This window comes from Streptomyces sp. NPDC005808 (assembly GCF_042871385.1).
Classification (GTDB): Bacteria; Actinomycetota; Actinomycetes; order Streptomycetales; family Streptomycetaceae; genus Streptomyces.
On sequence record NZ_JBIAIK010000002.1, the window covers coordinates 341,434 to 456,776 of the forward strand.

The 115,343-nt window shown below is 68.9% G+C and carries 96 protein-coding genes and 1 tRNA gene (2 of these 97 only partly in view); 59 read left to right on the plus strand and 38 right to left on the minus strand.

The features are described 5' to 3' along the window. The 12 genes from ACFYPC_RS05085 to ACFYPC_RS05140 form a co-directional block, all read left to right on the plus strand. Positions 1-1,252, plus strand: partial view of a Gfo/Idh/MocA family protein gene (locus ACFYPC_RS05085; RefSeq protein ID WP_388670915.1) — the 3' portion only. The gene continues 26 nt to the left of window position 1, outside the view; the window shows 1,252 of its 1,278 coding nt (coding positions 27-1,278); the start codon falls outside the window, past its left edge; it ends in the stop codon at positions 1,250-1,252. 2 nt (positions 1,253-1,254) lie between these two features. Further along, positions 1,255-2,259 (plus strand): sugar phosphate isomerase/epimerase family protein, encoded by a 1,005-nt coding sequence (locus tag ACFYPC_RS05090; protein WP_388670917.1) that lies wholly within the window; start codon positions 1,255-1,257, stop codon positions 2,257-2,259. A 157-nt stretch (positions 2,260-2,416) separates the two neighbouring features. Continuing rightward, positions 2,417-4,927 carry a PQQ-dependent sugar dehydrogenase gene (locus tag ACFYPC_RS05095; protein ID WP_388670919.1) on the plus strand — a complete coding sequence of 837 codons (2,511 nt, stop codon included), beginning with the start codon at positions 2,417-2,419 and terminating at the stop codon, positions 4,925-4,927. Positions 4,928-4,941: 14 nt separating this feature from the next. Next, the gene (locus tag ACFYPC_RS05100) at positions 4,942-6,288 is read left to right on the plus strand and encodes a ThuA domain-containing protein (protein ID WP_388670921.1); all 1,347 of its coding nucleotides are present in this window, start codon (positions 4,942-4,944) and stop codon (positions 6,286-6,288) included. 132 nt (positions 6,289-6,420) lie between these two features. After that, positions 6,421-7,596 carry an inositol-3-phosphate synthase gene (locus tag ACFYPC_RS05105; protein WP_388670924.1) on the plus strand — a complete coding sequence of 392 codons (1,176 nt, stop codon included), beginning with the start codon at positions 6,421-6,423 and terminating at the stop codon, positions 7,594-7,596. Positions 7,597-7,640: 44 nt separating this feature from the next. Then, positions 7,641-9,155, plus strand: coding sequence for an SCO3242 family prenyltransferase (locus ACFYPC_RS05110; RefSeq protein WP_388670927.1), 1,515 nt, complete (start codon positions 7,641-7,643; stop codon positions 9,153-9,155). After that, positions 9,152-10,129, plus strand: coding sequence for a sugar phosphate isomerase/epimerase family protein (locus ACFYPC_RS05115; protein WP_388670930.1), 978 nt, complete (start codon positions 9,152-9,154; stop codon positions 10,127-10,129). The genes ACFYPC_RS05110 and ACFYPC_RS05115 overlap by 4 nt, the downstream gene beginning before the upstream one ends. Further along, positions 10,126-10,845: an EboA domain-containing protein gene (locus tag ACFYPC_RS05120; RefSeq protein WP_388670933.1), complete on the plus strand. Its 720-nt coding sequence runs from the start codon at positions 10,126-10,128 to the stop codon at positions 10,843-10,845. Before ACFYPC_RS05115 ends, ACFYPC_RS05120 begins: the two co-directional genes overlap by 4 nt. Continuing rightward, entirely contained in the window at positions 10,845-11,693 is an 849-nt protein-coding gene (locus tag ACFYPC_RS05125) for a TatD family hydrolase (RefSeq protein WP_388670936.1), read from the plus strand. Before ACFYPC_RS05120 ends, ACFYPC_RS05125 begins: the two co-directional genes overlap by 1 nt. Positions 11,694-11,696: 3 nt before the next feature. Beyond that, the gene (gene eboE / locus ACFYPC_RS05130; RefSeq protein WP_388670939.1) at positions 11,697-12,866 is read left to right on the plus strand and encodes a metabolite traffic protein EboE; all 1,170 of its coding nucleotides are present in this window, start codon (positions 11,697-11,699) and stop codon (positions 12,864-12,866) included. Beyond that, a complete protein-coding gene (locus tag ACFYPC_RS05135) occupies positions 12,863-14,278 on the plus strand; it encodes an alkaline phosphatase family protein (RefSeq protein WP_388670942.1) in 1,416 nt (471 codons plus the stop codon). The genes eboE and ACFYPC_RS05135 overlap by 4 nt, the downstream gene beginning before the upstream one ends. 117 nt (positions 14,279-14,395) lie before the next feature. Next, on the plus strand, positions 14,396-15,571 hold the full coding sequence (locus tag ACFYPC_RS05140) for a sugar phosphate isomerase/epimerase family protein (RefSeq protein ID WP_388670944.1): 1,176 nt from the start codon (positions 14,396-14,398) through the stop codon (positions 15,569-15,571). Positions 15,572-15,713: 142 nt separating this feature from the next. On the opposite strand, the gene ACFYPC_RS05145 is transcribed toward ACFYPC_RS05140, so the two are convergent. The 4 genes from ACFYPC_RS05145 to frc (ACFYPC_RS05160) form a co-directional block, all read right to left on the minus strand. After that, positions 15,714-17,123 carry an OFA family MFS transporter gene (locus ACFYPC_RS05145; RefSeq protein ID WP_388670947.1) on the minus strand — a complete coding sequence of 470 codons (1,410 nt, stop codon included), beginning with the start codon at positions 17,121-17,123 and terminating at the stop codon, positions 15,714-15,716. Continuing rightward, complete coding sequence (locus ACFYPC_RS05150; RefSeq protein WP_388670950.1) at positions 17,123-18,520, minus strand: OFA family MFS transporter; 1,398 nt, start codon at positions 18,518-18,520, stop codon at positions 17,123-17,125. Before ACFYPC_RS05150 ends, ACFYPC_RS05145 begins: the two co-directional genes overlap by 1 nt. A gap of 116 nt (positions 18,521-18,636) precedes the next feature. Continuing rightward, the gene (locus ACFYPC_RS05155; RefSeq protein ID WP_388670953.1) at positions 18,637-18,807 is read right to left on the minus strand and encodes a hypothetical protein; all 171 of its coding nucleotides are present in this window, start codon (positions 18,805-18,807) and stop codon (positions 18,637-18,639) included. Between the two features lies 1 nt (position 18,808). Then, a complete protein-coding gene (gene frc, locus ACFYPC_RS05160; RefSeq protein ID WP_388670955.1) occupies positions 18,809-20,041 on the minus strand; it encodes a formyl-CoA transferase in 1,233 nt (410 codons plus the stop codon). Between the two features lie 164 nt (positions 20,042-20,205). On the opposite strand from frc (ACFYPC_RS05160), the gene sucC reads away from it, so the two are divergent. The 6 genes from sucC to ACFYPC_RS05190 all read left to right on the plus strand — a co-directional run bounded on the left by sucC (position 20,206) and on the right by ACFYPC_RS05190 (position 26,535). Next, a complete protein-coding gene (sucC, locus tag ACFYPC_RS05165; RefSeq protein ID WP_388672014.1) occupies positions 20,206-21,336 on the plus strand; it encodes an ADP-forming succinate--CoA ligase subunit beta in 1,131 nt (376 codons plus the stop codon). Positions 21,337-21,347: 11 nt separating this feature from the next. After that, complete coding sequence (gene sucD, locus ACFYPC_RS05170; RefSeq protein ID WP_388670959.1) at positions 21,348-22,247, plus strand: succinate--CoA ligase subunit alpha; 900 nt, start codon at positions 21,348-21,350, stop codon at positions 22,245-22,247. Between the two features lie 175 nt (positions 22,248-22,422). Further along, complete coding sequence (locus ACFYPC_RS05175; protein ID WP_388670962.1) at positions 22,423-23,979, plus strand: aldehyde dehydrogenase family protein; 1,557 nt, start codon at positions 22,423-22,425, stop codon at positions 23,977-23,979. Between the two features lie 217 nt (positions 23,980-24,196). Then, positions 24,197-24,281 (plus strand) — tRNA-Leu (locus ACFYPC_RS05180). Between the two features lie 216 nt (positions 24,282-24,497). Further along, the gene (locus ACFYPC_RS05185; protein ID WP_388670965.1) at positions 24,498-25,949 is read left to right on the plus strand and encodes an MFS transporter; all 1,452 of its coding nucleotides are present in this window, start codon (positions 24,498-24,500) and stop codon (positions 25,947-25,949) included. Between the two features lie 4 nt (positions 25,950-25,953). Then, complete coding sequence (locus tag ACFYPC_RS05190; RefSeq protein WP_388670968.1) at positions 25,954-26,535, plus strand: TetR/AcrR family transcriptional regulator; 582 nt, start codon at positions 25,954-25,956, stop codon at positions 26,533-26,535. 188 nt (positions 26,536-26,723) lie between these two features. On the opposite strand, the gene ACFYPC_RS05195 is transcribed toward ACFYPC_RS05190, so the two are convergent. Next, on the minus strand, positions 26,724-27,509 hold the full coding sequence (locus ACFYPC_RS05195) for a GntR family transcriptional regulator (protein WP_388670971.1): 786 nt from the start codon (positions 27,507-27,509) through the stop codon (positions 26,724-26,726). Positions 27,510-27,916: 407 nt separating this feature from the next. Between ACFYPC_RS05195 and ACFYPC_RS05200 the strand changes: the two genes are divergently transcribed. Genes ACFYPC_RS05200 through ACFYPC_RS05215 form a run of 4 tightly spaced genes read left to right on the plus strand, consistent with a single transcriptional unit; the run spans position 27,917 to position 31,839 of the window. Beyond that, the gene (locus ACFYPC_RS05200; protein ID WP_388670974.1) at positions 27,917-28,936 is read left to right on the plus strand and encodes a sugar ABC transporter substrate-binding protein; all 1,020 of its coding nucleotides are present in this window, start codon (positions 27,917-27,919) and stop codon (positions 28,934-28,936) included. Further along, positions 28,936-30,012, plus strand: coding sequence for an ABC transporter permease (locus ACFYPC_RS05205; RefSeq protein ID WP_388670977.1), 1,077 nt, complete (start codon positions 28,936-28,938; stop codon positions 30,010-30,012). Before ACFYPC_RS05200 ends, ACFYPC_RS05205 begins: the two co-directional genes overlap by 1 nt. A gap of 5 nt (positions 30,013-30,017) precedes the next feature. Further along, the gene (locus ACFYPC_RS05210) at positions 30,018-30,929 is read left to right on the plus strand and encodes an ATP-binding cassette domain-containing protein (RefSeq protein ID WP_388670980.1); all 912 of its coding nucleotides are present in this window, start codon (positions 30,018-30,020) and stop codon (positions 30,927-30,929) included. 1 nt (position 30,930) lies between these two features. Beyond that, positions 30,931-31,839 (plus strand): sugar phosphate isomerase/epimerase family protein, encoded by a 909-nt coding sequence (locus tag ACFYPC_RS05215; protein ID WP_388670983.1) that lies wholly within the window; start codon positions 30,931-30,933, stop codon positions 31,837-31,839. An 82-nt stretch (positions 31,840-31,921) separates the two neighbouring features. Here the strand turns inward: ACFYPC_RS05215 and ACFYPC_RS05220 are convergent, their stop codons facing one another. Genes ACFYPC_RS05220 through ACFYPC_RS05230 form a run of 3 tightly spaced genes read right to left on the minus strand, consistent with a single transcriptional unit; the run spans position 31,922 to position 34,927 of the window. Then, positions 31,922-32,926, minus strand: a complete 1,005-nt coding sequence (locus ACFYPC_RS05220; protein WP_388670986.1) for a Gfo/Idh/MocA family oxidoreductase — start codon at positions 32,924-32,926, stop codon at positions 31,922-31,924. Positions 32,927-32,966: 40 nt separating this feature from the next. Then, positions 32,967-33,743: an SDR family oxidoreductase gene (locus tag ACFYPC_RS05225; RefSeq protein ID WP_388670989.1), complete on the minus strand. Its 777-nt coding sequence runs from the start codon at positions 33,741-33,743 to the stop codon at positions 32,967-32,969. Between the two features lie 8 nt (positions 33,744-33,751). Next, positions 33,752-34,927, minus strand: a complete 1,176-nt coding sequence (locus ACFYPC_RS05230; RefSeq protein ID WP_388670992.1) for a phytanoyl-CoA dioxygenase family protein — start codon at positions 34,925-34,927, stop codon at positions 33,752-33,754. Between the two features lie 105 nt (positions 34,928-35,032). Between ACFYPC_RS05230 and ACFYPC_RS05235 the strand changes: the two genes are divergently transcribed. Then, positions 35,033-36,064: a LacI family DNA-binding transcriptional regulator gene (locus ACFYPC_RS05235; RefSeq protein ID WP_388670995.1), complete on the plus strand. Its 1,032-nt coding sequence runs from the start codon at positions 35,033-35,035 to the stop codon at positions 36,062-36,064. A 144-nt stretch (positions 36,065-36,208) separates the two neighbouring features. Then, entirely contained in the window at positions 36,209-37,519 is a 1,311-nt protein-coding gene (locus ACFYPC_RS05240; RefSeq protein ID WP_388670998.1) for a flavin-containing monooxygenase, read from the plus strand. 254 nt (positions 37,520-37,773) lie between these two features. Here the strand turns inward: ACFYPC_RS05240 and ACFYPC_RS05245 are convergent, their stop codons facing one another. The 7 genes from ACFYPC_RS05245 to ACFYPC_RS05275 all read right to left on the minus strand — a co-directional run bounded on the left by ACFYPC_RS05245 (position 37,774) and on the right by ACFYPC_RS05275 (position 43,988). Next, positions 37,774-38,913 carry a tryptophan dimethylallyltransferase family protein gene (locus tag ACFYPC_RS05245; RefSeq protein WP_388671001.1) on the minus strand — a complete coding sequence of 380 codons (1,140 nt, stop codon included), beginning with the start codon at positions 38,911-38,913 and terminating at the stop codon, positions 37,774-37,776. A 298-nt stretch (positions 38,914-39,211) separates the two neighbouring features. Beyond that, complete coding sequence (locus ACFYPC_RS05250) at positions 39,212-39,631, minus strand: hypothetical protein (RefSeq protein WP_388671004.1); 420 nt, start codon at positions 39,629-39,631, stop codon at positions 39,212-39,214. 474 nt (positions 39,632-40,105) lie between these two features. Then, positions 40,106-41,452 carry a cytochrome P450 gene (locus tag ACFYPC_RS05255; RefSeq protein WP_388671007.1) on the minus strand — a complete coding sequence of 449 codons (1,347 nt, stop codon included), beginning with the start codon at positions 41,450-41,452 and terminating at the stop codon, positions 40,106-40,108. 8 nt (positions 41,453-41,460) lie between these two features. Continuing rightward, a complete protein-coding gene (locus ACFYPC_RS05260; protein ID WP_388671010.1) occupies positions 41,461-42,054 on the minus strand; it encodes an ATP/GTP-binding protein in 594 nt (197 codons plus the stop codon). Next, complete coding sequence (locus ACFYPC_RS05265; RefSeq protein WP_388671013.1) at positions 42,029-42,406, minus strand: DUF742 domain-containing protein; 378 nt, start codon at positions 42,404-42,406, stop codon at positions 42,029-42,031. The genes ACFYPC_RS05260 and ACFYPC_RS05265 overlap by 26 nt, the downstream gene beginning before the upstream one ends. Next, positions 42,403-42,783 (minus strand): roadblock/LC7 domain-containing protein, encoded by a 381-nt coding sequence (locus ACFYPC_RS05270; protein ID WP_388671016.1) that lies wholly within the window; start codon positions 42,781-42,783, stop codon positions 42,403-42,405. Before ACFYPC_RS05270 ends, ACFYPC_RS05265 begins: the two co-directional genes overlap by 4 nt. Before the next feature lie 23 nt (positions 42,784-42,806). Then, on the minus strand, positions 42,807-43,988 hold the full coding sequence (locus tag ACFYPC_RS05275; protein WP_388671019.1) for an ATP-binding protein: 1,182 nt from the start codon (positions 43,986-43,988) through the stop codon (positions 42,807-42,809). 559 nt (positions 43,989-44,547) lie between these two features. Between ACFYPC_RS05275 and ACFYPC_RS05280 the strand changes: the two genes are divergently transcribed. Further along, complete coding sequence (locus ACFYPC_RS05280; RefSeq protein WP_388671022.1) at positions 44,548-47,748, plus strand: GH92 family glycosyl hydrolase; 3,201 nt, start codon at positions 44,548-44,550, stop codon at positions 47,746-47,748. Between the two features lie 169 nt (positions 47,749-47,917). On the opposite strand, the gene ACFYPC_RS05285 is transcribed toward ACFYPC_RS05280, so the two are convergent. Continuing rightward, positions 47,918-49,297: an ABC transporter substrate-binding protein gene (locus ACFYPC_RS05285; protein WP_388671025.1), complete on the minus strand. Its 1,380-nt coding sequence runs from the start codon at positions 49,295-49,297 to the stop codon at positions 47,918-47,920. Between the two features lie 964 nt (positions 49,298-50,261). Between ACFYPC_RS05285 and ACFYPC_RS05290 the strand changes: the two genes are divergently transcribed. The 5 genes from ACFYPC_RS05290 to ACFYPC_RS05310 are packed head-to-tail and all read left to right on the plus strand — an operon-like array spanning position 50,262 to position 54,899. Then, positions 50,262-51,524, plus strand: a complete 1,263-nt coding sequence (locus ACFYPC_RS05290; protein WP_388671028.1) for an amino acid ABC transporter substrate-binding protein — start codon at positions 50,262-50,264, stop codon at positions 51,522-51,524. Positions 51,525-51,527: 3 nt separating this feature from the next. Beyond that, positions 51,528-52,403: a branched-chain amino acid ABC transporter permease gene (locus ACFYPC_RS05295; protein ID WP_388671031.1), complete on the plus strand. Its 876-nt coding sequence runs from the start codon at positions 51,528-51,530 to the stop codon at positions 52,401-52,403. Further along, positions 52,403-53,452, plus strand: a complete 1,050-nt coding sequence (locus ACFYPC_RS05300) for a branched-chain amino acid ABC transporter permease (RefSeq protein ID WP_388671034.1) — start codon at positions 52,403-52,405, stop codon at positions 53,450-53,452. The genes ACFYPC_RS05295 and ACFYPC_RS05300 overlap by 1 nt, the downstream gene beginning before the upstream one ends. Next, the gene (locus ACFYPC_RS05305) at positions 53,449-54,180 is read left to right on the plus strand and encodes an ABC transporter ATP-binding protein (RefSeq protein ID WP_388671037.1); all 732 of its coding nucleotides are present in this window, start codon (positions 53,449-53,451) and stop codon (positions 54,178-54,180) included. Before ACFYPC_RS05300 ends, ACFYPC_RS05305 begins: the two co-directional genes overlap by 4 nt. Before the next feature lie 2 nt (positions 54,181-54,182). After that, on the plus strand, positions 54,183-54,899 hold the full coding sequence (locus tag ACFYPC_RS05310) for an ABC transporter ATP-binding protein (RefSeq protein ID WP_388671040.1): 717 nt from the start codon (positions 54,183-54,185) through the stop codon (positions 54,897-54,899). 62 nt (positions 54,900-54,961) lie between these two features. On the opposite strand, the gene ACFYPC_RS05315 is transcribed toward ACFYPC_RS05310, so the two are convergent. Further along, positions 54,962-55,732, minus strand: coding sequence for a TetR/AcrR family transcriptional regulator (locus ACFYPC_RS05315; protein WP_388671043.1), 771 nt, complete (start codon positions 55,730-55,732; stop codon positions 54,962-54,964). Positions 55,733-55,959: 227 nt separating this feature from the next. On the opposite strand from ACFYPC_RS05315, the gene ACFYPC_RS05320 reads away from it, so the two are divergent. Then, positions 55,960-57,087 carry a lipocalin family protein gene (locus ACFYPC_RS05320; RefSeq protein WP_388671046.1) on the plus strand — a complete coding sequence of 376 codons (1,128 nt, stop codon included), beginning with the start codon at positions 55,960-55,962 and terminating at the stop codon, positions 57,085-57,087. A 70-nt stretch (positions 57,088-57,157) separates the two neighbouring features. Here ACFYPC_RS05320 and ACFYPC_RS05325 read toward each other — a convergent pair whose 3' ends face one another. Genes ACFYPC_RS05325 through ACFYPC_RS05345 form a run of 5 tightly spaced genes read right to left on the minus strand, consistent with a single transcriptional unit; the run spans position 57,158 to position 62,951 of the window. Beyond that, a complete protein-coding gene (locus tag ACFYPC_RS05325) occupies positions 57,158-58,942 on the minus strand; it encodes an AMP-dependent synthetase/ligase (protein WP_388671049.1) in 1,785 nt (594 codons plus the stop codon). 16 nt (positions 58,943-58,958) lie between these two features. Then, positions 58,959-59,861, minus strand: a complete 903-nt coding sequence (locus ACFYPC_RS05330; protein ID WP_388671052.1) for an alpha/beta fold hydrolase — start codon at positions 59,859-59,861, stop codon at positions 58,959-58,961. Between the two features lie 51 nt (positions 59,862-59,912). Then, positions 59,913-60,758, minus strand: coding sequence for an alpha/beta fold hydrolase (locus ACFYPC_RS05335; RefSeq protein WP_388671055.1), 846 nt, complete (start codon positions 60,756-60,758; stop codon positions 59,913-59,915). Next, entirely contained in the window at positions 60,755-61,903 is a 1,149-nt protein-coding gene (locus ACFYPC_RS05340; protein ID WP_388671058.1) for an FAD-dependent monooxygenase, read from the minus strand. Before ACFYPC_RS05340 ends, ACFYPC_RS05335 begins: the two co-directional genes overlap by 4 nt. After that, the gene (locus ACFYPC_RS05345) at positions 61,887-62,951 is read right to left on the minus strand and encodes a zinc-binding dehydrogenase (RefSeq protein WP_388671061.1); all 1,065 of its coding nucleotides are present in this window, start codon (positions 62,949-62,951) and stop codon (positions 61,887-61,889) included. The genes ACFYPC_RS05340 and ACFYPC_RS05345 overlap by 17 nt, the downstream gene beginning before the upstream one ends. A gap of 181 nt (positions 62,952-63,132) precedes the next feature. On the opposite strand from ACFYPC_RS05345, the gene ACFYPC_RS05350 reads away from it, so the two are divergent. Beyond that, positions 63,133-63,762: a TetR/AcrR family transcriptional regulator gene (locus ACFYPC_RS05350; RefSeq protein WP_388671064.1), complete on the plus strand. Its 630-nt coding sequence runs from the start codon at positions 63,133-63,135 to the stop codon at positions 63,760-63,762. A gap of 30 nt (positions 63,763-63,792) precedes the next feature. On the opposite strand, the gene ACFYPC_RS05355 is transcribed toward ACFYPC_RS05350, so the two are convergent. The 3 genes from ACFYPC_RS05355 to ACFYPC_RS05365 all read right to left on the minus strand — a co-directional run bounded on the left by ACFYPC_RS05355 (position 63,793) and on the right by ACFYPC_RS05365 (position 66,616). Continuing rightward, positions 63,793-64,698, minus strand: coding sequence for a LysR family transcriptional regulator (locus ACFYPC_RS05355; protein WP_388671067.1), 906 nt, complete (start codon positions 64,696-64,698; stop codon positions 63,793-63,795). Between the two features lie 163 nt (positions 64,699-64,861). Further along, positions 64,862-65,797, minus strand: a complete 936-nt coding sequence (locus ACFYPC_RS05360; RefSeq protein WP_388671070.1) for a dihydrodipicolinate synthase family protein — start codon at positions 65,795-65,797, stop codon at positions 64,862-64,864. Between the two features lie 33 nt (positions 65,798-65,830). Continuing rightward, entirely contained in the window at positions 65,831-66,616 is a 786-nt protein-coding gene (locus tag ACFYPC_RS05365; protein ID WP_388671073.1) for an SDR family oxidoreductase, read from the minus strand. A gap of 265 nt (positions 66,617-66,881) precedes the next feature. On the opposite strand from ACFYPC_RS05365, the gene ACFYPC_RS05370 reads away from it, so the two are divergent. Further along, the gene (locus tag ACFYPC_RS05370; protein ID WP_388671076.1) at positions 66,882-68,057 is read left to right on the plus strand and encodes a zinc-binding dehydrogenase; all 1,176 of its coding nucleotides are present in this window, start codon (positions 66,882-66,884) and stop codon (positions 68,055-68,057) included. After that, entirely contained in the window at positions 68,047-69,228 is a 1,182-nt protein-coding gene (locus ACFYPC_RS05375; protein WP_388671079.1) for a DUF3500 domain-containing protein, read from the plus strand. Before ACFYPC_RS05370 ends, ACFYPC_RS05375 begins: the two co-directional genes overlap by 11 nt. 82 nt (positions 69,229-69,310) lie before the next feature. Here the strand turns inward: ACFYPC_RS05375 and ACFYPC_RS05380 are convergent, their stop codons facing one another. Further along, on the minus strand, positions 69,311-70,366 hold the full coding sequence (locus ACFYPC_RS05380) for a phosphotransferase family protein (protein WP_388671082.1): 1,056 nt from the start codon (positions 70,364-70,366) through the stop codon (positions 69,311-69,313). A gap of 149 nt (positions 70,367-70,515) precedes the next feature. On the opposite strand from ACFYPC_RS05380, the gene ACFYPC_RS05385 reads away from it, so the two are divergent. The 3 genes from ACFYPC_RS05385 (at position 70,516) to ACFYPC_RS05395 (ending at position 73,121) form a co-directional block, all read left to right on the plus strand. After that, positions 70,516-71,241 carry a TetR/AcrR family transcriptional regulator gene (locus ACFYPC_RS05385; protein ID WP_388671085.1) on the plus strand — a complete coding sequence of 242 codons (726 nt, stop codon included), beginning with the start codon at positions 70,516-70,518 and terminating at the stop codon, positions 71,239-71,241. Between the two features lie 58 nt (positions 71,242-71,299). Next, a complete protein-coding gene (locus tag ACFYPC_RS05390; RefSeq protein WP_388671088.1) occupies positions 71,300-72,262 on the plus strand; it encodes a LysR family transcriptional regulator in 963 nt (320 codons plus the stop codon). 127 nt (positions 72,263-72,389) lie between these two features. Next, positions 72,390-73,121, plus strand: coding sequence for a YoaK family protein (locus ACFYPC_RS05395; protein ID WP_388671091.1), 732 nt, complete (start codon positions 72,390-72,392; stop codon positions 73,119-73,121). 112 nt (positions 73,122-73,233) lie between these two features. Here the strand turns inward: ACFYPC_RS05395 and ACFYPC_RS05400 are convergent, their stop codons facing one another. Continuing rightward, positions 73,234-75,399 carry a 3-hydroxyacyl-CoA dehydrogenase NAD-binding domain-containing protein gene (locus ACFYPC_RS05400; RefSeq protein WP_388671094.1) on the minus strand — a complete coding sequence of 722 codons (2,166 nt, stop codon included), beginning with the start codon at positions 75,397-75,399 and terminating at the stop codon, positions 73,234-73,236. 131 nt (positions 75,400-75,530) lie between these two features. Then, on the minus strand, positions 75,531-76,745 hold the full coding sequence (locus ACFYPC_RS05405; RefSeq protein ID WP_388671097.1) for an acetyl-CoA C-acetyltransferase: 1,215 nt from the start codon (positions 76,743-76,745) through the stop codon (positions 75,531-75,533). A 182-nt stretch (positions 76,746-76,927) separates the two neighbouring features. Between ACFYPC_RS05405 and ACFYPC_RS05410 the strand changes: the two genes are divergently transcribed. From ACFYPC_RS05410 to ACFYPC_RS05425, 4 genes are all read left to right on the plus strand, one after another. Further along, on the plus strand, positions 76,928-78,190 hold the full coding sequence (locus tag ACFYPC_RS05410) for a TetR/AcrR family transcriptional regulator (protein ID WP_388671100.1): 1,263 nt from the start codon (positions 76,928-76,930) through the stop codon (positions 78,188-78,190). A gap of 102 nt (positions 78,191-78,292) precedes the next feature. Beyond that, positions 78,293-78,928, plus strand: coding sequence for a TetR/AcrR family transcriptional regulator (locus ACFYPC_RS05415; protein WP_388671103.1), 636 nt, complete (start codon positions 78,293-78,295; stop codon positions 78,926-78,928). 158 nt (positions 78,929-79,086) lie between these two features. Further along, positions 79,087-79,956, plus strand: a complete 870-nt coding sequence (locus ACFYPC_RS05420) for an enoyl-CoA hydratase-related protein (protein ID WP_388671106.1) — start codon at positions 79,087-79,089, stop codon at positions 79,954-79,956. Then, a complete protein-coding gene (locus tag ACFYPC_RS05425) occupies positions 79,956-81,107 on the plus strand; it encodes an acyl-CoA dehydrogenase family protein (RefSeq protein WP_388671109.1) in 1,152 nt (383 codons plus the stop codon). Before ACFYPC_RS05420 ends, ACFYPC_RS05425 begins: the two co-directional genes overlap by 1 nt. Positions 81,108-81,249: 142 nt before the next feature. Here ACFYPC_RS05425 and ACFYPC_RS05430 read toward each other — a convergent pair whose 3' ends face one another. Then, complete coding sequence (locus tag ACFYPC_RS05430; protein WP_388671112.1) at positions 81,250-82,095, minus strand: patatin-like phospholipase family protein; 846 nt, start codon at positions 82,093-82,095, stop codon at positions 81,250-81,252. A 101-nt stretch (positions 82,096-82,196) separates the two neighbouring features. Between ACFYPC_RS05430 and ACFYPC_RS05435 the strand changes: the two genes are divergently transcribed. The 4 genes from ACFYPC_RS05435 (at position 82,197) to ACFYPC_RS05450 (ending at position 87,304) form a co-directional block, all read left to right on the plus strand. Continuing rightward, positions 82,197-82,610, plus strand: a complete 414-nt coding sequence (locus ACFYPC_RS05435) for a DUF6153 family protein (protein WP_388671115.1) — start codon at positions 82,197-82,199, stop codon at positions 82,608-82,610. A gap of 91 nt (positions 82,611-82,701) precedes the next feature. After that, on the plus strand, positions 82,702-83,343 hold the full coding sequence (locus tag ACFYPC_RS05440) for a DUF305 domain-containing protein (RefSeq protein WP_388671118.1): 642 nt from the start codon (positions 82,702-82,704) through the stop codon (positions 83,341-83,343). A 583-nt stretch (positions 83,344-83,926) separates the two neighbouring features. Then, the gene (gene fusA / locus ACFYPC_RS05445) at positions 83,927-86,056 is read left to right on the plus strand and encodes an elongation factor G (protein WP_388671121.1); all 2,130 of its coding nucleotides are present in this window, start codon (positions 83,927-83,929) and stop codon (positions 86,054-86,056) included. A gap of 330 nt (positions 86,057-86,386) precedes the next feature. Then, positions 86,387-87,304: an Ldh family oxidoreductase gene (locus ACFYPC_RS05450; protein WP_388671124.1), complete on the plus strand. Its 918-nt coding sequence runs from the start codon at positions 86,387-86,389 to the stop codon at positions 87,302-87,304. Between the two features lie 28 nt (positions 87,305-87,332). Here the strand turns inward: ACFYPC_RS05450 and ACFYPC_RS05455 are convergent, their stop codons facing one another. The 3 genes from ACFYPC_RS05455 to ACFYPC_RS05465 all read right to left on the minus strand — a co-directional run bounded on the left by ACFYPC_RS05455 (position 87,333) and on the right by ACFYPC_RS05465 (position 90,951). Beyond that, positions 87,333-87,761: an acyl-CoA thioesterase gene (locus ACFYPC_RS05455; protein WP_388671127.1), complete on the minus strand. Its 429-nt coding sequence runs from the start codon at positions 87,759-87,761 to the stop codon at positions 87,333-87,335. Positions 87,762-87,880: 119 nt separating this feature from the next. Further along, positions 87,881-90,262 carry an ABC transporter permease gene (locus ACFYPC_RS05460; protein WP_388671130.1) on the minus strand — a complete coding sequence of 794 codons (2,382 nt, stop codon included), beginning with the start codon at positions 90,260-90,262 and terminating at the stop codon, positions 87,881-87,883. Next, positions 90,259-90,951 (minus strand): ABC transporter ATP-binding protein, encoded by a 693-nt coding sequence (locus tag ACFYPC_RS05465; RefSeq protein WP_388671133.1) that lies wholly within the window; start codon positions 90,949-90,951, stop codon positions 90,259-90,261. Before ACFYPC_RS05465 ends, ACFYPC_RS05460 begins: the two co-directional genes overlap by 4 nt. 216 nt (positions 90,952-91,167) lie before the next feature. Here ACFYPC_RS05465 and ACFYPC_RS05470 point away from each other — a divergent pair, with 216 nt between their 5' ends. The 5 genes from ACFYPC_RS05470 (at position 91,168) to ACFYPC_RS05490 (ending at position 97,777) form a co-directional block, all read left to right on the plus strand. Continuing rightward, positions 91,168-92,496, plus strand: a complete 1,329-nt coding sequence (locus ACFYPC_RS05470; RefSeq protein WP_388671136.1) for a sensor histidine kinase — start codon at positions 91,168-91,170, stop codon at positions 92,494-92,496. Beyond that, on the plus strand, positions 92,481-93,188 hold the full coding sequence (locus ACFYPC_RS05475) for a response regulator (protein ID WP_388671139.1): 708 nt from the start codon (positions 92,481-92,483) through the stop codon (positions 93,186-93,188). Before ACFYPC_RS05470 ends, ACFYPC_RS05475 begins: the two co-directional genes overlap by 16 nt. Before the next feature lie 176 nt (positions 93,189-93,364). Continuing rightward, on the plus strand, positions 93,365-94,594 hold the full coding sequence (gene frc / locus ACFYPC_RS05480; protein WP_388671142.1) for a formyl-CoA transferase: 1,230 nt from the start codon (positions 93,365-93,367) through the stop codon (positions 94,592-94,594). Positions 94,595-94,815: 221 nt separating this feature from the next. Beyond that, on the plus strand, positions 94,816-97,107 hold the full coding sequence (locus ACFYPC_RS05485; protein ID WP_388671144.1) for an FdhF/YdeP family oxidoreductase: 2,292 nt from the start codon (positions 94,816-94,818) through the stop codon (positions 97,105-97,107). A gap of 121 nt (positions 97,108-97,228) precedes the next feature. Continuing rightward, entirely contained in the window at positions 97,229-97,777 is a 549-nt protein-coding gene (locus tag ACFYPC_RS05490; protein WP_388671145.1) for a beta-class carbonic anhydrase, read from the plus strand. 19 nt (positions 97,778-97,796) lie between these two features. Here ACFYPC_RS05490 and ACFYPC_RS05495 read toward each other — a convergent pair whose 3' ends face one another. Continuing rightward, positions 97,797-98,492, minus strand: coding sequence for a GntR family transcriptional regulator (locus ACFYPC_RS05495; protein WP_388671147.1), 696 nt, complete (start codon positions 98,490-98,492; stop codon positions 97,797-97,799). 296 nt (positions 98,493-98,788) lie between these two features. On the opposite strand from ACFYPC_RS05495, the gene ACFYPC_RS05500 reads away from it, so the two are divergent. Next, on the plus strand, positions 98,789-99,589 hold the full coding sequence (locus tag ACFYPC_RS05500; RefSeq protein WP_388671150.1) for an acyl-CoA dehydrogenase family protein: 801 nt from the start codon (positions 98,789-98,791) through the stop codon (positions 99,587-99,589). Between the two features lie 41 nt (positions 99,590-99,630). Here ACFYPC_RS05500 and ACFYPC_RS05505 read toward each other — a convergent pair whose 3' ends face one another. Beyond that, positions 99,631-100,320, minus strand: a complete 690-nt coding sequence (locus tag ACFYPC_RS05505; protein ID WP_388671153.1) for a GntR family transcriptional regulator — start codon at positions 100,318-100,320, stop codon at positions 99,631-99,633. A 224-nt stretch (positions 100,321-100,544) separates the two neighbouring features. On the opposite strand from ACFYPC_RS05505, the gene ACFYPC_RS05510 reads away from it, so the two are divergent. Genes ACFYPC_RS05510 through ACFYPC_RS05525 form a run of 4 tightly spaced genes read left to right on the plus strand, consistent with a single transcriptional unit; the run spans position 100,545 to position 105,685 of the window. Next, positions 100,545-101,021 (plus strand): NAD(P)H-dependent oxidoreductase subunit E, encoded by a 477-nt coding sequence (locus ACFYPC_RS05510; RefSeq protein ID WP_388671156.1) that lies wholly within the window; start codon positions 100,545-100,547, stop codon positions 101,019-101,021. Beyond that, positions 101,021-102,634 (plus strand): formate dehydrogenase beta subunit, encoded by a 1,614-nt coding sequence (locus ACFYPC_RS05515; RefSeq protein ID WP_388671159.1) that lies wholly within the window; start codon positions 101,021-101,023, stop codon positions 102,632-102,634. The genes ACFYPC_RS05510 and ACFYPC_RS05515 overlap by 1 nt, the downstream gene beginning before the upstream one ends. After that, positions 102,631-105,471: a formate dehydrogenase subunit alpha gene (fdhF, locus tag ACFYPC_RS05520; RefSeq protein WP_388671162.1), complete on the plus strand. Its 2,841-nt coding sequence runs from the start codon at positions 102,631-102,633 to the stop codon at positions 105,469-105,471. Before ACFYPC_RS05515 ends, fdhF begins: the two co-directional genes overlap by 4 nt. A 1-nt stretch (position 105,472) precedes the next feature. Beyond that, positions 105,473-105,685 carry a formate dehydrogenase subunit delta gene (locus ACFYPC_RS05525; RefSeq protein ID WP_388671165.1) on the plus strand — a complete coding sequence of 71 codons (213 nt, stop codon included), beginning with the start codon at positions 105,473-105,475 and terminating at the stop codon, positions 105,683-105,685. A gap of 174 nt (positions 105,686-105,859) precedes the next feature. On the opposite strand, the gene moaA is transcribed toward ACFYPC_RS05525, so the two are convergent. Further along, positions 105,860-106,849, minus strand: coding sequence for a GTP 3',8-cyclase MoaA (gene moaA, locus ACFYPC_RS05530; RefSeq protein ID WP_388671168.1), 990 nt, complete (start codon positions 106,847-106,849; stop codon positions 105,860-105,862). A gap of 144 nt (positions 106,850-106,993) precedes the next feature. Between moaA and ACFYPC_RS05535 the strand changes: the two genes are divergently transcribed. Continuing rightward, positions 106,994-107,968 carry a 2-dehydropantoate 2-reductase gene (locus ACFYPC_RS05535; protein WP_388671171.1) on the plus strand — a complete coding sequence of 325 codons (975 nt, stop codon included), beginning with the start codon at positions 106,994-106,996 and terminating at the stop codon, positions 107,966-107,968. Positions 107,969-108,022: 54 nt separating this feature from the next. Continuing rightward, positions 108,023-108,958 carry a LysR family transcriptional regulator gene (locus tag ACFYPC_RS05540; protein ID WP_388671174.1) on the plus strand — a complete coding sequence of 312 codons (936 nt, stop codon included), beginning with the start codon at positions 108,023-108,025 and terminating at the stop codon, positions 108,956-108,958. Positions 108,959-108,967: 9 nt separating this feature from the next. On the opposite strand, the gene ACFYPC_RS05545 is transcribed toward ACFYPC_RS05540, so the two are convergent. Then, positions 108,968-110,557 carry a FadD7 family fatty acid--CoA ligase gene (locus ACFYPC_RS05545; protein WP_388671177.1) on the minus strand — a complete coding sequence of 530 codons (1,590 nt, stop codon included), beginning with the start codon at positions 110,555-110,557 and terminating at the stop codon, positions 108,968-108,970. A gap of 265 nt (positions 110,558-110,822) precedes the next feature. On the opposite strand from ACFYPC_RS05545, the gene oxc reads away from it, so the two are divergent. Then, positions 110,823-112,574, plus strand: a complete 1,752-nt coding sequence (gene oxc / locus ACFYPC_RS05550; protein WP_388671180.1) for an oxalyl-CoA decarboxylase — start codon at positions 110,823-110,825, stop codon at positions 112,572-112,574. Between the two features lie 115 nt (positions 112,575-112,689). Continuing rightward, complete coding sequence (gene frc, locus ACFYPC_RS05555; protein WP_388671183.1) at positions 112,690-113,946, plus strand: formyl-CoA transferase; 1,257 nt, start codon at positions 112,690-112,692, stop codon at positions 113,944-113,946. Positions 113,947-114,144: 198 nt separating this feature from the next. Here frc (ACFYPC_RS05555) and ACFYPC_RS05560 read toward each other — a convergent pair whose 3' ends face one another. Continuing rightward, positions 114,145-114,585: a PAS domain S-box protein gene (locus tag ACFYPC_RS05560; protein WP_388671186.1), complete on the minus strand. Its 441-nt coding sequence runs from the start codon at positions 114,583-114,585 to the stop codon at positions 114,145-114,147. A 175-nt stretch (positions 114,586-114,760) separates the two neighbouring features. Then, on the minus strand, positions 114,761-115,343 hold the 3' portion of the coding sequence (locus ACFYPC_RS05565; protein WP_388671189.1) for a glycine betaine ABC transporter substrate-binding protein. The gene runs 374 nt beyond the window's last position; only the last 583 of its 957 coding nucleotides appear in the window; the start codon falls outside the window, past its right edge — the gene reads right to left on this strand; its stop codon occupies positions 114,761-114,763.

A 115,343-nucleotide genomic window follows, 5' to 3' on the forward strand; every position in this document is an offset into this window, starting at 1 on the left:
GGCCGAGGCGGCCGCCGGGGCGCCGGCGGACGCCGAAGCCGCGAAGCGGCCATTGGGCGTGGGCATGGTCGGTTACGCCTTCATGGGCGCCGCTCACTCACAGGGCTGGCGCACCGTGGGCCATGTCTTCGACCTGCCGCGCAGACCGGTCCTCGCCGCCGTCTGCGGCCGTGACAGCGTAGCCGTCCGGGCCATGGCGGACCGGCACGGCTGGGCGGCGACCGAGACCGACTGGCGTGCCCTGATCGCCCGGGACGACATCGACGTCGTCGACATCTGCAGCCCCGGCGACACCCACGCCGAGATCGCCATCGCCGCCCTGGAGGCCGGCAAGCACGTGCTGTGCGAGAAGCCCCTCGCGAACACGGTCGCCGAGGCGGAGGCGATGGCGGATGCCGCCGAAGCGGCTGAGCGGCGCGGGCAGTTGGCCATGGTCGGCTTCAACTACCGCCGGTTGCCCGCGACGTCGTTCGCCCGCTCGATGGTCGCCGAGGGGCGGCTGGGCGCCTTGCGGCACGTGCGGGTGACGTACCTTCAGGACTGGCTGGTGGACCCGGAGTTCCCGCTCACCTGGCGGCTGCGCAGGGAGGTCGCGGGCTCCGGCGCACTCGGGGATCTGGGAGCGCACATCATCGACCTCGCGCAGTACCTGGCGGGAGAGCCGGTCATCGGAGTCTCCGCGCTCACCGAGACGTTCGTTCGGGAGCGGCCACTGCCCGGCGGGACGACGAGCGGACTGTCGGCCGCGTCGGAAGCCGGCGGTGGCGTCGGCACGGTCACCGTCGACGACGCCGCCCTCTTCACCGGCCGCTTCGCCTCCGGCGCCCTCGCATCCTTCGAGGCCACCCGGTTCGCGACCGGCCGCAAGAACGCACTGCGCATCGAACTCAACGGCGAGCACGGTTCGTTGGCCTTCGACCTGGAACGCCTCAACGAACTTTCCTACCACGACCACACCGAACCCGCCGCGCACGCGGGCTTCCGCCGCATCCTGGTCACCGAGCCCGACCACCCCTATCTGGACGCCTGGTGGCCGCCGGGCCACGGCCTCGGCTACGAGCACAGCTTCGTGCACCAGGCCCGCGACCTGGTGCAGGCCATCGCGGCCGGCCACCGTCCCGTGCCGTCCTTCGCCGACGGGCTGCAGGTGCAGCGCGTGCTGGCGGCGGTGGAGGAGAGCGCCGAGAAGAACTCCGTGTACACACCGACAGCAGCGGTCCATACGCCCATAGCGGTTCGAGGAGGCCTTTAACGATGCCGCGTACCTTCACGCTCTTCACCGGCCAGTGGGCCGACCTGCCCCTCGAAGAAGTCTGCCGTCTCGCCCGTGACTTCGGCTACGACGGGCTCGAACTCGCCTGCTGGGGCGACCACTTCGAGGTCGACAAGGCGCTCGCGGACCCGTCCTATCTCGACTCCCGGCGCGCGCTGCTCGACAAGTACGGCCTCAAGTGCTGGGCGATCTCCAACCACCTGGTCGGCCAGGCCGTCTGCGACGCCATCATCGACGAACGCCACAAGGGCATCCTGCCCGCGCGTATCTGGGGCGACGGCGACGGTGAGGGCGTACGGCAGCGGGCCGCCGCCGAAATCGCCGACACCGCCCGTGCGGCGGCCGCCTTCGGCGTCGACACCGTCATCGGCTTCACCGGCTCAGCCATCTGGCACCTGGTCGCGATGTTCCCGCCCGCGTCCGAGTCGATGATCGAGCGCGGGTACGAGGACTTCGCCGAACGCTGGAACCCGATCCTGGACGTCTTCGACGCCGAGGGCGTGCGGTTCGCGCACGAGGTCCACCCGAGCGAGATCGCGTACGACTACTGGACAACTCACAAGGCGCTGCAGGCGGTTGACCATCGCCCGGCCTTCGGCCTCAACTTCGACCCCTCGCACTTCGTGTGGCAGGACCTCGACCCGGTCGGCTTCCTCTACGACTTCCGCGACCGGATCTACCACGTCGACTGCAAGGAGGCCCGCAAACGTCTTGACGGGCGCAACGGCCGCCTCGGCTCGCACCTGCCCTGGGGCGACCCGCGGCGCGGCTGGGACTTCGTCTCCGCCGGCCACGGCGACGTCCCCTGGGAGGACGTGTTCCGCATGCTGCGCTCCATCGACTACACGGGTCCCATCTCCGTGGAGTGGGAGGACGCAGGGATGGACCGGCTCCAGGGCGCACCGGAGGCCCTGACCCGCCTCAAGGCGTACGACTTCGAGCCGCCGTCGGCTTCGTTCGACGCGGCGTTCGGCGGCAACGACTAGGCCGGATAACGCAGTTCCCTTCGCGGGGTTTCCGTTCACGGGGCCCCCTCGGGGGCACCTCACACGTTTCACCAGGTTCCGGGGTGACGGCGCACCCCGGCGTATCGCCGCACCGCGGCACCCGCCCGTACGACCAGCCCCGTCATGGAGGCATTTCGTGCAGCCGTACGCCAGTAACACGAGTAACAGGAAGAACGGAATCCGCACCAGACGCCCGAGACTCCGCGGGGCGCTCGCCCTGCTGAGCGGCGCGATCCTGGCGGCCGCGTCTCTCACCCTCACCGCACCCTCGGCCGGCGCAGCCGTCGCCGAGCCCGCCGAAGTCAGCGCGGCGGCCGAGGACTTCCAGCAGGTCACCCTCGCCAAGGGGGAGCCCGAGGTCGGCGAGCCCATGTCGCTTGCGGTGCTGCCGGACCGCTCGGTCCTGCACACCTCGCGCGACGGCGAACTCCGCCTCACCGACAGTGCGGGCAACACGAAGCTCGCGGGCAAGATCAATGTGTACTCGCACGACGAGGAGGGCCTGCAGGGCGTCGGCCTCGACCCCGGCTTCGCGCAGAACCGATTCATCTACCTCTACTACGCGCCCCCGCTGAACACCCCGGCGGGCGACGCCCCCGAGACCGGCACGGCCGCCGACTTCGCCCCCTTCGACGGCGTCAACCGCCTCTCGCGGTTCGTCCTGAACGCCGACGGCACCCTGGACAACGCGAGCGAGACAAAGATCCTCGACGTCCAGGCATCCCGCGGCATCTGCTGCCACGTCGGTGGCGACATCGACTTCGACGCCGCCGGCAACCTCTACCTGTCGACCGGCGACGACTCCAACCCCTTCCAGTCGCAGGGCTTCACGCCCATCGACGAGCGCGCCGACCGCAACCCCGCCTTCGACGCCCAGCGCACCTCGGCCAACACCAACGACCTGCGGGGCAAGATCCTGCGCATCAAGGTGAACGCCGACGGCTCGTACTCCGTCCCGGACGGCAACCTCTTCGCGCCCGGCACGGACAAGACGCGCCCCGAGATCTACGCGATGGGCTTCCGCAACCCGTTCCGCTTCAGCGTCGACAAGGCGACGGGCATCCTGTACGTCGGCGAGTACGGCCCGGACGCCGGCGCCGCCGACCCGACGCGCGGTCCCGCAGGGCAGGTCGAGTTCGCGCGCGTCACCGCCCCCGGCAACTTCGGCTGGCCGTACTGCACCGGCGACAACGACGCCTACGTGGACTACGACTTCGCCACCGGCACCTCGGGCGCGGCCTTCGACTGCGCCGCCCCCAAGAACACCTCGCCCAACAACACCGGTCTCACCGACCTGCCTCCGGCCCAGCCCGCCTGGATCCCCTACGACGGCGCGTCCCTTCCTGAGTTCGGCGACGGCTCGGAGTCCCCGATGGGCGGCCCGGTCTACCACTACGACGCCTCGCTCGACTCGCCGGTGAAGTTCCCGGAGGCGTACGACGGCGACTTCTTCGCGGGAGAGTTCGGCCGCCGCTGGATCAAGCGGATCGAGTCGGACGCGAGCGGCGCCGTGCAGTCCATCAACGACATCCCCTGGACGGGCACCCAGGTGATGGACATGGCGTTCGGCCCTGACGGAGCGCTGTACGTCCTCGACTACGGCACCGCCTGGTTCGGCGGCGACGAACACTCGGGCCTCTACCGGATCGAGAACGCCACCGACGGGCACTCGCCGGTCGCCCAGGCCACCGCCGACCGCACCTCGGGACAGGCGCCGCTGAGGGTGAAGTTCTCCTCGGCCGGTTCGACCGACGCGGACGGTGACGCCCTCACGTACAGCTGGGACTTCGGCGACGGCGGCACCTCGACCGCGACGAACCCGACGTACAAGTACAGGACGAACGGCACCTACACCGCGACACTGACGGCCAAGGACCCGAGCGGCCGGACGGGAAGTTCGAGCGTGCAGATCGTGGTCGGCAACACCGCGCCCACGGTGACACTCCAACTGCCGCAGGACGGGCAGCTGTTCAGCTTCGGTGACACGGTTCCGTTCAAGGTGAGGGTCACCGACCCGGAGGACGGCCGGGCGATCGACTGCGCCAAGGTGAAGGTCAACTTCATCCTCGGCCACGACAGTCACGGCCATGTGCTGACCTCGGCCAACGGCTGCACCGGCACCATCGTGACCGGGGCGGGCGACGGCCACGACGACGACGCGAACATCTTCGGAGTCTTCGACGCCGAGTACACCGACGCCGGTGGCGGCGGCCAGGCTCCGCTGACCAGTCACGACCAGCACGTCGTCCAGCCCAAGCACCGTCAGGCCGAGCACTTCGGCGCGTCCTCGGGGGTCACGGTCATGTCGAAGGCGACCGCCCACGGCGGTGAGACGGTCGGCGACATCAACAACGGCGACTGGATCTCGTTCACGCCGTACGTGCTGAGCAACGCCCAGAAGATCACGGCACGTATCTCGTCCGCCGGCGCGGGCGGCACCCTCGAAGTCCGTGCGGGCTCCCCGACCGGTCGGCTGCTGGGCAAGGCCACCGTGCCGGTGACCGGCGGCTGGGACACCTTCCAGGACGTGAGTGCCGATCTGTCCCGCGCACCGCGCGGCACGACCTCGCTCCACCTCGTCTTCAAGGGCAGCGGCACGGGCGCGCTGTACGACGTGGACGACTTCACCTTCACGACGAGCGGCTGAGGGGAGTTGCCGAGATGCGCGCACCAGCGCGAGTGATGACGTCCGCGGCGGCGGCGGCCGTGCTCATCGGCTGCGTGTCGGGACCGGCCGCGTCGAAGGGCGCCGATGAGACGCGGGTCCTGGTCTTCTCCAAGACCGCCGGCTTCCGGCACGACTCGATACCCGAAGGGATCGCGGCCGTACGTGAGTTGGGCGCGACAGGCGGCTTCACCGTCGACGCGACCGAGGACGCCGGAGCCTTCACCTCCCGCAACCTCGCCCGCTACGCCGCCGTCGTCTTCCTCTCCACCACGGGCGACGTCCTCGACGCCGCCCAACAGAGCGCCTTCGAGCGGTACATCAAGCGGGGCGGCGGCTATGTGGGTGTCCACGCTGCCGCCGACACCGAGTACGACTGGGCCTTCTACGGCGGTCTCGCCGGGGCGTACTTCCAGTCGCACCCGGCGATCCAGCCCGCGACGGTCGACGTCGAGGACCGGGCACACCCGGCGACCTCGGGACTGGCACGGGCGTGGAACCGTACCGACGAGTGGTACAACTACCGCTCCAACCCAAGGGAACACGCCCACGTCCTGGCCTCGCTCGACGAGTCCTCGTACACCGGCGGCACGATGAGCGGCGACCATCCGATCGCCTGGTGCCAGGAGTACCAGGGCGGCCGCGCCTTCTACACCGGGGCCGGCCACACCAAGGAGTCCTACGCCGAACCCGCTTTCCGTCAGCACCTGTTGGGCGGAATTCGGTACGCCGTCGGCGAGGCGCAGGCCGACTGCCGTCCGGAGAACGGCTACCGGCCGCTCTTCGACGGCACAGCCGAGTCGCTGTCGGCCTGGCGGCAGGCGGGACCGGGCTCCTTCTCGCTGAGCGAGGACGGCACGCTGACGTCGAGCGGCGGGCTGGGGATGCTCTGGTACGCGGACCCCGGATCCGGTGCGGGCTTCGGTTCGTACTCGCTGAAGCTGGACTGGAAGGTGGCCGGCGACGACAACTCCGGTGTCTTCGTGGGCTTCCCGGCCTCCGACGACCCGTGGTCGGCTGTGAACAACGGCTATGAGGTCCAGATCGACGCCACGGACGTGCCCGAGAAGACCACGGGATCCGTGTACGGCTTCCAGTCCGCCGAGCTCAAGAAGCGCGACCGCGCGCTGAACCCGCCCGGCGAGTGGAACACGTACGAGATCCGCGTGGAGGGCGAACGGCTCCGCGTCTGGCTCAACGGCGTGAAGATCAACGATTTCACCAGCACCGATCCGGCCCGGAGCCTGCGCGACGGGCATGTCGGCATCCAGAACCACGGATCCGGCGACGAGGTGTCCTTCCGGGACATCCGGATCAAGGAACTGCCCGTGAAGGGCAATTGAGCGGCGGCGGGCGGGACGCGCCGTACTCCCGCCCGCCGTCTCGGCCCCTTCTCCACTTCCACTGTCACTTCTGTTCCTGCTCCTGCTCCTGCTCCTGTTCTCCGTGGTTGACGTACGACAAGGAGGCTGCCCATGTCCGCGTCCCTTTCCGAACCCAGGGTCCCATCGGAACCCCGGGTGGGGGTGTGGCTGATCGGAGCACGCGGCTCCGTCGCCACCACCGTCGTCGCGGGCTGCGCGGCCGTCACCGCGGGCCTGCACGCCCCGACCGGCATGGTCACCGAGACCGACATGTTCTCCATCTGCGACTTGCCCTCCTTGTCCTCTCTCGTCTTCGGCGGCCACGACACGGTCGACTGCCCGCTGCCCAAGCGTGCGGAGGCGCTGGCCGCCGGGGGCGTCCTGCCGTACGGCCTCCCTTCGGCCGTGGCGGCCGAACTGGCCGCCGCCGAACGGGAGATCCGCCCTGGCGGGCCCGGCCCCGGCGACACCAGGGAACCCGACGAGCTCATCGAGGCCTTCGCCGCGGACATCCGGGATTTCGTACGGCGATGTGGCCTGACCCGCGCGGTCGTGGTGAACGTGGCCTCCACGGAGCCCGCGCCCACCGGCGACGCGCTGCCGCCGAGCTCCTTGTACGCGGCCGCCGCCCTGCGTGCCGGCTGTCCCTACGTGAACTTCACCCCCTCCACGGGCCTGCACCACCCGGCGCTGGCGTCTTTGGCCGAGGCCGGCGGCCTGCCCTACGCGGGCCGCGACGGCAAGACCGGCCAGACCCTGCTCCGCTCCGTACTTGGTCCGATGTTCGCCCAGCGGGCCCTGACGGTGCGGGCCTGGTCCGGCACGAACCTCCTCGGCGGGGGCGACGGCGCCTCCCTCGCCGACCCGGCCGCCGCCGCGGCCAAGAACGCCGGCAAGGAGAGGGTGCTGGCGGACACCCTGGGCACCGCACCGCAGGGCGAGGTCCACATCGACGACGTCCCCGCCCTCGGCGACTGGAAGACCGCCTGGGACCACATCGCCTTCGACGGCTTCCTCGGCGCCCGCATGATCCTCCAGACCACCTGGCAGGGCTGCGACTCCGCCCTCGCCGCCCCGCTGATCCTCGACCTCGCCCGCATCGTCTCCCGCGCCCACGACGTCGGCCTCTCCGGCCCGTTGAGCGAACTCGCCTTCTACTTCAAGGACCCGGTGGGGGAAGCCCCCGCGGGGCTGGGGGAGCAGTACGCGGCGCTGGCCCGGCTGGCGGGGCGACTGGCGGGGCGGCTGACGGGGCGGCTTGGCGAATCCTCGGGGGAGGCGCTGTGAGGGGGCGGCTGGTGCGGTGGCTGGGGTTGGCGGGGTCGGATGGATTGAAGGGGGCGGGTGTCAGCGCCGGCGCCGGCGCCGGCGGCAGTGGCAGTGGCAGTGGCAGTGGCGGTACTGGGGCGAGGGCTGACGCCGGCAACGGGGGTGCTCCTGGTGCGGGTGCTGGTGCCGGTGGCGACGCAAGTTCCGGGGCGAGGGCCGGTGTCAGCGCCGGTGCTCGTGCGGGTGCGGGTGTCAGCGTCGGTGGCGGCGCCAGTTCCGGGGCACGGCCCGGTGCCCGTGCCAGGGCCGGCAGCGCCTGGGCCTGGGCCGAACTGCTGCGTCTGCCCGCCCTGTTCACCGTCCCCGGGGACGCGCTGACCGGCGCCGCCGCGGTCGGGGCCCGCCCCAACTCCCGCACCCTGCTCGCCATCGGTTCCTCCCTCTGCCTGTACGAGGCCGGTATGGCCCTCAACGACTGGGCCGACCGCGCCGAGGACGCCGTGGACCGCCCGCACCGCCCGCTGCCCTCCGGCCGCATCCACCCGGCCGCGGCGCTCGCGGCGGCCGGAGCGCTGACGGCGGCAGGCCTCGCCCTGGCAGCCCGCGCGGGCGGCCGCTCCTTCGCGGTCGCCGCACCCCTCGCAGCCACCATCTGGGCGTACGACCTCGTGCTCAAACAGACCTCCGCGGGCCCGGCGGCCATGGCCACCGCCCGAGGCCTGGATGTACTCCTCGGCGCGACCACCACCGGTTCCGCACCCCGGGCCATGGCTTCTCTCCCCGGCCCGAGCACCCCTGGCCGTACCGCCGTCCGCCTGGCCCTCCCCTCCGCACTCACCCTGGCCGCCCACACCTTCGCGGTGACGGTGGTGTCCCGCGGGGAGACCCAAGGCGGTTCGTCGGCTGCGCCGCTGGCCGCCCTGGTCACAACGGGCGCGCTGGCCTGGGGGCTGCTGAGCGACCGGGGAGTCTCGGGACAGCCGGGACGCCGCCCCATGGCCGTACGGGCACAGGACGCCGGGGGCACTCCGACACCCCCTCACCCAGGGCGTGTTGACGCCTCGGGGCCGACATCCGACCGAGCGCCCATCGCAGCCCCCGTGCTGCGGATCGGCCAAGCGTCCGTGGAGGCTCCGGTGCTGCGGATCGGCCGAGCGTCCGTGGAGGCTCCCGTGCTGCGGATCGGCCGTGTGCCCATCGCGGCCCCGGTCCTGCAGGTCCGCCGAGCGTTCATCGAGGCACCGGAACTGCGGCGCGGCCGAATTCCCGTCGGCGCACCCCGGCTCGCGCCCACTGGAGCAGCGCCCCGCCCCGGCCCATCCCGGCACACCACAGAAGCCGCCCTGCGTGGAGCCCTCACCCTCGTCTATGCCCTGACCTTCGCCCGCCCCCTCTTCCACGCCGCGCTCAACCCCTCACCCCCGCTCACCCAGCGAGCCGTCGGTGGCGGAATCCGCGCCATGATCCCCCTCCAGGCCGCCTTGGCCGCCCGCGCGGGCGCCCCGGTCACCGCTCTCCTGACAGCCGCACTCGCCCCGGCGGCCCGCAAGTTCGCGAGGAAGGTGAGCGTCACATGACCCCGAGCCCCGACCGGACCGCACATCCGGAGCCCCACCCGCCCTCACACCCACGGCCCCGCACGACCTCGTACCAGGACACCGGCCCCACCGCGGCCCCCCACCCCCTCAAATTCGGTTACGGAACCAACGGTCTCGCCGACCTCCGCCTCGACGACGCCCTCGCTCTGCTCGCCGACCTCGGCTACGACGGAGTCGGCCTGACCCTCGACCACATGCACCTCGACCCGCTCGCCCCGGAACTCGCCACCCGCGCTGCCAAGGTGGCCCGCAGACTGGATGCGCTCGGCCTCACGGTCACCGTGGAGACCGGTGCCCGCTATGTCCTCGATCCGCGGCGCAAACACGGCCCGTCCCTCCTCGACCCGGATCCGGAGGACCGCGCCCGCCGCGTGGACCTGCTCACCCGCGCCGTACGGGTGGCCGCGGACCTCGGTGCCCACGCCGTGCACTGTTTCAGCGGAGTCACCCCGGCCGGCACGGACGAGGACACCGCCTGGAAGCGCCTCACCGAGGCACTCGCCCCCGTGCTGGACGCCGCCACCCGCGCCGGAGTCCCCCTGGCCGTCGAACCCGAGCCCGGCCACCTGCTCTCCTCCCTCGCCGATTTCCACCACCTCCGCCGAGCACTCGGCGACCCGGCCGCCCTCGGCCTCACCCTCGACATCGGCCACTGCCAGTGCCTCGAACCCCTCTCACCCGCCGACTGCGTACGCGCCGCCGCCCCCTGGCTGCGTCATGTCCAGATCGAGGACATGCGGCGTGGCGTCCACGAACACCTTCCCTTCGGGGACGGTGAGATCGACTTCCCGCCCGTACTCGAAGCCCTGGCTGCCACCGGCTACCGGGCCCTCACCGTCGTCGAACTGCCCCGCCACTCCCACGCGGGCCCCTACCACGCCGAACAGTCCCTCCCATTCCTGCACCACGCGGCCCGGAAGACCCCCCGCAGCCGCGAAGGGAGAATCCCGTGAACCACCCGCACCCGAGCAACCACGCACCGGCCGGCGACACCAGCTCTCCCGCCGTCGCCGAGCTGTACGCCCGCCTGAACACCCACCTCGGCGGAGCCGCCCGCGCCTGGCTCGACCAGGCACTCGACGAGGCCGCCGCCCACCCCGGCGCCCACGGCCCCATCTCCGTCTGGGAGCTACGGATAGCCGAAGCCGGCCGGCGGTGCGGACCCGAGCACGCCGACGCCGCCCGCGTGCTCCTCCTGCACACCGCCCGCGCCGACATGAACGCCCTCACCCGCGTCTACCGCCAGGGCACCGCCGCCGAACGCCGAGCCGTCCTGCACGCGCTGCCCCACCTGGTGGCGGGGCCGGACGCCCTGCCCCTCGTCGAGGACGCCCTGCGCACCAACGACACCCGGCTCGTCGCCGCCGCCGTCGGCCCGTACGCCGCCCGCCACCTCGACCCCCACAACTGGCGCCACGCCGTGCTGAAGTGCCTGTTCACCGGAGTCCCCGTCGAGGAGGTGGCCGAGCTCCCCCGGCGCGCCCACGCCGACGCCGAACTTGCCCGCATGCTCGCGGACTACGCCGACGAACGCACCGCCGCGGGCCGTCCCGTACCCGAGGACCTGCACCGTGTCCTGACCCTGACCGACCCCACCGCCACCCCCACTGGCACGTCCGGCAGCCCCGGCTCGCCCGGGCCATCCGGCACGTCCGGCAAGGAGTCCTGATGCGCATCTTCGACCCCCACATCCACATGACGTCACGGACCACCGACGACTACGAGGCCATGCACGCCGCGGGCGTCCGCGCAGTCGTCGAACCCTCCTTCTGGCTCGGCCAGCCCCGCACCTCTCCCGCCTCCTTCCTCGACTACTTCGACTCGCTCCTCGGCTGGGAACCCTTTCGCGCCGCCCAGCACGGCATCGCCCACCACTGCACGCTCGCCCTCAACCCCAAGGAGGCGAACGATCCCCGCTGTGTCCCCGTCCTCGACGAACTGCCCCGCTATCTCGTCAAGGACCAGGTCGTGGCCGTCGGCGAGATCGGCTACGACTCGATGACCCCCGCCGAGGACACCGCCCTGGCCGCCCAGCTCCAGCTCGCCGCCGACCACGAGCTGCCCGCGCTCGTCCACACCCCGCACCGCGACAAACTGGCCGGCCTGCGCCGCACCCTCGACGTGGTCCGGGAGTCCGCACTGACCCCGGACCACGTCCTGGTGGACCACCTCAACGAGACCACCGTCAAAGAGGCCAAGGACAGCGGGTGCTGGCTGGGCTTCTCCGTCTATCCGGACACCAAGATGGACGAAGAACGGATGGTCGCGATCCTGCGGGCGTACGGACCGGAGAAGGTGCTGGTCAACTCGGCCGCTGACTGGGGGAAAAGCGACCCCCTCAAGACCCGCCGGGTCGGCGACGCCCTGCTGGCGGCCGGATTCACCGACGACGACGTCGACCGGGTGCTCTGGCGCAACCCCGTGGCCTTCTACGGTCTCAGCGGCCGGCTGAACCTCGACCTCACGTCCCCCGACGCCACCCACGAAGGCAACTCCATCCTCCGCGGCGGGGAGTGAACGATGCGCTTCCGCCACCCCGACGGCTCGACCGTCCACCTCGCCTACTGCACCAACGTCCACCCCGCCGAAACCCTCGACGGGGTCCTCGCCCAGCTCCGCGACCACTGCGAACCCGTCCGCCGGCGCCTCGGCCGCGACCGCCTCGGTATCGGCCTGTGGCTCGCCAGGGACGCCGCCCACGCCCTGGTCACCGACCCGTCCGCACTGCGCGGACTGCGCACCGAACTCGACCGCCGCGGACTGGAGGTCGTCACCCTCAACGGCTTCCCGTACGAGGGCTTCGGCGCGGAAGAGGTCAAGTACCGCGTCTACCAGCCGGACTGGGCCGACCCGGAACGCCTCGCCCACACCACCGCACTGGCCCGCGTCCTCGCCCAGCTGCTCCCCGACGACGTCACCGAGGGCACCATCTCCACCCTGCCGCTGGCCTGGCGCACCGCGTACGACGACAGGCGGGCGGCAACGGCCGGCGCCGCGCTGACCACTCTCGCCGAACGACTCGACGCCCTGGACGAGCTCACCGGCCGCTCCATCCGCATCGGCCTGGAGCCGGAACCCGGCTGCACCGTCGAGACCACGCACGACGCCATAGCCCCGCTCACCGCCATCGGCCACCACCGCATCGGCATCTGCGTCGACACCTGCCACCTCGCCACCTCCTTCGAAGACCCGGACACCGCCCTGGACGCCCTCGCCCAGGCCCGCGTCCCCGTCGTCAAGTCCCAGCTCTCAGCCGCCCTGCACGCCGAACACCCCCATCTCCCCGAAGTCCGCACGGCCCTCGCCGTCTTCGACGAACCCCGTTTCCTGCACCAGACCCGGACCCGGACGTCCGCCGGCCTGTTCGGCACCGACGACCTGGGCGAGGCCCTCGCCGGCGACGCCCTGCCCGACTCCGCACCCTGGCGCGCCCACTTCCACGTCCCCCTGCACGCGGCCCCTGCCGCGCCCCTCACCTCCACCCTTCCTGTACTCCGCGCCGCCCTGACCCGCCTGGTCGGCGGCCCGCACCCGCTCACCCGCCATCTGGAGGTCGAGACCTACACCTGGCAGGCACTCCCGCCCGAGCTGCGTCCCCGCGGCCGAGCCCAGCTCGTCGACGGCATCGCTGCCGAACTCACCCTCGCCCGCGACCTGTTGACCGACCTCGGCCTCAAGGAGCTGCCGTGAGCACAGCACCCGAGAGCACCTCACCGGAGCACCCCGGCCGCCCCACCCCGCTCCTCGTCCTGGACGTCGTAGGCCTCACCCCCCGTCTCCTCGACCACATGCCTCACCTCAAGGCGCTCGGCCAGTCCGGCTCCCGCGCCCCTCTCGGCACCGTCCTGCCCGCCGTCACCTGCGCCGCCCAGTCCACCTTCCTCACCGGCACCCACCCCGCCGAGCACGGGATCGTCGGCAACGGCTGGTACTTCCGCGAACTCGGCGACGTACTCCTGTGGCGTCAGCACAACGGCCTCGTCTCGGGCGACAAGCTGTGGGACGCCGCCCGTCGCGCGCACCCCGGCTATACGGTCGCCAATATCTGCTGGTGGTACGCCATGGGCGCCGACACCGACTTCACCGTCACCCCCCGTCCCGTCTACTACGCCGACGGCCGCAAGGAACCCGACTGCTACACCAGGCCCCCGGCCCTGCACGACGAACTCACCGAGAAATTCGGCGTGTTCCCGCTGTTCCACTTCTGGGGTCCCGGCGCCGACCTCGTCTCCAGCCGCTGGATCATCGACGCGACCCGCCACATCATCGACACCCGGCACCCCGACCTGACCCTCTGCTACCTCCCGCACCTCGACTACGACCTCCAGCGCTTCGGCCCCGACGACCCGCGCTCCCTCCAGGCGGCCGCGGACCTCGACGCGGCCATGGCCCCCCTTCTCGACGACGCGAAGGCCGAAGGCCGAACCGTCGTCGCGCTCTCCGAGTACGGCATCACCCGGGTGAACCGCCCCGTCGACATCAACCGCGCCCTGCGCCGCGCCGGACTCCTCGAAGTGCACACGCAGGACGGCATGGAGTACCTCGACCCGATGGCCTCCCGCGCCTTCGCGGTCGCCGACCACCAGATCGCCCATGTCTACGTGCGCCGCCCCGAGGACCTGGAGGCCACGAAAGCGGCACTCGCCGATCTGCCCGGCATCGACCAACTCCTCGACGACGAGGGCAAGAAGACCCATCACCTCGACCATCCGCGCTCAGGCGAACTCGTCGCCGTCGCGGAGCCGGACGCCTGGTTCACGTACTACTACTGGCTCGACGACGCATGCGCGCCCGACTTCGCACAGCTCGTCGAGATCCACCGCAAACCCGGCTACGACCCGGCCGAACTCTTCATGGACCCCCTCGACCCCTATGTGAAGGTCAAGGCGGCGGGCGCGGTGGCCCGCAAGAAGCTCGGCATGCGCTACCGCTTGGCGGTCGTGCCGCTGGATCCGGCACCTATTCGGGGCAGCCACGGCCGCCTCCCCATGAGCGACGACGACGGTCCGCTCATCATCTGCTCCACCCCCCGCACAGTCACCGGCCGCGTCGCGGCCACCGAAGTGAAATCCCTGCTCCTCACCCTGGCCGGCCTCGCATGACGAGCCGTGACAAGACGTGACGAGCAACTACGGAAAGTGAAGCACGCGCCACTGACAACGCGTGCTGCGAAGTGACCCGCACGCGTCTGACCTGCAACAACAGGAGAAGAGGCACCCGTGACCGACCTTCAGCACACTCCCGGAACCGACAGAGCCGACGGCACCGACGAGGCCCTGCGCCGCAGTCTCGGCGTCGGCCGGCGCCGCTTTCTGAGCACCTGCACCGCCGTCGCGAGCGCGGCGATCGCCGCACCCGTCTTCGGCGCCTCGCCGGCACTGGCCCAGAGCCCTGGAGGCGGCGGCCACCGTGGTGAGGTCCTCGTCCCGGCGAACAGGCGCGGCATCATCCTCTACACCGTCCGTGACGCCACCGGCCGCGACCCCCTCACCACCGATCTGCCCTCCGGTTTCCGGGAGGTCTTCAAGCAGCTCTCGCGATACGGCTACCGGCAGGTGGAGTTCGCCGGATACGGCCAGCACGCCAACTCCCCGGGCGGCGCCGACCTGGAGTCAGTGGCGGGCGCCAAACTGCTGCGCTCCTGGCTCGACGACTACGGCCTGCGGGCGCAGGGCAACCACGGCTACATACCCCCGTCCTGGCCGCTCACGACACCCGACCTCGACACCTTCAAGCGGCACCTGGAGATCGCCAACATCCTGGGCCTCGCGCACATGGGCACCGGCGGTGACCCCACCGGCAGCGCTTACCGCGCCGACTGGGACGTCGCGGCCGACAAGTGGAACGCGCTCGGCGCGATCGCCCGCCGTGAGGGCGTCAAGCTGTACACCCACAACCACGACGCGGCGTACGGATTCCTGCTCGACGGGGGCCCGCTCGACGCCCAGGGCCGCCCCACCCGCAGCTCCGGCATCCGCAAGCTGGAGTACTTCCTGAAGGTCACGGACCCGAAACTCGTCTGGCTCGAGATGGACATCTTCTGGGCGCATGTCGCCCAGTACAAGTTCCACACCTACACCGCCCACGACGGCTCCACCCAGGAGAAGGTCTTCGACCCCGCCGGTCTCGTCGTCCGCAACAACAAGCGCTACCCGCTGTTCCACGCGAAGGACGGCACTGTCAACACCACCAACGGCATGGGATACGACATGGTGCCGTTCGGTACCGGCGTCATCGACTACACCACGTTCTTCTCGCGCGTCGGCGAGAGGAACTACCACAACCCGATGGTCGAGCAGGACAACGCCCCGAGTTCAACCGATCCCGCGCAGTCGCTGACGTACGCGAAGATCGGTTACGACAACCTCGCGGCCCTCCGTAAGAAGCGCAGGTAGCCGGACCCGCGCCCGGCACACAGCCGCGCTCAACACAGACGGGCGGCCCTCCCCGCGAGTCAGAACGTGGGGAGGGCCGCCCGTTGTCAGGGCTCCCTTACTCAGCCGGTCGTACGTGCTCGGTCAACCGGTACTTCCTTGCTCAGCCCACCGGTTGCGGCTGTGGCGCAGACGCGGTCACCTTGCTGTTCTGCCCCGGCTGCCGAAGGAGCAGTGCTATCGCCGCCGCCACCATGGAGATGCCGCCGGCCAGCGCGTAGGCGCCGTTGTAGCCCCAGGCGGCGACCACCATCGAGCCGAGACCACCACCGAACAGGCCGCTGATCAGCTTGCCGCTGTACACAAGGCCGTAGTTGGTGGCGTTGTAGTTCTCGCCGAAGTAGTCCGGCGTCAGAGCCGCGAACAGCGGATAGAAGGCTCCGCCGCCGAACCCGGAGAGGAAGGCGAAGACCAGGAACAGCCACTCGCTCTTGATGTCTCCGGCCCAGATCACGCCGAACTGCGCGAGACCCAGGACGACGATGACGTAGACCAGGGTCTGCTTACGGCCCAAGGTGTCGGACAGCCAGCCCACCACTCCACGGCCGATTCCGTTGATGACGGCCATGACGCCCATCGACGACGCCGCCACGAGGGGGCCGAAGCCCACCTCCTTGGCGAAGTCGACCTGGAAGGAGATGCCGAATATGGATACGCCCGCGGTCATGACGAGTGCGATCCACATCAGGGGGAGCATCCCGGTCCTGATGGCCTCCTTGGGTGTGTACTGCTTCACCGCGGGAGGGTTCTTGGCGAGGCTGGCCGCGCCCTTCGTGGAGGCGCCGTAGGTCAGCGGATCGATGTCCGCGGGCCACCAGTTCTTCGGCGGGTCCTTGAAGAAGAACGCGGTCGCCAGTACCACGACCATGATGTAGACGCCGATGAGGTCCAGCACACGGTGGTAGTTGGCCGTGTCGAACGCGTAGTTGAAGATGAAGATGAACGGCAGGGAGCCGTACGCGAATCCGCCGTTGACGAATCCTGTCTTCGCACCACGTCGCTCGGGGAACCACTTGCCGACCATGTTGATGCAGGTCGCGTACACCAGGCCGGAGCCGACGCCCCCGATGACACCGAAGCCCAGGATGGCCAGGACGACGTTGTCGAGGTGCGACAGGGCGAGGAAGCCCAGCAGACACATGACCGACCCCGTGTACATGGCCCTGCGGGCGGTCAGTATCCCCTTCTCCCGCATCCAGCCCGCGGGGAAGGCGATCCCGGCCTGGAAGAAGATCCAGACGCTGAGAATCCAGAAGGTGTTGCTCTGCGTCCAGCCATGTCCGTGGGACAGGGTGTCCTCGGCCGAGCCGTACGCGTACTCGAACACGCTGATCGCCATCATGGCTATCCATGGCAGGTACACCATGAACTTCCGTGAGTGGCCCAGGATGTCCCGGTCCGTTTCGCCGATCCGGTAGACACGGCCCCGGGAATCGGTGACTTCACGGTATGCGCGGTTCGAGGCGTCGGAATTGTCCGACGAGTCTTTCGCGGCGATTGGTTCCGCCGTCATTACGCCATCTCCTCGCCAAGCGGTTGTGGGTTGGGAACTGTTCGCCGGGCATTTTGCGGCTTGGGCCTGCCCGGAGCTTTGAGGAACGTCGCCAGCACGGCGGACATCAGACCGATGGATCCGGCGATCGCGAATGCACCGTTGTAGCCCCATGCATTGACGACCAGCGCGCCCACGCCTGAGCCCACGAGGCCCGAGATCAGCTTCGAGCTGTAGACGATTCCGTAGTTTGAGGCGTTGTTGTCCTCGCCGAAGTAGTCAGCCGTCATGGCTGCGAACAGCGGGAAGATCGCGCCGCCGCCGAATCCGGAGACCATGGAGCAGAACAGGAAGAACGGCATGCTGCCCATCTGGCCGGAGACCAGCACACCGAACTGGGCAGTGCCCAGTACCAGACACACGATGATCAGTGTCTTGCGGCGGCCGACCTGGTCGGATATCCAGCCGATGATGCCGCGTCCGGTGCCGTTGACGATGGCCTTCAGGGACATCGCCGTGGCCACGATCCCGCCCGCGAAGCCCATGTCCTTGCCGAACGGCACCTGCATTGCGATGCCGAAGATGTTGATTCCGGCCGTGCAGAGCAGGCAGAACCACATCATCCAGAGGACGGGTGTACGAATGGCCTCCCTCGGGACGTACTGCTTCACCGCCGGCGGGTTCTTCGCCAGCGCCTTGCGGACCCTCGGGTCGTCCGAGACCTTCAGCGGGTCGGCGTGCGCCGGCCACCAGCCCTTGGGCGGGTCCTTGAAGAACCAGCCCGAGACGCCGACGACGGTGCAGCAGATCAGACCGACCGCCACCAGGACGGTCTTGTAGTTGCTCAGGTCCATGTAGGACGTGAACAGGAACACGAAGGGCACCGAGCCATAGGCGAAACCGCCGTTGACCAGGCCGGTCTTGCCGCCCTTGCGCTCCGGATACCACTTGCCGACCATGTTCACGCAGGTCGCGTAGACGAGACCGGCTCCGATACCGCTGAACATGCCGAACCCGATGTACGCGACGATCACATGCGGTGCGTACGCGAGCGACAGATAGCCCAGGACCGTGCCGAGCGCGCCGAGGAACATGGCGTACCGCGCGGGCAGCCTTCCGCTCTCACGGAGTTGCCCGGCAGGGAAGGCGACCGCTGCCTGGAAGAAGATCCAGACACCCATGAGCCAGAAGATGTGCCCGCTGTCCCAGAGATGGGCCTCGTGCAGCGTGTCCTCGGCCGAGGTGAACGCGTACTCCGAGGAACTGATGCCCATCATGCCCAGCCATGGGAAGAGCACCATGGTCCATCGTGGTCGTCCCATGATGTCCCGATCGGTCTCCCCGATGCGGTACTTGCGGCCGTTGGAGTCCGTCACCTCCCTGTACGGGACGGGCTTTGTGAAATCAGTGGTTGTCATTTGCTCGAGCACCCCTTGCGTCGAAAGATCTGGACAGCGCCCCCTGCCAAATGCCTTTCGTGCGCCTGCGGGTCACGGGGGTGGCCAATGCGCACCGTGGGTCCCCCCGCACGGAATTAGGTCATGAACCCGCCCCCCAACAGCCCTGCCGTCCGCACCCGGCGGTACTTCGCGCGGAGTGCGGCCATGGGCTTCTCGGTCGTGTACGGGGAGGCAGGGGCCTCCCGCTCGTGGACCGGGACGGTCATCTCGTGGATGACCGCGATCCCGGAAGCGTCGGTGGTCACGTCAGATCACCCCGCTCGACCTGAGGAGGCGTAGCTCCTCGTCACCGAGGCCGAGTTCGCCGACGTAGACCTCTTCGTTGTGCTCGCCGAGCAGCGGCGGGCTGGTCACGTCGACAGGGGAGTCGGAAAGCTTCAGCGGGCTGCCCACGGTCACGAACTCGCCCCGCTCGGGATGCGGCACGCGGACGACCATCTCATTGGCGACCAGCGAGGCGTCCTCGATGATCTCCTTCGTGGACAGAATCGGGCCACAGGGGATGTGGTGGGCGTTGAGCCTCTCCAGCACCACCATCTTGGGGAGGGTGCTGGTCCACTCCTCGATCAGCTGGAACATCTTCTCCAGCTTGGGCAGCCGGGCCTCGGGGGTGGCCCACTCGGGGTCCTCGGCCAGCTCGGGGCGGCCCAGGAGTGCGGTGATCGGCTTCCAGCCGACGGGCTGGACGATCACGTACACATAGTCGTTGGGGCCGCCGGGGGCGCATTTGACCGCCCAGCCGGGCTGGCCGCCGCCGGAGGCGTTCCCCGACCTGGGAACCTCGTCGCCGAAGTCCTCGTTGGGATATTCGGCGAGTGGACCATGGGCCAGGCGCTGCTGATCGCGCAGCTTCACCCGGCAGAGGTTGAGCACAGCATGCTGCATGGCCACATTGACCCGCTGGCCGCGGCCGGTGTTCTCTCGTTGGAACAGCGCCGCGAGGATCCCCGCCACGGCGTGGATGCCGGTGCCCGAGTCGCCGATCTGGGCGCCGGTCGCCAGTGGCGGGCCGTCCTCGAAGCCCGTGGTCGCCATGGCCCCGCCCATGGCCTGGGCGACGACCTCGTACGCCTTGTAGTTGGTGTACGGGCCTTCGCCGAAGCCCTTGATGGACGCGTACACGATGCGCGGGTTGATCTCGCGGATGCGGTCCCAGCTGAAGCCCATGCGGTCGATGGCACCGGGCCCGAAGTTCTCGACCATCACGTCACAGCGGCTGATCAGTTCGGTGAGGATCTGCTTGCCGCGTTCGGTCTTGGTGTTGAGGGTGATGCTGCGCTTGTTGCTGTTGAGCATCGTGAAGTACAGGGAGTCGACGTCCGGGAGGTCGCGCAGTTGTCTACGCGTGATGTCACCGGTCGGCGCCTCCAGCTTGAGGACGTCCGCACCCAGCCAGGCCAGCAGCTGGGTCGCCGAGGGGCCGGACTGCACATGTGTCATGTCGAGGACTCGGATGCCTTCTAGAGCCTTCGTAGTCACAGGTCACCTCACTTGTCCGTTGCTTCCAGCGCCCGGCGTCGCAGGTCCTGAGCCCCGCTCGGCACATTGCATACAGTCGACGGATACTGTATGAAGATTGTTATCCCGCATCCGATGGGTGATGTCCAGGGGGCGTGCACCACTTTTAAGACAGGAGCCTGATGATGGACCTGTACGAACACCAGGCGCGGGCACTCTTCGAAGAACACGGCATCGTGGTGCCGCGGGCAGAGGTCGCGGACTCCCCCCGGGAGGCACGCGAGATCGCCCGTCGACTGGGTGGCAATGTGGTGGTAAAGGCCCAGGTGAAGATCGGCGGGCGCGGCAAGGCGGGCGGGGTGAAAGTCGCCGCGGACCCGGCCGCAGCCGAACTGACGGCACGTCAGATCCTCGGTATGGACATCAAGGGTCACGTGGTCCGCAGCGTGATGCTGGCCCAACTGGTGGACATCGAGAGCGAGTTCTACGTCTCTTACGTCCTCGACAGAGCGGCCGGACAATTCATCGCGATTGCCTCCGCCGAGGGCGGCATGGAGATCGAAGAAGTGGCTGCCACCAGGCCAGAAGCGGTAGCGCGCATTCCGATCGACCCTGCGGAGGGCGTCACGTCCGCAAAGGCGACCGAAATTATCCAGGTAGCAGGCCTACCACCACAGGCAGTTGACGTCCTGGTTCGGCTGTGGCAGGTGCTGATCCGCGAGGACGCCGTCCTCGTCGAGGTGAACCCCCTCGTCCGTACGGCCAAGGGGCAGATCCTGGCCCTGGACGGCAAAGTCACCCTCGATGACAATGCCCGCTTCCGGCAGGCGCGTTGGGGAGAGCAGGACACCGGGCACGACGATCCGCTGGAGGCGGCGGCTGCCGCAAAGGGCCTCAACTACGTCAAGCTCGCCGGCGAGGTCGGCATCATCGGCAACGGCGCGGGGCTGGTCATGTCGACGCTCGACGTGGTCGCCGGCTGCGGCGCCCGCCCGGCCAACTTCCTCGACATCGGTGGTGGCGCCTCCGCCCAGATCATGGCCGACGGCCTGTCCGTGATCCTCTCCGATCCTGACGTGAAGTCCGTCTTCGTCAACGTCTTCGGCGGGATCACCGCCTGCGACGCGGTCGCCGACGGCATCGTGCAGGCCCTGGACACCGTCCATCTCACCAAACCGCTGGTGGTCCGCCTCGACGGCAACAACGCCGTCCGCGGCCGCGCCATCCTCGACGACCGTGCGCACCCCCTGGTGCAGCAGGCCACCACCATGGACGGCGCCGCGCGCCGTGCCGCCCAACTCGCCAACGCCGCCTGAAGGAAGTGGACATGGCCATCTTTCTCAGCAAGGAATCCAAGGTCCTCGTCCAGGGCATGACCGGCGCCGAGGGCATGAAGCACACCCGGCGGATGCTTGAGGCCGGCACCGACGTCGTCGGCGGCGTCAACCCCCGCAAGGCGGGCCGGACCGTCGACTTCGACGATCGCGCCGTACCCGTGTTCGGGTCGGTGCGGGAAGGCATCGAGGCCACCGGAGCGGACGTGAGCGTCGTCTTCGTCCCACCGGCCTTTGCCAAAGCCGCCGTACTGGAAGCCGCAGACGCCGGGATCGGACTCGCCGTCGTCATCACCGAGGGCATCCCCGTCCACGACTCCGTGGTCTTCAACGCGTACGCCGCCGCCAAGGGCACCCGCGTCATCGGCCCCAACTGTCCCGGCCTGATCAGCCCCGGCGAGTCGAACGCGGGCATCATCCCCGCCGACATCACCAAGCCCGGCCGCATCGGCCTGGTCTCCAAGTCCGGCACCCTCACCTACCAGCTCATGTACGAGCTGCGGGACATCGGCTTCTCGACCTGTGTCGGCATCGGCGGCGACCCCGTCGTCGGCACCACCCACATCGACTGCCTGGCGGCCTTCCAGGAAGACCCCGACACCGAACTGATCGTTCTCATCGGGGAGATCGGCGGCGACGCCGAAGAACGGGCGGCCACGTACATCCGTGACCACATCACCAAGCCCGTCGTCGGCTACATCGCCGGCTTCACCGCGCCCGAAGGAAAGACCATGGGGCACGCGGGCGCCATAGTCTCCGGCTCGTCGGGCACCGCCCAGGCGAAGAAGAAGGCCCTGGAGGCGGTCGGAGTGCGCGTGGGCGGCACCCCGACCGAGACGGCGCGGCTGGTACTGAACCAGCTCGAAGCGGAACGTGACGTCACTCATAGTTGACATGAGGTGACTGCTGGGTACATCCCGGACTCACTACGTTCCTCCGTTCGGACATGGCTGCCTCACAGCCACTCCGTACGTAACGCGACACCTGCTCGCGCGGGCCCGAGCTTCCTGCGGTTCGGCAGAAGCCGGCCCACCGCCCCCGACTGTGCACCGAGAGCGGAGAAATCCAATGGCAACCACCCTCAACACCACCAACCTCGTCCTGAAGGCCGGTACGTCCTGGAACGACGCCTGGCAGCGCTGCCTCCGGGTGGCGCCCGAGGCATTCCAGGACGACCGGGTTCTCAACCTCTGGGGCTCCGCCTGGCAGGCGGACGGCCGGGCGCTGCCCGCCACCAGTCCCGTCGACGGCAGCCCCATCGCGGGCCCGCCGCGCCTGGACGGCGCCACCGCCCAGCAGGCCGTGCGTGCCTCACTCGACCAGCACCGCGCCTGGCGTCATGTGCCGCTCGCGGAGCGCCGGGCCCGCGTCGCGGCGACCCTCGACGCGCTGACCGAGCACCGTGAACTGCTCGCCCTTCTGCTGGTCTGGGAGATAGGCAAGCCCTGGCGGCTCGCCCAGGCCGACGTGGACCGGGCCATCGACGGCGTGCGCTGGTACGTCGACGGCATCGAGCCCATGGTGGAGGGCCGGGTTCCACTCGACGGCCCCGTGTCCAACATCGCGAGCTGGAACTACCCGATGAGCGTGCTCGTTCACGCAATGCTGGTTCAGGCACTGGCCGGCAACGCGGTCATCGCCAAGACCCCGACCGACGGCGGCGTCGCCTGCCTCACCCTGGCCAGCGCGCTCGCCGCCCGCGAAGGGATCCCGGTCACCCTCGTCAGCGGCAGCGGACGCGAGCTGTCCGAGGCCCTCGTCCGCGCGCCCGAGATCGGCTGCGTCTCCTTCGTCGGCGGCCGTGACACGGGCGCCGCGGTGGCCACCGCCGTCGCCGACCTGGGCAAGCGCCACGTCCTGGAGCAGGAGGGGCTGAACACCTGGGGCATCTGGAACAACTCGGACTGGGACGCACTGACCGCGGTCATCCCCAAGCTCTTCGACTACGGCAAGCAGCGCTGCACCGCCTACCCGCGCTTCGTCGTCCAGCGGACCCTGTTCGACGAGTTCCTGGACGCCTACCTCCCGGCGGTCCGCACCCTGCGCATCGGCCACCCGCTCGCGGTCGAGCACCCCGACGACCCGTACCCGTCCCTCGACTTCGGCCCGGTGATCAACGCGGCCAAGGCCAAGGACCTGCACGACCAGGTCGCCGAGGCCATCGACCGGGGTGCCGTCCCGCTGCACCGTGGCAACCTGTCCGACGCGCGCTTCCTGCCGGGCCAGGACACCTCGGCGTACGTCCACCCCGTCACGATCCTCAACCCGCCCCCGTCCTCGCCGCTGCACCACGCGGAACCCTTCGGCCCGGTCGACACCATCGTCCTGGTCGACACCGAGGCCGAGCTGCTCGCCGCCATGAACGCGTCCAACGGCGCGCTGGTCGCCACCCTGTCCACGGACGACAAGTCGACGTACGACCGGCTGGCACCGCAGATCCGGGCGTTCAAGGTCGGTCACGGCAAGCCCCGCTCGCGCGGCGACCGCGACGAGCTCTTCGGCGGCTTCGGCGCGTCGTGGCGCGGCGCCTTCGTGGGCGGGGAACTGCTGGTGCGTGCGGTGACCCAGGGACCGGCGGGGGAGCGGCTGCCGGGCAACTTCCCCGACTACATCCTGATGCCGTGAGGTGAGGACGGTGCGGGCGGCGCCCATGACCGGGGCGCCGCCCGCCGGCTCCTGAGTAGTCCCCGCGTGACTCATTGTGAGGCCCCTGCGGAACCTCCACCGCGGTCCGCTCATCCGTCCCGACAGCCCGGATATGCAGGTGAAAGGCGCTCCGAAACCTTGGTATTGTTGTGCATGTCGCCGCGGGGAACACCCCCGTCCAGGTGGCAGACACCCAGTCCGGGTGGCGGAATGGCAGACGCGCTAGCTTGAGGTGCTAGTGCCCTTTAACGGGCGTGGGGGTTCAAGTCCCCCCTCGGACACACAACACATGTACAACATGGAAATCCAAGATCGTTCGGGTCGAGATTCACTTCGGCCCGGACGATTTTTTTGTGCGGACCGATACGTCATGCACGACCCCTGGTGGCCGTTCGTCCCTGCCGCGTAAGTGGACCCGCGGGACCGGTTGGAGTTACTCTCGGCCGAGTAAGTGGACCCATGGGTCCGATTGGTCCTTGTGGGTGGAGAGATACGAGATGAGTGTCGACGTGAAGAGCCCCCCGAAGGGCTCCCTACTGGTCCTGGCGCTGGCTGCCACGGCCTATGCACTCGCCCAGACGGCCGTGGTCCCGGCCATGACGGGGATGGCGGAGGCGCTGCATACCAGTTCCACGAGCGTGACGTGGGTGCTGACGGGCTATCTGGTGTCGGCGGCGATTCTGACCCCCGTGATCGGCCGGCTCGGTGACATGTTCGGCAAGCGCCGAATGCTGCTCATCGCGCTGGTGCTCTTCGGCGCCGGCGCAGTGATGGCCGCAGTGGTCAGCAACATCTGGCTCCTCGTCGTGGCCCGCGTGCTCCAGGGGGCCGGCGGAGGCATCTTCCCGCTCTGCTTCGGCATCATCAGCGACGACTTCCCGCCCCACCGCAGGCCGGGGGCGCTCGGGTTGATCTCGGCGATCGCCGGTATCGGCGCCGGCGCGGGTCTGCTGCTGGGCGGGCTGCTGATCGACCACACCTCGTACCACTGGATCTTCTGGTCCGGCGCGATCATGGCCGCGCTGGCGATTCTGGGCGTACGGACCCTGCCCGCGGGCAATCACCACGTCAGGGGCAAGGTCGACTACGCCGGTGCCGTACTGCTGGCCGTCGGTGTGACAGCTCCGCTGATCGCCCTCACCAAGACCGCCGACTGGGGCTGGACGGACGCCCGCGTCCTGGGCCTCATCGCCGTGGGTCTCCTCGTCCTGGTGTCCTTCGGCCTGTTCGAGCGGCGGATCAGCGAGCCACTCGTGGACATGTCGGTGCTGGGCCGTCCGACGGTGCTCGCCACCAATATCGCCACGGTGCTGGCCGGCTTCGCCATGTTCGGAGCCTTCGTCCTCATCCCGCAGATCGCGCAGACACCCAAGGCGTCCGGCTACGGTCTCGGCATGGACGCGACCCACGCGGGACTGCTGCTCCTGCCGGCCTGCCTGATGATGCTCGTGGCCGGAGCCGTGTGCGGGAAGCTTTCGGCGAGGTCCGGCGGTAAGGTCCCGCTCGCTCTCGGCATGCTGACGGCCGCAGGCGGTCTGGGACTGCTGGCCACCCAGCACGGCTCCGCCACCACCATCGTGATCTATTCCATGATCGTCTTCGCCGGTATCGGTCTGGCCATGGCAGCGATGCCCAACCTGATCGTGGGGGCCGTGCCGCGCTCCATGACAGGGCAGGCGACCGGGGTCAACGCCCTGATCCGCTCGCTCGGTTCGTCCATCGGCTCGCAGGTGGCCGCCACGCTCCTGGCGGGCAGCGTCACCGCCGGAATGCTGCTTCCCACGGATCACGCCTTCGGCGAGGCGTTCGCCATCGGGGCGGTCGCGGCGGCCGTCGCGGCAGCCGCGGCCCTCTTGATCCCGCGAACCGGTACCGCCCAAGCGGAGTCGGTGGCCGGCATCGCCGCGCGCCCCGCCGTGACCAGCAGTGGGGCAGGTCGGGGAGACTGACCGTATGCCGCAGCCACATCCCACCCTGCCCGTGACTCTCGACGACGACTGGTCCGCACGGCGTGCCGACGCCCGTCGCAACCACGAGAAGATCATCACTGCGGCGCTGGAGGTCTTCGCCGAGCGTGGTCTGGCGGCCACGGTGCCGGAGGTCGCAAGGCGGGCGGGAGTGGGGAAGGCCACGGTCTACCGCAGCTACGCGACGAAGGCCGACCTGATCGAGGCGGTCGCCGAGTACCAGTTGCGGTGGATGGAACACCGGATCGACCAGGCGCTGGCGGAGCCTGACGCCTACTCGGCGCTGAGCACCTTTGTGGGCGACATGGCAGAGCGGCTCGCCGCCGACCGGGTACTGGCGGACGTCGTCCCGGAGAGCTCGGAGGAGCTCAACAGCAACATCATGACCGGCATCGAAGGCCTGCTGGTCGCCGCGAAAGAACAGGGCGGGATCGGTGCGGACGTCACCATCGAGGACTTCCGGGTCCTCTTCGGTGGCTACACCCGCCAGCTGGTCGCCATGGAAATCCGCGATCCGGCTGTCTGGCGCCGCTACGGCCGGCTGACCCTCAGGGCAATCAGCACCTGAGCGGAGGCGAGCCGACACCGACCGCGTGCCTGGCCATCGTGGGATCGATGGTGCGGCCGCGGTAACCCCGATCGGGGTCACCGCGTCGATCCCCCGGACGTCCGCCGGACGCGGACCAGATGACATCCCCAGAGCCTGTGCGGGTCGGGCGAAGCTCGGCTCGCACAGCTGCTTTCAGGGCTCTTGCGTCAGTTTCTGACCAGCAGCTGGAAGTCGAACGTGTACCGGGACGCACGGTAGAGGTGCGTCCCGTACTCGACCGCACGGCCCGTGTCGTCGTACGCCGTGCGGTGCATGGTGAGCAGTGCCGCGCCCTCCTTCTCGTCGAGGCGGGCGGCCTCCTCGGGGGTGGCCGAGCGGGCGCCGATGGTCTGGCGGGCGCTGTGCAGGGTGATGCCGGCGCTGCGCATCATCCGGTACAGGCCGGTCGACTCCAAGCGGGCGGTGTCGAGTTCGAGCAGGTTCGCGGGCAGGTAGTTGCAGAGCAGGGCCATGGGCCGGCCGTGCGTGGAGCGCAGCCTCTCCAGGAGCGTGACCTCGCTGCCCTCCGCGACGCCGAGGGCGGCCGCGACATCGGCGGTCGCGGGCACGCCCTCGTTCCGCACCACCTGGGTTGAGGGGTCCTGCCCGGCCGACTCCAGGTCGTCGTAGAGACTGCTCAGCTCCAGTGGCCGTTTGACCTGGCTGTGCAGCACCTGCGTGCCGACCCCACGGCGGCGCACCAACAGGCCCTTGTCGACGAGGGACTGGATCGCCTGGCGGACCGTGGGCCGGGACAGGCCAAGGCGTACGGAGAGGTCGACCTCGTTGCCCAGGAGGTTTCCCGGCGCGAGGGATCCCTGCTCGATCGCCGCCTCCAGTTGCTGCGCGAGTTGGTAGTACAAGGGCACCGGACTGCTGCGGTTCAGGGCGAAGTTCACGGCGTCGAGCGCGGGGGCGGTCACGGCACGGGAGCGGTCACGGATCGCGGCCACGGGCACCTCCTCTCGGGTCGTCGAACGGGGGTCAGGAGTGGCTGGGGAAGCCGAGGTTGATACCGGCGTCGGACGGGTCCGGCCGGCGTGTGGTGATCACCTTGCCGCGGGTGTAGAAAGCGACGCCGTCGGTGCCGTACACATGCAGGTCACCGAAGAGGGAAAGGCACCTACCAGGTGTAGGTCGCGGAGGGGGGCACTGTCAATACTTTGTACTTACATTCGGACCTGATTGTGAAATGATGTCTTAACAAAGTATTGACAGCGGGCGCACCCAGGGATTGGATTCCGTCCCAACACGACAGCCGCTTCTCACGGCGCGAAGACCCGGATCTGCGCAGATCCGGGCCCCGGATCCTTGTGATCTCTGCTCCCTTTCCCCCGTAGCACAGTGAGGTGCAGGAAAGATGGACCGCTCTTCTCAGACCCGCTCCCGCAGAATGGCCCCCTTCGTAGCCGTGGCCGCGGCAGCGGCCCTGACCCTCGCTGGTTGCTCCAGCAGTTCGGGCGGCAAGAAGTCCGAGGAGAGCGCCGACGGCGCCTCCGCGGGTCAGGCCACCACTCCGCGTATGACGGTCGCCCTGGTCACGCACCAGGCGCCCGGCGACACGTTCTGGGACATCGTCCGCAAGGGTGCCGAAGCCGCCGCCGCCAAGGACAACATCAAGCTCATCTACTCGGCCGACCCGAACGCGGGCAACCAGGCCAACCTCGTCCAGAACGCCATCGACCAGAAGGTCGACGGCATCGCCATCACCCTCGCCAAGCCCGACGCGATGAAGGACGTCCTGGGCAAGGCAAAGTCCGCGAACATACCCGTGGTCGGCCTCAACTCCGGTGTCAGCGACTGGAAGAGCCTCGGCCTGCTGGAGTTCTTCGGCCAGGACGAGACCGTGGCCGGCGAGGCGCTCGGCAACAAACTGAACTCGGAAGGCGCCAAGAAGGTCGTCTGTGTCATCCAGGAACAGGGCAACATCGGCCTGACCCAGCGCTGCGACGGGGTGAAGAAGACCTTCAGCGGAACCACCGAGACGCTGAACGTCAACGGCACCGACATGCCGTCGGTGAAGTCGACGATCACCGCCAAGCTCACGCAGGACAAGGCCATCGACTACGTGGTCACGCTCGGCGCCCCGTTCGCGCTGACCGCCGTGCAGTCGGTGTCCGACGCGGGCAGTCAGGCGAAGATCGCCACCTTCGACCTCAACAAGGACCTGACGAGCGCCATCAGCGCGGGGACCATCCAGTTCGCGGTGGACCAGCAGCCCTACCTCCAGGGCTACTTGGCCGTGGACTCCCTGTGGCTCTACAAGAACAACGGCAACTACAGCGGCGGCGGTGAGCAGCCCGTGCTGACCGGCCCCGCCTTCGTCGACAAGACCAACGTCGACAGCGTCGCCAAGTTCGCCGCCAATGGAACCCGGTGATGGGCATGACCCGGCATGCCGAGCCGGCGGTGACCACACCGCCGGCCTCCGGCCCGCAGCGGACCGACGGCCGGACCGCTCAACGCCCTCTGGCTCTGCGGCTGTTGGCCCGCCCCGAGGTCGGTGTGTTCCTGGGCGCCGCCGCGGTCTACGTGTTCTTCCTGATCTCGGCGCCACCGGTGCGCGAGGCCAGTTCCATGGCGAACGTCCTGTACCAGTCGTCGACGATCGGCATCATGGCGCTGCCGGTGGCCCTGCTGATGATCGGCGGGGAGTTCGACCTGTCGGCCGGCGTCGCGGTGATCACCTCCGCGCTCACCGCGAGCATGCTCAGCTACCAACTGACCATGAACGTATGGGTCGGTGTGATCGCCGCGCTGGTCGTGTCGCTGGGGATCGGCTTCCTCAACGGCTGGCTGGTGGTCAAGACCGGACTGCCCAGCTTTCTGGTCACCCTGGGCAGCTTCCTGATCCTGCAGGGCGTCAACCTGGCGGTCACCAAGCTGGTCACCGGCAACGTGGCGACCGACGACATCAGCACCATGGACGGCTTCGACCAGGCCAAGAAGGTCTTCGCGTCGAGCTTCGACATCGGCGGCGTCCAGGTGAAGATCACGATCTTCTGGTGGCTGGTCTTCGCAGCCATCGCCACCTGGGTGCTGCTGCGCACCAAGTACGGCAACTGGGTCTTCGCGGTCGGCGGCAACAAGGAGTCGGCGCGGGCCGTCGGTGTGCCGGTGGCCTTCACCAAGATCTCGCTGTTCATGCTGGTCGGCTTCGGAGCCTGGTTCATCGGCATGCACCAGCTGTTCTCCTTCAACACCGTGCAGTCGGGCGAGGGAGTCGGCCAGGAGCTGATCTACATCTCCGCGGCGGTGATCGGCGGCTGTCTGCTGACCGGCGGCGCGGGCTCCGCGATCGGCCCGGTCTTCGGCGCGTTCATGTTCGGCATGGTGCAGCAGGGCATCGTCTACGCCGGCTGGAACCCCGACTGGTTCAAGGCGTTCCTCGGCGTGATGCTGCTCGGCGCCGTCCTGATCAATCTGTGGGTCCAGCGCACAGCGACCCGGAGGTGACCCCTATGGCAAGCAACGGAACCGGCGCTCACGGCGCCATCCTCAAGGACACTGCTCCCGAGGGCGAAACCGCCCTTGTGGAGCTGCGCAGCGCCGGCAAGTCGTACGGCAACATCCGCGCCCTGCACGGCGTCGACCTCACCGTCCGCCCCAGCCAGGTCACCTGTGTGCTGGGCGACAACGGCGCAGGCAAGTCCACCCTCATCAAGATCATCTCCGGCCTGCACCAGCACACCGAGGGTGAGTTCCTCGTCGACGGCGAACCGGTGCACCTCTCCACCCCGCGCCAGGCCCTCGACCGCGGCATCGCCGCCGTCTACCAGGACCTGGCCACCGTTCCGTTGATGCCGGTGTGGCGGAACTTCTTCCTCGGCTCCGAGATGACCAGGGGCCCCTGGCCCGTCCGCCGCCTCGACATCGAGCGGATGAAGAAGACCGCGGACGAAGAGCTCCGCAACATGGGCATCGTCCTGGACGATCTGGAACAGCCCATCGGCACGCTCTCCGGCGGTCAGCGCCAGTGCGTCGCCATCGCCCGCGCCGTCTACTTCGGCGCCCGCGTGCTGATCCTGGACGAGCCGACGGCCGCCCTGGGCGTCAAGCAGTCGGGTGTCGTCCTGAAGTACATCGCCGCGGCCCGCGACCGCGGTCTCGGCGTCATCTTCATCACTCACAACCCGCACCACGCCTACATGGTCGGCGACCACTTCAGCGTGCTGCGTCTCGGCACCCTCGAACTCAGCGCGCAGCGCGACGAGATCACCCTCGACGAGCTCACCAACCACATGGCAGGCGGCACCGAACTCGTGGCCCTCAAGAACGAGTTGGCCCAGGTCCGGGGTGTCGACGTGGAGGGGCTCCCCGAGGAGAGGGACCTGAAGGCTCCGGTGACCGCTTCGACCGAAGGGACCTCCTGACATGCCCGACCGTCCCCTTCTGGACCGCATCCGGGTCGGCTCCGCCCCCGACTCCTGGGGTGTCTGGTTCCCCGACGACCCCCGACAGGTGCCGTGGCAGCGGTTCCTGGACGAGGTCGCCGAGGCCGGTTACTCCTGGATCGAGCTGGGCCCGTACGGCTATCTGCCCACCGACCCGGCCAAGCTCACCGACGAGATCGCCCGGCGCGACCTGAAGGTCTCCGCGGGCACGGTCTTCACCGGCCTGCACCGTGGTCCCGCCGTCTGGGACTCCACCTGGGAGCACGTCAGCCAAGTGGCCGCGCTCACCGAGGCGCTGGGCGCCGAGCACCTCGTCGTCATCCCCTCCTTCTGGCGGGACGACAAGACCGCCGAGATCCTGGAGCCACCGGAGCTGACCGGCACCCAGTGGGCCCACCTCACCAAGGGCATGGAACGCCTCGGGCACGAGGTCAAGGAGACGTACGGCCTCGACATCGTCGTGCATCCGCACTCCGACACCCACATCGACACCGAGGACCACGTCGAACGCTTCCTCGACTCGACCGACTCCGAACTGGTCAACCTCTGCCTGGACACCGGGCACTTCGCCTACTGCGGCGGCGACAGCGTCAAGCTGATCGAGACGTACGGCGAACGCATCGGCTATCTCCACCTCAAGCAGGTCGACCCGGAGATCCTGGCGGACGTACGGGCGAACGAGGTGCCGTTCGGGCCGGCCGTGGCGCGCGGAGTGATGTGCGAACCGCCGTCCGGCGTACCGGAGCTGGAGCCGGTGCTGATCGCGGCGCAGCGGCTGGGCGTGGAGCTGTTCGCGATCGTCGAGCAGGACATGTATCCGTGCGAGCCGGACAGGCCGTTCCCCATAGCGGAGCGTACCCGCAAGTTCCTGCGCTCCTGCTGTGCCTGACGGCTCGTCAGGCGGACGACGACGGCGCCGCGTACACCCGGGCCGGTGTACGCGGCGCTGCGCGCCAGTGACATGAGCCCGCTCAGGCCTGCCGTACCTCCTGGAGCGTGACGGGGCGGTGCTCGTGCAGGGAGAGTGTGCACGCGTCGGCGATCCAGCCGGCCTCCAACGCGTCGGCGACCGTGCACGGTGAGGGTCGGGTGCCGGACACGACCTCGGTGAACGCGGTGAGTTCGGCCCGGTAGGCGGCCCCGAAGCGGTCCATGAAGAAGTCGTACGGCGTGCCGGCCGGGAAGGTCACGCCGGGCTCGACCGAGCGCAGCGGGAGCCTGTCCTCCAGCCCGACGGCGATGGTGTCCCTGAAGCCGTGGATCTCCATGCGGACGTCGTGACCACGGCCGTTGTGGCGGGAGTTGGAGACCACCGCGACGGTTCCGTCGTCCAGGGTGAGGATCGCGCCGGTGGTGTCGGCGTCGCCCGCCTCCTTGATGTACTCGGCGCCCCGGTTGCCGCCGACCGCGTACACCTCGGTCACCTCGTGGCCGGTCACCCAGCGGATGATGTCGAAGTCGTGCACGCTGCAGTCCCGGAAGATGCCCCCGGAGGCGGCGACGTACGCGGCCGGCGGCGGCGCCGGGTCCAGCGTGGTCGACCGTACGGTGTGCAGCTTGCCAAGTTCGCCGGAGCGGACGGCGGCTCGCGCCGCGACGAAGCCGGCGTCGAAGCGGCGGTTGTAGCCGATCTGGATCGGCACCTCGCTGCCCTGGACGGCCTTGAGCACCTCGACGCCCTCGCGCATGGTCCTGGCGACGGGCTTCTCGCAGAAGACGGGAATGCCCGCCTCGACGGCGGCGAGGATCAGGCCAGGGTGGGCGTCCGTCGCCGCGGCGATCACGACACCGTCCACCCCTGCGGCCAGCACGGCCTCGGGGGAGTCCGCGACCTCGGCGCCGAACCGCTCGGCGGCCTTCTTCGCGGCCTCCGCGAAGGGGTCGGCCACCACGAGGGACTCGACCGCGTCGAGTCCGGAGAGGGTTTCGGCGTGGAAGGCTCCGATGCGGCCGAGGCCGAGGATTCCGATGCGCATGGGTTCTTGCTCCTTGGGAGGTGCGGGCTTTACAAGGGGGTCAGTCGAGTCCGCCGAGGACGTTCTGGTCCCAGTCGATGACCGAACCGGTGACCACCCCGGACCGGTCGGACAGCAGGAACACCACGAAGTCGGCGATCTCGTCGGGCCGGCCGAGCTTGCCCATCGGGAGGCGTTCGGCGGCCTGTTCGAGCCAGTCGTCGCCGGCGCCGTGGAAGGCCCGCTGGGTCGCGTCCTCGCCCTCGGTCGCGGTCCAGCCGATGTTCAGCCCGTTGATCCGGACTCGGTCGAAGCGGTGCGCGTGCGCGGCGTTGCGGGTCAGACCGATCAGCCCGGCCTTCGCGGCGACGTACGGCGCCAGGAAGGGCTGCCCGCCGTGCGCCGATGACGTGATGATGTTGACGACCGTGCCGGGCGCCTTGCGCTCCACCATGTCCGCGACCACCGCCTGCATCGCGAAGAACGGCGCCTTCAGGTTGATCGCGATGTGCTGGTCGAACAGCTCGGGCGTGGTGTCGAGCAGCGTGCCGCGCGAGGTGAGCCCGGCGGAGTTGACCAGGCAGTCCACCCGGCCGTGCGCGGCGATCACCTCGGCCGCGGACGCTTTCGCCTGCTCGGCGTCCGACAGGTCGGCGCGTACGAACATCGCCCTGCCGCCCGCCGCGGTCAGCTCGGCCACCAGAGCCTCACCGGGCTCGCGGCGGCGACCGGTGACGGCCACCGCCGCGCCCTCGCGCACCGCGGCACGGGCGATCGCGGCGCCCACACCCTGGCTGCCGCCGTTGACGAGGACGACCTTGTCGTCGAGAAGTCCCATGGGGTTCCTCAGCTCTCGCGTCGCTCAGTACCGGCCCGCAGCTCCTCGCGGAGCGCTTGGGGGGTCCATCCCTCGCGCACCGCTCGGCGTACGACGTCCGCCTGCGAGGGCGGGGCCAGGCCGTCCACCGGCGGGTCGCTGTCGAGGCTGGTGGGGAACGGGTAGCCCTCCGCGCAGGCCGCGATCACCGTGTCCAGCCACTCCTCGCCCGCGCCCTCGGCCTTGCGCTTCAGCAGCACGGGAAAGACCGCGTTGGTCACCGCCTCGCGGTCCACCGTCTCCATCGCCCGCCCGAACGCGGAGGACACCTGGAGCAGGTTGGCCATGCGACGGACGTCCGCCGTGCGGTTGGTGCCCGCCGCGTGGAAGAGCGCGGGGTTGAAGAAGGCGGCATCGCCCTTGGCGAGGGGGAGTTGGATGTGGTGGGCCTCGAAGTAGGCCTGGAACTGCGGGAGTCGCCAGGCCAGGTAGCCCGGCTCGTACTTCTGGGAGTGCGGCAGGTACATCGTCGGGCCCGACTCGACCGGCATGTCGCAGTGCGCGACCGCCCCTTGGAGCGTGAGCACGGGGGAGAGGCGGTGCACGTGCGCCGGGTAGCCGGCGGCGACCTCGTTGGTGAGGAAGCCGAGGTGGTAGTCGCGGTGCACGGTCTGCGCCGCGCCGCCCGGGTGGACCACGTTGACCTGCGAGGTGACCTGGTAGCCGGGACCGAGCCAGGCGGTGGACACCAGGGCCAGGATGTCGTTCGCGTAGTAGTCGGCGAACGCCTCCGGGTCGTGGAGGGCGGCCTTCTCCAGGGCGTTCCACAGCCGGTCGTTGGCCCCCGGCGTGGCGAAGTGGTCCCCTGCGCCCGCGCCCGAGGCGCGCTGCCCGGCGATCAGGGCGTCGAACACGGCGGTCGTACGGTCGACGACCGAGGTGTCCGGGAAGGTGCCCTGGAGGACCACGATGCCGGGCCCCTCGGCGAAGGCCCGGACCAGTTCGGCCTGGACCTCGCGGCGCTCGCCGGCGGCCACGGACTTGCGCAGCCGGTCACAGTCGTAGACGAGGACGTTCCGCTGTACGGAGGAGGCGTACGGAAAGTCCGCGAGGTCGGTCGGCCGCTCGACCAGCGCACGGAAGGCGTCGAGGTCGCAGTCCTGCTCGGAGAGCCAGGGGCGGCGTTCAGCGGAAGTGAAGGACATCGTCGTCCCCTCGGGATGGACCGGTGCGGCTCTGTCATTCTTGTCATGACAAACCCTTCGAACAACCAGCAGGAACCCATCAAAAACCCCTCAGGGAGCCGTCGCATGGGCCACCCCTTCCCGATCCGGGAAATCGCACGTCAGGCAGGTCTGAGCGAGGCCACCGTGGACAGGGTCCTGAACGGCCGGGGCGGGGTGCGGGACAGCACCGTGCGTGAGGTCCGGCTGGCCATCGCCGATCTGGACCGGCAGCGCACCCAGGTCCGGCTGGTCGGCCGTACGTTCATGATCGACATCGTGATGCAGGCACCGGAGCGGTTCTCCACCGCTGTACGGGCCGCCCTGGAGGCCGAGCTGCCCGACCTGCACCCGGCGGTCGTGCGCTCACGTTTCCACTTCCGCGAGACCGGGCCGGTGGAGGAACTGGTCAGGACGCTGGACCGGATCGCGCGGCGCGGCTCGCAGGGGGTGATTCTCAAGGCCCCGGACGTACCGGAGGTGACCGCCGCCGTCGGCCGGCTCGTCGCCGCCGGCATACCTGTGGTCACCCTGGTCACCGACCTGCCCACGAGCGCCCGGCTCGCCTACGTCGGCATCGACAACAGGGCGGCGGGCGCGACGGCCGCCTACCTCATGGGCCAGTGGCTCGGCGACCGGCCCGGCAATGTGCTGACCAGCCTCAGCAGCGGCTTCTTCCGCAACGAGGAGGAGCGCGAGATGGGCTTCCGGGGCGCGATGCGCGCCTGGCACCCGGAGCGGACCCTCGTCGAGATCGCCGAGGGGCAGGGCCTGGACGCCACCGAGTACGACCTCGTGCGGGCCGCGCTCGATCGCGACCCGGACATCCGGGCGGTCTACTCGATCGGCGGCGGGAACATCGCGACGCTGCGCGCCTTCGCGGACATGGGCCGCGAGTGCGCCGTGTTCATCGCCCACGACCTCGACCACGACAACACCCGGCTGCTGCGCGAACACCGCCTCTCGGCCGTGCTCCACCACGACCTGCGCCAGGACATGCGCGAGGCCTGCCGTCTCGTCATGCGGGCCCACGACGCCCTGCCGCCCGCCGGTCCGACCCCGCCGTCCGCGATCCAGGTCGTCACGCCCTACAACATGCCTACGACACCGGCACGTTGACCGCCGAGTGGCTCTGCCGTGTCCGGGTTCTGCTCGGCGTGGGCCGACTTTCGCCGTCAGTGGCTCCTTTTCGTCGGTGTGGGGCTCTGGGCAGTTGGGCATTCATGTCATCTGGTGGGAGGGAAGTGTCCTGTGGGGGTAGACGTGACTGTGTGCGTGATCGGTGCGGGTTTGTCAGGTCTGGCGACCGTGCACGCTCTTTCGGCCAGGGGCGTTGATTTCGTCTGCCTCGAGAAGGCACCGGACGTCGGAGGGATCTGGCGTCAGCCGCAGGCGGGGGAACGGGGGCCGGGATATCTGCCGCTGCACCTCAACACCGCAAAGCAGCTCACCGGTTACACCGGGTTCCCGATGCCCGATTCCTTTCCGCTCTACCCCCGGCACAGCGACGTCGCCGCCTATCTGCGTTCCTACGCGGAGTGGGCCGACGTACTGTCACGTATCGAACTGCGCACCGAAGTGGAGTCTGTCCGCCAGGATCCCGACGGCGTATGGACGGTCGTCAGCCGGGATGCGGGCGGAGTATCGGCATTGCGGCGGTTCGAGCATGTGATCGTCGCCTCGGGGCACAACACGAATCCGGCCTTCCCGGACCCGCTGCCGCCCGGATCCCAGTCGTACGACGGAACGATTCTGCACTCGATCGACTATCGCGACGGCAGCGACTTCCAGGGGAAACGCGTCATCGTCGTGGGGCTCGGCGCGTCGGGGGTGGACATCGCGGCGGACGTGTCCCGGCACGCCTCACGGACGGTGCTCTCGGTGCGCCGCGGGCTCCACATCGTTCCCAAGCAGCTCTACGGCCTGTCGCTCGACGAGATAGCCAATGCCCCGTGGTGGAACCGGATGTCCTTTCCCGAGCAGCGCCACTTCGTCGAGCAGTCACTGCTCGTCGCGCGGGGGAGGCTGACCGACTACGGCCTTCCCGAGCCCGACCACCGGATCTTCTCCTCGGCCGTCACCATCTCGGACGAGATCCTCAGCCGAATACGTCATGGCGCGGTGATCCCCAGACCGGCGATCGAGTCCCTGGCGGGAAGCCGGGTTCTCTTCACAGACGGAAGCTCCGAAGAGGCCGACGCGATCGTCTACTGCACCGGGTACCGCATGGCCTTCCCATTCCTTCCCGATGGATGGCCGACGGGCGCGAAGGGGATGGTCGGGCTGTACAAGCGGGTTGTCGCACCCGATCACCCAGGCCTGCACTTCGTCGGTCTGGTCCGCCCCGTCGGAGCGATCACGCGCATCGTGGAGGCACAGGCGCGGTGGGTCGCGCGGATCGTCGACGGCGACGTGTTCCTGCCGTCCGCGGAGGTCATGCACAGGGAGATCAGCGCCTATCTACGAGGCGTCGCCGACCGCTATGGGGAAGCAGAGGGCTCCTCCATCCAGGTCGACGTCGTGCCGTATCTCCAGGAGCTGCGCGAGGAGCAGGACGACTCGTACGCCGCATAGTCACCCAGGGGGTCGTTCGGACCCCTCGGGTCCGCGACGCCTGGCACGGCGCCCTTCTCCGATTTGTCGCATCACCTGAGTGCGCCCAGGCAAGCGGGTCATCCTCCGTCTCGCGACGCACCCCACCATGCGCCGCGGTCTGTCCGAGGCGGTCCGAGGCGGTCCGAACGAAGACTCCTGGACGAAGCTCCTGCCGGACGGCTTGCTCTGGGAGGTGAGCCGTCCGGCAGGAGCTTCGCGGGCTGCGGAGTACGTCAGTGCACCGTTTCGCCCTGATGGGCCGGCACGGCGACGGGCGGCCGGACCGCGTAGGCCTCCGAGGAGATGTACGTGGTCACCCGTGGTGGCCGACCGTGCTGGTGGGTGAGCGCGAGATAGGCGATGAGCCCCACACCGTCCCGTGGCCGGCGTGTGGTGACGGCGGCCAGTGACCCGAGGAGCGGCGAGGGATCCATGCCGTGGCGGCGCAGCACCGTCACCGCCCGGGCGAGAGCCTCCCCGTCGTGCCGGACGTAGTCCCGGATCGGGACGTGCAGGGTGAAGCCGCTCGGCAGGCCGGTCGTCGCCTCGGTGAACGCGTGACAGGACAGGACAGGCCGGCCACGGAGGCGCACGTCCGGCCCGTCACCGGGTTTGAGCCCGGCTGCGGTGCGGAAGAAGCCCTGGACCTCCGCGGATCCGGGGCCCGGGCTCGTCCGGGGCAGGCGGCCGGCCTCCTCTTCCGACAGGTCGTCGTGCCGGAGGTAGACCTTCACCCGGGGTGTGTCCCAGTCGCCCAGGTCCAGGGCGAGGAACGGGTAGCCGTCCGCCTGCGGCAGGTTCGCGAACGCCTGCTTGTGGCCGAGTCGGCGCAGCGCCTCCCGGACTGTCCCGGCGGAGCGTTCCTGTCCGGACGCCGCGGGGTTCAGGTACACCTTCACCTTGGGCACACCGCCGGGGCGCAGCTCCAGCGCGCACCACAGCGCGAAGGGGCCCTCGGGGGAGGAGGGGAAGAACAGGTCTTCCAACTTGTCGAGTTGGCCGGTTGAGAAGTCCCAGCGCTGCGCCATCTCGCGGATGACGTCCAGTCCCGTGCGCCCGGTCTGCCGCAGACCGCCTGCACCGCATCCCGGTTCCAGTAACAGGCGCAGTGACGGGGCCTTTCCCGGCAGGAAGGACAGCGAGAACTCCACCGGCGTGTGGTCGTCGGAGAGAAAGCTGTCGAAGGGCGGCGGCCGGTCAAGTGGGCGCTCGGCCAGGGGACCCAGCGTATCGATGAGTACATGCGCGTAGATCTCGGCGTCGGGCGCCTCCAGGCCCGCGACGTCGCAGAGCTGCACCAACTGCCCCGCCGTGAATCCGCCGAGCGCCGGTGCGCTCGAATCGCTCCGGTGGCCGGGCCGGGCGGCGGTCACTGTTCGTCTCGCTGTACACCGCGGCGCACAGGAAAATACCCGCCTGCGGGGGCGGGTATCTTGCCTTGCTGTCCATGACGTTGGGCCGTGATCGCGGCACTGGTACGTATGTGGTACACGACACCACCTATGTCTCGTAGCAACTCAACTGCCGCGTTGGTCACTACCCGTGAGGTTGAACTGTCATGCAGTCATGGGGATTTGACGGTTGTCGTGTACATCACCTTGTCATCCGGGGCAGGAACTGCTTCCACTCGCGTTCGCGTGTCGTCTTCGGTTCCGCCCCGCCCGTCGAGGACTACAGCTGGGCCTCGGCGAAGCCGGCCAGGAGGACGATGAAGCCGCCGATCTCACCGACGATCAGCGCGGCCAGCATGAAACGCATGCTGTGCGGTGCGTTGCGCATCTGGTTGTCGGTCTCGCCCTGCCATCCGAGCCGGACATAGTTCGTGATCGTCACGATGAACAGCAGGATTATCGCCGCGGCTGCGCTGCCGTTCACCGCGGACGGCCAGCCCGACAGCTGGACGAACGCAGAGATGAGCCCCGTCGCGAACGAGTACAGCAGTGCGGATCTGTGGGCGATGTCGACGTACGGGTGCGCCGCGCCGTTCGCCGAGGTGGTCATCTGCTGCCATTTCCAGACCCCGAGAACCAAGGCCCACACAAAGATGAGCCCGGCGAAGAACAGCACCCAGGCTGCTTCTGTGCGAATCACGTCGTACCTCCGAAAGAAATGCGCGGAACGAGAGGCCGCGCCCCTCGACTTCGCCGTGGTGGGACAGCATCTCGACCTGCGTCAGCAGTGGTTGCGGTCGGGCTGATCTCCTGCGCTTGCGCGCGGTGCCTTCGCCGGTCGTCGCCGACCGGTCCGGCTCGGGCCCCCCGGGCTGTGGCGGCAGCCACCGCGGCACCGGGAGGGGAACGCAAGAAGGTACCCGCCTGCTCGGGCGGGTACCTTGACTGCCTGCTTGTGCGGTGGGGCTCCCGGGACCGGTCTGTCCGCACGCTCCCTGGCCAGGTGTGACCGGGGGCGGAGCAGCGCGGTGGGGTGCTGGATCAGAGCGGTGCCGGCAGGTATGTGAGACACCGCGCGCACCCCTTGCTTCATCACCGGCACCGACACCGCGTGCTCACTACCCCCGCGGCTGATGCTTCATGCGGTCATGGGAGTTGACGGGAGCCGGGTGCGTCACCCCCGCAGCCAGGACAGGAACCCGCTCCACCCTGAGCGTTCCGGCTTGCGGGCAGCGGCGGCGTCATTGTCGCGCGCCGGCGCCTCCGTTCGGGACGGTGCGGTCGCCTGCCGCACGGGCTGAACCGGGGTGAAACGGGTGGGCAGTGTGGCCAGCGCCCGGTTGAAGGGGCCGGGACGCCAGGTCAGGCTGTCCTCCGGCACGGTGAGCTGGGTGTCGGGCAGCCGGTTGAGCAGGTTCTCGATGGCGGTGACCGTGATGTGCATGGCGGGGTCCTTGGACGGGCACGCGTGCGGGCCCGCGCTCCACGCCAAGTGGGCCCGGCTGCTGCCGGCCTGACGCGCGGCCGAGAGCGCCGGACCGGTGTTGGCGGCCGCGTAACTCACCAGGACCAGGTCCCCTGCCGCCAGCTTCCCTCCGCCGAACTCCACGTCGTACGCCGGGTAGTGCGGCGCGTAGTTCGACATGGGCGGGTTCTCCCACAGCGTGTCCTCGAGGGCTTCCCCGATCAGCCCGCCGTCGTGCGCGTACTTGTCGTGGGTGAGGAGCCGGTGCAGGGTGTTGCCGATGAGGTTCCGCAGCGGTTCGGCTCCCGCTCCCAGGAGCAGGGCCAGCTGATAGACCATCTCCTCGTCGGTCAGCCGCGCCTCGTGCTGCATCAGCCACGACGTGACGTCGTCACCGGGCTTGGCCCGCTTGAGCGCCACCAGTTCGCCCACGGCCTGGAAGAACACCTCGGCCGCCTTCTCGGCGTTGACGCCGTCGAACATGCCGGAGATGCCGAAAAGAACCCGGTCGCCGATCTCCGCGGGGCAGCCGAAGAGCTCGTTGAACACGAACAGCGGCAGCTGCTTGGCGTAGTCGCTGACCAGGTCGGCCGAACCACGGGTGCTGAACTGGGAGATGAGGTAGTCCGACACCTGCCCGGTGCTCCGGGTCAGCCGTCGGGAGTCCACCCGCGCCATGCTGTCTGTGATCGCCTGGCGCAGCCGCAGATGCTCGGCGCCGTCACTGAACATGCAGTTGGGCCGGTACGCCAACAGCGGCAGGACCGGGCTGTCCGAGCCGATCTTGCCCTCGTTGAAGTCCCGCCACCGGCGAGCGTCCTTACGGAACGAGCCTGAGTCCTGCAGTAGTTGCAGTGCTGACGCGTAGTCGGTGACGAGAGTCGCCTCCACGCCCGGAGCGAGTTCCACGGGTGCGGTCGGTCCGTAGTGGCGCATGAACTCGTAGTACGCCTGCGGATCTGCCGCGAACTCCGGCCCGTACAGCGGCACACGGCCGCCGGAGTTGTGGGCCGGGCATCCGGGCGGGGGCACGGGTGCGGCGGATTGAGCGTCCATCTCTGCTCCTAGAGGGCACGGTCCTGCAAGTGGCGGACGAGTGTGATCAGTGCTTCGGCCGACGATTTCTCGTCCCGCGCGTCGCAGGAGACGACCGGGGTGTCATCGAGAAGGTCCAGTGCCTCGCGCAGCGCGTGTTCGTCACGGATCGGTACGCCGGTGAACTGGTTCACGGCGATGGCGTAGTCGAGTCCGTACTGCTCGATGAGGTCGATCACGGGGAAGGAATCCGCGAGCCGTTCGGGGTCGACCAGCACCAGCGCTCCCAGGGCACCCCGGGCCATGTCCTCCCACATCTGAACGAAACGCTGCTGGCCGGGCGTTCCGAAGAGATAGAGGACGACGCGATCGCTGATGGTCAGGCGGCCGAAGTCCATGGCGACCGTCGTGGTGGTCTTGCCCTGGACGCCCTTGAGGTCGTCGACCGTTTCCGCTGCCCGCGTCATCGTTTCCTCGGTGGACAGCGGAACGATCTCCGATATCGATCCGATGAAGGTGGTCTTGCCCACCGCGAAATGCCCGACGACCAGGATTTTCACCGCGGTCTGTGTCGCCCCGTCTCGGACGTAGGCCTCTTCATCCAAACCTTGAACGGAGACCATTCAGCACCTCCTGAAGGATCTGTTGGTCAGCCAGGGCAGCACGTTCCACGGGCGGCCGGGCGATGAGATAGCCGCCCTCGATGAGAGAGGAGAGAACGATCCGCACCACTCCCAGGGGTAACTGCGTGTGCCCCGCCACCTCGGCGACCGACAGATAGCCGACGGCGGCGATGTCCAGCAGCCGCTGCTCCTCGGGAGAGAGCCGGGTCGGCCGCTGGTGGTGGTCCTCCACCGCCGTGACCAGGGTGATCAGCGAGAGCTTCGCCTCGTCGGGGAGGCCGCGGCCCTTGGTGACGACGTAGGGCCGTACCAACTCCCCTGCCTCGAACTCCCCTTCGTCGTGCCGCCTCATGACGGGGCGCCGAGGTCCGCGCGGGGCGGCGTCGTCAGCGCCTTGCCCAGCTGGCTGACGAGTTGCTGCATCCGGAAGGTGATGTCAGCCATGTCGACGTCGGGGGAGGCCGAGACCGCGAGATAGGCGCCCGGTCCGGCGGAAATCAGGAAGACCCAGCCGCCGTCGAACTCGACCAGCGTCTGCCGCCACTGCTGCTTCGGGTCGGCGCAGAAGAACGCGAGCGCACGGCTCAACGACTGCATACTGCTCATCGCGGCGGCAACTCTGTCCGCGTCGTCCCTGTCGAGATCCTTTGTTCGGGTCATCAACAGACCATCGGCGGAAATCAGCACCGCATGCACGGCCCCGGGAATCTCCAGGGCGCTGTCGAGCATCCATGCCAGGTCAGAATCGTCGTTCACGAGACCTCATGTCCTTCGCTGCTTGCACCACGTGTGCCGCTCGTCTGATCCGTCGTGTCCGGATCGGCGTCTCGACCGGACGTCGTGCCCCGTTGGAAGGCCCCGAAGATCGCTGCCCGCTCCGCGCCGGAGCGGGTCGAGGTGCCGGACGCCGCTGCGGTGCCCGGCACGACGGCCATCGGCCGCTTGCGGCGTCGCCTCGGCAGACCGTCGGCGGTCGAGGACACGGACAGGGTGGGTTCGTTGCCGAGCGGACCCGACACCGTGGCAACGGGGACGGCGGGCGGCTGAGCCTTCGGCTCCGGCATGCCGGCGAGCAGTTCGTGCGGCAGCAGGAGAATCGACCGCACGCCACCGTAGGGGGACGAGGAATCCACGGAAACCTCGAAGCCGAAGCGCTCGCAGAGCACGCCGATCACGGCGAAACCGAACTGCGGAGGATTACCGAGTCCCGAAACGCCTGAAACCCGCTCGCTCGACAGGAGTTTCGCTGCTCTGGCCCTCTCCTCGTCGTTCATACCGACACCGGCGTCATCGACGACGATGCAGATCCCCTTGGGCACGGTACGAATATTGATCTCGACAACGGTGTCCGGGCTGGAGTAGCTCGTGGCATTGTCGAGGAGTTCCGCGAGAGCCAGTGCCACGGGTTCGACGGCTCGGCTGGTGACGCCGAAGTCGACCTGCGAGAGAATGTCCACCCGCCGGAAGTGGCGAATTCTTCCCTGCGCACTGCGGACCACGTCGTAGACCGAGGCGACCTCACGCCGGTTCCCCAGCCAGCCGCCGCACAGAACGGCAATGGACTGAGCGCGCCGACCGAACTGTGAGTTCGTGTGGTCGATCTCCAGGAGGTCCTGGAGAATAACGGAATCTCCGTATTTCTCCTGCAGCTGAGAGATGATCTTCTGCTGCTCAGCTGCGGTTACCTGGAGTGTCCGCATGGCGGACTTGAGGACTGTTCTGATTTCTTCCTGGGCTTGCTCCTGGGCTTGCTCCTGGGAATGCAGAATGGATTGCGAGTAGTCTTTCTCTCGCTCGGAGTGGCGAGCTCTCAGCTCTGCGATCTCCCGCCGCGAATGCCGTGCCGCCCTGCGTTGGGCAACGATGACGGCGACTGCGGCAAGGATGACGAGAAGGAGAGCCCAGAATATCGGGTTCTGTATGTAATGCGTCATAAGACTCTCTTCAGGCGACTGACGGCCAGCTGCTGAATTTCCGTCAATGCGGTGGACCGGTGGGCTGCCGGCGGCGGAGTTCCCGCCCGGACTGTCCCCGTAGTCGGAGATGTCGTTTTGCACCCATCTGCCCACTCCGCAAGTGCGGAGATCGTATCACCGTACGAACACTTGACTGACCGTCAATAGGTCGAATTGCGGAGGACGTTGATGCCTTATCAACTCCCGCCCGCAAGGGGGTGGTGGCGCCTGGCGAGGCTGTCTATTTGTCGATTCAAATCCGGGCCACGTTCGGTCGACGTGCCGACGCGGCGCACGGCTTCCTGGCGCCGGCGCACGGCTTCCCTGGAACGTCGGCGCACGGCACCCCGGGACGCCGATGATCGGAAACGGGAAGCGGCGCCTGGCCTCTGTTCCAGCCAAGGCCTTCGGGTGCGCCCAGGGCATGCGTGCGAGCTCCCCGGCTGTCCCGCCTGTCCAAGGGGTTGACTCAGGAACGATCACGCCGGGACAGTGGCGCTGTTCCCGCGCAGCCTCCCACCCCACCGGAGACCTCCCCGTGAAACGTCGAAGAATCCGCCACCCCCTGAGTGCCGTTGCCGCCGCCACGGCACTCTTTGTGAGCCTCGCCACTACGGCCGAGGCCACCCCGACAACGTTGTCGGAAGCCGTCGGGGCAGCCGCTCTCGTCGACGACCCCGCCGACTACGTCGATCCGTTCATCGGCACCGGCCTGAGCGGCAGTTCGTTCGGCGAGATCAACAACTTCCCCGGCCCCGCAGCGCCGTTCGGGATGATGCAGTTCTCGCCCGACACCCAGAACAGCTACGCCGGGTACCAGTACCACAACGACCGGATCCGCGGCTTCAGCCTCGATCACGCCTCCGTCGGATGCAGCGCCTTCGGCGACGTGCCGATTCTGCCCGTGGTGGGCGACGTCGGCTCCGCGCCCTGGGACCGCACCGAGAAGTACTCGCACGACGCCGAGGAGGCGGAGCCCGGCTACTACGCGGTGACGCTGCAGGACTCCGACGTACATGCCGAGTTGGCGGCGACGACCCGGACCGGGCTCGCCTCCTTCACCTTCCCGGCCACGGACGCTGCCCAGGTGCTGGTCAAGGGCGGCGCGAGCCTGGGTGGGAACGACGCGGCCGACATGAGGATCGTCGGCGACAACCAGGTCACCGGCTCCGCCACGACAGGGCACTTCTGCGGCAAGTCCAACACGTACACGCTGTACTACTCGATCACCTTCGACCAGCCGTTCACCGCGCACGGCACCTGGGACGGCTCCACGGTCCAGCCGGGCAGCGACACGGTGGACGCCAAGCGGGCAGGCGCCTATCTGACCTTCGACACGGCGGCCGGCGAGGACCGCACCGTACAGGCGAAGGTGGCGATGAGCTACGTGAGCGTGGCCGGGGCGCAGGCCAACATGGCGGCGGAGATACCCGGTTGGGACCTCGACGCGATCGCGCAGCAGACCCGAGACCAGTGGACCGACACGCTGCGCAAGGTGCGGGTGGCAGGCCGGGACGAGGGTGAGCTGAAGACCTTCTACACCTCGCTCTACCACTCGTTGATGCACCCGAACACCTTCAACGACGTCGACGGCCGCTACATCGGCTTCGACGACAAGATCCGCACGCTGCCCAAGGGCCGTACGCAGTACGCGAACTTCTCCGACTGGGACACCTACCGGTCACTGGCCCCGCTTCAGGCCATGCTCTTTCCCGAGGAAGCGAGCGACATGGCGCAGTCGCTCGTCAACGACGCCGAACAGAGCGGCTGGTGGCCCCGCTGGCCGATGGCCAACCAGTCGACCAGCCAGATGACCGGCGACAACTCCGTGCCGCTGGTGGCCGCGTTGTACGCGTACGGAGCACGCGACTTCGACGTGGAAACGGCGTTGAAGTACCTCGTCAAGGGTGCGACGACAGTGGACGAGACGCCCGGTGCGTACAAGGAGCGCCCCGGCATCGAGAGTTACGTCGAACTCGGCTACCTGCCCAACAACGACTCCGCGCGCGGCGACCACCAGCGCGTCGGTGCCTCCATCACCCTGGAATGGTCGATCGACGACTTCGCCATCGCACAGCTCGCCGAGGCAGTGGGCGAGGACGACATCGCCGCCGAGTTCACCCAGCGGGGCCAGAACTGGCAGAACATCTTCAACGCGTCGACCGGCTACCTCCAGCCGCGCACCGAGGAGGGGCTCTTCCCCGACGGCCCCGCCTTCCAGGCCCCGACCTCCGGGATCGGACAGAGCGGCTTCGACGAGGGGAACGCCGCCCAGTACAACTGGCTCGTGCCCCAGAACATGGCCGGTCTCACCACTGCCATGGGCGGCGCCGACGTGGCGGCCGATCGGCTCGACACCTTCCTGACCAAGCTCAACGTCGGTCCCAATGAGCCCTACATGTGGGCCGGCAACGAGCCCAACTTCGCCGTGCCGTGGGCCTACAACTACCTCGGCCAGCCGTGGAAGACGCAGGAGACGGTCCGCAGGGTCGCCACCACGCTCTTCGGACCCACGCCGGACGGCGAGCCTGGGAACGACGACCTGGGCGCACAGTCCGCCTGGTACGTGTGGGCCGCCCTCGGCCTGTACCCCGCGACGCCCGGCACCTCCGATCTCACCGTGCACAGCCCGCTGTTCGAGCGCGCGGTGCTCGATCTGCCCGGCAAGAACACGATCGACCTCCGCGCGCCGGGGGCGTCCGTGGACACCCAGTACGTCCATGACCTCAACCTCAACGGCTCCGACTGGGAACGCACTTACCTGCCGCAGAACGTGGTACGCAAGGGCGCCAGGCTGGACTTCGAGCTGAGCGACACTCCGGACACCACCTGGGCGACTTCCGCGAAGGCCGCGCCGCCGTCGTACCGGGAGGGCGAGGAAGGCTTCCTCGCGAGCGCCTCGCCCAACCAGGTCACCGTCGCACCCGGTGAGTCCGGGACGTTCACCGTGGACGGGCAGCGGCTGAGCGGGCAGGACCGCAAGCTCACCGTGACCGCCGAGGCACCGGAAGGCGTGAGCCTGAGCGCGGCGAAGAATACGCTGACGCTGGACAGGAGCAGCGGTTCCGGCAGCGTCGAATTCACCGCCACCGCAGGGCCGGACACGCCCAACGGGTTCTACGAGATCCCGGTGACCGTGCGCGGCGCCACCGGCCCGGTGGTCGAGCAGACCGTCTACGTCCAGGTCGCCGCCGAGGGGAGCTTCGCGGCCGCCTACAACGCCACCGCCGTCTCCAGCGACACCGACACCTCGCAGGGTGACTTCGACCGCTCCGGCGGCAGTTACTCCCGCCAGGCGCTGGCCGCCGCCGGCCTGAACCCCGGCGCCGAGGTGGAGGTTTCGGGCACCACGTTCACCTGGCCGGACTCCCCGCCCGGCCGCCCCGACCACCTCTACGCGGACGGTCAGACCATCGACCTCGCGGACCCACAACGGCTGGTGTTCGTGGGCGCGGCGATCTACGGGGACGTGCGGACGACGGCCACGGTCACCTTCACCGACGGCAGTACGGAGCAGACCGACCTGTCCTTCGGCGACTGGGTGTACCCGGGCGGCGGCTCCGAACCCGTCTTCGACAACACCGTGGTGGCCAAGACGGAATACCGCAATCCGGGCCATGGCGGCCCCGCGTACGTCTTCGCCACCAAGCCCTTCGAGGCGCCCGAGGGCAAGCGGATCGCGTCGGTCACGCTGCCGAAGAGCGTGAACACGCACCTGTTCGGCATCGGCGTCGGCTGACCGAACCGGCACACGACTGAGGGGTCTTCACGGGCGTCAGCTCGTGAAGACCCCTCTCACGTTGGGCAGTTCCGCGGGCCGACGCTCGTGAAGACCCTTCTCACGTCGGACAGGTCCACCGGCTGACGCCCGTCAAGACCCCTCTGACGTCGGACGGCCGACGCTCACGTCACCATTCCCAGGCGGCCTGCGCGTTGCGCAGCGCCGTCCTGGCGGTCTGCTCGCCCGCGATGGCCAGGGCGAGCTGGTCGCACAGTTGCTGCAGGTTCTGCGGACCGGCGGCGTCCTTGGGCCAGGCCACGGCCGGGTCGGCGTCCAGTCCGGCCCGGATGAGGTCGAAGGCGGTCGGAGTGGCCGCCGCGTAGGAGGGGGCGTACAGGACGCTCGTGCGGTTGGGGTCGATGGCACTGTTCGGTGCGGTCGCCTGCACGAGCACCTCTTCGCTGCTCGTCGCCCACGCCGCGAACGCCAAGGCCTCGGCCTGGTGCTGGGAAGCGGTCGATACCCCGAGGCCGTAGCCGTTGTTGAGCGGCGTACGGTGCGTCGTGTTGTTCCCGCCCAACGGGATGGCGACCGCGCCCCACTTGCCGGCGATCTTCGACAGGGCGGGGTCGGCGGCCCGCTGGGCCATACCGGTCCAGGTTTCGATCATCGCGACCTGGCCGTTGAGATAGGCGTTGTTCGCGGTGGAGAAGCCGGTGGTGAGCGGTGTGGGCAGCGCGTACTGATTGATGTCGATCAGGTGCTCGGCGGCGGCCAGCGCGGCGTCGCTGGTGAGGGTCGGCTTGCCGGAACTGCTGACGAGGCTGCCTCCGTACCCGACGAGCCGGTTGATGAAGGCGCAGCCCAGGAGCAGTGCGGCCGGCTGGCCCTGCACGGCGGCCCCGTAGTACTCGCCACCGCCGCCCTGGGTGATCTTCTTGGCCGCGGCGTCGTACTCGTCCCAGGTCGTCGGCGGCTGGAGGCCGTACCGGTCGAGGAGCTCGGTGTTGTAGTAGACGAGGTGCTGGCAGCCGTCGAACGGCAGGCCGTAACGCCGGCCCTGGAAGAGGGTGTACGCGTCGTAGACGGACGGCAGGTAGTCGCGCGTATTGAGTTCCTTGTGCTGGGCGATCCAGCTGGTGATGTCCACCAGAGCATCGGCCTCCACCAGCGAACCCAGCCCGTAGTAGAAGTAGTCGAAGATGTCGTACTCGCCGGTCCCGCTCTGCGCGTCCGCTATCTGCGTGGCGATCAACTGGTCGTACGGGACCGCTGTCGCCACCAGCTTGCCACCGGTCTGCTGCTCCCAACGCGGGGCCAGAACATTGTTGTACGTGGCGAGATGCGGCGTGTTGACCAGCACCTTGAGTGTGACGCCTGCCGGAGCCGCCTCGGCATCGGAGACCTGCGTGCCCGTCGACGCCGCGTAGGCGGGCGCGCCTCCGACAGTGGCCAGCCCGGCGGCCGCGGTGGTGCCCCGGAACAGGGTCCGGCGCGTCCATGCACGGGCAGGCTTGGGGTCCTGGGACGCGGCGTCGTCAGGTCGGTTGGGGTGGCGGGAGGACATCGTGCTCCTTTTTCGGAATGGACTGACTGGGAAACAGTGGCATTCGGCTCTTGACGGTATTGAGCGGCAGTCTCCCTTTGTTTTGCCGGAACTCACATCGTCCGGACGACGCGGAAAAGTAGGCATGCTTTCGGGACTGGTGATCGAGTGACTCGGAGCCGTCGGTCGCGGTCGGCATCTCCCCAGGGGAGTTGGTATTCCCGCCGACCACGACCTGCCAGGTGGAATTCAACAGACATCCCTGGCCGGAGGTGAATTGCCGGAAGTCGGAGGGGGCGCCTGACCGTCGGCACCGGGCTGGACGACGCGGTGTCGTCCACGCCGTCCGCAAGAACGGCTTCGCCACGCCCCGTACCTTCGTCGACCACCGAACATCCCTACAGCGTAGGCGAATTGTTGTGACCGGGCGTGTGCATGGTGAAGATCCTGGGAGTGGCAGCAGGGGTCCCGGGCGACGAGGCGAGGCCGAACCGGGCGATGTTGCGCGATCACTCGCCGGGAAACGGCCCTGGCGACCGCCGATAACGACGTCGGGGTTGGTCACTGCCAAGGATTAATCGCGGTCATGGCCATATTCCTTCGTCGGGCGAGTCGATCTGGCCAGATGTAGGCACCACAGAAACCTACTAGGGAGCTCCGGCACATCAAGAGACGGTGCGGGATTCTCAGCAAACTCAAAGGAAACTCCCAGGAACGCAAGGGGAATTCACCGTCGAAGGCGGGCCGGCGATTCCCGCGCCCCGGGGCTTTCCGGCTGCTGACCTCCCGCTGCGAAGACGGGCGACGACCGCGCGCGCCGGCCCGTGCGAAGAAGGGCGACGACCGCGCGCCGGGTGTCACCCACTCGTGGCCGGTCGGCGTCAGGGCCCGCCGACCACCCCTCCTGTCAAGGGCTGTTGGGAAGCTTGACCGAGTTTGGGTACAGCAGTAACTTCACGGCAACACTGTTCCCGCACAGGGAGCGATGTACCTGGAAGATGGCGGGCAGAGCATGGTGAGAAATGCGAAAAGGCCTCGTCGCGCCCTGTCGGCGTGCTTGACGGCGGCGCTGTTGATGTTGTGTGCGTGCTCGAACTCCACCCCGGAGGGGGAGGGTTCGGACAACTCCTCGCCCTTGGTCATCGGGGCATCGCTGTCGCTGTCGGGTGACTTCGCCGAACTGGCCGAACCAGCGAAGAAGGGCTACGAGCTGTGGGCCGACACGGTCAACGAGAAGGGCGGTCTGCTCGGACGGAAGGTCAGCCTGAAGATCGTCGATGACGCGTCGAACCCGACCCAGGCGGTCACCAACTACCAGAACCTGATCACCCGTGATCGCGTCGATTTGGTGTTCGGCCCCTTCTCCAGCTTGCTCACCATCCCGGCGGCGGGAGTCGCGAAGCGTTTCAACTACGCGTTCATCGAACCCTCGGGTGGGGCCCCTCAGGTATTCGACCTGAAAATGCGCAACTTGTTCTTCGTCCAGCCCGCGCCGATCGTGAACTCCGGTGACGCTTTCGCCGAGTACATTCTCTCGCTGCCCGCGGACCAACGGCCGAAGACAGGTGCCTACCCGACGGCCGACAACCCGTTCACCTCGCCGATCGTCGCGCGTATTCGTGAACGACTGGAGCGCGCCGGCGTCAAGACGGTGTACTCGAAGACCTATTCCGCAGAGACCGTCGACCTGAGCCCCGTCGTGACCAGGCTCGTGGAGGAGAAGCCCGACCTCATTGTCTCGGGGACCGGTGGCCCCGACGCGGTCGCCGAAGTCAAGGGCATGGTCCAGTCCGGCTGGACGCCGAAATTCCTGTTCTTCACCGGCGGCCCGAACTCCCCGTCCTTCCCCTCGAAGGTGGAAGCGGCCAACGCGGAGGGGATCTTCAGCACGGGCGACTGGTTCCCGACCGCCAAGACGGCCGGCACCCCCGACTTCATCAAGGCCTACACGGAGAAGCACGGAGGCAAGGCGGAGGACATCGACTCCGCCGCGGCCGAGGCGTTCGCGTGCGGCCAGCTCCTCGAACTGGTGGCGGAGCGAGAGAACAAGGTCGACAACAACACCATCATCGCGGCCCTCCACGAGGGCACCTGGCCCACGCTGGTGGGCGACCTCCGCTGGGACGCGTACGGCGCTCCCCAGGGACGGAACATCGTCGTGCAGTGGATCGACGGCCGACTCACGCCGGTGTACCCGAAGGACGAAGCCCTCGCCGACCCGATCGCCAAGCCCTCCTGGGGCGGGTGAGCCGTGCATCTGTTCGTGCAGGCCGTCATCGTGGGAGTCCTGATCGGCGGCGTCTACGCTCTGCTCGCCGGCGGTCAGGCGATGATCTTCGGGGTCACCCGCACCGTGAACTTCGCCCAGGCGATCTTCGCGATCATGTGCTCCTACCTCAGCTACACGCTCTTCCAGGACTTCGGGCTCGACCCCTTCCTTTCGGTCCTGGTGCTCGTGCCGGCCATGTTCGTCTTCGGCAGCGCCATCCACATCGTCCTGCTGCGCCGGCTCAGCAGGTCCGGCGCCGAACTCTCCCTGCTCGTCCTGTTCGCCTTGGGCATCGGGATACAGGGGGTGCTGGACTTCTTCTACAAGACCGACACCCGGGTGATCGCCACCTCGTACGCGAACGACTCATGGACCGTCCTCGGCTACCAGGTTCCGGCGGTGCGGTTCTTCGCCTTCCTCCTCGCGGTGGCGGTCCTGGGAGCGCTGCACCTGATCCGCCAGTACACCAAGTTCGGCCGGGCCCTGCGGGCCACCACCCAGAATCCGGTTGCCGCCAGATTGCTGGGCGTGGACGTGGAACGGGTCTCGGCCATCGCGATGGGGCTGGGAGTGGCCGCGGCAGGGGCCGCCGGAGCGGTGTTCGGCATGGTCATTCCGTTCAGCGGCAACAGCCAACTCGACCTGCTGAACAAGCTCCTGGCCATCGGCGTGCTCGGCGGAATGGCGAGCTTCCCGGGAACCGTCGTGGCCGCCGTCATCCTCGGCGTCATCGAATCCGTCGTGGCCGTCAACATCTCACCCGACTGGTCCTCCTTCTCCTTCCTCGTCGTCCTCTTCGCCGTCCTCACCTTCCGACCGCAGGGCCTGTTCGGGCAGCGACTACGAGGGGCGGCCTGATGGTTCGGCGCAGCACGGAACCTCGGATCCCACCGGCGAGCGCCGTACGCGCCACCGCGTTCGTCGTGTTCCTGGCCGTCCTCCCGCTGGTCTTCGCCGGCCACTGGCAGGTCAGCCTGCTCCTGTTCACGGTGATGTACGCGGGTCTCGCGTGCGCCTGGAACCTGCTGGGCGGCTACGCCGGCTACCCCGCGCTCGGCCACGGTGCCTTCTTCGGCATCGGGGCCTACGCGATGGCCATCACCGCCCCTCACCTCGGCGTCGGCAATGGCTACCGCCCCTTTCTCCTCGTCCTCCCGATCGTCGCGGGCACCGCGCTGGCGGTACTGCCCGTCGCACGGCTGCTCCTGCGGACGCGGGCCGCCGCCTTCGCGGTGCTGAGCATCACGGTGATGTTCATGGTCGCGACGCTGGTCTACAATCTTCGCGGTCTGACGAAGGGTTCCGAGGGCCTGCCCGTGCCGGTCGCGCCGTTCGCCGTGGACACCTTCGAGCGCCCCTTCTACTACGCGATGGCCGTGCTGCTCGTGCTGACCGTCGCGGTGAGCTGGGTGGTGCGGACCAGCAAGCTCGGGCTGGCGCTGAATGCCGTACGCGACGACGAGGACCGCGCCCGGGGGCTCGGTGTGCAGACCGAGCTGGTCAAGATGGTCGCCTTCGCGCTGAGCGCCGGTCTCACCGCGGGCTTCGGGGCGGTGTGGGCGTACTACATCACCTACGTGTATCCGCCCTTCGCCTTCGATGCGCTGCTCTCGCTCGGCGCCGTCCTCATGGCGTTCCTCGGTGGGCGGCGCACCTTGTGGGGCCCGGTGGTCGGCGCGGCCCTGATCGTCCCCGCCCAGCAGTACTTCGCCTACCGCTACGGGGCGAGTCAGCTCTATCTCATCGCGTACGCCGCCCTGTTCCTCCTGGTGATCTACCTCCTCCCGGACGGGATCATCCCGTCGGCGGCCCGCCACCTGCGGCGGCTTCGATCCGCTCACCGCGCTCACGCACGGCGTGACCGGGCGGCGGTGGGCCCCGTCTCGACCCGAGGAGGACAAGGATGAGCGCGCTGCTCAAGGCGGAGGGGCTGACCAAGTCGTTCGGAGGGATCCGGGCCCTCGACGAGTGCGGCTTCGAGATCGCCGAAGGGTCGGTGAGCGCCCTCATCGGACCCAACGGCTCAGGAAAGACAACGGCGTTCAACGTGATCACCGGCTACCAGCGTGCCGAGTCGGGCCGACTGACCTTTCGCGGGCACGCGATTCGCCGCCCCGACCCGTGCCGTCTGCAGCGGCTCGGCCTCGCCCGCACCTTTCAGCAGGCGCGTGTCTTTCCCGGACTGTCGGTGCTGGAGAACATCGTGCTCAGCCGCAGCCAACCCTGGCACGCCCTGCTCCGACGTCGGGTGCCCGGCCCGGACCGGCTGCGCGCCGAGGAGCTCCTCGACGAGTTCGGGCTGGCGGCCCATGCCGACCGGCCCGCCGCGCAGTTGTCGTACGGACAACGCAAACTGCTCGAGTTCGCAGGCGTGCTCATGGCCGAGCCACTGCTCGTCCTGCTCGACGAACCCACCGCCGGGGTCAACCCGGTGATGGTCGAGGCGATGGAGCGGCACATTCGGCGACGGCACGCGCAGGGCGTCACCTTCCTGATCGTGGAGCACGAGATGCGGTTCGTGATGCGGCTGTGCGATCCCGTCATCGTGCTGGACCGTGGCCGCCCCATCGCCTGTGCCGCCCCGGAGAAGGTTCAGAACGACCCCCGTGTCCTCGACGCCTACCTGGGAGACTGACTATGGCCGCAGGGCTGGAGCTGCAGGGCATCGTCGCCGGCTATGGCCAGGGTGACATCCTGCGCGGTCTCGACCTCGACGTGCCCGCCGGCCGGATCACCTGCCTCATCGGCCCGAACGGCTCAGGCAAGTCGACGGTCCTGCGGGTCATCAGCGGCCTGCTCGCCCCCCGAGCCGGTCACGTCCTGCTCGCCGGGCGGAAGGTCACCGGCTGCTCGCCCTCGGCCATGCTCGGTCATGGTGTCGCGCACGTGCCCCAGGAACGCAGCCTCTTTCCGGCCATGTCGGTCTGGGACAACGTCCTCATGGGCGCGTACGTCAACAACGACCGCGACGCCGTCGCGCGGCGGGCCGCCGAGATCGCCCAGCGTTTCCCGATCGTCGCCCGACGCCGTCACGACCTGGCGGGCTCCCTGTCCGGTGGCGAGCAGAAGACCGTGGAGATCGCCCGGAGCATGATGCTCGACCCTCCCGTTCTCTGTTTCGACGAGCCGTCGATCGGTCTGGAACCGCGGGCGCGCAGGATGATCTTCGAAATCCTCGACGAGCTCCGCCGCGACGGGCGGACCATCCTGCTTGTCGAACAGAACGCGCGTTCCGGGCTGGCCGTCGCGCAGGACGGCGCCGTCCTGGAGGCGGGTGTCATCCGTCTGGCCGCTCCCGCCGGTCAACTCCTCGACAGCCCCGAGATCGGACGTCTCTATCTCGGCGCGTCCTGACGATCTCGGCGCGTCCTGACACCTCGGACAAGGGCGAGCGATGAACCGTTCCGCGGTGTCGGTCAGTTCTCCGGTTCGGCGGTTCGTCGCAGCCGCAGTTCGACGCCGTCCAGGAAGCACTGCAGTCCGAATTCGAACTCCTCCGTGCTGGTACGTGATGTCAGCGCGTCGGCGAGTTCCACCAGTTGCGGGTACTGCTCGGCGGGCAACGAGCGGTAGAAGTCGCGCAACGTCAGGCTCTTCGAAGCCCCCAGGCCGCCGGTGCGGAAGTCGTCGGTCGATTCCTGCAGGACCGAGGCGAACACCTGATGGGCCAGCGCGGTGTAGACGTCGGCCGCCAGCGCCCGGTCGAAGCCGCGCTCGCGCAGCACGCCGAGGGCCAGCTCCCTGGCGCGCAGCGAATTGGGGCCGACCGGGATCGCGGTGGCGAGCAGGGTGGCGACGCTCGGGTGGGCGCTCAGCACCCTCCGCATGGAGCGGGCCAGTTCCTCGAGGACCCCGCGCCACCCGAGCCCGTCCACGGGGCGCAGGAGCCGTGCCTCGCCCAGCACCGCGTCGGCGACCAGCACGAGCACCTCGTCCTTGCCGGCGACATACCGGTAGAGGGTCGTCGTGCCCGTCTGCAGCTCGGCGGCCAGGTTCCGCATGCTCAGGGCCGCCAGTCCCTCGCGGTCGATGAACTCGAGGGCACCGGCGACGATGCGGTCCAGCGTGATGGGAGGACGTCGGGACGGCTCCTCCCTGCCCTGGCGGGCCGCCCACCAGGCCGGCGAGCCCGGCGCCCTCAGGTCCTGCCAGCCATCGCCCGTCTCATGCGCTTGTGTTCCTGTCACAGGAACAATGTACCCATGGCGGGACATGTGTCTGCCCTTGTCCATTGCACTCGGGGTCGACGCGGTCGCGCGCAAACCTCTCTGACCGCTTGTCAGTTGGGGGATTTTTCACTTCACAGTTGGTTGAACGCGAGGGGTTGACCGTGTCTTGGGCCACTCTTAATGTCCATGGCAACAGTGTTCCCGCTCCGGGTTCACTGTAGCCGATTACGGGACGGTGGCAACCAATGGGAGTACGTGCTCGTCTTGCAACACCCTGGCTCGCGGTCTGTGCGGTGGTCGCTCTGGCCCTGCAGGTCACCGCGACCGGTCCGGTGCAGGCCGCGACCGACAGCACTGGAATCGCGAGCACCTGCACGGGCTCGACCGCGACGGGACAGGCGGCGTCCGCATCGTCCACCGCCACTCGGGACCGAGTGAGCAGCGTCCAGATCCCCAAGGACGAGGCTCCCCACCAGGATCCGGACGAATGGTGGTACTACGTCGGGCACCTCTCGGGCGTGGACGCGGCCGGACGCGTGCACTGCTACGGATTCGAGCAGGTGGTCTTCCAGTTCCTCGAACTGGCGCCGGAGCCAGTGTACTTCGGGCACTTCGCCATCACCGATCTCACCAGGGGCACGTTCCAGTACGACGGCAGGCAGGACTCCTATCCCGTCCCCAGTACCCCCGGCAGCTTCTCGCTGCACACCGGCGAATGGACGATGAGCGGAGGATCCGGCAAGAGCAAGCTGCACGCCGCCCTGCCCGACTACGCGCTGGATCTCCAGCTCCAGACCACGAAACCGGCCGCGTTGCACGGCGACCGCGGCAACATCCCCTACGGGCCGCTGGGCACGTCGAAGTACTACTCGTGGACGTCCCTGATGGCCAGCGGGACGATCGTCGACCACGGCGTTCCGGTGAAGGTCACCGGGCTGTCCTGGTCGGACCACCAGTGGGGCGCGTTCGACTTCGAGACCGGCGCCGGCTGGGACTGGTTCAGCGTCCAGCTGACCAACGGGAAGCAGTACATGCTGTACTTCGTCCGCGACCGGGACGGGGCGATCGTCGAGACCATCGGCACCCTGGTCGACTCCTTCGGCCGGACCACGAACCTGGACCCGGCCAAGGTCACTGACACGGCCCTGGGCTCATGGACCAGTCCCACGTCAGGCATCACGTACAGCTCCGGATGGAAGGTCACCGTGCCCGGCGGGAGCTTGACCATCACACCGAACCTGGTCAATCAGGAGGTCGACCTCCTGTCCACCCAGGGCCTCGCCTACTGGGAAGGCTCCGTATCCGTGAGTGGCGACATCGGCGGCTCGCCGGTGACCGGCGTCGGGTACACCGAGATCTTCCCCCACCTCTGACCGAAACACGTCCGGACCGGGAGAGCGTGACACCGCTCTCCCGGTCCGGACGTGTTGGCGCCACCCCTGGCTAGGCACCAGCCTTGTAGAGCCCCTCGATCTCGGCGGCGTACTTGGCGGTGACGGAGCGGCGCTTGAGCTTCAGAGTGGGCGTCAGCTCATCGCCCCCCGGTTCCCAGACGTTGGGCAGGATGGTCCACGAGCGGACGTGCTCGACACGGGAGAGACGAGCGTTGGCGGCATCAACACCCTGCTGTACGGCGGCCCTTACCTCCGGGGACGCTGCCAAGGCGGCAACTGACGTATCGGCCAGGCCCCGCTGATCCGCGAAGGCCTTGGCGGCTTCCGGGTCGAGGACCAACAGGGCGCTGACATGGGGACGGCGGTCGCCTATCGCGACGACGGTTGCCACGAGCGGGCAGGCGGTCTGCAGAACGTTCTCGATATTGGCCGGCGACATGTTCTTGCCCGAGGCGTTGATGATCAGCTCTTTTTTGCGGTCGACGATGGTCACGTAGCCGTCCGCGTCCATGCTGCCGACGTCCCCGGTGTGGATCCAGCCGTCGGAGTCGATGGTCTCCGACGTCCTGGCGGGGTCACCGCGGTACCCCTTCATGAGTGCGGGGGTGCGGACCAGGATCTCGCCGTCTTCGGCGACCCGGATCTCGGTTCCCGGCAAGGGAGTTCCGACGGTGCCGAGGCGCGGCCTCGACGCGGTGTTGAGGGTCGTGACACCGGTGGTCTCGGACATGCCCCAGGCCTCGCTGATCGGCAGGCCCAGCGCGAAGAGGAAGACCATCGCGTCCTGGTCCAGCGGGGCGGAACCGGTGACGACACTGACGGCCTGGTCCAGCCCGATCTGCGCACGGATCCTGGCGAGCACCAGGCGGTCCGCCAGCAGCTCGGGGAGCCGGGCCCGGAGCGGGGTTCCGAGCCCCCGCGAGGTGGCCCGCGCCCGGGCCGTGCCGGTACGCAGGGCCCAGCGGGCGAGCGCGCCCTTGAGCCCCGACTGCTGATCCAGGCCGGCCTGGATCGACCCGATGAAGCGGTACCACAGCATCGGTACGCCGACGAACTCGGTCGGCCGCACCTGTTGCAGAACCTCCAGCAGCCGCTTGGGTTCGTTGAGGGTGACCGTCGTGGTGTGGAACATCATGGGTGCGTAGTGGGCACTGAACCGGTTGACGATATGTGCGTCCGGCAGATACGAGATGACACGGCCGCCGGTGGACTCGGCCAGCACCTCGGGAAGCTGCGTCAGCACATAGATGAGGTTGGCGTGGGTGAGCTCGACTCCCTTGGGCGGCCCCGTGGTTCCCGATGTGTAGATCAGGGTGAGCACGTCCTGTGGGGACACGCTGGACCAGGCGCCACGGAAGTCGAAGTCCTCGGAGCCCGACGTCTCGAGATCGGCCAGCGACAGGACCGGGCCGACGTCCGGGCCCGCCGCGTCGATGTCGACGCACACGAACGTCTCGACGGAGGAGCCCTCGGCGGCCGTCCGGACGGTGCTCAGAAACTGCTCCTCGCACACCACGAGCCTGTTGCCCGCATTGGCGAACAGATAGGCGATCTGCTCAGTGCTGCTGGTGTTGTAGACCGAGTAGGGGATGGCGCCCAGGTGCATGACGGCCGCGTCGACTATGTGGAACTCGGGCCGGTTGGTGAGCATCAGTGCCACGGTGTCGCCCCGCCCGACCCCCTGGGCGGCCAGCCCGCGAGCCACTGCCTCGACGCGTTTCCCGTATTCACGCCAGGTCAGTACCGACTTGTTGCCGGCGTCCCGCAGCGCCACCGAGTCCCCGTGATCGGAGATGGTCTGCTGCATCAGAGCGCACATCGTTGTGTTCTCCATGCTGTTCCTCGTTCTGTCATGGGGTGAGCGGGCGCTGGATCCCTGCGAAGAAGTCGGCCATTTCGACTGCGGTCTTCTCCGGGTACTCGAAGGGCACCATGTGGCCGCACCCCGGGATGACGTGACTGAGCTGTGGGTTCAACAGGGCTTTGACCTCGGGCAGTTTGCTGACCGGGGTGACCTTGTCCTCCTCGCCCCACAGGAGCAGGGTGGGCGTGCCGAGACGCCCCGCCTGTCGGTAGAGGTCCTGCTGGCGGTGGAAGTCGTAGTCGCGCAGAGTGGAGAGGAGGGCGTACATCGAGCCCTCGCAGCGGTAGGTGTCGCACACCATGTCGGTGAGGGCCCGCACCTGCGCGGGGGTGCGGACGTTGTGCGACAGGTGCGCGCGCAGCAGGAGTTGGCCCAGGTTCTTGCCGAGGAACGGGCCGACGGTCGCGTTGGTGGCCAGCCGTACGGGCGGGGCGTCGCCCTCGGTGAATCCCGCCGGGCCCAGCAGAGTCAGCGATGTCGTCTGTTCGTGGGTGCGCTGCAGCAGGCCGAGGGCGGTGAGCGCGCCCATGGAGGAGCCGACGGTGTGCCAGGAGTCCGGTATGTCGAGGGCCCTGACCAGGTCGTGTGCCTGCCGCACGAACAGTTCACGGTCGTAGGGCCCAGCGACGCGGTCCGAGTAGCCGCGGCCGTAGGCACTGTAGGTCAGGGTGCGCAGCCCGCGGCGGTGCAGATGCTGGACGACGCCGTCCCAGTAGAACAGCGGGACGGTGAGACCTCCGAGGAGGAAGACCAGTTCACCGTCGTCGGGTCCGGTGAGTTCGTAGTGCGTGATGCCGTCGGACAGCTCGATGAAGCTTCCCCGCAGACGGCTGCGGGTGTCCGGGTTCAGGGGGAGGTTCTCGCCCCTGGCTCGGTAGAACTTGGGCATGGCGGAACTCAATTCCTGGGAGGGGGACTCATTCCTGAACGGGTGCGGGACTCATTCCTGGGTGATGGAGGAGGAAAGTCCCAGATGCGAGCGGATGGCTTCGCTGACTTCCGCGGGGGCTTCTTCGGGCATGAGGTGCCCGACATCGGCGAGGACCACGTCGTGGCTGCCGGGGATGTCCCGCTGGAAGTGCTGGCCGTCGATCAGGTCACCGCGCAGGACCAGCGTCGGGGCGGCGATCTCCTTGATGTGACCGGAGCGGTCCGCCTGGTCGGTGTTGGCGAAATCGATGAAGGCGGACCGGTTGCCCGGCCGGTTCATCATCGCGGTGACCCGTTCGACCAGGGCCTGGTCCACGACCATGCGCGGGCCGACGGAGGAGCGCAGGTTCTGCTCGGCCGCCCCGCTCGGCGCCCACCGGCGAAGCAGCGGCCGCAGCACGGGGTTACGGGCCATCTTCAGTGCCGTCGGCAGGGACTTCTCGGGGTATCCCGTGGCGTTCATCAGGATCAGCCGCTGCACCCGCTCCGGGTGCTCGACCGCCAGGTTCCAGGCGATGTTCCCGCCCAGCGAATTGCCGGCCACGTTCACCTTGTCGAGGCCAAGGCCCGAGAGGAACTCCGCGACGAAGGAAACGTAGGCCTCGATGCGGTAGTCGCGGTCGGGGCGGGGGCCGGTGAGGCCGAAGGCCGGCAGGTCGAGCCTGATGACCTCACAGGAATCTTTGAGGTCGGCGACGATGGCGTCGAAGGCCTGAAGCGAGGAACCGCTGCCGTGCAGCAGGAGAAGCGGAAAACCGCTGCCCTCTCGTTTGAAGTGCACCCGCACTCCGTCGACCCAGGTGAAACGGGATTCCTCGTCGACATAGGGCTCGCGGTGGGTCTCGGAAGCTGTCATGTGTGGGCTCCGTCGAACATGCGCATCACCGAGGTGTGCTCAATGCGGGAAGGGAGGCCACGCAGCACGGCGTCCCGTGCGGTGCTGAGCGGCCCTGAAGGCACGGAAGCGAGCTGATTCATGCGAACCGCCTGGCGCTGGATCCACTGGACCCGCGCACGGCGTTCCCCTTCGAAGGCCCGGAAGGCATCGGCCACCGAAGCGGTCCCGGCCAGCCGGCGTGCCACCACCGCGGCGTCCTCGATGGCCTGACCGGCTCCCTGCCCGAGGTTGGGCAGCATCGGATGCGAGGCATCGCCCAGCAGGGTCACGATGCCGGACCCGCCGCGCCACTGTCGCTGCCGCAGCTCGACCTCGATGGTGTCCTTCGGCTCGGTGGCTTCCAGCAAGGCCCGTGCCTGAGAGGGGAATTCGCGGTAGAGCAGTTGATAGAACCTGAGGCGGTCCACCGCATCCCGCACAGGGCGAGTCGGCGTCGGGATCAGCGCGAACCAGGAGCTGCGTCCGTCACGCAGCGGAATGATCCCGAACTGCAGGCGGTAGCCCCACCATTCGAGAACCTCGTCGGGCCGGTCCGCCGACACCTCGGTGACCCCGCGCAGGCAGCTCGTCCCCGAGCCCACGGCCGGCGGGTCGCCGTGCAGCCGCGCCCGGATCAGCGAGTCGATGCCGTCCGCGCCCACCAGCCCGCGCCCCCGCACACGCTCGCCGGAGCGCAGGTGCACCGTCACTCCGTCGGCATCCGTCTCGAATCCGATCACGGGGTCGCCGGTGAGGAGGTTGCCGTCGTCGAGCTCGGAGAGGAGCACCTCATGGAGATCGGCCCGGTGGATGCCGAGGGCGGGGGAGCCGACGGTCCCCTCCACGTCCTCGGCCCGCACCTCGGTGAGGACCTTGCCGGCGACCGACATGATGGAGGTGTGGGCGACCCTCCGCCCCTTCTCGGCCACCTGGCGGCCGAGGTTCAGCTCGGTGAGCACCTGCACGGTGTTGGGCTGCAGCAGGATGCTCGTGTTGATCGCCGTGGGCCGGGGCGCCGCCTCGATGAGCGTCCAGGGGATGCCGCGCCGCTGGAGGGCGACAGCGGTGGTCAGGCCACCGACGCCCCCTCCGGCGATCAGTACGTGATCATGAGATGTCGACAACGACTTTCCCCTTAGAACGTCCGCGCTCGACGTACTCCTGAGCCGCTGCGATCTCGGTCAGCGGGTACGTCTGGTCGATGACGGCGCGCACCTTGCCCTCGGCGGCAAGGCGGGCCAGCAGCTCCAGTGCGGCGCGGTCGGGACCGAACAGACTCCAGCCATAGTTCCGGCGCTTCAGAGCCTCACGCAGGCGCCGGCCCACGAGGGTCCCGACGGCCTGAAGGCCACCGATGAACAGGCCCTTCTCGTCGACGAAGCGCATCAGGGGATGCACGAGTGTGCCGTAACCGGCGCCGGGGCCGCGGCGCAGGATGCCGAGCATCTTCCGCTCCTCGGCGTCGTCGGCCAGGCAGATGGCGAAGTCGAAGTCGCGCAGTTGCTCCGCGAAGTCCTGGGTCCGATAGTTGATCACCTGGTCCGCGCCGAGGCTCTCGCACAGTTCGACGCCCGCGGGCCCGGCCGTGGTGGCCACATGGGCGCCCAGCGCCTTGCAGATCTGCAGGGTGACCACACCCGTGCCACCCGATCCGCCCTGCAGGAACACCCGCTTGCCTGCGGCGTTCTCCGGCCGGAAACCGGCGTCCTTCAGCGCGGCCCACGCGGACAGAAAGGCGTAGGGCAGCGCGGCGGCATCGCGGTAGGACAGCCCCTCGGGCTTGGCCACGACATCGTCGGCCTTGACGACGACGTATTCGGAGTACGTCCCCTGCGGCGCAGGCCGCATGGCACCGAAAACGGCGTCTCCGGTCTTCAGCCCGGTGACGTCGGAGCCGACCGCCACGACGTCCCCGGAGACGTCGTTCCCCAGGACGAGCGGAAAGCCGGTCATCCCACGCAGCTTCATCAGCTTCTGGCCGTACCCGCCCCGTCTGCGGCAGTCGATCGGATTGACCGAGGTGGCCCGCTGCCGTACGAGGACTTCGTCCACGCCCGGCGTGGGGGTCGGCGCGTCGTCTACCACTTGGAAGACGTCCTTGGCTGCGCCGAACCGCTGGGCCTGGGCCGAGCGCATGTGGCTCGGAATCGTGGGTGTGGTGCTGGAGGTCATAACGGCTACGCTAGCACCGAAAACTGTGTTACGGCTACGCGGACTCCGTAATCGTGGTCGAGATCGTGCGGAGAGACAGGGGGAACCTTCGATGGGCGCAGAGGCATCTGCCGTTCCGGGCAGTCCGGCCTGGTGGGCGAGCCGCCCGCCGGTCCCTGTCCACCGACGGGGGAGGCCCCCGGTGGACGTGGGCAAGGTCGTCGACATGGCGCTGAACCTCGTCGACGAAGTGGGGATCCAGACGCTGACCCTGCGGATGCTGGCCGACGCTCTGGGGTCGGGCACGGCCACTCTCTACCGCCATTTCGCCAGCAAGGATGAACTCCTGGTCCATGTGGTGGACCGCATACTGGGTGACGTACGGGTGGATCCGGCGTCACTGGAGGGTCTGACCTGGCGAGAAGCCACCGTGGTGGGGGCCGAGGCCTTCTACGACACCTTGTGCAGGCACCCCAATGCGCTTCCGCTGCTGGTGGAGCAGGTTCCCGTCGGTCCGAACGGTCTGCGCAACCGGGAGCTCATCATCGGGCTCCTCCTTGCCTTCGGCTTCCCCGTCGACCTCGCCGCCCGCGCGTTCACCGCGATCGGGCACTACGTGGTCGGCTTCGCCATCCAGCAGCACGGCCCGGGAGCAGCGCGCCCCGAAGACCGGCCACAGCTGCTCGATTTCTACCGTTCCCTCGACCCGGCCGCCTACCCGGCCACGGCAGCCGCCGCGGAGGAACTCACCGGTGTGCCCCTGCAGGAGGAATTCCGGTTCGGCCTCGACCTTCTCCTCGACGGCCTGGAACTCGTCCGCAAGGCGAGGTGACCAGCCGCGGCAGCCGCCTTCAGGGGCAGCTCAGCAGCAGGTCGCACCCGGCGGCAGGTCGCGGCCGGCAACCAGCGGCAGCTCCGCCGAAGAGAGCATGTCCCGATACTCCTCGGCCAGCTGGGACGTCTGCTTCCGGCTGAAGGCCACGAGTTCGCGGAAATAGCCGGAGCCGATCCGCCGCGCATGCTTCGACCAGGCACTGGGCACAGCGTTCTCCGGAGCCACCGCCATGCCGATGCCCTCTATGGCGAACTGCAGGGCCGCGGACACCTGGCCGGTCCGGGCAACCGCTCGAGGCACGAAGCCGAGACCGGCCGTCACCCAGTCGACGACCTCACTCATGCCCTGCTCGGGCTCATACAGGACCCAGTCGGCAGACGCGAGCTCAGCAGGCTCGGCGGTCGCGCCGCTTTTGTGTTCGTTCGGTCCGACGACCACCATCTGCTCATAACCGAGCGAGACGGCCGGCCCCTCCCAGGCTGCCGGCCGCGGCCCGACAGCCAGGTCACCCTGCCCGCTGCGAGCGGCTTCCTCCAGATCACGGCGGTGCGAGAAGTCGTGCAGACGGAGGACCGTCGTCGGGAACAGGGAGTGCCAACGGGCCGCGGACGGGGGCAGCACTCCTGAGGCCACCGATCTCACGGTGAGCACGTGCACATCGCCCCTACGCCCTTCGGTCACCTGGCGAACGGCGTCCTTGGCATCCTGGGCGGCCCGGACCACGCGTTGCGCCTGGGGCAGGAAGGCCCTGCCCGCAGGCGTGAGGGTCACGCCATGACGGCCCCGTTCGAGGAGCGCGGAGCCGAGTTCCTTCTCCAGAATGCGGATCTGCTGGGACAACGACGGCTGGGTGACGTAAAGCCTGGTCGCGGCTCCGCTGAACGAACCGCTCTCGCAGATGGCGAGGAAATATTCCAGCTGGCGCAGCTGCATGCCGTCAAGCTACCTGACACGAGGCCTGCCCGGAACAGCCGTGCCTGCGGTGATGTGCCGGCACCGACCTGCCGATCTGTTGCATGAGCGGCCCGGTGAGCCGGCCTTTGAACGGCGGTTCCCCTCGTCCGGCTGTCCCGTTATCCGGCCATCCCGCATGGAGCTATCCCGCGATGGAGATGCTGCTGTCCTCCCGCGCCAGCCGTGACAGCAGATAGTCCACTTCTTCGCGCGCTTTGGCCGACAGGGCCGGTGCCGGGCTGCGCTGGGCGTCGGACGTGAGCAGACCGCGCCGCTTCATGACGTACTTGCGCACCGCCAGACCGATTCCCGGCTGCTGTTCGTATCGCAGCAGCGGCAGGTGCGCGTCGAAGATGTCGTGAGCGGAATCGCGGTCTCCGGCCGCCGTACGCTTGACCACTTCCACCAGCATTTCCGGGAAGCAGTAACCCGTCATCGCACCGTCCGCGCCACGCTCGGTCTCGAAGTCCAGGAAGAGCCCGCCGTTGCCGCACAGGATCGACAGCCGCGGCATGTCCCCGGCGGCTTCGAGCCGTCGTAGAGCACTGATCTTCTCCAGGCCCGGCCAGTCCTCGTGCTTGAGCATGACGCAACCCGGTGCGTTGCGTGCGATGCGCGCGATGACCGAGGGGGTCATGACGACAGAGAAGGACAACGGATAGTCCTGGATCACCAGAGGAACGTCCCCACCGATCTCCTCGGTGATTCCTTGGTAGTAGGAAACGATCTGGTCATCGGTTCGGAGCGTGTTCGGCGGGGCAGCCATGACGCCGGCCGCGCCGGCCGCCATGACGTCCGAAGTAAGCGTTCCCATGGCCGCATATCCGGGCGCGGACACTCCGACGACAACGGGAAGGCCGGTCCTTTTCAGGACATGGGTGACGATCCGCACCGCTTCACCGTGAGTCAGTTTCGGCGCTTCGCCCATCTGTCCGAGCAGCGTCAGACCGGAGACACCAGCCGATTCGTAGAAGCTCACAAGTCGACTGAGTGAGTCGAAGTCGACGCTTCCTTCGCTGTCGAAAGGAGTCGGCACAATGGCGAAAACCCCTTTCGTGTCGCGGGTCAGCATCACCATGGTCCGGACTCCCTTACGGCAGTGTACTGAGGATCAAAGGCTCGCAATGAGGCCACCGTCGACCCGCACCAGCGAGCCGGTCACATAGGAGGCCGGGGCACTCGCGAGAAAGGTGACCATGGCGGCGTACTCGCGTGGATTTCCGTAACGGCCCGCTGGAATCGTCGCGAGGCTTGCCGCCGAGACCTGCTCGACGGTCTTTCCCTCGCGCTCGGCCTTGGCCCGGTCAAGAAATTCTGTTCGCTGTGTCCCGATCCTCCCCGGCACGACGACGTTGCACGTCACACCGTCGGCCGCGACCTCCCGGGCCAGAGTCTTGGACCAGCCGAGGAGGCCGGCACGGAGGGCGTTCGACAGACCCAGGTTCGGGATGGGTGCGATGACACCGGAGCTGGTGCTGGTGATGACGCGCCCCCAGCCCCGACTCCTCATGCCGGGCACGACACTGTCGGTGATGGCGATCACCGAAAGGACCATGGACTGGAAGTAGTTGATCCATACCGTGGGATCCTGGCCGAGAACGGGTGACGGCGGCGGTCCGCCCGTGTTGTTCACAAGGATGTCGACGGGGCCGAGGGTTTCCTCGATCGCTCTCGTATTGCCCTCGATGGCACCGAGATCTCCGATATCCCATCCCAGGGCCAATGCCTGCCCGCCCGCGCTGATGATGGACTCGGCCCGCAGTTTGGCGGCTTCGGCGTTTATGTCCGCGACCGCCACCTTGGCGCCCTCCTCTGCGAGCATCTGGGCGATCGCGCCTCCGATGCCGCCGCCTCCGCCCAGCACAAGCGCGGTCCTGCCGGCAATCCCCAGATCCACAGCGCTGCTCCTCACATGGCGAACCAGTTTCCCGTCCGCTCGGCGAATGCCTGATTCGGTGACTGTGGCACAGCGGGCAGTGCAGGTACCAATAAGAATTTTCCCCACCATCGATAGGCACTGCCTATGCGACTGGTATAGGCAGTGCCTATACCAGTCGGCAGAGAAACCTCTTGGACAGAAATGCCCGGCTCGCCAAGACTTGCTGTCATGCCCGCCGGGGCGAGAGCGGTGATGCCCGCGGGGGCATGAAGGGAGCCACGTCATGTCGTTGCCGGAGACAATGCTGGCCGCGGTGCTGGGCGGGCCGGGGGTCATCAGGACCAGCAGGCTGCCCGTGCCGCAGGTCGGGCCGGAGGACGTTCTCGTGCACGTCCGAAGGGCATCGCTGTGCGGAACCGACCTCAAGATTCGCAGCCACAAGTTCTTCGGCGACGGCAAACCCGCCTCCGACCAGTTCGTACCCGGCCACGAGTACGCGGGGGTGGTCGCGGCCGTCGGAAGCGCCGTCGACGAGTTCCAGGTGGGCGATCGCGTGGTCACCGAGGCGCACCGGGGCTGCATGCGGTGTGCCAACTGCCTGGCCGGTGCGTATACGGACTGCCTCAACTACGGAAACAGCCGCAAGGGCCATCGGGTGCAGGGGATGACCGTCAACGGCGGCTTCGCCGAATACGCGCTCAACCACGTGTCCACCCTGTACCGGCTCCCGGACTCCGTCGACTTCGACTCGGCGGTGGTGCTCACCACCGTCGGAACCGTCATGCACGCCCTGGATGTGCTCGGCTCGCTGATCGTCGGCGCGAGCGTCGCGGTGATCGGCCCGGGCCCCATCGGACTGCTGGGGGCGCAGGTGGCCCGCGAACTCGGGGCCGAGGTGGTCGTGCTGACCGGGACGCGGGATGCGCGGTTGGAGATCGGCAGGAAGTTCGGCGCCGACCTGATCGTCAACTCCCGTGAAGAGGATGCCGTCGCGGCGGTCCGCAAGGCGACCGGGGGACAGGGCGCCGACATCGTCCTGGAATGCTCGGGCGCTCCGAGCGCGGTCGACGATGCTCTGCGCATGACCAGGCGCTCCGGCAAGGTCGTGCTCGTGGGCTTCTTCGACCGGCCGGTCACGGCCGACCTCAATCACGCCGTGATGAACGGCATCTCCATCCAGACAGTGCGCGGCGAGGGGGCCGGCTCGGTGGCCAGAGCGGTCTCGCTGGCGGGCCGCGGCCGGCTCCGCACCGCCGAGCTGGTGACCCACCATTTCGGTCTCGAGGACATCGCGGAAGCATTCGACACCTACGCGGAGCGCAGAGGCAATGCCATCAAGGTGATGCTGGACGTGTCGGAGGACGTGGTGCCGCCCGGGGACGGAGTGGCCGAGGGCGACGTGGTGCCTCAGGGCAAGGTGTCCGAGGCTGAGGACACGGAACAGTCCCGTGTCGGCTGAGAGCCCGTCGCGGCCGGTGCCCGGTGCCACGGCAGCCGCGGGACGCGAACGGGTGGCTGCCGCCATGACCGCCGCGGCGGCAGCGTGGTTGGGCTCCCTCACGCCGGAGCAGGTGGCCGTCGCCCAGTACGGCTCCCCGCTGACGCCGGGGGCGGAGGCCGAGCGCCTGAAGTGGTTCTACACGCCGACCGATCACGGCGGGCTGGCCATCCGGGATCTGACGCCCCGCCAGGAGAGCCTCGCCATGCAACTGGTGGCGTCCGGACTGTCCGAGGCGGGATTCGCCACGGTCGCGACGGTGATGGGTCTGGAGAACATCCTCGACCAGGTCGAGGGCTGGCAGGTCAGCTGGGGCCGGCAGCGGGGCCGCGACCCGGGGCTGTTCTGGCTGAGGCTCTTCGGCCGGCCCGGGGATCCGGTCTGGGCCTGGCGATTCGGCGGCCACCATATTTCCCTGAACAACCTGATCGTCGCGGGCAGAGTCGTCTCGACGACCCCGTGCTTCATGGGGGCCGACCCCGCGGAGACCGCGCTCCTGGGCGGATCGTTGCGCCCCCTGCACGGACTGGAGCACGGCGCCCGGCAGTTGGTCTCATCGCTCGGCGCGAGGCAGCGGCGGCGGGCGTTGCTCCACGAACGGGCCGTGTCCGACATCGTGTCCGGCAACAGGGTGACCGTCGCTCCTGGCGACACCATGATGCACATGCAGGACCTGTGGCGTGGACAGTTCGCCGACCCGAGCCTCGCGGATCTCGTCGACGACATCGACCGGCGCGCGGAGGAAGGCAGCGGGTACACCGAGAGGGACCATGCCGCTCTGGCGATCTCCCTCTCGCCGAAGGGGCTCAGCGCCCGGGACATGGACGCCGACCAGCGTGCGGGTCTACGGCAGTTGCTCGCTCTGTACACCGGCCGGGCTCCGGAGGCACTCGCCGATGCGTACGCCGCGCACTACGCGACCGAGTCCGTGCTCGACGAGGTGCACTTCGGCTGGGCGGGCAGTACGGACGTCGGCGAGCCGCACTACTACCGCGTCCAGGGCCCCCGCCTGCTCATCGAGTACGACAACACCCAGCGTGGCGCCAATCACGCGCACTCCGTATGGCGGGACCTGACCTCCGACTTCGGACTCGACATCCTGGCCGAGCACCGGGCACGCTCCGCGCACTAGCTGGAAGCCCGTACCCACCCGACCCGACGGGCCGGTTCCTGTCCGAAGTCCCCGTGCGGGCGCACGTCTTCCGCGCCCTCGCTCAGTGTCCCTGCTGTCCAAGCCGTGCCAGGCCCTCCTCGGCGCACCGGACCACCTCGGCGTCGAGGTTCCCGAAGTCCTGTCCCGCCATGGCTCCGGCGGAGACCCGGGCGGCGATCCCCTGCACGATGACGGCGAACTTGAAGTGGGCGAAGGCCTCGTAGAAGGCCAGGTGGTCCAAGGGGGCGCCGGTCGCCGCCGCGTAGCGCTCCGCGAGGTACGCCCGGTCCGGAAAACCGGTTCCGGTCGTCACGGTCGGCGTGAGCGGCGACACGCTCTCGCCCGCCTCGCGCCAGTAGAACAACAGCAGCCCGAGATCCGTCATCGGGTCGCCGAGCGTGGAAAGCTCCCAGTCGAGTACGGCGGCGACACGGCCCGGATCGGCCAGGTCCATCAGGCAGTTGTCGAGCCGGAAGTCGCCGTGCACGATCGAGGACCTCGGCACCGCGACCTCGTCGAGCACCGCCGCGAGACCGGCGCCGAGTTCATCGAGCGCGGGAACGTCACGCGTCTTCGACTTCGCCCACTGTCCCTGCCACCGCCGCACCTGCCGCTCCAGGAAGCCCGTCGGCCTGCCGAAGTCCGCGAGGCCGACCTCGGCGGGACCGACGGCGTGCAGTGCGACGAGCGCGTCGACCAGAGCGTCAGCGAGCGCGGTACGGTCCGCGCCCGCGTCGGCGTAACCGGGTGGGAACGAGTCACGGATGACGTGCCCGTGCACCTTCTCCATCACGTAGAACGGCGCACCGATCAGGTCGCCGTCCACGTCCTCCAGGAGAACGGTGGCGACCGGGACGGCCGTGTCCCGCAGCGCCCGCTGGACCCGAGCCTCGCGTCCCATGTCGTGCGCGCGGGGCAGGAGCGCTCCGGACGGTGGCCGGCGCAGGACGACCGAGCCGGCCTCACTCGTGATCTCGAACGTGAGGTTGGACTTTCCGCCGGCCAGCAGCGTCGCGTCGAGGCGGAGCCAGCGCTCGTCGTGAAGGGCCGCGGCCAGGGCCGGCGCCAGCCTGTCCAGCCGTACCAAGGGAGAGAGGTCCGCCTGCGTCGCGTTCACCTGATCCTGCCCGAATTCGGCCCTGGGGCGGTGCTGGAGTACATAACGGCTACGCTAGCACCGAAAAGATTATTTTGGATACGTCGACTCCGTAAGTATGTCTGGATGACTCCGGTGGCTCTCGGCGACTCGATGGGAGGGAAGATTCCGTGGCTTCAGAAGTGCCTGCCGTCCCCGGCAGCCCCGCCTGGTGGGCGAGCCGCCCGCCCGCTCCCACCTACCGTCGCGGGCGTCCACCCGTGGACGCCGGCCGGATCATCGACGTGGCCCTGAAACTCGTCGACGAGGTCGGAGTCCAGGCGCTGACCCTCCGGATGCTCGCCGACGCCCTCGGGTCGGGCACGGCCACGCTCTACCGGCACTTCGGCGGCAAGGACGAACTGCTTGCCCATGTGGTGGACCGGGTCTTCGGCGACGTACGCCTTCCGCCTGTGGCGCTGGACGGTCCGACCTGGCGCGAAGCCGCGGAAGCCGGCGCGGAGGCCTTCTACGAAACTCTGTGCAGACATCCTGGAGCACTGCCCTTGCTGGTGGCACAGGTTCCCGTCGGCCCCCACGGTCTGCTCAGCCGTGAGCGCACCCTCGGACTGCTCCTGAGCCACGGGTTCTCGGTCGGTCTGGCCGCCCGTGCGTTCACCGCGATCGGCCACTACGTGATCGGTTTCGCCGTCCAGCAGCATGGACCGGGAGCCCCGCGTCCCGAGGACGAGGCGCAGCTCCGGGACTACTACCGTTCGCTGGATCCGGCTCTCTACCCGGCCACGACAGCCGTGGCCGAGGAGCTGACGTCCGTGCCACCGCGCGAGGAGTTCCGGTTCGGCCTGGCTCTGCTGCTCGACGGACTGGAGAAGGCCCGACGAGCGGAATCGGAGTGAGGGCACCACAATGAATCGGTCCGGCACATCGTTGCCTCCCAGTCGATCGGTATGAGAGATGGAGCTGCGCCATCTGAAGTACTTCCTCGCCGTCGTCGAGACACGGAACTTCACCGAGGCCGCCGCGAACTGCTACGTGGCGCAGTCCGCGCTCAGCCAGCAGATCGCCCGCCTGGAGAAGACCGTCGGCGCCGCGCTGTTCAGCCGCACGAGCCGTTCGGTACGACTGACAGCCGCCGGTGAACTGCTCGAACCGCTGGCCAGACGCATCCTCGCCGACGTGGACAACGCGCAGGCCGCGGTCGACGCGCTGGCGGGGCTGCGTCGCGGGCGGCTCCGGCTGGGTCTGGTCCAGACGCTCGCCGGCTCGATCGACATGGTCGAGGTGATGGCCGAGTACCACGCCCGCCATCCCGGCATCGACTTCGACGTCGCCAACGGCACCAGCTCCGAGATGACCGCCGCCGTCCTGTCCGGCGGCCTGGACGTCGCCGTGGTCGGCCTCGGCTCGCACGAGGTGCCGGCCGGGCTCGATCACCGGCTCCTGGGCAGCGACCCGCTCATGGTGATCGTGCCGCACGACCACCCCCTGGCGGAGCGGGACGTCATCGACCTCGCCGACCTGCCGGAGAGCCACCAGCTCATCCAGTTCGCCCAGGGCACCGGCCTGCGCCGCCAGGTCGAGGCAGCCTTCGCACGAGCCGGCGTGGAGCCCGGCCGGCAATTCGAGGTCGGTCAGGCGTACGACATGGTCCGGCTGGCCGCCCGGGGCGTCGATGTCACCGTGGTACCCCGCTGGTCCGTCTTCGCGGCAGGATCTCCACTGGGCCCGGGCCCGTACCCCCACGGCGTTCTCCCCGGGGATGCTCGGGCGCTCCGCCTGTCGGACGCGAAAGCCGTGCACGACGTCTCCGTGGTCTACGACAGCAAGCGGTTGGCGCCTGCGGCTGCCGCGTTCCTCGACGTCGTGGACCGCCATACGGACGTCGTGCACGAGTTCCGTGGAGCAGCAGCCCCCTGATCGATCGGTGAGACAGATCGCTGAGCGCGTATCCATATGTTGGACGTGAGGCCGAGTCTGCCTGAGTCTGGAAGTGATCGTCCCGGGGTACGCCGCACTCCCGGACCTGGTGAAAGGGAGCTTCGAAATGTCTGTCCCCCTGCGAGACGCATGGACCACCGTGATCCCCGACATGAAGGACAGGCACGGCCCGCTGCCCCCACTGATGCTCACCCTGACGGTGGTGACCGGCCTGGTGGACGCCTTCAGCTATCTGCTGCTGGGGCATGTCTTCGTCGCCAACATGACCGGTAACGTCGTCTTCCTCGGCTTCGCCGTCGTGGGCGCCGCCGGATTCTCGCTGCTCGCCCCGCTGGTGGCGCTCGCCGCCTTCACTGTCGGCGCCCTGTTCGGCGGCCGCGTCGCCCACCGGGCCCGCCACCGCGCGCGGGTGCTGCACAGGGCGCTGCTCTTGGAAACCCTCCTCGTCGTGGTCGCGTACGTCATCGCCCAGACCGTCGACGCCCCGTACACGGGCGTCGTCCGTTACGGGCTGATCGCGCTCCTCGGGCTCGGTCTGGGCATCCAGAACGCCACATCCCGAGCCCTGGCCGTCCCCGACCTGACCACGACGGTGCTGACCCTCACCATCACCGGCATCGCCTCGGACAGCCGAGCCGCCGGAGGCGGCGGTGGCAGGGCAGGACGGCGCATCCTCTCCGCGGCCGCCATGCTCGTCGGCGCCCTCGTCGGCGCAGTCGCAGCTCTGCACGGCGCCCCTGCCCTGCCCCTGCTGATTGCCGCCTTGCTCCTCGTGGCAGTCAACGTCGCCGCGTTCAGGCTGACCCGGTCCGACGGCGCCTGGACCGTTCCGCTGTGACACGGGCGCACCCGTCGTGCACCCGGGCTCAGCGTCCGACGGCGCCTGGACGCTCCGCTGTGACACAGGTGCACCGTCGTGCATCTGTCGTGCATCCGTCGTGCACCCGGGCTCAGGTGAACAGTTCGCCCTTCTCGGCCTTCTCGACCAGCGAGGCGGGAGGAACGAAACGCTCGCCGTACCGCTCCGCGAGGTCGCGCGCCCGGGCGACGAAGCCGGCCGGGCCGCCCTCGTACTGGTTGATGTACTGGACGACACCGCCCGTCCACCCCGGGAACCCGATACCGAAGATCGACCCGATGTTGGCCTCGGGGACCGAGCGCAGCACGCCCTCCTCGAAGCAGCGGACCGTGTCGATGGCCTCGGCGAAGAGCATCCGCTCCTTCATGTCCTCGAAGGGGATCTCGTGGCCGGGCTTGGTGAAGTGCTCGATCAGCCCGGGCCACAGGCCGGTCCGCTTGCCGTCCGCGTAGGCGTAGAACCCGGCGCCGCTGGAGCGTCCCTTGCGGTCGTGGTCGTCGATCAACCGGTCGACGACCGCCTCCGAGCCGTGCGTGACCCACGTACCGCCATCGGCTTCGAAGCCGGCGATCGTCTCCTGGCGGATCTTGCGCGGCAGGGTCAGCGTCAGCTCGTCCATCAGCTGCAGGGCAGGAGCCGGATATCCCGCCTGGAGCGCGGCCTGCTCGATCGAGGCGGGGTGGATGCCCTCGCCGACCATGGCCACGGCCTCGTCCAGGAACTTGCCGATCACCCGGCTGGTGAAGAAGCCGCGGCTGTCATTGACGACGATGGGCGTCTTCTTGATCTGCTTGGCGATGTCGAGCGCCTTGGCGAGCGCGGCGTCGGAGGTGTTCTCACCGACGACGATCTCCAGGAGCGGCATCTTGTCGACGGGGGAGAAGAAGTGCAGGCCGATGAAGTTCTCCCGGTCCTTCACCCCCTCGGACAGCTGGGTGATGGGCAGCGTGGAGGTGTTGGAGCCGAGCACCGCGCCGGGCTCCACGACGTCCTCGATCTCCTGGAAGACCTTCTGCTTGAGTTCGGGGCTCTCGAAAACCGCCTCGATGACCAGGTCGCAGCCGCGCAGATCCTCGGCCAGGGCCGTCGGCGTGATCCGGGCAAGGACCTCGTCGGCCTGCTCGCGGGTGGTCCTCCCTCGGCTGACGGCCTTGTCGAACAGAGCGGCCGAGTAGGCCTTGCCCTTGTCCGCGGCCTCCGCGGAGACGTCCTTGAGGACCACCTCCATACCGCCGCGGGCGCAGACGTACGCGATTCCGGCGCCCATCATGCCGGCGCCCAGCACCCCCACCTTCGTCGCCCGCCAGGTGTCGTACCCCTCGGGGCGGCTGCCGCCGTTGTCGATGTGCTGGAGGTCGAAGAAGAAGGCCTTGGTCATGTTCTTCGAGATCTGACCGGTGACCAGCTGCACGAAGTAGCGGCCCTCGATGAGGAAGGCCGTGTCGAGGTCGACCTGGGCCCCCTCGACGGCGGCCGCCATGATGTTGCGCGGCGCCGGGTACTGCGCCCCGCGCAGCTGCTTGCGCAGATTGGCGGGGAAGGCCGGGAGGTTGGCGGCGAACTTCGGGTTCGACGGCGTGCCGCCGGGGATCCGGTAGCCCTTGACGTCCCACGGCTGTACGGCGTCGGGGTGCTCGGCGATCCAGGCCTTGGCGCGGCCGATGAGTTCCTCGGTGGTGTCGACGACCTCGTGCAGCAGCCCGAGGTCCAGGGCCTTGCGCACCTTGTGGCGCTGCCCCTGGAGGAGCACGTTGAGCAGGGCGTCGGTGATGCCGAGCAGCCGCACGGTGCGTACGACACCGCCTGCGCCCGGCAGCAGTCCGAGGCCGACCTCGGGCAGGCCGATCTGTGAGCCCTTCGCGTCGAGCGCGATCCGATGGTGGCAGGACAGGGCGATCTCGAGACCGCCGCCCAGCGCGGCGCCGTTGATCGCCGCGACGACGGGCCTGCCGAGGGTTTCCACCCTGCGCAGCAGGCCCTTGATGCGGGTGACGAACGCCAGCACGTCGGCGGCGTCCTCGGGGCTCGCCTGGATGAGTTCCGTCAGGTCGCCGCCCGCGAAGAAGGTCTTCTTCGCGGAGGTGATCACCACGCCGGTGATCGTGTCCTTCTCGGCCTCCAGCTGGTCCACCACCACGGCGAGGTCCTCGATGAACGCGCGGTTCATGGTGTTGGCCGACTGCCCGGGGGCGTCCATCGTGAGGACGACGACGCCGTCCGCGTCCTCATCCCAGCGGATGTGCTTCTGCTCGGTCATTGCTGATGTCTCTCGTCTCGGTGGTCGCGGTCGGGTCGCAGGACCGGAGCCGTTCGGCGGTTGCGGTCGCGGTCGGGTCGCAGGACCGGAGCCGGCCGTTCGGTGGTCGCGGTCGCGGTCGGGTCGCGGGGTCAGAGCCGCTCGATGACGGTGGCGATGCCCATGCCGCCGCCGACGCACAGGGTGCACAGTCCGTAGCGCTGACCGCGCCGCTCCAGCTCGTCGATCACGGTGCCGACGATCATGGCGCCGGTCGCGCCCAGCGGATGGCCGAGGGCGATCGCACCGCCATTGACATTGATCTTGTCCATCGGAACGCCCATGTCCTTGGCGAAGCGCAGGACCACGGCGGCGAAGGCCTCGTTGACCTCGAACAGGTCGATGTCGTCGACGGTCAGACCCGCCTTGGCCAGCACCTTGCGGGTGGCGGGCACCGGGCCGGTGAGCATGATCGTCGAGTCCGAGCCGGAGAGCGCGGTGGCCACGATGCGGGCACGGGGCGTGAGCCCTGCCGTGCGGCCGGCCTCCTCGCTGCCGACGAGCAGCAGCGCGGCGCCGTCGACGATGCCGGAGGAGTTGCCCGCGTGGTGGACGTGGTTGATCTTCTCGACCCAGTGGTACTTCTGCAGCGCCACCGCGTCGAAGCCGCCGGCCTCGCCCATCATCTCGAACGACGGTGTGAGCGCGGCAAGGCCCTCCAGCGTCGTGTCGGGCCGCACGAACTCGTCGTGGTCGAGGACGGTCAGACCGTTCTGGTCGCGCACCGGTACGACGGAGTCCTTGAAGTACCCCGCATCCCGCGCCGCCGCCGCGCGCGCCTGCGACCGCAGCGCATAGCGGTCCACGTCCTCACGAGAGAAGCCCTCGATGGTCGCGATCAGGTCGGCGCTGACGCCCTGGGGAACGAAATAGGTGTCGTACGAGGTCGCCGGGTCCAGCGGCCACGCGCCGCCGTCGGAGCCCAGGGGAACCCGGGACATCGACTCGACACCGCCGGCCAGCACCAGATCCTCGGAACCGGAACGCACCTTCTGTGCCGCGAGGTTGACGGCTTCCAGGCCGGACGCGCAGAACCGGTTGACCTGGAGTCCCGCGGTGGTGTCGGGCAGTCCCGCCGCCAGGGCGGCCGTCTTGGCGATGTCGCATCCCTGGTCGCCGACCGGACTGACGACACCCAGGACGACGTCCTCGATCAGCTGCGGATCCAGGGAGGGATTGCGCTCGCGCATCTCGTCGATCAGGCCGACGACGAGCGATACGGGCTTGATCCCGTGCAGTGAGCCGGTCTTCCTGCCCCGGCCCCGGGGGGTGCGGAGCGCGTCGTAGACAAAGGCTTCAGTGGTCAAGGGAGACGGTCCTCTCTCTGCGGGCCCGCCGTCGTCCGGCTGCCGTCCCGCTGTGTCGCCGCTCGATCGAGGCAACCTAATGCTCATTAACTTGATTGACACAAGTTCCTGATGTCAAGGGTCTTTGCTCATTCTGGCCTTCTTAATCTCTGTTAACCATGTGTGGTGAGAGGATCTATCGCATGCCGACGCCCACACCTCGCCAGCGCACCCGGACCGCCGCCCCGCAGCGGCAGTCTCGCCGCGATCAGCTGGCGCTGATCGCCGCCGGGCTGTTCGCGCAGCAGGGGTTCCACAACGTGTCGGTCAACGACATCGCCGCGGCGGCCGGCATCAGCGGCCCCGCCATCTACCGGCACTTCAAGAACAAGCAGGCGATCCTGGCGCACCTGGTGTGCGGAGGGCTCGCGCAGGCCGCGGACATCGTGGAGCGGCATCTCGGCGACGCCGCCGCGGACGAGGGCCTCTCCACGGCGGAGCGTCTGGCGGCGGCCCACGAGGACCTGGCGGCGTTCGTCGTAGCCCACCCCGAGTTCGGTGTCCTGTGGCGGCGCGAGGGGCGGCATCTCGCGGCAGCGGACGCGGAGGAAGTCGCCAAGGCCGCGGCGCGGGCGACGATCCCGCTGGCGGCGGCACTCGGCGAACGGCGGCCGGAGCTGAACCAGGGCGACGCCGAACTGCTCACCTGGTCCGTCCTCAGCGTGTTCGGCAGCATCTCCGACCATCGCGTACGGCTGCCGCAGACCGCGCTGGAAGACCTGCTCACGGCTGTCGCGCTGGACGTCCTCGCCGCCGACGTGCCCGCAGCGCGAGAACGAGGCGGGCAGTCGTCGGCGGCACAGCCGAGAGCCGCCCTGCTCGATTCCCGCAGGGAACAACTCCTCGCCGTGGCGGCCAGGTTGTTCTGGGACCGCGGCTACCACGCTGTCACCATGGAGGAGATCGGCGCCGCGGCCGGGATCGCCGGCCCCAGCATCTACAGCCACTTCGGCGGCAAGATGGAGCTGCTCCAGACGATCGCGAACCGCATCGGCGAGCATCTGCGGCAGGCCGTGCTCCAGGCGCAGAGAGCCGATCTGGAAGCCGGTGCCACCCTCGGCCTGCTCGCCAGGTCGTACGTCGACACGGTGACCGAGCACCGGGACCTGGTCGCGGCCTACTTCCGTGAGGGCCACAACCTGCCCGGCCGGGACCGCGCCGAGGTGCGCCGGTTCCAGCAGGCGTACAGCCAGTACTGGGTCGATCTGGTCGCCGCGGTCGCCCCCGAACGATCGGCCAAGGAGACCCGAATCCGTGTCCATGCCGCCTTCGCCCTGGTCAACGACATCGCGCAGACCAAACGCTTCATGGCCCGTCCCTACCTCGCCGACGACCTGCACCCGCTCATGCTCACCGTCCTCCTGCCGGCCCGAGGCCGGGCGGCAGAAATGGACCACAGCTATTGACGTAACGGCAACAATACGACCTGGGGGAGCCGATCTACACTGACCTCCAGTGCAGGGAGCCTGCCTTGTTGACACCTGACACCCCAGGCAGTGAGGACTGACATGAGCGCCGAGCCACGGGTGAGACAGCGGCTGGAGCCGGACCAGCGCAGGGCCCAGATCATGAAGGTGGCCCGCGCCCTGTTCGGCGAGTATCCGTACGAGTCGGTCGCCACCACCGACATCGCCCGCGAGGCCGGGGTCGCGCGCGGGTTGATCAACCACTACTTCGGGGGCAAGCGGGGGCTGTACCTCGCCGTCGTGCGCCAGCTGGTGACAGCGCCTTCTCCCATCGCGGACGACCTGCCCAACTCCACGGTCGAGCGGCGCGTCACCGTGCTCATCGACCGCTGGCTCGACCTGGTCGAACGCAATGCCTCGATGTGGCTCACGGCCATCGGGAGCGAAGCCGCCGGCCGGGACCCGGAGATCGACGAGATCCTCTTCCAGGGCGACGAGATCGCCACCGACTGGGTGATCCAGGCGGCGCGGCTCACGGAATCCGACGAGTGCGTGACTGAGCTCAGGGCGGCCGTCCGGTCCTTCGGCAGCATGATGCGGGCGGCCTCCAGGGAATGGCTGGTGCGGGGGGCCTTCACCCGCAGCGACCTGCATGTCCTGCTGACCGACACGCTGCTGCACTTGCTGAATGTGACGTTCCCCGCACTGTGCGCCTCGCGTAGGGTCGCCGCCCGGTAACCGCTGCCCCCGCCCGGACCGCATTCGCATGTGGCCCTGCCGCCTGTATGCGGTCCGGGTCGCACAGTCGGCGCTCAGGGCGGTCGTCACCCAGCTCTATTGACACTGCGCCAATAAAATCGTCATGCTGGACGTCATCAGCCCTGCGGAGGAGCACAATGGAGTACACGCAGATCGGCTACGAGGTGAGCGGGCGCATCGCGACGGTGCTGTTGAACCGCCCCGAGTCCCGCAACGGCTACACGATCCGGATGGCCGACGAGATAGCTCACGCCTTGCAGACCGCCAACACCGATGACGAGGTACGCGTCATCGTGCTCACCGGCGCGGGCGACGACTTCTGCGTCGGAGCGGATCTGAGCGGCGGCGAACTCGGCGTCACCGAGTCCGACGAGGCATCGCCGGCCCCGGTGTGGACCGAGCCCGCCACCCGGGTCACCCGTGAGCTGTATCGCAGCGACAAGCCGGTCATCGCCGCCGTGCGCGGTGCCGCGGTCGGGGTCGGAGCGACCATGATCCTGCCGGCCGACTACCGCATCGCCGCCGACGACAGCAGGTTCGGCTTCGTCTTCTCCCGCCGCGGCATCTATCCCGAAGGCGGCTCCACCTGGTTCCTGCCCCGTCTGGTGGGCATGGGACGCGCACTGGACTGGATGGTCAGCGGCCGGCTGATCCCCGCCCGTGAGGCACTGAGGTCCGGACTCGTCAGCGCCGTCCACCCCTCGGCCGACGTACTGGACAAGGCGTACGAGCTTGCCCGCGAACTCGTCGAGAAGACCGCGCCCGTCTCGGTCGCCGTCATCAGGCAGGCCCTCTACCGCATGAGCGCCCTCGACTCTCCCGAGCCCGCCTTCGCCCTCGACTCGCAGCTCATCGCCAGTTGTGCGCACAGCGCCGACGCGGTGGAAGGAGTCGTCTCGTTCCTGGAACGGCGTCCCCCTGACTTCAAGGGCCTGACCGGCAGTGACCAGCCGGACTTTCTGCCTTGGCGCTCCCGCACCGGTACCGACACCCCGGAGATGAACTGATGGCCGCCACCCGACCCCGCTGGAGCGACGACGAACTCGAAGCGGTGCGCGCTCTCGCACGTACCTACTTCGAGAAGGAGGTCGCGCCCAACGAGGAGAAGCACGCCCAGCAGGGCCACCCGGACAAGTCCCTCTACGCCCGCGCGGGCGAGTTGGGCCTGCTGGGCATGACCATCCCGGAGGAGTACGGCGGTGGCGGCGGCACCTTCGCCAACCTGGCCGTTCTGATCCAGGAACAGATCCGCAGCGGCGCGGACAGCATGGGCTTCGCCGTGAGCGAGGGCATCGTCGCGCACTACCTCCTTGCGTACGCCACCGAGGAGCAGAAGAGGCCCTGGCTGCGGAAGATGTGCAGCGGTGAGTGGGTCGGATCGATCGCCATGACCGAGCCCGGCGCCGGCTCTGACCTCCAGTCGATCGCCACCCGGGCCGAGCGGGTCGGCGACGAGTACCTCATCTCCGGCTCCAAGACCTTCATCTCCAACGGCCATCTCTGCGACCTGATCATCATCGCGGCCAAGACGGACACCTCCAAGGGCGCCGCCGGTATATCGCTGCTGGTCGCCGAGGTCGACGACAACACCCCGGGCTTCACCCGCGGACGCATCATCAAGAAGGTCGGCCAAAAGGGCCAGGACACCAGCGAGTTGTTCTTCGACGAACTGCGCGTCCCCGTCGCCAACGTCCTCGGCGGCCAAGAGGGCCTCGGCTTCTATCAGTTGATGGAACAGTTGCCGCAGGAGCGCCTGATCACCGCGGTCATCGCCCAGGCGGTCACCGAGGCGGCCGTCGCCGTCACGCTCGACTACACCAAGCAGCGCGAGGCCTTCGGCAAACCGCTGTTCAGCATGCAGAACACCCGCTTCGAACTCGCCGAGTGCGCCACCATCGCGCGCGTCAACGCGACCTTCCTCGACGACTGCATCGAACGCCACCTCCGCGGCGAACTCGACGCCGCCACCGCCTCCATGGCCAAGTACTGGATCACCGACAGGACCGGAGAGGTCGTCGACCGCTGCCAACAGCTCTTCGGCGGCTACGGCTACTGCCTGGAGTACCCCATCGCCCACATGTACGCCAACAACCGCGTGCTGCGGGTACTCGCCGGAGCGAACGAGGTCATGAAGGAGCTCATCGCTCGGTCGCTGTGACGGGGCGGGCGCCGGGCGGGGAGCGTGCACACGAGGGTCGGCGAAGCGGACGACGTCCGGTCCTGAGGCCTTTTCTTCCTCAGGCCGGACTGCCCCAGTTCTCCCTCCGGTCTCCCTCGGGCCGGACTGCTCCACTTCTCCCTCAGGCCGGACTGCTCCACTCGATCTTCAGCCGACGGCCCTGTGCGCGGCCCGCCTCGGCGGCGGGTGTGCGGGTGGACGGGTCCAGCGGGTTGGTGCCGATCGCTGTCCGCGAGGCCTCGTCCGGCTCGATCACCGCGACTCCGGCGCCCCCTGCCCGCAGCTCCTCGATGGCCTTGGCCAGCGGCTTCTCGCTCGGGAACAGCTCGGTGCTCCCCAAGGGCGCGATCACCAGTACCTGCGTCGCGCCGACAGCGTAGTCGGCGTTCTCAACGGAGCGGGTGCCTCCGTCGATGTACCGCCGCCCATTGACCGTGGTAGGCGGCCACACACCCGGCACGGCACAGCTCGCCGCCACGGCGTCCACCAGGCTCACACCCGAGGAACTGTCGAACACCCGCGGCTCTCCGGTCTCGGCATCGACCGCGACGATCCTCAACGTACGAGCCGGCCATTCGTGCGAGGGCAGCCGCGACTCGATCACCGCACGCCGCTTCGACTCCGGGACGGTCTCGGCGGCGAGCGCGAACCTGCCCACCGCGCGCCTCATCTCCGCGAGGGTGGAGGCGCTCTCCATCAGCGCGAACAGCTGCGTGCCGAAGTTCTCCAGGTCCACATCGGCCGGGATCTCGGCGGTCTGCCGTTCGGGCTCGGCCTGCCGGGCGTACAGCTCCTCCAGGCTCAGCCCGCTCCCCAGTTGCGCACCAACGGTGGAGCCCGCGGACGTGCCCACGATCACGTCGGCGCCCGCAACATCCTGACCCGAATCGGCAAGTCCCGCCAGCAGTCCGGTCATCCAGGCGATCCCGGCGACACCGCCGCCACCCAGTACCAACGCCTCAGTCATCTCCTGCCCTTTCGCCCGCCGACACTTCCACGGGAACTGTAGAACGCCTGTTGTCACCCCTGCGATCCGAGGGGCTGACGAGTCCGGCTTACGATGAGGCCGTGACGCGTTTCGGACAGCTCGCTCGACCGCAACCGAGGTTGCGGTGCACCGGGCTGCTCGTCAGCGCTCTGTTGCTGGGCCTGCTCGGCATGCACGGCCTGGGGCCGGTCCCGGCGGCCGGCGCTGCCTCCGGACACGACCGGACGACGGCAGCCACGCCGATGGGTGTCAGGGCATCGATGCCGGACACCTGCGACCACGACGAGGGCGGCTGCACGGGGCACGTGGATCATGCGGACGCGCTGTGTGCCGCCGCGTCTGTCGCCGGGGCTCCCGCGGTGGTGCCGGTGCTGCTGCCCGACGTGGTGGTCTGTGCCGGGGTACCGGACGTACGCACCGCGTCGCCGAGCAGCGGGCCCGACGGAGGCCGGGCACCACCCTCGCTGTCCGAACTCCAACTCCTGCGGATCTAGAGCGGCCCACGTGGCGCCGTACGCCCATGAGGCGCGGCGTCACGTGCAGGCATGCCCTTCACCGATCCGGTCACATCCCAGGAGTTCCACCATGACCGCACACCGAACGATCATCCGTCGCACCGCCCTCGCCGCCACTGCCGCTGTGGCCGCGCTCGTCCTGGCCGCCTGCAGCGACGGTGGCAGCGGAGGGCACGACATGGGTTCCATGGAGTCCGACTCCAGCCCCAGCGCGACCGCGACCGCCTCGGCCCAGCCCGGCGATCACAACGACGCGGACGTCTCCTTCGCCACGGAGATGATCCAGCACCACCGTCAGGCGATCGAAATGGCCGAACTGGCCGACACCCGCGCCGCCTCGCAGCAGGTCAAGGACCTCGCCACGAAGATCAAGGGTGCGCAGGACCCGGAGATCAAGACGATGTCCGGCTGGCTCACGTCCTGGGGCGAGGCGGTCCCCCAGGACATGTCCGGCATGGAGCACGGCACGTCGTCAACCATGCCCGGCATGATGAGCAGCGACGACATGAACCAGCTGGAGAAGGCCTCCGGTGCCGAGTTCGACACGATGTTCCTCACGATGATGGCCCAGCACCACGAGGGCGCCATCGAGATGGCGAAGACCGAGCAGGCAGGCGGCACATACGCTCCCGCCAAGGAGCTCGCGGAGGCTGTCGTCACGGCCCAGACGGCCGAGATCGAGCAGATGAAGCAGATGCTCGACAAGAGCTGACGCGCCGTCGCAAGCTGACGAACCGTCAATAGGTGGTGGACCGGCGAACTCCCGTCGGCCCACCACCTTGAAGCCCAGCTCCTGATCCAACCGTGTGCGAAGCACATCGTCCGTGAGACGGACCATCTCCGCGACGACCTCGCGAGGCGTGTAGTACGAGCCGCTCTGCTGGCGACGGAACACAGAGGAGGCTCGGGCGCCGGTTCCGTGCGGGGCCATGGCTAGAGGCATAAAAAATCCGGTGCCCCGCCCCCGCCTCGTTCCCTACACTCGCCCCACAACGCGTGCCGCGCACCACCGCGGCGCGCAACCGTGATGAATGAGGGGAGCCCAGCCATGCGTTACCGCACCGCTGTTGTTGTTCCCCTGTCGCGGTACGAGGTGATCCTCGTGTCTTCGGGTGTCCGGTGCCGGCTGCGCGGCCGGGACCGGATTGCCCTGACGAACGCCTGATCTCCGTACGCCCCGCCCCGCATGCGCATCATTCTGCGATTGCGCGGGTTCGGGCGTGCGCGTGGGTCATGGCCCGTTCGTCCGGGAATTGCGCCGACCTCCTCTGGATCATCCTGAAAGGCCCTGGGCCGTGCGTACCGAACTGCACCGCGAACTCGTCAACCCCCTCACCGCCGTACGCAATCTGGGCATCCTCGCCCACGTCGACGTCGGGAAGACCACCGTCACCGAGCGGATCCTGTATGTCACCGGGACCACGCACAAGCGTGGGGAGGTCCATGACGGCACGACCGTCACGGACTTCGATTCCCAGGAGCGTGACCGTGGGATCACCATCTTCGCCGCGGCGGTGAGTTGTGACTGGGACGGGCATCGGATCAATCTCATCGACACTCCGGGACACGTCGACTTCTCCGATGAGGTCGCACGGTCGTTGCGGGTGCTCGACGGGGCCGTCGCGGTGTTCGATGCCGTCGCGGGAGTCGAGCCGCAGAGTGAGTCGGTGTGGCGGCAGGCCGACCGGTACGGCGTGCCGCGCATCGCCTTCGTCAACAAGCTGGACCGGGCCGGCGCCGACCTCGACGCGGCGGTCGCCTCGATCCGGGAACGGCTGCATCCGGCGCCGCTGGTCGTTCAGTTGCCGATCGGCGCGGAGGACGGGTTCAGCGGGGTCGTCGATCTGCTGCGCATGCGGGCGTTGGTCTGGGCCGACGGCTGCGACTCGGTCGAGGAGGGGCCTGTACCCGATGCCCTGCTCGAAGAGGCCCGGCGGCGACGCCGGGTGCTGGAAGAAGCGGTTGCCGAACTGCATCCCGGTGCGCTGGAGGAGTTCTGCGCGGAGTCGGCTGTCTCCGCGCGGACCCTCGCGGGCGCGCTGCGTGACCTGACCCGTACCGGCGACGGTGTGGTCGTGCTGTGTGGCTCGGCCTACCGAAACCGGGGGATCGAGCCGTTGCTGGACGCCGTGGTGGCGTACCTGCCCGCGCCGTTGGACGTGCCTGCCGTGCGCGGTGTCCGCGGCCGGGAAGGTGGAGAGGAGGAGCGGGCCGTCGATCCGGCGGCTCCGTTCGCCGCGCTGGCGTTCAAGGTGACTGCCACCGCCACCGGGCGGCTGACCTACCTGCGTGTGTACTCGGGAACGATCCAGAAGGGAGAGGCTGTGGCTGTGTGGGACGCGGGCACGTGGCGCACTGAGCGGATCGGGCGGATCCTGCGCGTCCAGGCCGACCGGCATGCCCAGTTGGACCGGGCGTTGGCCGGGGACATCGTCGCGGTGGTGGGCTTGAAGGCCGTCCGTGCCGGTGCGACCGTGTGCGCGCCCGGGGCTCGGCTGGTCCTCGAACCGCCGACCACGGCCGAACCGGTCGTCTCCGTGGCGGTCGAGGCCGGTGCCAGAACCGACACGGACCGATTGGTGTCGGCGCTGGCGCGGCTGGTCGAGGAGGATCCCTCGCTGGTCGCAGGGACCGACCCCGAAACCGGTCAGACCGTGCTGTCCGGCATGGGCGAACTGCATCTGGAAGTGGCGGTGGAGAAGATCCGGCGCGCCCACGGGTTGGACGTCCGGGTCGGCCGGCCAAAGGTGGCGTACCGGGAGACCGTCGTACGCGGGGTCACCGGGCTGGTCCACCGGCATGTCAAACAGGACGGTGGCGCTGGGCAGTTCGCGCATGTGGTCCTCGATGTGGAACCGCTGCCGGCTCCCTCGGGCACGGCCGGTGACCGTGCCACGGGCTTCGAGTTCCGGTCGGTCGTCGTCGGTGGACGCGTACCGCAGGAGTACGTCCGGGCCGTGGAGGCCGGTTGCCGGGACGCGCTGGGCGAAGGACCGCTCGGCGGTCATCCGGTGACGGGACTGCGCGTTGTCCTGACCGACGGCGCGACCCATCCGAAGGACTCTTCGGAGATGGCGTTCCGGACGGCCGGGCGGCTCGCGCTCCGGGAGGCACTGCGTGCCTGCGCGATGGTCCTCCTGGAACCGGTGGTCGAAGTGACGGTCACCGCGCCCGACGACGCCGTCGGCGGGGTGCTCGGCGACCTGGCCGCCCGGCGCGGCCGGGTCTCCGGCTCGACCACGCGAGGGGGACCGGGCATGGGCACGGTGGTGATCACCGCGACCGTGCCGTTGGCCGAGCTGTTCGGTTACGCGACCCGGCTGCGCAGCCGGACGCAGGGCCGGGGAGTCTTCACCACCCGGCCCGTCGGCTACGCCCCGGCAGCGGTAGCGGGCCTGGCGTCCGACGGGACACCGGCCCGGTAGCCGCAACGACGGTTCCGCCCGTGCGCGGGCGGAACCGTCCCCCTGTCCATTCAATCCCCGTTCCCCACCGGCCGCCGAACGTGCTGCGTCATCCGGATTGCGCGGCATCGGCGGGCGGCGGGCGCCGCTCTCCGCGTACAGCGGACAACGATTCGTGCTCTGCGGAAAGTGGATGGTGTGCCGCGTTCCTCGGATTGCCGGGAAATTCACACGCGCCTACTTTCAGGGCAGTTGCCGTGCAAAGGACCGCAGGGACGGACGCCGAACGTGCAGGGCCAACGGATGTTGGCCGTGGAGAACGAACCTCAGTCACCGCGTGTGGAGATCCCCATGAGCGCCCGAAGGACCGTCTCCGCCGACTGGCTTGTCGAAGCCGTCGGCTCGGTGTTCGCCGCCGTGGGCATCAGGCCGAGGGCCGCGACGGCGGTGGCCCGAGGCCTCGTGGAAGCGGACCTCCGCGGCACACCGTCCGACGGCGTGACGCTGGTGCCCATGTACGTCGAGCGGCTCCGCAAGGGTTCCGTCGGTACCCACGAGAGCGCCGAAGTGGTGCACGACATGGGGGCGATCGCGGTACTGGACGCCGACCACGCGCTCGGCTTGCTCACCGGTGACCAGGCGATGGACCTGGCTGTCCTCAAGGCCCGCACCTACGGGCTCGGGGCGGTGGCGGTGCGCCGCGCGTTCCACTTCGGCGGCGCCTACCGCTATGCGCGTACGGCCGCGTACGCGGGCTGCGTCGGTATCGCCGCGGCCAACTCCGGCCTGCTCAGGCCGGCCCCGGGCGGGGGGACAGCGGTGCCGGGCGACAACCCCCTCGCCGTTGCCGTCCCCACCGAGACGGGCGAGCCGATTCTCCTGTCCCTGACCTCGTCCGAAGCGGCGACCGGGCCCATGGGGTACGGGCTCGCGCTCGCCGTGGACATTCTGACCGGCGTACTGTCCGGCGGCGGTTTCGGCAGCGGCGTCCGCGAGTTGCACGGCGACACCTCGGAGCCTCACGACTGCGCGCACTTCTTCCTCGCGTTGTCGGTCTCCGCCTTCGGGAGCCGGGCCGCCTTCGAAAGTTGCGTCGCCGAACTCACCGACCAGATCACCGGCAGCGGACAGCTTCTGCTGCCGGGCCGGTTGGAGGCGGAGCGGAAAACCGCGGCGCGCCGCACCGGGGTCCCGCTCGACGCGAGAGTCCTCGCCGCTCTGCGAGAAACCGCCACCGCGGTGGGCGTCACGCTGGCCGACCCCCGTTAGCGGCACGGAGCGGCTTTCGTCGGGCTTCTCAGACGGTGCCGGATGCCCCTGCCACCAGGAGGTTGTCCTCGAGGAGTTTGCGCGTCGGGTCCGTCCACGGAGCGGGCCTGAGGGTCTTTGGGTCCATTTTGATGATCACGCGGTGCCCGCGAGCATGGACCGTCTCGCCCGAGTGAAACCGGAAGGCGAACTTCGCACTGGTCCGGCCGAGAGCCTCGATCCAGAAGGTGACATCCACTGAGCCGATCTTGGTGATCGGCTGCTCGAAAGTGACCGCCAGTTCGCGTACGACGCAATTGATGTCCTCGTGGCCGAGCCCGAGGCCGATTCCCGCGAAATAGGTGGTGACGCCGTGCTCGATGAGGGCGGCAAACCTTCCGTGATACACCATGCCGAAGGAATCAAGGTCGTCGAAGAAGACGCTGACGGATTCCGTGTGGCTCTTCTCTGGGAACATTGCAGTTCACTTTCGTCGCGCCGATGTAAATCCTTGCGACCGTAGCCGTAGAAGGTAAGACCACCTCCTACGGCTCACGATCTTCAACTTTCGGAGTGTCGGCTACGCACCGACGACCGCTACTCGGTCCGCAGAGCCGTCGCCGTACGCGTCCTGGCCGCCCAGCCCGCCGGCAGCAGCGCGCCGAGCAGCGCGATCGTGATCCCCGCCAGTCCCAGCAAGATCAGTTGCCACGGCTCGTACACCTCGAGCACCGACGGCGGCAGATTGGTGCCCGCGGAGTGCCCCATCACCGGCAACACGAAGCCGTGCAGGGCCAGGCCGAGCGGTACGCCGACCAGACCGCCGAGTACGCCGATCCCGGCCACCGAGGCGAGGACGAGGCTCACGGTCTGCCGGGGTGACATGCCGAGGGCCTTGCAGACGCCGAGGTCGTGCACGCGCTCGCGGGTGTCCAGGACGGCGGAGTTGAGGACACCGAGGCCGGCGACGGACATCAGCATGAGGGTGAGGAGCACCGCCATCGCCTCCAGGATAAGGATCATGCTCTCGCCCTGCGAGGTGGAGTTGGCCATGACATGGGCGCCCAGCGGCTGCACCACCGCGCCGAGTTTCTCGGCGTACTCGGCGGGGGATACGCCCGGCTTCACATCGATCAGGTAGGCATCAGGCTTTGCCCCGTCGAAGTTGGCGAGGTCCGCGTGGAGGTGCATGCCGTCGTCCGAGGTGTCGAAGGCCTCGCCGACGATCCGCAGGGTCGTGGTCTCCTTCTCGTAGGTCACGCGGACCGTGTCACCGATCTCCGTGCCGGTCCTCTCCAGGAAACCCGTGGGCACAACGACCTGCCCCGCACCGGTGATCCACTGCCCGGAGATCATCTCGTAGCCGCCCGCACCCAGATCACCCTGGTAGAAGTTGGCCCGGACCGAGCCGGAGATCCCGGCCACGGTGACCTCGGTCTGGGTCATGCCGTAGTAGGAAGCGGTGCCTGCCTGGGCCTCGATGGCGGCGCGCACCTTCGCCGGGTCGACGTCCGGGGCCTCGGCTGTGTCCTGGTTGGGGGCGGGTACGCCAGGGCCGAGGCTCGGTCGGCCGACGAACACCGTGACCGCGGCGCTCTCCTCGGGATCCGCCGCATTGCCGACCGCGGTCAGCGACTGGGTCAGCCCCACCGCGAACGTCGCCGCGACCGTGCCGAAGGCCACCGCGAGCAGCATCGCGAGGGTACGGACCGGGTGTGCGAACGGGCTTGCGAGGCCGTAGGTCACCGCCCGTGGCAGCGGCAGCCGCCCCGCCGCCCGGTGTGCCCACTGCCCGCGCCCCGTGCGCGGCGCCCGGCCGACGGCGATGGCCTCGACCGTACGAAGTCTTCCGGCCCGCAGCGCGGGGACCAGCGCCGCGATCCCGACGACGGCCAGCGCGGCGGTTGGCACCACGATGTTCACCCACCAGGCCACGGTCAGCGAGACACTGCCGTACGCCCGCTCGGTGTCCTCCAACAGTGGCACGGCCAGCAGGTTTCCGAGGACGACGCCCAGCGCGATACCCGCGACCGCCGGGATCAGCGCCTGGACGACGTAGGCGCGCACCACCTCGCGCGGTGTGAAGCCGATGGCCTTGAGGATGCCGATCCTGCGGAGGCTGGTGCCGACCGCCCCGCTGACCACACTGCCGACGATGATCACCGACATGACGATGCCGAGCGCGCCGAAGGCGAGGAGGAAGGGGATGGTCGCGGCCGCGCCCTGATCGGCGGCGCGCTTGGTGTCCAGATAGGACGTGGTGCCGATCAGCGCCCCGGACGGTACGGCGGCGGTGAGCGTCTTGCGGGCGGCGACGATCTGCGCCTTCGTCCCCGCCGCGTCGAAGCGGTACAGCATCTGGCTCGTGACCGGGCTGTCCTTCGACCCCAGCGCCCTGACCTGCGCGGGGGTCGCCCACGCGTCGGCGCTCTTGCCGGCCGACACGGCGAGACCGACCACCGTCAGGATCTGAGCGTCCGCGGCGTCCGAGGTCCGCAGGGTGGAGCCGAGCTCGAAGGCGGGTCCGGCGAACTCCACCGACAGCACGACCTCGCCCGGCTTCTCCGCCCACCGGCCGGACCTGAGGTCCAGGTCGTCCACGTCGCTCCGGGGCCCGGACCGGCCGACGAGAGTCAGTGTCGGCGCATTCGGCCCCTTGATCACCGTGGTCGGGTGGGGCCCCGCGCTCGCCGTGACACCGTCAAGTTGCCCGGTGGCTGCGAGCTGTGCCGCAGTCACCTTGGACGGGTCGAACTCCGCGGTGAGGTGCGCACCGTGCTGCTTCGCGAAGGCGTGGTCGAAGGGCGCGCTCGCGGCGACCATGAGCGATCCGGCGACCACGGCGGAGGCCACGGCCATCATGGTGGCGATGGCGATCACCACGGTCTGCACCCGGCGCCGGCCCACCCCGGAACGAACGACCCGGCCGAGCGCGCCGGTGCCGAATCCGGTGCCGAACCCGGTGCCGAAGCGTCTCATCGGACCGCCTCCGCGTGGCTGTCGAGGGCGAGGTGGCCGTCGACCAGATGAATCGTGCGGCTCGCACACGCCTGGGCCAGCGCCAGGTCGTGCGTGACCAGCACGATGGTCTGGCCGCCCCGGTGCAGGTCCACCAGCAACTCCCGTACGTCCTGGCCCGAGGCGGTGTCGAGGGCGCCGGTCGGCTCGTCGGCGAGCAGCAGCGCGGGCCGGTTGACCAGTGCCCGGGCGACCGCGACCCGCTGGCGTTCGCCGCCGGAGAGCCGGCCCGGGTAGGCGCGGGCGAGCTTGTGGATACCGAGGGCCTCCATGAGCTCACCGGCGCGGGCCGCCGTCTTCCGCCGTGCGCCGCCTGCCAGTTGGGCGGGGAGCTGGATGTTGTCGGTGACCGTGAGGTCGTCGAGCAGGTTGAAGAACTGGAACACCATGCCGATCTGCTCGCGGCGGAACCGGGCCAGCGCGTGCTCGCTCAGTCCGTTCAGCCGCCGGCCGGCCACGGACACGGTTCCCTCGGTCGCCTTGTCCAGACCCGCCACGAGGTTGAGCAGCGTGGACTTGCCGCTGCCGGAGGGGCCCGTCACGGCGAGGGCCTCGCCCTTGTGGACCGAGAGCGTCAGCGGGCCGAGCGCCGGTGTGCCGGAGCTGTCGTAGCGCTTGGTCACGCTGTCCAGTTGGATCACCTGGGTCATGGGCGTCGTCCGTCCTTGGGGTCGTGAAGGGGGCCTTGCCGGGCCCAGCGAACGTAGGGGCGGGCGCCGCCCCGGCGCGTCGGCCGCGGCACCGACATACGGCCCTCCCCGCGGAGGATCCGGCCGCGGGGTCATCCCTGCGAAGTACGCCTGCGGGACAGCGACCTGGTCGCACAGGCGGACGCGGGCCGGGGCGGGGGGCCACACAATGTGCTGATGGGGACGGAGACGCAGGACCGGCGCGGACGGCGTCAGCAACTCCTGGACGCACTGCGGCCGGAGGCGAAGCCCGCCCCGCTCTCGCGGCGGGCAATACGCGCCGACGTGGTGCTGGCGGTCGTACTGACCGTTGTCGCGCTGATCGTGGCGGCGCGCTATCCGGGCGACGGACCGGTGCGCATCGTCTCGAAGGACGAGTACGGGTTCCCGGTGCCGCCGAGACCGCCCGCACTCGGTGAGCGGCCCGCGAACGGTGAGAACCCGTCCGTGTCCTGGGCTCTTGTCGTCATGTCGGCGCTGCCGCTGGCGGCCATGCGCAGGTATCCGCTGACGGTGTTCGCGGTGGTGATGGCCGCGGTGCTGGCCATCGGTGACAACGCCTCCTGGATCAACGTGCTCACCATCGTCGTCGGCGCCTACAGCGCGGTCATGTACAGCCGTTACCGGGCGGGCGCGCTGGCCGGCCTGGTCGCAGCCGCCGTACTGGCCGGTCTCGCGTTCCGGGAGGCGGAGCCCATGCTGCCGGCGTGGACGAGTCCCGCGGTGGTGCTGCTGATCGCCGGTGTCGGGGCCGGCCTCGTCCGCTTCTCGCGGCGGCGTCTTGCGGCCAGCCGGGACCGTTTCACGGAGTTGCAGAAGGCGCAGCAGGAGACCATGCGGCGGGCCGTCGAGGAGGAACGGGCGCGGATCGCCGCCGAGTTGCACGACGTGGTGACCCACAATGTGAGCGTGATGGTGATCCAGGCGGGGGCGGCACGCAAGGTGATGGACGCGACGCCGGAGCGGTCGAAGGAAGCGCTGCTGGCGGTGGAGGCCGGGGGCCGGGCGGCGATGGCCGAACTCAGGCATGTGATGGGCCTGTTGGCCGCCCCGGACACCGGCCGTGCCGACAGCCCGGCCGACGGTCTGGAGCCGCAGCCCGGCCTCGGACAACTCGACGCCCTGACCGAGCGGGTACGCGCCGCGGGCACACCGGTCGGCGTCGCGGTGTCCCTGCCGCCGGACCCGCTGCCGCCCGGGGTGGAGCTGGCGGCGTACCGCGTGGTGCAGGAGGCGCTGACCAACACCATCAAACACGCGCCCGGCGCGGACGCCTTCGTCACGATCGGCTACGCCGACGACTGCCTGGAGATCGAGGTCATGGACAACGGCGCCGCCTACGATTCCCCGCCCGGGGACCACGGCTCCCCACCGGTGGACGGCAACGGCCGCGGGCTGATCGGGCTGCGCGAGCGCCTCGCGGTGTACGGCGGTGAACTCACGGCCGGGCCGACCCTTGCCGGCGGATACCGGATCACGGCGCGCGTCCCGTGGCGGACCACGTGAACCGGCCGCCGCTGCGCGCCGTCATCGCGGACGACCAGGCCCTGGTGCGTACGGGCTTCGGGATGATCCTGGCCGCCGACGGCATCGAGGTGACGGCGGAGGCGGCCGACGGGGACGAGGCGGTGGCCGCCGTCCGGCGCACCCGGCCGGACGTCGTCCTCATGGACATCCGGATGCCGCGGATGGACGGCATCGAAGCGACCCGGCGGATCCTCGACGGCGCGGTCCCGGGGGAGGAGACCCGGGTCATCATCCTCACGACATACGACCTCGACCACTACGTCTACGCGGCGCTCACCGCCGGCGCCAGCGGCTTCCTGCTCAAGGACGTCACTCCCGAGCATCTGGTGGCCGCCGTACGCCTGGTGCAGTCGGGCGACGCCCTGCTCGCGCCCGCGATCACCCGCCGGCTGATCGAACGCTTCGCGCACCGTGTGGAGGACCGGGCGGCCACCCTGAACCGCGACCTCTCCGGTCTGACCCCCCGTGAACTGGAAGTGCTCCGGCTGCTCGCGACCGGCCTCAGCAACGCCGAACTCGCGGACCGTCTGTTCCTCAGTCCCACCACGGTCAAGACGCACATCGGCCGCATCCTGTCGAAGCTGGACCTGCGCGACCGGGTACAGGCCGTCGTCCTCGCCTACGAGACCGGACTCATCTCACCGGGAGGTCCGGCCGACGCCGGTCCGTAGGCAGCCGGCCGCTTCGGCGTCGAGGCACTCCGGCGACGCGAAATCTTGTCCACGCCCTCTGGACATCCCTCGTGTGTGCCGCAACCATGAAGCAACTCCATACGGTATGCAATCTACAGTATGGATACTTGCTCCGAACTCCTGAACCGGACCACGTACAAAGTGAGGCGGCGAACATGACGAAGGCTCTTGAGGGCGTGCGCGTCCTGGATATGACGCACGTTCAGTCCGGCCCGTCCGCGACGCAGATCCTCGCGTGGCTCGGCGCCGACGTGGTCAAGCTGGAGGCGCCGACCGGTGACATCACGCGCAAGCAGCTGCGCGACATCCCGGACGTCGACTCCCTGTACTTCACGATGCTCAACAGCAACAAACGCAGCATCACCCTCAACACCAAGACCGAACGCGGCAAGGAGATCCTCGCCGAGCTGATCCGGACCTCCGACGTGATGGTCGAGAACTTCGGGCCGGGCGCGATCGACCGCATGGGCTTCAGCTGGGACCGCATCCGCGAGATCAACCCGCGCATCGTGTACGCGTCCATCAAGGGCTTCGGCGAAGGCCCGTACACCAACTACAAGGCGTACGAGGTCGTCGCCCAGGCCATGGGCGGGTCGATGTCGACCACCGGCTTCGAGGACGGGCCCCCGCTCGCGACCGGCGCGCAGATCGGCGACTCGGGCACCGGTATGCACGCCGTGGCGGGGATCCTCGCCGCCCTCTTCCAGCGCACCCACACCGGACGCGGGCAGCGGGTCAACGTCGCGATGCAGCACGCCGTGCTCAACCTCTGCCGGGTGAAGCTGCGAGATCAGCAGCGCCTCGCGCACGGCCCGCTCGCGGAGTTCCCGAACGAGGACTTCGGCGACGAGGTGCCGCGCTCGGGCAACGCCTCCGGCGGCGGCCAGCCGGGCTGGGCGGTCAGGTGCGCGCCGGGCGGCCCCAACGACTACGTGTACGTCATCGTGCAGCCCGTCGGCTGGAAGCCGATCAGCGAGCTCATCGGCCGGCCCGAGCTGGCCGAGGACCCCGAGTGGGCCACCCCCGAGGCCCGGCTGCCCAAGCTCGGCAAGATGTTCCAGCTCATCGAGGAGTGGACCCGCACGCTGCCCAAAATGCTGGTCCTGGAGGCGCTCAACGCCCACCACATCCCCTGCGGGCCCGTGCTGTCCACGAAGGAGATCATCGAGGACGCGTCGCTCGCCGCGAACGAGATCGTCGTCACGGTCGAGCATCCTGAGCGCGGCTCGTACGTCACGGTCGGCAACCCGCTGAAGCTGTCCGACTCCCCGGTCACGGTGGAGCGGTCGCCGCTGCTCGGCGAGCACAACGAGGAGATCTACCTCCGCGAGCTCGGCATCTCGCACGAGGAGCTGCCGCTGCTGAGGGCGCAGGGTGTGATCTGACCGACTTCCGTCCGCAGGGCGAATATCGTCCGAGCAGGTCAGATGGGGTGCCGCCCGCTTGATAGGCGGCGTTTATCACGTAGAAGTTGTTCTCTCTTTGACTGCTTCTCACGGCCTGGCCGAAGCTGATCTCTGAGCGCGAGTTCGCGAGTTCGGTGCCCGCCGCGGCGCTGGATTCGTCGTGCGCGCGCGGGGGGCGGCAGAAAGGCACAGGCCAGATCATGAGCACGCTGGAAGACCCGTCGGAAGACCGGCTGGCAGTCACTCCGCCCAAGACCTGGGCTACCGGACTGCCCGCTGTCACGCACGCGATCGAGTACTCGCTGGGCCAGACCTCGGTCCGGCGGACCGCCCTGACCCTGCTGAACATCAACCAGACCAAGGGCTTCGACTGCCCCGGCTGTGCCTGGCCGGAACCCGCGCCGGGCCACCGGGCCAAGAACGAGTACTGCGAGAACGGCGCCAAGCACATCAACGACGAGGCGACCTCACGCCGCGTCACCGCCGACTTCTTCCGCGAGCATTCGGTGTCCGAGCTGGGCCAGAAGTCCGACTACTGGCTCAACCAGCAGGGCCGGCTCACCGAACCCATGGTCAAGCGGCCCGGCTCCGACCACTACGAGCCGATCGGCTGGGACGACGCGCTCGGCCTGCTCGCCGAGGAACTGCGCCTGCTCGACTCGCCCGACGAAGCCCTCTTCTACACCTCGGGCCGGCTCAACAACGAGGCCGCCTTCCTCCTCCAGCTCTTCGCCCGGGCGTACGGCACCAACAACCTGCCCGACTGCAGCAACATGTGCCACGAGTCCAGCGGTTCCGCGCTGGGCGAGACGCTGGGCATCGGCAAGGGCAGCGTGAGCCTGGACGACATCCACCACTCCGACCTCGTCTTCGTGGTGGGCCAGAACCCGGGGACCAACCACCCGCGGATGCTCTCCGCGCTGGAGGAGACCAAGCTCAACGGCGGTCACATCGTCGCCGTGAACCCGCTTCCCGAGGCCGGCCTGATGCGGTTCAAGCACCCGCAGAAGGCCCGCGGAATCGTCGGCCGCGGCACCGCCATCGCCGACCAGTTCCTCCAGATCCGCCCCGGCGGCGACCTTGCGCTCTTCCAGGCGCTGAACCTGCTGATCCTGGAGGCGGAGGAGGCGAATCCCGGAACGGTCCTGGACCACGGATTCATCGACGTCTCCACGATCGGCTTCGAGGCGTTCGCCGCGCAGGCCCGCAAGGCGAACTGGGACGACATCCTGGAGGCCACCGGGCTCACCCGCGAGGAGATCGAGGCCGTCGGCGAGCGGGTCCTCGCCGCGGACAGCATCATCGTCTGCTGGGCGATGGGACTCACCCAGCAGAAGCACGCCGTCCCCACCATCCGTGAGGTCGTCAACTTCCTCATGCTGCGCGGCAACATCGGCAAACCCGGAGCGGGCGTCTGCCCGGTACGCGGCCACAGCAACGTGCAGGGCGACCGGACCATGGGCATCTGGGAGCGGATGCCGCAGAGCTTCCTGGACGCCCTGGAGCGCGAGTTCGCCTTCACCCCGCCCACCGCGCACGGCCTTGACTCGGTGAACGCCATCCGGGCCATGCGCGACGGCGAGGCCAAGGTCTTCGTCGGCGTCGCGGGCAACTTCATCCGGGCGACCCCCGACAGCGATGTCACCGAGCGGGCGATGCGGCGCTGCAGCCTCACCGCGCACATCTCCACCAAGCTCAACCGCTCCCACACCGTCTGCGGCGACACCGCGCTGATCCTGCCCACGCTGGGCCGCAGCGACCGGGACATCCAGGGGGGCGTCGAGCAGTTCATCACCGTCGAGGACTCCATGAGCGAGGTGCACGCCTCCCGGGGCCGCCTGCACCCGGCCTCCCCACACCTGCTCAGCGAGGTGGCGATCATCTCGCGGCTGGCCCGGCGGACCCTGGGCGAGAACCCGTCCATCCCCTGGGAGAAGTTCGAGGCGGACTACGGCACGATCCGCGAGCGGATCTCCCGGGTCGTCCCCGGCTTCGACGACTTCAGCGTCCGGGTGGACCGGCCCGGCGGCTTCCGGCTGCCCAACCCGGTGAACTCGGGCGTCTTCAACACCCCGAGCGGCAAGGCCGTCTTCACCTGCAACGACTTCGAGATGCTGAGCGCACCCGCGGGCCATCTGCTGCTCCAGACGCTGCGCTCGCACGACCAGTGGAACACCATCCCGTACGCCATGAACGACCGCTACCGGGGTATCCACAACGGCCGCCGGGTGGTCCTCGTCAACCCGGCAGACCTGGAGGCGCTCGGGCTCGCCGACCGCAGCGAGGTGGACCTGGTGAGCGTGTGGCACGACGGTGTGGAACGCCGGGCGGAGAAGTTCCGGGTGGTCGCCTATCCGACCACGCCCGGCTCGGCCGCGGCGTACTACCCCGAGACCAATGTGCTGGTGCCGCTGGACAGCGTGGCGGACATCAGCAACACCCCTACGTCGAAGGGGGTCGTTGTCCGGCTGGAGCCCGCGATGACCGCCTGAACCCTTGCACGCACCCTGGACAAGGGGCCGCAGGATTACGAATACTGGCTACTTCATACCGTATACAGGCCTGACGCAGTTTCTCCTTCTCAGGCGCTCGACCGGAGTGAGGTAGCTCAGCATGTCGACACCAGCAACCCGTCTCGCGCAGCCCACCAGTACGACTCCCGACGTCGGGACGGTCACCGACCGGCTCCTGGAAGCCAACCGCGACTACGCCGCCGGATTCGTCGACCCCGGTATGGGCGCCCGGCCGGTCCTCGGCGTCGCCGTCGTGGCGTGCATGGACGCCCGGATCGACCTGCATGCCGCGCTCGGCCTCGAGCTGGGTGACTGCCACACCGTCCGCAACGCGGGCGGTGTGGTCACCGACGACACGATCCGCTCCCTGACGATCAGTCAACGGGCCCTCGGCACCCGCAGTGTCGTCCTCATCCATCACACCGGCTGTGGGCTGCAGAGCCTGACCGAGGACTTCCGGATCGAGTTGGAGATGGAGGTCGGGCAGCGGCCTGCGTGGGCCGTCGAGTCCTTCAAGGACGTCGATCAGGACGTACGCCAGTCGATGCAGCGGGTGCGCACCTCGCCGTTCCTCCTGCACACCGACGACGTACGCGGTTTCGTCTTCGATGTGACGACCGGGCTGCTGCGCGAGATAGACCCGGGGTGATGAGCCGCTCCCGCCCCGGTCACCGGGTGGGCCGGGCGGTCACCGCCGCGATCTGCGCGCAGTAGAAGTCGGCCGTGTTCCGGGTGTGCCGGCCCATGAGGTGTTCGGCGCGCTCGGGGTCGCCGTCGGCGATGGCGCGGATGATCTGGGCGTGCTCACTCCAGGCGTCCGTGCCGCGCGGCTTGGCGATGGGCATGTAGTACCAGCGCACGCGCCGGTCGACCTGGGGGATGAGCTCCGCGAGAACCGCGTTGCGGGACAGGTGCGTGATGTGGCCGTGCAGCGCGGCGTTCGCCTCGACGATGGCGCGGGCGTCGCCTGCCGCCAGGGCGGAGAGCCCGACCTTCTGCAGCTCCCACAGATGCTCGACGTCGTGGGGCGTGGCGTGTTCCGCGGCGCCTCGCGCGGAGTGTGTCTCAAGGACGCCGCGGACGCTGAGGAGCTGGGAGCACTCCTCAGGAGTGGGGGAGTGCACGAAGGCGCCCTGTGCGGGGCGCAGATCGACCCAGCCGGTGGTGTGCAGCCGTTGCAGCGCCTCGCGTATGGGCTGGCGGCTGACGCCGAGATGGTCGGCGAGCTCGGCCTCGACGAGGTGCTGACCGGGCTTGAGGGAGCCGTTGATGATCAGCTCGGTCAGGGCGTCGTAGACGGCCTGGCGCAGCGGGGCGGGCCGGGTGATCGGGCCGCGTGCTGTCACGGTGGGTGTGTCGGGCATGGAACCCTCCCCCTCATTGGACTGCTGATCCTCATGGGACTACTGATCCACAGCCATGGAGGACTGCCGATGCACAGCCGTTGAGGACTGCTGATGCACAGCTGTTGGCTGCGGGATACTGACTTTAGTATGCAATAGCCATGTTGAGCTCCGCCTGTGACGCGGATATCGCGGAAATCACCTCCCTCGCCAATTGACCTCTCCCTACCTCTGGCGCATCTGGTCGGATGCAGAATACTGTATGCAATCACCTGCGCTGCCCAGTGGAGCCGCGCTCCCGAGGAGGGGGTCACCCCGTGTCGTACCGCACCGCTCTCTCTGAAGTCCTGAGCACCGTCATCGAGCCGGCCGCCGAGGCGACCGGAGCGAAGGTGAGATTTCCCCGCGCCTCTGTGACGGCCCTAGGCCGCGCCGGGCTGCTGGGTCTCACCGTCTCGACCGAATTCGGCGGCGGCGGGATGGGCCTGCCGGACGCCGCCGAGGTGGTGGCGCGGATCGCCGGTGTCTCCCCGGCGACCGCGGCCGTGCTCCAGTCCCACTACGCGGCGGTCGCCGTCATCGAGTCGTACGGCAGCGCCTGGCTCCGTGGCGAGGTCGCCGCCGGACGTCATCTCGGCAGCCTCGCCCTGGCCGAGGACACCCCCGGTGAACAGGGCGTGCAGGGTGAGTTCTGGGCGGCGCGCTCCACGGCCGCCCGCTCCGGTGACGTGGTCGCCCTGCGAGCCCGTAAGCACCAGGTGGTCGCGGCGGGTGAGGCGGACAGCTACGTCTGGTCCTCCCGGCCGCTCGGTGCGGCGGACGGACTGACGCTCTGGGTGGTTCCGGCGCACGCCCCGGACCTGTTCGTGCCGGCTCGACCCGACGGGGGAGGGCCGGGCGGCAGCGCCACCTCCACCGTGTTCGCCGACCCGGTGCTGGTTCCCGCCGACGCGATGCTCGGACGGGACGGCGGCGGGCTCGACATCGTGCTGCGTACGGTCCTGCCGTGGCTGCTCGAACTGCAGACGGCCGTCGGCTCCGAGGCGGTCCATCCGGCAGTGGCCGAGGTCCCGCGGCGGGCCGCTCACCGGGCGGCCGACTCACTCGCGGCGTCCTGAGGCCGGCCGTGGGGCAGCGAGTGCGGCTGCAGCGCGTCGGGTCAGTTCTGGGTGGCCCCGGCGGCGATCTGCTTGCGATAGAAGTCGGTCGTGTGTTCGGTGTGGGTGCGCATGATCTCGCTCGCGCGCTCCGCGTCTCCCTTGGCGATGGCCTTGATGAGCTGGGAGTGCTCGTTCCAGGCTTCCTTGCCGCGGGGCTGGGCGATCGGCGTGTAATACCAGCGCACCTTCTGGCCCACCAGGGAGATCAGCTCGGACAGCACGGCGTTGTCGGCGATGACGGTGACGAAGGCGTGCAGCGCGGTGTTGGCCGAGACAAGACGCTCGACGTCACCCTCGGCGAGCGCCTGGACGCCCTCCTCCTGCAGCTCCCAGAGCCGTTCGATGTCCTCGGGCTTCGCGTTCCCGGCGGCGAGCTGGGCCGAGTAGGTCTCGAGGACCGCGCGGACGCTGAGGAGCTGGGCGGCCTCCTCCTCGGTGGGGGAGTGCACGAAGGCGCCCTGGGCGGGGCGGAGGTCGACCCAGCCGTTGGTCTGGAGCCGTTGCAGAGCCTCGCGGACCGGCTGGCGGCTGACACCGAGGTGCTGGGCGAGCTCGGCCTCGACGAGGTGCTGGCCGGGCTTGAGGGAGCCGCTGACGATCAGTTCGGTCAGGGCGTCGTAGACGGCCTGACGCAGTGGCGCCGGGCGGGTGACGCGCCGGGACGCGGCGGCGTTGAGTGCCTCGCGCATGAGGGCCTGCCCCGTTCTGCCGCCGGGCCGGTGGGGCCGACAGCTTTGCCAAGTGGTGATTGCCGAGAGGGTTGCCGACGGCGCCTTCAGCATACAGGTTTTGGTATGCAAGATTGTGTCGGCTGTTCCGCGGCGGAGTATGACTGAGTTCTGTATACAGAAGCCTGTATGGGGTATTATCTCAGTCCCCTGCAGGCATCGCTATCGGCTCTTGGAGAGCGATCATGACGATCAGCGGGAGTGACGTGACGGTCGAGAACGTGGTGCGGAGAGTGGCGGCCCGTCACCGGGGCGAGCGCGGCGCGCTGCTGCCCGTACTGCACGCCGTTCAGGCCGAGTTGGGCCATGTGCCGCAGGAGGCGATACCGGTACTCGCCGACGAGTTCAACCTCTCCCGCGCGGACGTCCACGGAGTGGTGACCTTCTACCACGACTTCCGCCGCGAACCCGCCGGCCGCACCACGGTCCGGATCTGCCGCGCCGAGGCCTGCCAGTCCCTGGGCGCGAACAGCCTGGTGAGCTACGCCCGCGAGGCCGGACTGGCGCTGGGGGAGACGACGGCGGACGGCGCGGTGACCGTGGAGCAGGTCTTCTGCCTCGGCAACTGCGCTCTGGGACCGGCGGTAGAGGTGAACGGCCGACTGCACGGACGAGTGGGCCCGGCCAAGCTGGGCGCGATCCTCAACGGGGCGGTTTCCTGATGGACAACACTTCGGAACCCACAGCGAAGGTCTACGTCCCCCGCGACTCGGCCGCCAGGTCAGTCGGCGCGGACGAGGTCGCGGACGCCCTTCAACTGGCCTCTGTCGGCGGCGACTTCGACATCGAGATCGTGCGCAACGGATCGCGCGGGATGCTCTGGCTGGAGCCGCTGGTCGAGGTGGTGACCCCGCAAAGCCGCGTCGGCTACGGGCCCGTGGCCCCCGAGGACGTGGCGGGCCTCCTCGCCGCCGGCATGCTCGACGGCGCCGACCACCCGCTGCGGCTCGGCCTCGTGGACGAACTGCCCTGGCTGGCCCGCCAGAACCGCGTCACGTTCGCGAGGATCGGCGTCACCGACCCCCTGTCGACCGAGGACTATGTGGAGCACGGCGGACTCGCGGGGCTGAAAGCCGCCCTGGCGCTCGCTCCCGAGGACGTGGTCACCGAGGTCACCGACTCGGGACTGCGCGGCCGCGGCGGCGCCGGATTCCCGGCCGGCATCAAGTGGAAGACCGTGCTCGGCTGCACGGACGAGCTCAAGTTCATCTGCTGCAACGCGGACGAGGGCGACAGCGGGACCTTCGCCGACCGGATGGTCATGGAGGGCGACCCCTTCATGCTCATCGAGGGCATGACGATCGCCGCCCACGCGGTCGGCGCGAGCGAGGGCTACCTCTACATCCGCTCGGAGTACCCCGACGCGGTGGCCACGATGCGCGCGGCGATCGGCATCGCCCGCGAGCACGGCTGGCTCGGCAAGGGCATCCTCGGCTCCTCGCTCGACTTCGACCTGCATGTCCGGGTCGGCGCCGGCGCGTACATCTGCGGCGAGGAGACCTCCATGCTGGAAAGCCTGGAGGGCAAGCGCGGCACGGTCCGCGCCAAGCCGCCGATCCCCGCCATCGAGGGCCTGTTCGGCAAACCGACCGTGGTGAACAACGTCCTCACCCTGGCCACCGTCCCCGTCGTGCTCGCGGACGGCGCGAAGGCCTACCAGGAACTCGGCGTCGAACGCTCCCGCGGCACCCAGGTGTTCCAGCTCGGCGGCAACATCGCGCACGGCGGCATCGTGGAGACCGCGTTCGGCGTCACGCTGCGCGAACTCGTCGAGGACTACGGCGGCGGCACGTTCTCCGGGCGCCCGGTGCGCACGGTCCAGGTCGGCGGCCCGCTCGGCGCCTATCTGCCGACGACGATGTTCGACCTGCCGATGGACTACGAGGCGTTCGCCGCGGCCGGCGCCATGGTCGGCCACGGCGGACTCGTGGTGTTCGACGACAGCGTCGACATGGCCGCCCAGGCGCGCTTCGCGATGGAGTTCTGCGCCGAGGAGTCCTGCGGCAAGTGCACCCCGTGCCGGGTCGGTTCGGTACGCGGGGTCGAGGTGATCGACAAGATCGTGGCCGGTGAACACCGGGACGAGAACCTGGCGTTGCTCGAGGATCTGTGCGACCTGATGACCGACGGCTCGCTCTGCGCGATGGGCGGCCTGACGCCGATGCCCGTACGCAGCGCCATCACCCATTTCCCTGACGACTTCCTCGGCGGCCGTCGCAGCCTGGAGATCCACCCCGTGACTGCGACCGGCTTGAGGACGGAGGGCACGGCATGACACTGCTCAAGGAACCCGACTTCGGCACCCCGGAGAGGCCCGGCGAGGCGACCGTCTCGGTGGAGGTCGACGGGATGCCGGTGACCGTCCCGGAGGGCACGTCGGTGATGCGCGCCGCCGCCCAGGCCGGGATCGAGATACCCAAGCTGTGTGCCACCGACAGCCTTGAGCCGTTCGGCTCGTGCCGGCTCTGTGTGGTGGAGATCGACGGCCGGCGCGGTACCCCGGCGTCCTGCACCACGCCGTGCGCCGACGGCATGCAGGTGAGGACGCAGACGCCGAAGGTGGAGAAACTCCGCCAGGGCGTCATGGAGCTCTACATCTCCGACCATCCGCTGGACTGTCTGACCTGCCCGGCCAACGGTGACTGCGAGTTGCAGGACATGGCGGGCGTGGTCGGGCTGCGGCAGGTGCGGTACGGCTACGAGGGCGAGAACCACCTCGACGCCGAGAAGGACACCTCCAACCCGTACTTCGACTTCGACCCCTCCAAGTGCATCGCCTGTTCCCGCTGTGTGCGGGCCTGCGGCGAGGTGCAGGGCACGTTCGCGCTGACCATCGAGGGGCGCGGCTTCGAGTCGAAGGTCTCGGCGGGCGCCGGCGAGACCTTCATGGACTCCGAGTGCGTCTCCTGCGGGGCCTGCGTGCAGGCCTGCCCGACGTCGACGCTCCAGGAGAAGTCGGTCGTCGAACTCGGCATGCCGACCCGATCGGTGATCACCACCTGCGCCTACTGCGGTGTCGGCTGCTCCTTCAAGGCCGAGCTGCGCGGCGACGAGCTGGTGCGGATGGTGCCCCACAAGGACGGCGGCGCCAACGAGGGCCACTCCTGCGTGAAGGGCCGCTTCGCCTTCGGCTACGCCTCACACCCCGACCGGCAGCTCAAGCCCATGGTCCGCGAGAAGATCACCGACCCGTGGCGCGAGGTCGAATGGGAAGAGGCCATCGGCACGGTCGCCACCAAGATGCGCGAACTCCAGGGCCGTTACGGGCCGAGTTCGATCGGCGCCATCTCCTCCTCGCGCTGCACCAACGAAGAGGTCTACGTCGTACAGAAGATGGTGCGCGCGGCCTTCGGCAACAACAACATCGACACCTGCGCCCGGGTCTGCCACTCCCCGACGGGATACGGACTCAAGCAGACCTTCGGTGAGTCGGCCGGCACCCAGGACTTCCGCTCGGTCGCCGAGGCCGACGTCATCATGGTGATCGGGGCCAACCCCACCGACGGGCACCCGGTGTTCGCCTCCCGGATGAAGCGCCGGCTGCGCGAGGGCGCCGAGCTGATCGTGGTCGACCCGCGCCGTATCGACCTGGTGCGCTCGCCGCACATCGAGGCCGCGCACCACCTCCAGCTCAAGCCGAGCACGAACGTCGCGGTCGTCAACGCCATGGCGCACGTCGTGGTCACCGAGGGCCTCGCCGACCTGGCCTTCGTGGCGCAGCGCTGCGAAGGGTTCGCCGAGTGGGCCGAGTTCGTCGCCCGTCCGGAGAACAGCCCGGAGGCCACCGAGGAGGTCAGCGGCGTACCGTCCGAGGAACTGCGGGCCGCCGCCCGGCTGTACGCGGCGGCACCCAACGGGGCCATCTACTACGGCCTCGGCGTCACCGAGCACAGCCAGGGCTCGACGATGGTCATGGGAATGGCCAACCTCGCGATGGCGTGCGGCAACATCGGCCGTGACGGTGTCGGGGTGAACCCGCTGCGCGGTCAGAACAACGTGCAGGGCGCGTGCGACATGGGTTCGTTCCCGCACGAGCTGCCCGGCTATCGGCACGTCTCCGACGACGCCGTACGTGAGGTGTTCGACAAGCTCTGGGGCGGCACACTCCTGTCCGAGCCCGGACTCCGGATTCCGAACATGTTCGACGCCGCGATCGACGGCACCTTCCGGGGTCTGTTCGTGCACGGCGAGGACATCGCCCAGTCCGACCCGAACCTCAAGCACGTCACCTCCGCGCTCGAAGCGATGGAACTCGTCGTCGTACAGGACCTGTTCCTCAACGAGACGTCCAAGTTCGCGCACGTCTTCCTGCCCGGCGCGTCCTTCCTGGAGAAGGACGGCACGTTCACCAACGCCGAGCGCCGGATCAACCGGGTGCGCGCGGTGATGAAGCCGAAGACGGGCAAGCACGAGTGGCAGATCATCAGCGAGATCGCCACCGCGATGGGCTACGCGATGTCGTACGACCACCCGAGCCAGATCATGGACGAGATCGCCACGGTCATGCCGACCTTCACGGGTGTCTCTTTCGAGGTCCTCGACAAGCTCGGCAGCGTCCAGTGGCCGTGCAACGAGTCCGCGCCGGAGGGCACGCCGGTCATGCACGTCGACGAATTCGTGCGCGGCAAGGGCAAGTTCGTGGTCACCAGCTATGTGGCGACGAACGAGCGCAGCACCCGGCGCTTCCCGCTGGTCCTCACCACGGGCCGCATCCTCAGCCAGTACAACGTGGGCGCACAGACCCGCCGTACCGGCAATGTGGCCTGGCATCCCGAGGACATCCTGGAGCTGCACCCGCACGACGCCGAGACCCGCGGCATCAGGGACGGCGACCTCGTCACCCTGGCCAGCCGGGTCGGGCAGACGACGCTGCACGCGGAGATCTCCGATCGGATGCCGGCGGGCGTCGTCTACACCACGTTCCACCATCCGGTGACCGGCGCCAACGTGGTCACCACCGAGAACTCCGACTGGGCGACCAACTGCCCGGAGTACAAGGTGACCGCCGTACAGGTCGGCCTCGCGCATCCACTCGCGCAGAGCGACACGGAGGTCGTCGAGGACGACCACCGAGCAGAGGACGACCACCAACTCGTCACGGTGGTGGACTGAGATGGCGGGCGCAGTGCCGCCGGAGTCGCGGATGGCCAACGACATCGCGGCGAACCACGTCCACCTGCCGAGCGAGGTGGCTGCCGAGGCGATCGCGGGGCACATGGGCAGGTTCTGGGACCCGCGCATGCGCAACCGGCTGTACGAGTTCGTCGACGCCGGAGCGGATGGGCTGGACCCGTTGGTGGTCGCCGCAGTACGGCTGATGCGGTGACCGGCGGGGCGCACCGGTGCACGGGGCTGGTGCGGCCCGCCGGTCCTGGGTGGTCGGGTGCGGTGCGGTCTGCCGGTCCTGGGTGGTCGGGTGCCGTGTGGCCTGTCGGCCGCGGGCACTTGCATGCTGGTCGGCCGGTGCGGCTCGCCGGTCCCGGGCCGTCAGGCGGTGGTGTCAGCCGCCGATCGCCGACATCGGGCGCTGGGGCTGGAGGAAGGACGGGTCGTCGAGGCCGGAGCCTGCCTTCTTGCCCCGCATCGCGGCGCGCCAGCTGTCGGCGATCTCCCGGTCCGGCGCACCGGAACGCAGCACTGCACGCAGGTCGGTCTCCTCGCGGGCGAACAGACAGTCGCGGACCTGCCCGTCGGCGGTGAGCCGGGTGCGGTCGCAGGCGCGGCAGAACGGCCGGGTGACGGAGGCGATCACGCCCACCCGGGCGGGCCCGCCGTCGACCAGCCAGCGCTCGGCGGGCGCGGAGCCGCGTACCGCAGAGGGCTCGGGGGAGAGGGCGAAACGGGTCGCGAGCCGTTCGATGATCTCGGCGGCGGTGACCATGTTCTCGCGCTGCCAGCCGTGCTGGGCGTCGAGCGGCATCTGCTCGATGAACCGCAGCTCGTAGCCGTGGCGCAGGGCCCAGTCGAGCAGGTCGGCGGCCTCGCCGTCGTTGACGCCGCGCAGGAGGACCGTGTTGACCTTGACCGGGGTGAGGCCCGCGTCGTGGGCGGCGGTGAGGCCCGCGACGACGTCGTGGTGCCTGTCGCGGCGGGTGAGGGTGCGGAAGACCTCCGGGTCCAGGGTGTCGAGGGAGACGTTGACCCGGTCGAGCCCGGCGGTGCGCAGCGCCTCGGCGGTGCGGGCAAGGCCGATGCCGTTGGTGGTGAGGGAGAGCCTGGGGCGCGGGTCCAGGGCGGCGCAGCGTTCCACGATGCCCACCAGGCCAGGGCGGAGCAGGGGCTCGCCGCCGGTGAAGCGCACCTCGGTGACGCCCAGTTCCGTCACCGCGATCGAGACCATACGCACGATCTCGTCGTCCGTGAGCAGCTCGGGCTTGGGCAGCCACCGCAGGCCCTCTTCCGGCATGCAGTACGTGCACCGCAGATTGCAGCGGTCGGTCAGTGAGACCCGCAGATCGGTGGCGATCCGGCCGTACGTATCGATCAGCACGAGCTGTCCCCCTTCGCTTGGACCAACACGGGCTTCGCTTCGACCCACACGAGCCGCCCCTCTCGCTCTGCGTGCACGAGTCTGTACATCCCTTGAGGATACTGCATACAGTATTCATCATATTCCCCGCTGAGAGGAGCCACCATGAAAATCGCAGTCCTCGGAGCAGGTGCCATCGGCGCCTATGTCGGAGCGGCACTGCACCGTGGTGGCGCCGAGGTCCACCTCATCGCCCGAGGTGAGCATCTGAAGGCGATACGGGCCCACGGGGTCCGGGTGAACAGCCCGCGCGGCGACTTCGTGGCACGGCCGCACGCCACCGACGACCCGGCGGAGGTCGGCGCCGTGGACTACGTGTTCCTGGGGCTGAAGGCGCACTCGTACCCGTCCAGCGGATCGCTCATCGCCCCGCTGCTCGGCGAAGAAACCGCGGTGGTGGCCGGCCAGAACGGCGTTCCGTGGTGGTACTTCCACAAACTCGCCGGCCCCTACGAAGGCCGGCGTATCGAGGCGGTCGACCCCGGCGGCGCCACCAGCCGGGTGCTGCCGCCAGAGCGGGCCATCGGCTGCGTGGTCTATCCCGCCACGGTCATCGAGTCCCCCGGCGTCATCCGGCACCTGGAGGGCACCAGGTTTTCGATCGGCGAGCCGGCGGGCGGGGTCTCCGAGCGCTGTACGGCTCTGAGTGAGGCCATGGTGGCGGGCGGGCTGAAGAGCCCGGTGGAACCGAACCTGCGCGACGACATCTGGATCAAGCTCATGGGCAATGTCGCCTTCAACCCGATCAGCGCGCTCACCCGGGCGACGATGGCCGACATCTGCGGGCACCCGCCGACCCGGCGACTGGTCACGCTGCTGATGGAGGAGACCCTCGACATCGCCTCCAGGGTCGGCAGTACGCCCGACATCTCGATCGAGAAGCGGCTGCGCGGCGCCGAAGGGGTGGGGCACCACAAGACCTCGATGCTCCAGGACCTGGAGGCCGGCAAGCAGCTGGAGCTCGACGCCATCGTGACCGCGGTGGTGGAGATGGCCGACATCTCGGGTGCCGAGGCGCCCACACTGCGCGCGGTCCACGCCGCGACCGACCTGCTGGCACGGACCGGACAGTCAGCGTGATCGCTCAGCCTGGGTAGGGTGGAGTGATCACATGGCACCAGCGAGGAGTCGTTCATGCTGTTTCGTCAGCTGGAGTACTTCGTAGCGGTGGCCAGGGAAAGGCACTTCGCCCGGGCAGCGGAATCCTGCTACGTCTCGCAGCCCGCGCTCTCCGCGGCGATCGCCAAGCTGGAGCGCGAGCTGAACGTCACGCTGATCAACCGCGGGCACAACTACCAGGGCCTCACCCCGGAGGGCGAACGGCTCGTCGTCTGGGCCAAGCGCATCCTGGCCGAGCAGGACGCGTTCAAGGCCGAGGTGGCCGCCGTACAGTCCGGCATCACCGGGACGCTGCGCCTGGGCACCGACCCCACCGCGTCGACGACCCTGGCGCTTCCCGTGGCCGCGTTCTGCGCGGCGCACCCGCTGGCCAAGGTGCAGGTGCGCTCCCGGCTGTCGACGAAGGAACTGCACCGCCAGCTGCGCGACTACGAGCTGGACGTGGCGATCGCCCACTTCGACCCCGGCGACCAGGAGGGCCTCCAGGTCGTCCCCCTGTACCAGGAGCGGTACATGTTGCTGATCTCCGCCGATCAGCTGACCTCGGGGACCACCTCCACCATGAGCTGGGCGGAAGCGGCGCAGCTGCCGCTCGCGCTGCTGACGCCCGACATGCGGATCCGCCAGATCATCGACAACGTGTTCGCGGACAAGGGGTTCGTGGTGACCCCGCAGGTGGAGACGGACTCGATCGCCTCCCTCTACGCGCACGTGGGCGGCGGCGAGTGGGCGAGCATCGTGCCCCACGCGTGGCTGCGCGCGATGCCGGTGATCGGCCGGACGAGAGCGCTGCACCTGGTCGACCCGGAGGCCGGGGCGCAGGTCTCGGTGGCGATCCACGCGGCGACCCCCGGGTCGGTCGCCGCCCGCGCGTTCGTCAACGCGGCGACGGGGCTCGCGCTGGACGACTTCTTCAACCAGCCGTTGCCCGCCGAGCACCGCGTGCGCTGAACCGGGGCCTCACTGCCCGTACTTGGCCTCCACCGCCAGTCGGTCGAGCGCTCCCTTCGCGGTGTGCGGCAGCGCGGCGACGAGTTCGAGCTTGTCGGGCACCTCGAAGGCCGCCAGCCGGTCCCGGGCGTACCGCAGGATCTGCTCGGAACCGATGCTCTCTCCCTCGCGTACGACTACGGCCGCACCGACCCGCTGCCCGTAGACCGCGTCGGGGACGGCGAACACGGCCGCCTCGACGACCCCGGGGCAACCGGCGATGATGTCCTCGACATGCTCGGGCGAGATCTTCTCGCCGCCCCGGTTGATGAGGTTCTTGATCCGCCCGGTGAGGGACAGGTACCCGTCCTTGTCCAGCACGCCCAGGTCACCGGTGCGCAGCCAGCCGTCGGTGAAGCTGCGCGCCGTCTCGCCCGGATTGCCGAGGTAGCCGCGGGTGACGGTCGGACCCTGCACCCACACCTCGCCCTCGGTGCCGACCGGACACGTACGCCCGAGCGAGTCGACGACACGGAGGTCCACTCCGGTGGGCAGGCCGACCGACCCCTGCTTCAGCGGCCCGCGCGTCGGCAGCGGTTCGCTGGTGGCCTGGTGCGTGGACTCGGTCATCCCGTACGCGGACAGCAGCGGCGCTCCGAACGTGCGCTCCAGTGCCCGCTGCGTCGCGGTGTTGAGGGGCGCGCTGCAACTGCGGACGAACTTCAGCGGTGGCGTCTGCGGACCCGGGTACTCGGTCCCCGCCCGGTCCAGGAGGATTTCGTGGATGGTCGGGACGGCGGTGAACCAGGTGGCGCCGGCGGCCCGCATGTCGTCCCAGAACGTGTGCGCCGAGAACCGTCCCCGCTCCGGCAGGAGTACGCATCCGCCGCTGGCCAGTGTGGCCAGCAGTGCCGCGAACAGGCCGTGGCCGTGGAAGAAGGGCATCACCGCGACCGTCGCGTCGCCCGGCCCCAACTCGTAGGTGGCGCAGATGCCCCGCACGGACGCGGCCACGTTGGCGTGCGTCAGCGGCACCATCTTGGCGCGGGCGGTGGTGCCGGCGGTGAACAGGACGAGGGCGTCCTGGCCCGAGAGTTCGCCGGCTGCGCCCCGGACCTCCCGTACGGCAGGCGCGCTCGTGTCCAGGGCGACGGTCGCCGTACCGGCACGGGAGGCGATGACACGCAGCGGCCAGGTCGGCACCGCGACCTGGGCCGCCGTGGCGTCGTTCACGGAAGGACCGAGCAGAAGAGCCTGGGCGCCCAGTGCATCGAGCCGGTCGGACAGCTGCGCCGCGGGCAGCGTCGGGTCCAGCGGAGCGAGCACCAGACCGGCCCGCGCCGCACCGAGGAGCGCGACGACGAACTCGGCGTTGTTGGCGCAGATCAACCCGATCGCGTCGCCGCGCCGCAGCCCGGTGGCGCCGAGCCGGGCCGCCACGTCGTCGGCCAGCGCGGCGAGGGCGCGGTAGGACAGGTGCACCCGGTCCTCGGTGACGACCAGGGCCCGGGCGTGCGGACGCTCGCGGACGTGCCGGTCGAGGAGGTCGACGAGGCCCGTGACCGAGGGTGGCCCGTACCGGTCCGCGTCGCACACGGATGCCGTCGCCGGAACGGCCATGACCCCACCTCCCGCGCCACGTCTGATGAACCAGTCCACTGCGAGCCTGCGGCGGTGTGCGGTGTGCGTCCAATACGCACTGGCGAACGGCCGATAGCAGGTGTCTATCAAGAGCCTGCCCGCCAGGTCAGATGGCTGCCACCGGCCATCGATAGATGCTGTTTATCAGCTGGTCGTCGATGGGTCTTGGACGCGCGGAGCCCAGGTCAGGATGGTGAGATGAGTAGCCGCACTGGCAGGACCTGCCCAAGGAGGACCTCGGATCATGACCGCCCCCTCGACACTGGAGACAGCGGCGACCGCCGACGTTCCGACGGAGCTCACCGACGGGTACCACCTGGTCGTCGACGCTCTCAAGATGAACGACGTGGACACCATCTATGGGGTGGTCGGCATCCCGATCACCGACCTGGCCCGCCTCGCGCAGGCGCAGGGCATCCGTTACATAGGCTTTCGCCACGAGAGCAACGCGGGACACGCTGCCGCGGCAGCCGGTTACCTCACGAAGAAGCCGGGCGTGGCGCTGACGGTGTCCGCACCGGGCTTCCTCAACGGGCTGGTCGCGCTGGCGAACGCCACCACGAACTGTTTCCCGATGGTCCAGATATCCGGCTCCAGCGAGCGCCACCTCGTCGACCTGAAGCAGGGCGACTACGAGGAGATGGACCAGCTCGCCGCGGCGCAGCCGTTCGTGAAGGCCGCGTACCGGGTGAGCCGGGTCGAGGACATCGGCCGCGGCATCGCCCGCGCTCTGCGCACCGCGATCTCCGGGCGTCCCGGCGGTGTCTACCTCGACATTCCCGCCGCGGTGCTCGGCTCCATCATGGACGCGGAGGCCGGTGCCAAGACGCTGAGCCGTCTCGTCGACCCGGCGCCGCGGCAGCTGCCCGCGCCCGAGGCGGTGGACCGGGCGATCGAGCTGCTGGCGGGGGCACAGCGGCCGCTGATCATGCTCGGCAAGGGTGCCGCGTACGCGCAGGCCGACGACAAGGTCCGCGAGTTCGTCGAGTCCACCGGTATTCCCTACGTACCGATGTCGATGGCCAAGGGCCTGCTGCCGGACAACCACCCGCAGTCGGCGGCCACCGCCCGTTCGCTGGCGCTGAAGAAGGCCGACGTCGTCGTGCTGGTCGGCGCCCGCCTCAACTGGCTGATGAACCACGGCGAGGCACCGAGTTGGAACCCTGACGCGAAGTTCATCCAGATCGACATCGAGCCCAAGGAGCTGGACAGCAACCAGCCCATCGCGGCCCCGCTCGTGGGTGACATCGAGTCCGTGCTCGACGCGATCGCGGAGCGGACCAAGCCCGGCCAGATCGCCGCCCCCATCGCCTGGCGGGAGGAGCTGGCGGCACGCTCGGCGCAGAACGTCGCCAAGATGGCAGAGCGCCTCAAGGCCGACCCGCACCCGATGCAGTTCATGGGCGCGCTCAAGGCGGTCCGCGACATCATCGTCGAGCGCCCGGAGACGTACCTCGTCAACGAGGGCGCCAACGCGCTGGACATCGCGCGCAACGTGATCGACATGCACGTACCCCGCCACCGCCTCGACAGCGGTACCTGGGGCGTCATGGGTATCGGCATGGGCTACGCGATCGCCGCCGCCGTCGAGAGCGGCCAGCCGGTCGTGGCCGTGGAGGGCGACAGCGCCTTCGGGTTCAGCGGCATGGAGCTGGAGACGATCTGCCGCTACAAGCTGCCCGTGGTCACCGTGATCATGAACAACGGCGGCGTCTACCGCGGCGACGACGTCAACCCGCTCGACGACGCCCCGTCGCCGACCACCCTGATGCTCTCGGCACGCCACGACCTGATGATCGAGGCGTTCGGCGGCAAGGGCTACCGCGCGACCACGCCCGCCGAGGTCACCGCCGCCCTCACGGAGGCGCTGGCGCTGGGTGGCCCCGCGCTCATCGACTGCGTGATCGACCCCTCGGCAGGCACCGAGAGCGGCCACATCGCGCACCTCAACCCGAAGGGCATCACGGTCGGCAACATCACGCCGAAGAAGAAGTGAGCCGCCCCTCCACCCCTTTGCCACGGAGCGCCTCGGCCCCGAGCACTCCATCCCGAACTTCTGCCCCCGCACAGCCGACTCTCCCACCGAGAGCATTCAGGAGAAGGAATACATCATGAGTGACAAGCCGCTCGCCGGAATCAAGGTGATCGACTTCACCGGGGTCCAGGCCGGTCCCGCGTGTACACAGATGCTCGCCTGGTTCGGCGCCGACGTCATCAAGGTCGAGCGCCCCCAGGGCGGTGACGTGACCCGCAATCAGCTGCGGGACATCCCCGACCTCGACGCCCTGTACTTCACCATGCTGAACAGCAACAAGCGTTCGCTGGCCATCAACACCAAGACCGCCGGCGGCAAGGAGGTCATGGAGAAGCTGATCCGCGAGTCGGACATCCTGGTCGAGAACTTCGCGCCGGGCGCCATGGACCGCATGGGTCTCAGCTGGGACTACATCCACGAGCTGAACCCGCGCCTGATCTTCGGCTCGGTCAAGGGCTTCAACGACGAGTCGTCGTGGTCCGACCTCAAGGTCTACGAGAACGTCGCGCAGGCCGCCGGTGGCGCCGCGTCCACCACGGGCTTCTGGGACGGCCCGCCGACCATCAGCGGCTCGGCGCTCGGTGACAGCAACACCGGTATGCACCTGCTGATCGGCCTGCTGACCGCGATCATCCAGCGCAACGCGACCGGTCTCGGCCAGAAGGTGTCGGTGTCCATGCAGGACGCCGTGCTCAACCTGACCCGGGTCAAGCTCCGTGACCAGCAGCGCCTGGAGAAGATCGGCTACCTGGAGGAGTACCCCCAGTACCCGCACGGCGAGTTCGGCGACGCGGTGCCTCGCGGCGGCAACGCCGGCGGCGGCGGCCAGCCGGGCTGGATCCTGAAGTGCAAGGGCTGGGAGACCGACCCCAACGCCTACATCTACTTCACGGTCCAGGAGCAGAACTGGAAGCGCACCGCGGAGGCCATCGGCCACCCCGAGTGGGTCGATGACCCGGAGTACACCACCGCCCGGGCTCGCCAGCCGCACATCATGGAGATCTTCGGCGAGATCGAGAAGTGGCTGGCCGACAAGACCAAGTACGAAGCGGTGAACATCCTGCGTGAGTGGGAGGTGCCCTGCGCCCCCGTGCTCAGCATGAAGGAGCTCGCAGAGGACCCCGACATGCGCAAGAGCGGCACGATCGTCGAGGTCGAGCAGAAGGAGCGCGGTACCTACCTCACGGTGGGCAGCCCGATCAAGTTCTCCTCCTTCAAGCCCGACATCAAGGGTGCGCCGCTGCTCGGCGAGCACACCGACGAGGTGCTCGCGGACCTCGGCTACGACGCCAACGACATCCGCAAGCTGCACGAGGGCAACGTCGTCGCCTGACCCCGCCTGAATGCCCCGGTGCCCTGCGAGCGAGGACCGCACGCAGGGCACCGGCATGCCCGCGCGGCGTGACGTGAGGACCGGCCGTACGCAGCGCCCTGGCGTGTGACGCGGGACGTGAGTGCCCGGGACGAAAGGAGGGCCGCCGTCGCATGTCGCGACGGCGGCCCGGTGCGCAGCGGTGCGCGGTGGTGCGTCTCAGGCTGTGGTGCGCTCCGCGGCAGCCTCGTTGCGGCGCATCCGCTCCTTTTCCCGTGCCCGGCGCGCGGTGACGTCCCGGATGACCGCGCCGCAGTGGGTCGCGCCCCCGTCGGGATCGGCCAGCAGCACCACGCTGAACTCGATGGAGAGCTTGCGGCCGTCCGCGCCGAGCGCGGGGACCGCGAGGAGGTCCGCTTCCCCGTACCGGCTCGTCCCCTGCTCCATGGCCGTCACAAAGCCGTCCCAGTGACGCTGCCGGTGCTTCTCGGGGATGATGATGTCCAGGCTGCGACCGGCTACCTCGTCCGCGCTGAACCCGAAGATGCGCTCCGCGCCATGGTTCCAGTAGCGGATCAGCCCTTCGCGGTCGATGATCACTATTCCGTCGGGTGCCTGGGCGGTCATTCCCAGCACCACCGCGGGATCCAGATCTTCCATGTCTCCTCCGAGCCGGGGCCGTAAAGCGGCCAGCATACTGCATACAGTTCATATTGCATACAGTTCGGTGACGTCATCGGTCTGATCGGGAGGGCGGTCCGGGCTGGGTCGGAAGGGTGGTCGGAGAGGGGCCGCGGCCGAAGCGGATGCCCGCTTCGGCCGCGTCACGCGTCGGTCAGGACAGCCCGGTGGAGGACAGCCACGCCTTGGCCACGTCCAGCGGGTCCTCGCTGTCGATCTGCACCTGACTGTTGAGAGCGATCAGGGTTTCGGTGTCGAGCTTCGCCGAGATGCCGTTGAGTATGGAAACTCCCTCGGCCGGGAGATCGCTCTTGTACACCAGCGGGGTCACGTTCTGGAAACCGAAGAGGTTCTTCGGGTCCTGGAGGATGACGAACTTGTTCTCGGTGATCGTGGGGTCCGTCGTGAAAATGTCCCCGACCTGGATGTTGTTTCCCTTGAGGGCCGCGACCGTCAGCGGACCGCCCGCGTCCAGCGCCTTGAAGGACTTGAATTCGAGGCCGTACTGGGACTTGAGGCCCGGCAGCCTCTGTGGACGGGTCTGGAACTCGGGTGCCCCACCGATGACCAGGTCGGATGCCACGCCGGCGAGGTCGGCGATCGACGACTCGTGGGTGAGTCCGTACTGTTCGGCGGTTTCTTCGTTGACCCCGATGGCGTTTTTGTCTTCGGCTTTGGACGCCTCCAACAGGGTGAGCTTCGGGTCGAGGTCGGCCTTGATGAGCTTGGTGGCGTCT

Bases quoted from the DNA above. Each gene is read 5' to 3' on its own strand.
- ACFYPC_RS05090 (WP_388670917.1), top strand. From the start codon at position 1,255: ATGCCGCGTACCTTCACGCTCTTCACCGGCCAGTGGGCCGACCTGCCC.
- ACFYPC_RS05100 (WP_388670921.1), top strand. From the start codon at position 4,942: ATGCGCGCACCAGCGCGAGTGATGACGTCCGCGGCGGCGGCGGCCGTG.
- ACFYPC_RS05105 (WP_388670924.1), top strand. From the start codon at position 6,421: ATGTCCGCGTCCCTTTCCGAACCCAGGGTCCCATCGGAACCCCGGGTG.
- ACFYPC_RS05115 (WP_388670930.1), top strand. From the start codon at position 9,152: ATGACCCCGAGCCCCGACCGGACCGCACATCCGGAGCCCCACCCGCCC.
- ACFYPC_RS05125 (WP_388670936.1), top strand. From the start codon at position 10,845: ATGCGCATCTTCGACCCCCACATCCACATGACGTCACGGACCACCGAC.
- eboE (WP_388670939.1), top strand. From the start codon at position 11,697: ATGCGCTTCCGCCACCCCGACGGCTCGACCGTCCACCTCGCCTACTGC.
- ACFYPC_RS05145 (WP_388670947.1), bottom strand. From the start codon at position 17,123: ATGACGGCGGAACCAATCGCCGCGAAAGACTCGTCGGACAATTCCGAC.
- ACFYPC_RS05150 (WP_388670950.1), bottom strand. From the start codon at position 18,520: ATGACAACCACTGATTTCACAAAGCCCGTCCCGTACAGGGAGGTGACG.
- sucC (WP_388672014.1), top strand. From the start codon at position 20,206: ATGGACCTGTACGAACACCAGGCGCGGGCACTCTTCGAAGAACACGGC.
- sucD (WP_388670959.1), top strand. From the start codon at position 21,348: ATGGCCATCTTTCTCAGCAAGGAATCCAAGGTCCTCGTCCAGGGCATG.
- ACFYPC_RS05175 (WP_388670962.1), top strand. From the start codon at position 22,423: ATGGCAACCACCCTCAACACCACCAACCTCGTCCTGAAGGCCGGTACG.
- ACFYPC_RS05185 (WP_388670965.1), top strand. From the start codon at position 24,498: ATGAGTGTCGACGTGAAGAGCCCCCCGAAGGGCTCCCTACTGGTCCTG.
- ACFYPC_RS05190 (WP_388670968.1), top strand. From the start codon at position 25,954: ATGCCGCAGCCACATCCCACCCTGCCCGTGACTCTCGACGACGACTGG.
- ACFYPC_RS05200 (WP_388670974.1), top strand. From the start codon at position 27,917: ATGGACCGCTCTTCTCAGACCCGCTCCCGCAGAATGGCCCCCTTCGTA.
- ACFYPC_RS05205 (WP_388670977.1), top strand. From the start codon at position 28,936: ATGGGCATGACCCGGCATGCCGAGCCGGCGGTGACCACACCGCCGGCC.
- ACFYPC_RS05210 (WP_388670980.1), top strand. From the start codon at position 30,018: ATGGCAAGCAACGGAACCGGCGCTCACGGCGCCATCCTCAAGGACACT.
- ACFYPC_RS05215 (WP_388670983.1), top strand. From the start codon at position 30,931: ATGCCCGACCGTCCCCTTCTGGACCGCATCCGGGTCGGCTCCGCCCCC.
- ACFYPC_RS05220 (WP_388670986.1), bottom strand. From the start codon at position 32,926: ATGCGCATCGGAATCCTCGGCCTCGGCCGCATCGGAGCCTTCCACGCC.
- ACFYPC_RS05225 (WP_388670989.1), bottom strand. From the start codon at position 33,743: ATGGGACTTCTCGACGACAAGGTCGTCCTCGTCAACGGCGGCAGCCAG.
- ACFYPC_RS05230 (WP_388670992.1), bottom strand. From the start codon at position 34,927: ATGTCCTTCACTTCCGCTGAACGCCGCCCCTGGCTCTCCGAGCAGGAC.
- ACFYPC_RS05235 (WP_388670995.1), top strand. From the start codon at position 35,033: ATGGGCCACCCCTTCCCGATCCGGGAAATCGCACGTCAGGCAGGTCTG.
- ACFYPC_RS05255 (WP_388671007.1), bottom strand. From the start codon at position 41,452: ATGGACGCTCAATCCGCCGCACCCGTGCCCCCGCCCGGATGCCCGGCC.
- ACFYPC_RS05260 (WP_388671010.1), bottom strand. From the start codon at position 42,054: ATGGTCTCCGTTCAAGGTTTGGATGAAGAGGCCTACGTCCGAGACGGG.
- ACFYPC_RS05265 (WP_388671013.1), bottom strand. From the start codon at position 42,406: ATGAGGCGGCACGACGAAGGGGAGTTCGAGGCAGGGGAGTTGGTACGG.
- ACFYPC_RS05270 (WP_388671016.1), bottom strand. From the start codon at position 42,783: ATGCTCGACAGCGCCCTGGAGATTCCCGGGGCCGTGCATGCGGTGCTG.
- ACFYPC_RS05275 (WP_388671019.1), bottom strand. From the start codon at position 43,988: ATGACGCATTACATACAGAACCCGATATTCTGGGCTCTCCTTCTCGTC.
- ACFYPC_RS05285 (WP_388671025.1), bottom strand. From the start codon at position 49,297: ATGTCCTCCCGCCACCCCAACCGACCTGACGACGCCGCGTCCCAGGAC.
- ACFYPC_RS05290 (WP_388671028.1), top strand. From the start codon at position 50,262: ATGTACCTGGAAGATGGCGGGCAGAGCATGGTGAGAAATGCGAAAAGG.
- ACFYPC_RS05300 (WP_388671034.1), top strand. From the start codon at position 52,403: ATGGTTCGGCGCAGCACGGAACCTCGGATCCCACCGGCGAGCGCCGTA.
- ACFYPC_RS05305 (WP_388671037.1), top strand. From the start codon at position 53,449: ATGAGCGCGCTGCTCAAGGCGGAGGGGCTGACCAAGTCGTTCGGAGGG.
- ACFYPC_RS05310 (WP_388671040.1), top strand. From the start codon at position 54,183: ATGGCCGCAGGGCTGGAGCTGCAGGGCATCGTCGCCGGCTATGGCCAG.
- ACFYPC_RS05320 (WP_388671046.1), top strand. From the start codon at position 55,960: ATGGGAGTACGTGCTCGTCTTGCAACACCCTGGCTCGCGGTCTGTGCG.
- ACFYPC_RS05325 (WP_388671049.1), bottom strand. From the start codon at position 58,942: ATGGAGAACACAACGATGTGCGCTCTGATGCAGCAGACCATCTCCGAT.
- ACFYPC_RS05330 (WP_388671052.1), bottom strand. From the start codon at position 59,861: ATGCCCAAGTTCTACCGAGCCAGGGGCGAGAACCTCCCCCTGAACCCG.
- ACFYPC_RS05335 (WP_388671055.1), bottom strand. From the start codon at position 60,758: ATGACAGCTTCCGAGACCCACCGCGAGCCCTATGTCGACGAGGAATCC.
- ACFYPC_RS05345 (WP_388671061.1), bottom strand. From the start codon at position 62,951: ATGACCTCCAGCACCACACCCACGATTCCGAGCCACATGCGCTCGGCC.
- ACFYPC_RS05355 (WP_388671067.1), bottom strand. From the start codon at position 64,698: ATGCAGCTGCGCCAGCTGGAATATTTCCTCGCCATCTGCGAGAGCGGT.
- ACFYPC_RS05360 (WP_388671070.1), bottom strand. From the start codon at position 65,797: ATGGTGATGCTGACCCGCGACACGAAAGGGGTTTTCGCCATTGTGCCG.
- ACFYPC_RS05370 (WP_388671076.1), top strand. From the start codon at position 66,882: ATGTCGTTGCCGGAGACAATGCTGGCCGCGGTGCTGGGCGGGCCGGGG.
- ACFYPC_RS05390 (WP_388671088.1), top strand. From the start codon at position 71,300: ATGGAGCTGCGCCATCTGAAGTACTTCCTCGCCGTCGTCGAGACACGG.
- ACFYPC_RS05395 (WP_388671091.1), top strand. From the start codon at position 72,390: ATGTCTGTCCCCCTGCGAGACGCATGGACCACCGTGATCCCCGACATG.
- ACFYPC_RS05400 (WP_388671094.1), bottom strand. From the start codon at position 75,399: ATGACCGAGCAGAAGCACATCCGCTGGGATGAGGACGCGGACGGCGTC.
- ACFYPC_RS05410 (WP_388671100.1), top strand. From the start codon at position 76,928: ATGCCGACGCCCACACCTCGCCAGCGCACCCGGACCGCCGCCCCGCAG.
- ACFYPC_RS05415 (WP_388671103.1), top strand. From the start codon at position 78,293: ATGAGCGCCGAGCCACGGGTGAGACAGCGGCTGGAGCCGGACCAGCGC.
- ACFYPC_RS05420 (WP_388671106.1), top strand. From the start codon at position 79,087: ATGGAGTACACGCAGATCGGCTACGAGGTGAGCGGGCGCATCGCGACG.
- ACFYPC_RS05425 (WP_388671109.1), top strand. From the start codon at position 79,956: ATGGCCGCCACCCGACCCCGCTGGAGCGACGACGAACTCGAAGCGGTG.
- ACFYPC_RS05430 (WP_388671112.1), bottom strand. From the start codon at position 82,095: ATGACTGAGGCGTTGGTACTGGGTGGCGGCGGTGTCGCCGGGATCGCC.
- ACFYPC_RS05440 (WP_388671118.1), top strand. From the start codon at position 82,702: ATGACCGCACACCGAACGATCATCCGTCGCACCGCCCTCGCCGCCACT.
- ACFYPC_RS05450 (WP_388671124.1), top strand. From the start codon at position 86,387: ATGAGCGCCCGAAGGACCGTCTCCGCCGACTGGCTTGTCGAAGCCGTC.
- ACFYPC_RS05455 (WP_388671127.1), bottom strand. From the start codon at position 87,761: ATGTTCCCAGAGAAGAGCCACACGGAATCCGTCAGCGTCTTCTTCGAC.
- ACFYPC_RS05460 (WP_388671130.1), bottom strand. From the start codon at position 90,262: ATGAGACGCTTCGGCACCGGGTTCGGCACCGGATTCGGCACCGGCGCG.
- ACFYPC_RS05465 (WP_388671133.1), bottom strand. From the start codon at position 90,951: ATGACCCAGGTGATCCAACTGGACAGCGTGACCAAGCGCTACGACAGC.
- ACFYPC_RS05470 (WP_388671136.1), top strand. From the start codon at position 91,168: ATGGGGACGGAGACGCAGGACCGGCGCGGACGGCGTCAGCAACTCCTG.
- frc (WP_388671142.1), top strand. From the start codon at position 93,365: ATGACGAAGGCTCTTGAGGGCGTGCGCGTCCTGGATATGACGCACGTT.
- ACFYPC_RS05485 (WP_388671144.1), top strand. From the start codon at position 94,816: ATGAGCACGCTGGAAGACCCGTCGGAAGACCGGCTGGCAGTCACTCCG.
- ACFYPC_RS05490 (WP_388671145.1), top strand. From the start codon at position 97,229: ATGTCGACACCAGCAACCCGTCTCGCGCAGCCCACCAGTACGACTCCC.
- ACFYPC_RS05495 (WP_388671147.1), bottom strand. From the start codon at position 98,492: ATGCCCGACACACCCACCGTGACAGCACGCGGCCCGATCACCCGGCCC.
- ACFYPC_RS05505 (WP_388671153.1), bottom strand. From the start codon at position 100,320: ATGCGCGAGGCACTCAACGCCGCCGCGTCCCGGCGCGTCACCCGCCCG.
- ACFYPC_RS05510 (WP_388671156.1), top strand. From the start codon at position 100,545: ATGACGATCAGCGGGAGTGACGTGACGGTCGAGAACGTGGTGCGGAGA.
- ACFYPC_RS05515 (WP_388671159.1), top strand. From the start codon at position 101,021: ATGGACAACACTTCGGAACCCACAGCGAAGGTCTACGTCCCCCGCGAC.
- fdhF (WP_388671162.1), top strand. From the start codon at position 102,631: ATGACACTGCTCAAGGAACCCGACTTCGGCACCCCGGAGAGGCCCGGC.
- ACFYPC_RS05525 (WP_388671165.1), top strand. From the start codon at position 105,473: ATGGCGGGCGCAGTGCCGCCGGAGTCGCGGATGGCCAACGACATCGCG.
- ACFYPC_RS05535 (WP_388671171.1), top strand. From the start codon at position 106,994: ATGAAAATCGCAGTCCTCGGAGCAGGTGCCATCGGCGCCTATGTCGGA.
- ACFYPC_RS05540 (WP_388671174.1), top strand. From the start codon at position 108,023: ATGCTGTTTCGTCAGCTGGAGTACTTCGTAGCGGTGGCCAGGGAAAGG.
- ACFYPC_RS05545 (WP_388671177.1), bottom strand. From the start codon at position 110,557: ATGGCCGTTCCGGCGACGGCATCCGTGTGCGACGCGGACCGGTACGGG.
- oxc (WP_388671180.1), top strand. From the start codon at position 110,823: ATGACCGCCCCCTCGACACTGGAGACAGCGGCGACCGCCGACGTTCCG.
- frc (WP_388671183.1), top strand. From the start codon at position 112,690: ATGAGTGACAAGCCGCTCGCCGGAATCAAGGTGATCGACTTCACCGGG.
- ACFYPC_RS05560 (WP_388671186.1), bottom strand. From the start codon at position 114,585: ATGGAAGATCTGGATCCCGCGGTGGTGCTGGGAATGACCGCCCAGGCA.